The 115,343-nt window shown below is 41.2% G+C and carries 86 protein-coding genes, 1 tRNA gene, 2 rRNA genes and 1 pseudogene (2 of these 90 running past the window's edge); 74 read left to right on the forward strand and 16 right to left on the reverse strand.

Features of this window, described 5'->3' with window-relative positions; all coding sequences use genetic code 11:
- The 10 genes from C0213_01045 to trxA all read left to right on the forward strand — a co-directional run.
- Positions 1-2,734, forward strand: partial view of a hypothetical protein gene (locus C0213_01045; protein AUX11085.1) — the 3' portion only. It extends 188 nt beyond the left edge of the window; only the last 2,734 of its 2,922 coding nucleotides appear in the window; its start codon lies off the left edge, out of view; its stop codon occupies positions 2,732-2,734.
- 130 nt (positions 2,735-2,864) lie between these two features.
- Positions 2,865-3,167, forward strand: coding sequence for a hypothetical protein (locus C0213_01050; protein ID AUX11086.1), 303 nt, complete (start codon positions 2,865-2,867; stop codon positions 3,165-3,167).
- Between the two features lies 1 nt (position 3,168).
- Complete coding sequence (locus C0213_01055; GenBank protein ID AUX11087.1) at positions 3,169-3,759, forward strand: WxL domain-containing protein; 591 nt, start codon at positions 3,169-3,171, stop codon at positions 3,757-3,759.
- Between the two features lie 85 nt (positions 3,760-3,844).
- Positions 3,845-4,909, forward strand: a complete 1,065-nt coding sequence (locus C0213_01060; GenBank protein AUX11088.1) for a cell surface protein — start codon at positions 3,845-3,847, stop codon at positions 4,907-4,909.
- An 18-nt stretch (positions 4,910-4,927) separates the two neighbouring features.
- Positions 4,928-6,370 carry a hypothetical protein gene (locus C0213_01065; protein ID AUX11089.1) on the forward strand — a complete coding sequence of 481 codons (1,443 nt, stop codon included), beginning with the start codon at positions 4,928-4,930 and terminating at the stop codon, positions 6,368-6,370.
- Positions 6,361-6,747, forward strand: a complete 387-nt coding sequence (locus tag C0213_01070) for a hypothetical protein (GenBank protein AUX11090.1) — start codon at positions 6,361-6,363, stop codon at positions 6,745-6,747. Before C0213_01065 ends, C0213_01070 begins: the two co-directional genes overlap by 10 nt.
- Positions 6,748-7,336: 589 nt before the next feature.
- The gene (locus tag C0213_01075) at positions 7,337-8,995 is read left to right on the forward strand and encodes a dehydrogenase (GenBank protein AUX11091.1); all 1,659 of its coding nucleotides are present in this window, start codon (positions 7,337-7,339) and stop codon (positions 8,993-8,995) included.
- 202 nt (positions 8,996-9,197) lie between these two features.
- Positions 9,198-9,560 carry a hypothetical protein gene (locus tag C0213_01080; GenBank protein ID AUX11092.1) on the forward strand — a complete coding sequence of 121 codons (363 nt, stop codon included), beginning with the start codon at positions 9,198-9,200 and terminating at the stop codon, positions 9,558-9,560.
- Between the two features lie 607 nt (positions 9,561-10,167).
- Positions 10,168-10,833: a transcriptional regulator gene (locus C0213_01085; GenBank protein AUX11093.1), complete on the forward strand. Its 666-nt coding sequence runs from the start codon at positions 10,168-10,170 to the stop codon at positions 10,831-10,833.
- 96 nt (positions 10,834-10,929) lie between these two features.
- Positions 10,930-11,247, forward strand: coding sequence for a thioredoxin (gene trxA / locus C0213_01090; GenBank protein ID AUX11094.1), 318 nt, complete (start codon positions 10,930-10,932; stop codon positions 11,245-11,247).
- 57 nt (positions 11,248-11,304) lie between these two features.
- Here trxA and C0213_01095 read toward each other — a convergent pair whose 3' ends face one another.
- A complete protein-coding gene (locus C0213_01095; protein AUX11095.1) occupies positions 11,305-12,537 on the reverse strand; it encodes a succinyl-diaminopimelate desuccinylase in 1,233 nt (410 codons plus the stop codon).
- A 272-nt stretch (positions 12,538-12,809) separates the two neighbouring features.
- Here C0213_01095 and C0213_01100 point away from each other — a divergent pair, with 272 nt between their 5' ends.
- From C0213_01100 to C0213_01120, 5 genes are all read left to right on the forward strand, one after another.
- Positions 12,810-14,168 (forward strand): MFS transporter, encoded by a 1,359-nt coding sequence (locus tag C0213_01100; protein AUX11096.1) that lies wholly within the window; start codon positions 12,810-12,812, stop codon positions 14,166-14,168.
- Positions 14,169-14,244: 76 nt separating this feature from the next.
- Positions 14,245-15,225 carry a LacI family transcriptional regulator gene (locus C0213_01105; GenBank protein AUX11097.1) on the forward strand — a complete coding sequence of 327 codons (981 nt, stop codon included), beginning with the start codon at positions 14,245-14,247 and terminating at the stop codon, positions 15,223-15,225.
- A 52-nt stretch (positions 15,226-15,277) separates the two neighbouring features.
- Positions 15,278-16,678 carry a sucrose-6-phosphate hydrolase gene (locus C0213_01110; protein ID AUX11098.1) on the forward strand — a complete coding sequence of 467 codons (1,401 nt, stop codon included), beginning with the start codon at positions 15,278-15,280 and terminating at the stop codon, positions 16,676-16,678.
- Positions 16,678-17,550 (forward strand): fructokinase/branched chain amino acid--2-keto-4-methylthiobutyrate aminotransferase, encoded by an 873-nt coding sequence (locus tag C0213_01115; GenBank protein AUX11099.1) that lies wholly within the window; start codon positions 16,678-16,680, stop codon positions 17,548-17,550. Before C0213_01110 ends, C0213_01115 begins: the two co-directional genes overlap by 1 nt.
- A 25-nt stretch (positions 17,551-17,575) precedes the next feature.
- A complete protein-coding gene (locus tag C0213_01120; GenBank protein ID AUX11100.1) occupies positions 17,576-18,913 on the forward strand; it encodes a fructotransferase in 1,338 nt (445 codons plus the stop codon).
- Between the two features lie 17 nt (positions 18,914-18,930).
- Here C0213_01120 and C0213_01125 read toward each other — a convergent pair whose 3' ends face one another.
- A complete protein-coding gene (locus C0213_01125; GenBank protein ID AUX11101.1) occupies positions 18,931-19,818 on the reverse strand; it encodes a LysR family transcriptional regulator in 888 nt (295 codons plus the stop codon).
- Between the two features lie 257 nt (positions 19,819-20,075).
- Between C0213_01125 and C0213_01130 the strand changes: the two genes are divergently transcribed.
- From C0213_01130 to C0213_01155, 6 genes are all read left to right on the forward strand, one after another.
- On the forward strand, positions 20,076-20,651 hold the full coding sequence (locus C0213_01130; GenBank protein ID AUX11102.1) for an acetyltransferase: 576 nt from the start codon (positions 20,076-20,078) through the stop codon (positions 20,649-20,651).
- 1 nt (position 20,652) lies between these two features.
- Positions 20,653-21,399, forward strand: coding sequence for an oxidoreductase (locus C0213_01135; GenBank protein ID AUX11103.1), 747 nt, complete (start codon positions 20,653-20,655; stop codon positions 21,397-21,399).
- 238 nt (positions 21,400-21,637) lie between these two features.
- Positions 21,638-24,169: a peptidase gene (locus C0213_01140; GenBank protein ID AUX11104.1), complete on the forward strand. Its 2,532-nt coding sequence runs from the start codon at positions 21,638-21,640 to the stop codon at positions 24,167-24,169.
- Positions 24,170-24,329: 160 nt separating this feature from the next.
- Positions 24,330-24,881, forward strand: a complete 552-nt coding sequence (locus C0213_01145; protein ID AUX11105.1) for a transcriptional regulator — start codon at positions 24,330-24,332, stop codon at positions 24,879-24,881.
- Positions 24,882-24,893: 12 nt separating this feature from the next.
- On the forward strand, positions 24,894-26,645 hold the full coding sequence (locus tag C0213_01150) for a multidrug ABC transporter permease (GenBank protein ID AUX11106.1): 1,752 nt from the start codon (positions 24,894-24,896) through the stop codon (positions 26,643-26,645).
- Positions 26,646-26,832: 187 nt separating this feature from the next.
- On the forward strand, positions 26,833-28,923 hold the full coding sequence (locus C0213_01155; protein AUX11107.1) for a sodium:proton antiporter: 2,091 nt from the start codon (positions 26,833-26,835) through the stop codon (positions 28,921-28,923).
- A 60-nt stretch (positions 28,924-28,983) separates the two neighbouring features.
- Here the strand turns inward: C0213_01155 and C0213_01160 are convergent, their stop codons facing one another.
- Positions 28,984-30,678: an oleate hydratase gene (locus tag C0213_01160; GenBank protein ID AUX11108.1), complete on the reverse strand. Its 1,695-nt coding sequence runs from the start codon at positions 30,676-30,678 to the stop codon at positions 28,984-28,986.
- Between the two features lie 488 nt (positions 30,679-31,166).
- Between C0213_01160 and C0213_01165 the strand changes: the two genes are divergently transcribed.
- From C0213_01165 to C0213_01220, 12 genes are all read left to right on the forward strand, one after another.
- The gene (locus C0213_01165; protein ID AUX11109.1) at positions 31,167-31,922 is read left to right on the forward strand and encodes an XRE family transcriptional regulator; all 756 of its coding nucleotides are present in this window, start codon (positions 31,167-31,169) and stop codon (positions 31,920-31,922) included.
- 91 nt (positions 31,923-32,013) lie between these two features.
- A complete protein-coding gene (locus C0213_01170) occupies positions 32,014-32,874 on the forward strand; it encodes an aldo/keto reductase (GenBank protein AUX11110.1) in 861 nt (286 codons plus the stop codon).
- A 22-nt stretch (positions 32,875-32,896) separates the two neighbouring features.
- Positions 32,897-33,322 carry a MerR family transcriptional regulator gene (locus C0213_01175; protein AUX11111.1) on the forward strand — a complete coding sequence of 142 codons (426 nt, stop codon included), beginning with the start codon at positions 32,897-32,899 and terminating at the stop codon, positions 33,320-33,322.
- Positions 33,323-33,524: 202 nt separating this feature from the next.
- Positions 33,525-38,354, forward strand: a complete 4,830-nt coding sequence (locus tag C0213_01180; GenBank protein AUX11112.1) for a hypothetical protein — start codon at positions 33,525-33,527, stop codon at positions 38,352-38,354.
- A 12-nt stretch (positions 38,355-38,366) separates the two neighbouring features.
- Positions 38,367-39,815 carry a hypothetical protein gene (locus C0213_01185; protein ID AUX11113.1) on the forward strand — a complete coding sequence of 483 codons (1,449 nt, stop codon included), beginning with the start codon at positions 38,367-38,369 and terminating at the stop codon, positions 39,813-39,815.
- Positions 39,799-40,143 carry a hypothetical protein gene (locus tag C0213_01190; protein ID AUX11114.1) on the forward strand — a complete coding sequence of 115 codons (345 nt, stop codon included), beginning with the start codon at positions 39,799-39,801 and terminating at the stop codon, positions 40,141-40,143. Before C0213_01185 ends, C0213_01190 begins: the two co-directional genes overlap by 17 nt.
- 14 nt (positions 40,144-40,157) lie before the next feature.
- Positions 40,158-40,619: a hypothetical protein gene (locus C0213_01195; GenBank protein ID AUX11115.1), complete on the forward strand. Its 462-nt coding sequence runs from the start codon at positions 40,158-40,160 to the stop codon at positions 40,617-40,619.
- Between the two features lie 177 nt (positions 40,620-40,796).
- Complete coding sequence (locus C0213_01200; GenBank protein ID AUX11116.1) at positions 40,797-42,701, forward strand: hypothetical protein; 1,905 nt, start codon at positions 40,797-40,799, stop codon at positions 42,699-42,701.
- A gap of 237 nt (positions 42,702-42,938) precedes the next feature.
- The gene (locus C0213_01205) at positions 42,939-48,515 is read left to right on the forward strand and encodes a hypothetical protein (protein ID AUX11117.1); all 5,577 of its coding nucleotides are present in this window, start codon (positions 42,939-42,941) and stop codon (positions 48,513-48,515) included.
- 68 nt (positions 48,516-48,583) lie between these two features.
- A complete protein-coding gene (locus tag C0213_01210) occupies positions 48,584-50,020 on the forward strand; it encodes a hypothetical protein (GenBank protein ID AUX11118.1) in 1,437 nt (478 codons plus the stop codon).
- Positions 50,004-50,357 carry a hypothetical protein gene (locus C0213_01215; protein AUX11119.1) on the forward strand — a complete coding sequence of 118 codons (354 nt, stop codon included), beginning with the start codon at positions 50,004-50,006 and terminating at the stop codon, positions 50,355-50,357. Before C0213_01210 ends, C0213_01215 begins: the two co-directional genes overlap by 17 nt.
- Positions 50,358-50,369: 12 nt before the next feature.
- A complete protein-coding gene (locus C0213_01220; protein AUX11120.1) occupies positions 50,370-50,834 on the forward strand; it encodes a hypothetical protein in 465 nt (154 codons plus the stop codon).
- Positions 50,835-50,883: 49 nt separating this feature from the next.
- Here the strand turns inward: C0213_01220 and C0213_01225 are convergent, their stop codons facing one another.
- The gene (locus C0213_01225) at positions 50,884-51,396 is read right to left on the reverse strand and encodes a GNAT family N-acetyltransferase (GenBank protein ID AUX11121.1); all 513 of its coding nucleotides are present in this window, start codon (positions 51,394-51,396) and stop codon (positions 50,884-50,886) included.
- 21 nt (positions 51,397-51,417) lie between these two features.
- Positions 51,418-51,870 (reverse strand): MarR family transcriptional regulator, encoded by a 453-nt coding sequence (locus tag C0213_01230; protein AUX11122.1) that lies wholly within the window; start codon positions 51,868-51,870, stop codon positions 51,418-51,420.
- A gap of 309 nt (positions 51,871-52,179) precedes the next feature.
- Here C0213_01230 and C0213_01235 point away from each other — a divergent pair, with 309 nt between their 5' ends.
- From C0213_01235 to C0213_01260, 6 genes are all read left to right on the forward strand, one after another.
- Positions 52,180-53,334 (forward strand): hypothetical protein, encoded by a 1,155-nt coding sequence (locus tag C0213_01235; GenBank protein AUX11123.1) that lies wholly within the window; start codon positions 52,180-52,182, stop codon positions 53,332-53,334.
- 207 nt (positions 53,335-53,541) lie between these two features.
- Complete coding sequence (locus C0213_01240) at positions 53,542-54,213, forward strand: DUF1275 domain-containing protein (GenBank protein AUX11124.1); 672 nt, start codon at positions 53,542-53,544, stop codon at positions 54,211-54,213.
- An 88-nt stretch (positions 54,214-54,301) separates the two neighbouring features.
- Positions 54,302-54,877 (forward strand): hypothetical protein, encoded by a 576-nt coding sequence (locus tag C0213_01245; GenBank protein ID AUX11125.1) that lies wholly within the window; start codon positions 54,302-54,304, stop codon positions 54,875-54,877.
- Positions 54,878-55,031: 154 nt separating this feature from the next.
- Positions 55,032-56,606, forward strand: a complete 1,575-nt coding sequence (locus C0213_01250; GenBank protein AUX11126.1) for a divalent metal cation transporter — start codon at positions 55,032-55,034, stop codon at positions 56,604-56,606.
- 17 nt (positions 56,607-56,623) lie between these two features.
- On the forward strand, positions 56,624-57,058 hold the full coding sequence (locus C0213_01255) for a universal stress protein UspA (GenBank protein AUX11127.1): 435 nt from the start codon (positions 56,624-56,626) through the stop codon (positions 57,056-57,058).
- A 109-nt stretch (positions 57,059-57,167) separates the two neighbouring features.
- Complete coding sequence (locus C0213_01260) at positions 57,168-57,908, forward strand: class I SAM-dependent methyltransferase (protein ID AUX11128.1); 741 nt, start codon at positions 57,168-57,170, stop codon at positions 57,906-57,908.
- A gap of 13 nt (positions 57,909-57,921) precedes the next feature.
- Here C0213_01260 and C0213_01265 read toward each other — a convergent pair whose 3' ends face one another.
- A complete protein-coding gene (locus C0213_01265; protein ID AUX11129.1) occupies positions 57,922-58,986 on the reverse strand; it encodes a hypothetical protein in 1,065 nt (354 codons plus the stop codon).
- 152 nt (positions 58,987-59,138) lie between these two features.
- Between C0213_01265 and C0213_01270 the strand changes: the two genes are divergently transcribed.
- The 4 genes from C0213_01270 to C0213_01285 all read left to right on the forward strand — a co-directional run bounded on the left by C0213_01270 (position 59,139) and on the right by C0213_01285 (position 62,807).
- The gene (locus tag C0213_01270) at positions 59,139-59,927 is read left to right on the forward strand and encodes a hypothetical protein (protein AUX11130.1); all 789 of its coding nucleotides are present in this window, start codon (positions 59,139-59,141) and stop codon (positions 59,925-59,927) included.
- A gap of 86 nt (positions 59,928-60,013) precedes the next feature.
- Positions 60,014-60,577 carry an elongation factor P gene (efp, locus tag C0213_01275; GenBank protein AUX11131.1) on the forward strand — a complete coding sequence of 188 codons (564 nt, stop codon included), beginning with the start codon at positions 60,014-60,016 and terminating at the stop codon, positions 60,575-60,577.
- Positions 60,578-60,768: 191 nt separating this feature from the next.
- Positions 60,769-61,704 (forward strand): ribonucleoside hydrolase, encoded by a 936-nt coding sequence (gene rihB, locus C0213_01280; protein ID AUX11132.1) that lies wholly within the window; start codon positions 60,769-60,771, stop codon positions 61,702-61,704.
- 116 nt (positions 61,705-61,820) lie between these two features.
- On the forward strand, positions 61,821-62,807 hold the full coding sequence (locus tag C0213_01285; protein AUX11133.1) for an L-glyceraldehyde 3-phosphate reductase: 987 nt from the start codon (positions 61,821-61,823) through the stop codon (positions 62,805-62,807).
- Between the two features lie 123 nt (positions 62,808-62,930).
- Here C0213_01285 and C0213_01290 read toward each other — a convergent pair whose 3' ends face one another.
- The 3 genes from C0213_01290 to C0213_01300 all read right to left on the reverse strand — a co-directional run bounded on the left by C0213_01290 (position 62,931) and on the right by C0213_01300 (position 65,740).
- Entirely contained in the window at positions 62,931-63,398 is a 468-nt protein-coding gene (locus C0213_01290; GenBank protein ID AUX11134.1) for a DUF2798 domain-containing protein, read from the reverse strand.
- A gap of 42 nt (positions 63,399-63,440) precedes the next feature.
- Positions 63,441-64,970 (reverse strand): glycine/betaine ABC transporter, encoded by a 1,530-nt coding sequence (locus C0213_01295; GenBank protein AUX12785.1) that lies wholly within the window; start codon positions 64,968-64,970, stop codon positions 63,441-63,443.
- 236 nt (positions 64,971-65,206) lie between these two features.
- The gene (locus C0213_01300) at positions 65,207-65,740 is read right to left on the reverse strand and encodes a PadR family transcriptional regulator (GenBank protein AUX11135.1); all 534 of its coding nucleotides are present in this window, start codon (positions 65,738-65,740) and stop codon (positions 65,207-65,209) included.
- Between the two features lie 206 nt (positions 65,741-65,946).
- On the opposite strand from C0213_01300, the gene C0213_01305 reads away from it, so the two are divergent.
- Together C0213_01305 and C0213_01310 are read left to right on the forward strand one after the other, a co-directional pair.
- A complete protein-coding gene (locus C0213_01305) occupies positions 65,947-66,216 on the forward strand; it encodes a 30S ribosomal protein S14 (GenBank protein ID AUX11136.1) in 270 nt (89 codons plus the stop codon).
- A gap of 413 nt (positions 66,217-66,629) precedes the next feature.
- On the forward strand, positions 66,630-67,805 hold the full coding sequence (locus C0213_01310) for a Bcr/CflA family drug resistance efflux transporter (GenBank protein ID AUX11137.1): 1,176 nt from the start codon (positions 66,630-66,632) through the stop codon (positions 67,803-67,805).
- Positions 67,806-67,857: 52 nt separating this feature from the next.
- On the opposite strand, the gene C0213_01315 is transcribed toward C0213_01310, so the two are convergent.
- Positions 67,858-68,529, reverse strand: coding sequence for a hypothetical protein (locus C0213_01315; protein ID AUX11138.1), 672 nt, complete (start codon positions 68,527-68,529; stop codon positions 67,858-67,860).
- A gap of 142 nt (positions 68,530-68,671) precedes the next feature.
- Between C0213_01315 and C0213_01320 the strand changes: the two genes are divergently transcribed.
- Together C0213_01320 and C0213_01325 are read left to right on the forward strand one after the other, a co-directional pair.
- Positions 68,672-70,384 carry a multidrug ABC transporter ATP-binding protein gene (locus C0213_01320; protein ID AUX11139.1) on the forward strand — a complete coding sequence of 571 codons (1,713 nt, stop codon included), beginning with the start codon at positions 68,672-68,674 and terminating at the stop codon, positions 70,382-70,384.
- A 3-nt stretch (positions 70,385-70,387) separates the two neighbouring features.
- A complete protein-coding gene (locus C0213_01325) occupies positions 70,388-72,181 on the forward strand; it encodes a multidrug ABC transporter permease (GenBank protein ID AUX11140.1) in 1,794 nt (597 codons plus the stop codon).
- A 195-nt stretch (positions 72,182-72,376) separates the two neighbouring features.
- Here the strand turns inward: C0213_01325 and C0213_01330 are convergent, their stop codons facing one another.
- A complete protein-coding gene (locus C0213_01330; GenBank protein AUX11141.1) occupies positions 72,377-74,425 on the reverse strand; it encodes a hypothetical protein in 2,049 nt (682 codons plus the stop codon).
- A 567-nt stretch (positions 74,426-74,992) separates the two neighbouring features.
- Entirely contained in the window at positions 74,993-75,790 is a 798-nt protein-coding gene (locus C0213_01335) for a protein-tyrosine-phosphatase (protein AUX11142.1), read from the reverse strand.
- Positions 75,791-76,038: 248 nt separating this feature from the next.
- Between C0213_01335 and C0213_01340 the strand changes: the two genes are divergently transcribed.
- From C0213_01340 to C0213_01380, 9 genes are all read left to right on the forward strand, one after another.
- Positions 76,039-77,520 (forward strand): IMP dehydrogenase, encoded by a 1,482-nt coding sequence (locus tag C0213_01340; protein AUX11143.1) that lies wholly within the window; start codon positions 76,039-76,041, stop codon positions 77,518-77,520.
- Positions 77,521-77,678: 158 nt separating this feature from the next.
- Positions 77,679-78,365: a DNA-binding response regulator gene (locus tag C0213_01345; GenBank protein ID AUX11144.1), complete on the forward strand. Its 687-nt coding sequence runs from the start codon at positions 77,679-77,681 to the stop codon at positions 78,363-78,365.
- Complete coding sequence (locus tag C0213_01350) at positions 78,365-79,564, forward strand: two-component sensor histidine kinase (protein AUX11145.1); 1,200 nt, start codon at positions 78,365-78,367, stop codon at positions 79,562-79,564. Before C0213_01345 ends, C0213_01350 begins: the two co-directional genes overlap by 1 nt.
- A 38-nt stretch (positions 79,565-79,602) precedes the next feature.
- The gene (locus tag C0213_01355) at positions 79,603-80,889 is read left to right on the forward strand and encodes a D-alanyl-D-alanine carboxypeptidase (protein AUX11146.1); all 1,287 of its coding nucleotides are present in this window, start codon (positions 79,603-79,605) and stop codon (positions 80,887-80,889) included.
- Between the two features lie 149 nt (positions 80,890-81,038).
- The gene (locus C0213_01360; protein ID AUX11147.1) at positions 81,039-82,580 is read left to right on the forward strand and encodes a UDP-N-acetylmuramoyl-L-alanyl-D-glutamate--2,6-diaminopimelate ligase; all 1,542 of its coding nucleotides are present in this window, start codon (positions 81,039-81,041) and stop codon (positions 82,578-82,580) included.
- A gap of 23 nt (positions 82,581-82,603) precedes the next feature.
- Positions 82,604-83,227, forward strand: coding sequence for a hypothetical protein (locus C0213_01365; protein AUX11148.1), 624 nt, complete (start codon positions 82,604-82,606; stop codon positions 83,225-83,227).
- A gap of 149 nt (positions 83,228-83,376) precedes the next feature.
- Positions 83,377-84,264: a metal ABC transporter substrate-binding protein gene (locus C0213_01370; protein AUX11149.1), complete on the forward strand. Its 888-nt coding sequence runs from the start codon at positions 83,377-83,379 to the stop codon at positions 84,262-84,264.
- Entirely contained in the window at positions 84,261-84,941 is a 681-nt protein-coding gene (locus tag C0213_01375; GenBank protein ID AUX11150.1) for an ABC transporter ATP-binding protein, read from the forward strand. Before C0213_01370 ends, C0213_01375 begins: the two co-directional genes overlap by 4 nt.
- A 34-nt stretch (positions 84,942-84,975) precedes the next feature.
- The gene (locus C0213_01380) at positions 84,976-85,752 is read left to right on the forward strand and encodes an ABC transporter (GenBank protein AUX12786.1); all 777 of its coding nucleotides are present in this window, start codon (positions 84,976-84,978) and stop codon (positions 85,750-85,752) included.
- A gap of 36 nt (positions 85,753-85,788) precedes the next feature.
- Here C0213_01380 and pepF read toward each other — a convergent pair whose 3' ends face one another.
- Positions 85,789-87,594, reverse strand: a complete 1,806-nt coding sequence (gene pepF / locus C0213_01385; GenBank protein AUX11151.1) for an oligoendopeptidase F — start codon at positions 87,592-87,594, stop codon at positions 85,789-85,791.
- A 193-nt stretch (positions 87,595-87,787) separates the two neighbouring features.
- Here pepF and C0213_01390 point away from each other — a divergent pair, with 193 nt between their 5' ends.
- The 8 genes from C0213_01390 (at position 87,788) to C0213_01425 (ending at position 97,549) form a co-directional block, all read left to right on the forward strand.
- Entirely contained in the window at positions 87,788-88,975 is a 1,188-nt protein-coding gene (locus C0213_01390) for a LytR family transcriptional regulator (protein ID AUX11152.1), read from the forward strand.
- A gap of 144 nt (positions 88,976-89,119) precedes the next feature.
- Positions 89,120-90,355, forward strand: coding sequence for a NupC/NupG family nucleoside CNT transporter (locus C0213_01395; protein AUX11153.1), 1,236 nt, complete (start codon positions 89,120-89,122; stop codon positions 90,353-90,355).
- A gap of 99 nt (positions 90,356-90,454) precedes the next feature.
- Positions 90,455-90,526 (forward strand) — tRNA-Gln (locus C0213_01400).
- A gap of 132 nt (positions 90,527-90,658) precedes the next feature.
- The gene (locus C0213_01405; protein AUX11154.1) at positions 90,659-91,390 is read left to right on the forward strand and encodes a GntR family transcriptional regulator; all 732 of its coding nucleotides are present in this window, start codon (positions 90,659-90,661) and stop codon (positions 91,388-91,390) included.
- Between the two features lie 174 nt (positions 91,391-91,564).
- Positions 91,565-93,928: a phosphoketolase gene (locus tag C0213_01410; protein AUX11155.1), complete on the forward strand. Its 2,364-nt coding sequence runs from the start codon at positions 91,565-91,567 to the stop codon at positions 93,926-93,928.
- A gap of 134 nt (positions 93,929-94,062) precedes the next feature.
- A complete protein-coding gene (locus tag C0213_01415; protein AUX11156.1) occupies positions 94,063-95,550 on the forward strand; it encodes a glutamate--tRNA ligase in 1,488 nt (495 codons plus the stop codon).
- A 134-nt stretch (positions 95,551-95,684) separates the two neighbouring features.
- A complete protein-coding gene (locus tag C0213_01420) occupies positions 95,685-96,707 on the forward strand; it encodes a sugar kinase (protein ID AUX11157.1) in 1,023 nt (340 codons plus the stop codon).
- A gap of 71 nt (positions 96,708-96,778) precedes the next feature.
- Positions 96,779-97,549 (forward strand): acetoin reductase, encoded by a 771-nt coding sequence (locus C0213_01425; GenBank protein AUX11158.1) that lies wholly within the window; start codon positions 96,779-96,781, stop codon positions 97,547-97,549.
- 50 nt (positions 97,550-97,599) lie between these two features.
- On the opposite strand, the gene C0213_01430 is transcribed toward C0213_01425, so the two are convergent.
- Complete coding sequence (locus C0213_01430) at positions 97,600-97,911, reverse strand: XRE family transcriptional regulator (GenBank protein AUX11159.1); 312 nt, start codon at positions 97,909-97,911, stop codon at positions 97,600-97,602.
- Between the two features lie 206 nt (positions 97,912-98,117).
- On the opposite strand from C0213_01430, the gene C0213_01435 reads away from it, so the two are divergent.
- Positions 98,118-99,068, forward strand: coding sequence for a hypothetical protein (locus tag C0213_01435; GenBank protein ID AUX12787.1), 951 nt, complete (start codon positions 98,118-98,120; stop codon positions 99,066-99,068).
- A 57-nt stretch (positions 99,069-99,125) separates the two neighbouring features.
- On the opposite strand, the gene C0213_01440 is transcribed toward C0213_01435, so the two are convergent.
- Positions 99,126-99,968, reverse strand: a complete 843-nt coding sequence (locus C0213_01440; protein ID AUX11160.1) for a MurR/RpiR family transcriptional regulator — start codon at positions 99,966-99,968, stop codon at positions 99,126-99,128.
- Positions 99,969-100,116: 148 nt separating this feature from the next.
- Between C0213_01440 and gnd the strand changes: the two genes are divergently transcribed.
- The 4 genes from gnd to C0213_01460 all read left to right on the forward strand — a co-directional run bounded on the left by gnd (position 100,117) and on the right by C0213_01460 (position 105,368).
- Positions 100,117-101,016, forward strand: a complete 900-nt coding sequence (gene gnd, locus C0213_01445; protein AUX11161.1) for a 6-phosphogluconate dehydrogenase (decarboxylating) — start codon at positions 100,117-100,119, stop codon at positions 101,014-101,016.
- Between the two features lie 37 nt (positions 101,017-101,053).
- Positions 101,054-102,610, forward strand: a complete 1,557-nt coding sequence (gene gntK, locus C0213_01450) for a gluconokinase (GenBank protein ID AUX12788.1) — start codon at positions 101,054-101,056, stop codon at positions 102,608-102,610.
- A 90-nt stretch (positions 102,611-102,700) separates the two neighbouring features.
- On the forward strand, positions 102,701-104,053 hold the full coding sequence (locus tag C0213_01455; protein AUX11162.1) for a gluconate permease: 1,353 nt from the start codon (positions 102,701-102,703) through the stop codon (positions 104,051-104,053).
- A gap of 136 nt (positions 104,054-104,189) precedes the next feature.
- Complete coding sequence (locus C0213_01460) at positions 104,190-105,368, forward strand: GNAT family N-acetyltransferase (GenBank protein AUX11163.1); 1,179 nt, start codon at positions 104,190-104,192, stop codon at positions 105,366-105,368.
- Positions 105,369-105,416: 48 nt separating this feature from the next.
- Here C0213_01460 and C0213_01465 read toward each other — a convergent pair whose 3' ends face one another.
- Positions 105,417-106,526: a sodium:cation symporter gene (locus C0213_01465; GenBank protein AUX11164.1), complete on the reverse strand. Its 1,110-nt coding sequence runs from the start codon at positions 106,524-106,526 to the stop codon at positions 105,417-105,419.
- Between the two features lie 297 nt (positions 106,527-106,823).
- Here C0213_01465 and C0213_01470 point away from each other — a divergent pair, with 297 nt between their 5' ends.
- From C0213_01470 to C0213_01490, 5 genes and pseudogenes are all read left to right on the forward strand, one after another.
- The gene (locus C0213_01470; protein ID AUX11165.1) at positions 106,824-107,174 is read left to right on the forward strand and encodes a hypothetical protein; all 351 of its coding nucleotides are present in this window, start codon (positions 106,824-106,826) and stop codon (positions 107,172-107,174) included.
- Between the two features lie 314 nt (positions 107,175-107,488).
- Positions 107,489-109,031 (forward strand): annotated as a pseudogene (locus C0213_01475) (ABC transporter ATP-binding protein).
- Between the two features lie 93 nt (positions 109,032-109,124).
- Positions 109,125-110,729 carry an aspartate 4-decarboxylase gene (locus tag C0213_01480; GenBank protein ID AUX12789.1) on the forward strand — a complete coding sequence of 535 codons (1,605 nt, stop codon included), beginning with the start codon at positions 109,125-109,127 and terminating at the stop codon, positions 110,727-110,729.
- Positions 110,730-111,281: 552 nt separating this feature from the next.
- Positions 111,282-112,859, forward strand: a 16S ribosomal RNA gene (locus C0213_01485).
- A 217-nt stretch (positions 112,860-113,076) separates the two neighbouring features.
- A 23S ribosomal RNA gene (locus tag C0213_01490) occupies positions 113,077-115,343 on the forward strand (it continues 654 nt past the right edge of the window).
- Together the 16S and 23S rRNA genes form the textbook arrangement of a ribosomal RNA operon.

Below are 115,343 nucleotides of genomic sequence, written 5' to 3' on the forward strand. Positions count from 1 at the left end.
CGATTCAGAAACAACTAAGATTGCGCCTGAAACAAAAGGTGAATCGACCAATCCTATTAAAGTCGTACCGCCATTGACCAAGGCCCAACCGCAAGTGACACAAAAGGTGGCGCGCGCAGCAACCACCTATAAAATCCAAGATTTGATTGATCAAGGGGTCGTTAAAACGACTGTCACTTGGGATGTTTATAGTCAATCAGAAGACGATATCTCTCAAGGCTATACAGGAACCTACTATCCTAAAAAAATAGAATTTTCCGTACTGCCTAATAATGTGTTACAACCAGGCGATACGATCAGTTTCAGTGTCCTTAGATATACTGGGAAATTAAGTGGTCAGGGACCGGTTACGATGGCCAGTGTCTCACTCGCGGGATTAGGGCAATATGACGGTAAGTCCTTGGTATTGGGGAGTGAATACGTCCCCGATAAAGCGGTCGATGTATCGAGTGACTTGCCTAAGAGTTCAGGTGGGGTGGCAACTTTAACAAATGAAACAACGCCTGATTACACGGCGGCTTATGCCGGCAGTACGATTAATGGGACGAAATCATCGGTAACGGTCATTCCGGCCACGCATTTTAACGGTTTTCAAGTGACTAATGCGGCAGTTGGTTCTGACAAAAAAGGGACATTAACATTAAGTGGTTATACAAAAGACCAAACCTACTTCCAGTCAGCCTTAGATGGTACGCCTAACCTCAAAGGAGTCCCAACGGCTAATTACGTCCGGATTTATCGCATTAATAAAGATTCAGCACAAAATATTAATAAAGTTAGCTTTGATTTAAAAACTTACATGCCAGCGTTAATGCCGGATGGGCAACATATGGCTGCCAAGGCGGGGACAACTGGGCCGATGCTCTTCATTAAAGCCCCTGCAGCTGTGCCGATTAATAACAGCGGCAGTGTCGCTGCCGATGCGACCGACGATGAGATTATCGCTAAAACATCGCCGCAAACCTATGGTGTTTTGCATAATTCGGATGGTAGTATGACCCTGTATTTAAATTATGGTAATTTGACGCGACCTTACGAGTTACCGGTTGATACGATCACCAAAGGGGTTATGAATAATTCTTGGGATGGAACTCAAGAGGGATTAGATTACGCACTCAACCGGCTAGCGAATAATAATTATTCGGCCTTGGCGACCTCAACTTATTTCACAATGAATATTAGTTTTAATGATCCAAGTATTGAAAATACGGTCCAAGCAACGTACAAAGATACACTTAATAATACAGAAACGATTAATCAATCGTCATCACCGCCCAGTGCTTCAACCGATGGGCAAACCACAATTAAGGTGCATTATGCTGATCAAAATGGTAAATACATCAAACCAATTGAAACCCATTATGGTTGGCCGGATACAGACAAATTACAAATCACAACGCAAGATTTAACAATTCCTGGTTATACGTTAGATAAGTCGAATCTGCCCAAAGGTGCTGATCCAGATACTGGTGCGCTCACTTTAAGTTATCCAAAAGAAGCGGGTAAAGTTGATGATATTTTGTATCGTTTTATTCAAAATAAACAAAAAATTGACGTCACCTATATCGACGACACAACAGGGAAGCAATTAGCGACCGATACGATGTCAGGCGTTGTTGATGAAAATTCAAAATACAATACACAAACGAAATTAGCAGCTTATGAAAAACAAGGCTATCAATTAGTGAGTGATGAAACCAATGGTGCAACACTACTGTTTAGCGACCAAGACCAGTCCTTTACAGTGCACTTAAAACATGCGATTAAAGCGGCCCCGGATGAAAGCAAGCAAGTCAAACGAACAATTCATTACCGCTACCAATCTGATAAGCAAGCGGCCCCAGATGTGGTTGATAAAATAACCTTTACAAGACATGATCAGATTGACCAAGTTACCAACCAATCGATTGGTTTTACGAAGTGGGTCGCAACAGAAGGGAAAACGATGTTTGCAAAACAGACGAGTCCGGTGATTAAAGGTTATACTGCCGATCAATTAACTGTTCCGGCGGTTGAAAATATTAATCAAGATTCAGCCGATATTACGACGACGGTCACTTACACAGGACAAGCGCAAAAAGCCACGGTTACTTATCAACGAAGCGATAATCAGGCCGTCATTCAAGTCGATCAATTAACCGGGGTCAGTGGCCAAACCAGTGATTATCGAACCGACGCCACTTTAGCGACCTTAGCGGATAAGGGCTATACTGTTGCCGATAATCCATATCCGAGCGACGGCTTAGTATTTGATGATGATGTGGCTGTCGATCAGAACGTGACGGTGTTATTGAACTACAATCCGTATTATAACCGGGTCTATTTTAAATCAGTGCCTAGTGAGATGGACTTTGGCCAACATGCTTTGGCAAGTACGACTGAAAGCTATCAGCCAACAGTTAACCAAGCGTTAAGTATCCAAGATGAACGTGCACTGGGATCGAAGTGGACCTTGAAAGCAGTGCTCGTACAACCTTTTACAGGTGATACGCAAAAAGCGCCGCTCAAAGGTGATTTAACTTATCAACGCGCCAATCAGTTACCAACGATGATTACGGCACAATCATCAATTATTGCGACGACTACAACAACGAGTCATGATCCGGTGGATATTTCCGGACAATGGCAGAATCAATTGGGGCCACAGTTAGTGGTGCCAGTCGGCGGTGCTTTAATTGATCAATACACAGCACAGGTCGAATGGACACTAGAAGATGGTGTTGCTAATGAATGATTTTCGAAAATTTGAATGCCGATTTAAATTAGAAAAAAATTATGAAAAACGCTTATGCTATAGTGCCATTAAGGTTAATGATTGCGATAATCAAAAGTTGAGTTGTAAAAAGAGTGGGGGTGGTTAGCAGTTGCGCTGGTTAAAAAACAAATCAAGATTTGTGATGCTAATGTTGATTATCGGAAGCGGCCTAATCATCGTATACCCAACTCACACAAGTGCTAACGCACAAACAACGACTAAGAGTGTTGCACGAGTTGGCTTTTACGAAACAGGTCAAGCACACAAACAAGTACCAATACAAACCGAAACAAAACAGCATGCTAGATTGCCACAAACTGGGGCAAGCTCAGTCGAGTTAAGCACGATTGTGGGCATTGTTTTACTGATTGGTAGTTTAGGATTATTCAAACAAAGACGGGGGAATTTTTAAAATGAAGAAATTTATGATGAGTACTTTATTATTGAGCGGGATGTTAAGCATTTCAATGGGCCAAGTACATGCGGCTGATACTGATAGCCACGATACAACTGGTAAGGTTGGTTTCAAAACACCAGATACTGGTGGGTTAACAATGACGAATACTAATGATTTAGATATTGATTTTGGTTCAAATCCAATTTCAGCCGATGACAAGACCTATACGAATGTCAACGACGCTAAGGCAACTGTTCAAGATATTCGTGGGACAGCAACTGGTTGGACGTTAACAGTTGCCCAAAAGGCACAATTTAAAACGGCTGATAGCGATGAATTAACGGGTGCGCAAATAACAATCAAAACACCAACCCTAGATACGACTTCAACAGCCACAGCTACGGTTGATCAAAATTTAGTCTTAACAACTGATAACACAGCTCATAAAATAATGGGCGCTACTGCAGGTGAAGGTAACGGGACAGCGATTGCCGATATGAATACTGGTTCAGTGTCATTAGATGTTCCTGGTAAGACGGTCAAAGTGGCTAAGGATTATACAACAATGTTGACTTGGAATTTAGCGGACGTACCAGCTAATAATTAAAAACGACATAAAATAATTAAGATAGATGAGGCTAATTTAGTCTCATCTATTTCTGCTTATCGGAAAAAGACAAGGGGATTAGAATATGAAACGTAAATATCGTTTAATGGTCTGGGGACTCATCTTATTAATGGGCGTATTACTCAATATTAAATCAGTAGATGCTGCTAACAACGCCGGTTTTGAAGTAATCCCAGTTGCCGCTAAGCAACAGTTAAACCATGAAGTAACCTATTTCGATTTAAAGTTAGCGCCAAACCAAGCCACAACGGTGACGGTAAATGTTAGGAGTACAAGTCAAAAGCCAATCACAATTGAGACCTCAGTGGCCCAAGCAACCACTAATACCAATGGGGTTGTTGAATATAAAGCATTCAAACAAAATAAAAGTTGGGGCCTACCTGCTGATATTGAAAAAGTTGTGACCACTGATCAAAGCAAAATTACATTACAACCGGGTGAAGTAAAACCGGTGACCTACCAAATTAAGATGCCCCCAGAGACCTTTGATGGGGAGTTAGTGGGTGGCTTGAATTTTGTCAAAAAAGTGACCGATGATCAAATGAAGACTGATAGTAGTATGGGTGTTAAGAATCAATATGCTTATACAATTGCGATGGTCTTACACGGTCGCCAAGAACTAACCAGAAATAAAATGAGTCTTGGTAAGATAACAACGCGGCAAATTAATAATCGCAATATCATCAGCATACCATTGAATAATCAGACTGCTGCCTTTTTAAATAAGGTGACAACTAAGGTTACGATTACAAAACAGGGACAGTCGAAGGCGATTTATACGCAAAAGACAGCCGATGGTCAAATGGCGCCTAATTCGGTCTATGATTTACCCGTCAGAATTGGGGAAACAGCTTTCAAACCAGGTCGTTATACGGCAAAAGTCGCCGTGACGTCTAAGCAACAGCATTGGCAATTCATCAAAGATTTTACGATTACTAGAAAACAAGCTCGGCATTATAATCAAAAAGCGGTGCTTAAAGAAGACGATTCCTGGTTAGGGCTAAGTCTGATCATTATCGGCATAGTATTGTTATTAATTTTAATCATTGTGATTTATTGGCGGAAACAACGTCGTATCAAACTATTGGAAAGTGAATTAGCCGCTAGTAAACGAGACAGCAATCAATAGAGTGGAGCGAGTGCGTTAATGGAATACTTATTGGAAGCAGAAGATTACCAAAGCCTTCTTTTATTTGCTTATATTGAATCCTCCCCAACGAATGTTGTTTCGGTTAAAATGATCGAAGATAAGTTTGATTTAACTTATTTTAAAGTTAATCGTTTAATGGGAGACTTAATTCAAGATTTAGAAAAATTAAATTTAGATCAGTATTTTTATATTGAAAAGGAAAACGGCGAGTATCATTATCGGAAAAATGGACTAGATTCAATTAACCGGTTATTGTGGGTTTATTGCCGGCGCTCGCTGAGCTTTAGTCTCATTGATTATATGCTCAAACATCAAGGGGCAACAATTGAGGAATTTTCAGATGCAGCCTATATTAGTTTGACCAAGGCTTATAAAGTTCGCAAAGCTGTTCGGACCTTCTTCAAGGCGTATCAAATTAAAGGATTTGATACTAAAAATGCGCATGATGAATTTCGATTACGATTAGTCTTAACCCAACTGTATTACCATGCTTTTAAGGATTATGAATTGCCGTTTGAACCAGTTAAAGTTCAGCGCGCAGATTATTTGGTTAAGCTTATCGAAGAACAAGCAATCATCGCAACTATGACCGATGCTAAGCGGGTTTTTCTTACCTTTTATTGCTTAATTGCCAGTACTCGTTTACATCAAGGCTTCGAGTTTAAAGTTGAACCAACTTGGCAAGCAAAGATTGATGAATACCGACTTCAGATTAAGCAAGTACAAGCGCAATGGCCTAAAGAAATGCTGCCAATTAGTACTGATGAGATTGGATATGTCCTACAATTACTAGATATTTTAGATTGGGAAAAAGAACCGCATCAAAAAATTAATCTGTTGCCAGAAGATTTTAAAAAACGGGTTTTAACGATTTTACAGTCATCGTTTAGAATTCATCATGAACCGGTCCAACTAAACCTAAGTGATAGCCCAATCTTAGGTAAGCTATGGAAGCTTTGTCAGCGATATTACTACGATGATAATATTGTTTTGGATGGCTTTTTCAGCACTAACTTAAGTGTTTTTGAAGAGAACTATTATGAATTGTATCAAGGCTGTCTAAGATTTATTGATACGTTGGAGGAAGAACAGCTACTGAAAAAAGTGAAAAATCATAAAACTTTTATCATGGAGCTTGTGATGATTGCGTTGAATAATCTGGATTTTAAAGCACTTTCCCCCCGGATTACAGTGACCGTTAACTTTTCGCTAGGGATGCCATATAATCGGTTTATCGAGTCTAATTTACGATCATTACCTTTCAATAATATTCAAATTAATAACCAATATTCGGCGGAAACGGATATTTATTTATCAGATGTGCTGAGTCGACATGTTAAATCTGACTATGTTATTTGGAATAGTCCCCCCAATGCAATTGATTGGGAAGTTTTTGGTAATTTAGTGGCACGGATTAAGGAGGATAAACAATGCGATTAAACTCATTATTGTGGGTGACGCCAATGCTTTTTTCAGCAGTTGCTTTTTTTAATCAGATTGATACACAAGCTAAAGTGAAGGTGGAGATGGCGACTGCAATGTCGTCCGCTAATCAACAATTAGGAAATAATCAGGATAGTGTTAGTATCGGGTTTTATCGAAAAAAGCCTAAAGAAGATCATCACTACTCGCTTTTGAATACGCCGGTCGATTATGCACCAACTAGACAGCAACTGAAGCATCTACCAGTCTATTTACCGCCAGTTGATATTGAAATTTATTATTTGGGTCAGCTTTATCGGAATATTTCTGGGACGTTAATTTTTGGAGGGCGTATGCCATCTAAGACACTATTAGAACGACCATTAAAACAATAATAGCGAAAAAAATGGTCCAAATTGAAGGACTCCAATATTATTGGAACCCTTCATAGTATTAAGCGAATAGTATTTTGAAACAACCGTTATTTCGAAACAATTAAATAGTTTGTGTCGGACGTATTGTATGACGTTTGAGCAATTCTTATTTTATAACAATTAGCTCAATACGGTACGCAATCACCTAGCGAATTGGCAATTAAGTCTAATACGTCAGGGACAATTGTGCCCCGGAAACTCAATACGCTAAAAGATAAAGGCTTGATTAAAAAACACGCGGTACCCGGTTAGATCAACGGGTAGTCAGCGTTTCAATGACTGAACTGGGGCAAATGGTGTATGAACAACTCTCTGCTGAATTAGCAAATTGGTTTCAAGAACAACAAGCTAAACAAACCGCCACTTTTAAACGTTTCTTACTAGTTGGTTAACTAGCTAGCATATGACTGATAGACCAGATTTGAAGAGTGTAGACAAAACTTTTTTGTTGGCACTCTTTTTTAGCTGCTACGTCAGCTGTTAGGAATGGTTTATTTTTTTAGGTGGATAGGTTATATTGATGGTTAATAAGTGAAAGTTGGTGACTGTGATGAGAATCGTAGTAATTGGTTCAGTAGCAGCGGGCACAAGTGTTGCTGCTAAGGCACGCCGGAATAGTGAAGTCAATGAGATTGTCGTCTACGAAAAAGGGACGGATATCTCGTATTCAGTTTGCGGGATGCCATTTTATCTTGGTGGGGCAGTTGAACAACTTGATGAGCTCATTCCACGGGATGCTGCTTGGTTTAAAACGCGTTTTAATGTCGATATTATGACGGCGACCGAGGTGATTTCAATTGACGAAGTGCAGCAAACGCTATTGGTAAAGCAACTAGCAACGAATACCGTTTTTGAAGATCATTATGACAAACTGGTCTTAGCAACCGGGGCAGCGCCAAGAATCATTCCGCCGTTTAATCAGCAATACAAAAATGTCTTTATGATGCATCACATGGCAGATACGCGCGCCATTGATAGTTACCTCAAGAAAAATACGACGGCGAATGTTTTGATTTTTGGAACGGGATATGTTGGGATTGAGATGGCCGAACAGTTAAAACAACGGGGATTATCGGTGACATTGGTGCAACGCAGTACGCAGATTATGACCCATTATGATGGTGAAATGGCTTATCGGGCCGAACAAGTGTTACTCGAAAATGGTGTTAACGTGATTAAAGGGGTTACAGCTGAAACAATTGTTACTGCCGATAATCGCGTGACAGGCGTCAACCTGAGTGATGGGACGAAATTGACTGCCGACTTTATTCTACTGGCTACCGGCGTGATTCCGCAAACGCAATTAGTTGAGCATATGACGATTGCCAAGGGTGACTCGGGCGCATTACAAGTGACCGATAAAATGATGACCTCGGTACCTAACATTTACGCGGTGGGGGATGTTGCTGAAAGTTTCTCTTTAATTGATGGTTTGCCACTTTATCGGCCCATGGGATCAACCGCCAATAAAATGGGGCGGATTGCAGGGGATGCGATAACTGATGGGCAACTTGCGCATCGCGGTATTCTAGGGACGGGGATTATCCGTTTATTTGATACCACAGTTGCCCAGACTGGTTTTACCGAAACGGTCGCTCGGGCTAAAGGTTATGAGGTTGATGTCTTATACAATATCAAACCAGGACATGCTGATTATCTAAATGGGACGGAAAATGTCATCAAAGCAATTGCCGACCATCAAACGGGGCGCTTGCTCGGTGTCCAAATCATCGGGCAAGATGGTGTCGATAAGCGGATTGATGTGTTCGTCACCGCGATTTCATTTGGGGCGAAGGTTGCGGACTTATTTCACCTCGATTTGGCCTATCAGCCGCTCTATGCTACTACGAAAGATCCAATACTCTACACAGGGATGGCGCTCGAAAATGCGCGCAACGGGAGACCGTTATTGTCGCCGACAGAACTCAATCAACGATTAGCAGCGGGTGATGATCTACAAGTAATTGATGTACGGTCCCAAAAACAATATAGGCAACAACATATTGAAACGGCCATTAGCATGCCCCTAGGTGAAATTAGAAAACGGATTGCTGAGCTAGATCCAACTATGCCAACGGTGGTCTATTGTAATAAAGGGGTTACTGGCAATGCTGCCCAGAACCTCCTATTAAATATGGGGTTTGAGGATGTTTATAATTTAAGTGGTGGCCACAAGAATTATCAGTTAGTTAAAATGTACTTACAATGAAAATAAAGTCGTCAAAAAAGACTCGCCAATTAAATGACGGGTCTTTTTTGCTTTGAAACGAATTAATAGTAATCAATAGAACGGCCTATAGAAGGTTAATCTTGAGATCTATGGCTAAAAGCCAAGTGACAGGGTGCTGTAGTGATTTTTGTCTAAATAACAAGTGGCGGCATCGATAATATTCATTAATAGTCATTATTATTTGAATAATGACTTGAAAGGACTAGATAATACGGCTAAAGGATCGATTCTTGCCCGCCAAATAGGTGTAACAAACTACGCATTAACGCAAGATATTTATAAGTTAACAAATTCAGACCAAGATAAGACTTATCCGATTGGGACAGACACTGCTCATTTAACTGATACATTCTTAGTATCATTAGCGGCACCTGCATCAGGTGCCGCAGTTAAACAACAAATGGTTGGGCATGCTGATAAAGATCACGGGAAAGGTGCGAACGTCTTTGTCTGGGCATCAGAAGATATCCAATTAATGAGGCGAACAGATGCTGCGGTTGCCAATGCAATCTACAAGACATCATTAACGTGGACAAACAGGTAAATAAATTTTTTGATGTAACGTACCATTTGGTGCGTTACGTATACGTAGATGAATTAATTTCATCGATAGTTTAATTTGAGAGGAAGTGCAACATGTATTATTTGAGCCAGTAGTATATAGAATACCAATCAGTGTCATCTAACTTGACTACAATTTGCCATAAATATGATATTAGTTTAGAACAATTTTTATATTTGGAACGACTGGTGATAGAAGGAACACAGTCGCCAAGTGAATTGGCAATGTTTTTTTAATATCAGGCCTGATTGTGACTCGTAAATTAAATGTGTTACAAGATAAGGAAATGATTGAAAAACTATGAGGTGAACTTCGAAATCAACGTTTGGCTAATATTACAATTACCAATGAAGGTCATAAGACTTATAAGAAGGTTAGCCACAATATTGTAGCGTGGCAAGCACGACGTAAATTAGAACAAATACCAATATTAGGGAATGTATTTTAGATAGCTATTAAAAGAGATTGGGTTTCACGTCAACATTTACGCTACTTTGTTGCTGGAGATTGGTGAGTTGACAGTGGCTGAGAAGCATGTTAAATTGAATTCTATTCAATATAATCGTTGAGTAGAGGGGATCGATATATCATGGATGAACGAGTAACGCAATATCGAGATGCGGTTTATGAGCAGGTTGTTAAAGTCGGCAAATCTTTAGGCAACGTGACACGACTACGGATACTAGATCTATTGGTGCAAGGCCCTAAAACAGTTGAAAATATCGCTAATATAATTGGTTTAAGTGTTGCGACCACATCACGTAATCTACAGATATTAAAACGTGCTAATTTAGTGACAATTGAACGGAGTAAAAATTTTATGACATATCGCCTTGTTTCAGAACAAATTAAGCAGTTGGTGACGTTATTAGTGACCGTGGCTGAGCAATCGCAACCGGAATTAGTGGCCGTGCAGACGATATTTAAACAACAAACGGGTTCGCCACAAACATTAACAATTCAAGCATTAAAAGCTAAACTAGGGGCCTCATCAACTTACCTAATTGATCTCAGGCCACACGATGAATATGCGGCACAGCACTTGCCAGGTGCGCATAATATTCCATATGATGAGTTACCGCAGTATTTTACTGAGTTACCGCGGGATAGAGAAATTGTCGTTTATTGCCGTGGGCGTTTGTGTGCATATGCCAATGTTGCTAGTCAAGAATTGCACGATGCCGGGTTTAAAGTAGCGACCTTTAATCAATCCGTGTGGGAATGGTCACAGGTGATGCCAGGACAAACTGATTAATAAGTCTGTTCATTTGACGTATAAAAAGTAAGATGATATATTGTGGGTATCAATTCAACGAAATCGTTGAATAATTTAGATAAGAAGGCGATTAGGATGGCAGCACAAATTTTAAACGAAGCCAATTTTAACGATGAGATTAAAGAAGGCGTGACGCTAGTTGATTTTTGGGCAACTTGGTGCCCACCATGTAAGATGCAAGGGCCAATTGTAGAACAATTAGCAGACGATTACGCAGGTAAAGCTAAGATTGCCAAGGTTGATGTTGACCAAAACCCAAGCTTAGCAGCTCAATTTGGGATTCAGGCAATCCCGACATTATTGATCATGAAAGACGGGCAACTACAAGAACAATTAGTTGGTTTACAACGTAAAGAAGCGTTAGCAACTAAGTTAGATGCCATATTAGCATAAATCATTATTTTTAAGAGATTACGGCGAAGAAGTTACTTTGTCGTAATCTCTTTTCTATTATTTTAAATAATTCGTCATGACTGCCTTAAAGAAGTCGACGTGTTTGAGATACATTTCTTCATCAACATATTCGTCAATCATGTGGCTAGTATCATTGCCAGGGCCGACAACTGCCACTGGTAAGTCAGGATTGTGCTGGGCGAGGTGGGCGGCATCGGTACCCCCAGCAACGTGCATCAGTGGATATGCTTGGGATAACTTTTGTGCGCCGATTTTTTGAACAGCTTGGATGAATGGCGCTTGTGGATTACTTTTAACGGGTGGTTGGTTATTAATGATGGTCAATTCCAGATTCATATCCGCCTGTTGATTGAGTTCCGCAATGATGGTATTAAGGTCAGCAATCACTCGGTCGCCAGTTAAGGCGGGGGTTGTACGAACCCGACAAGTAAGTTCTGCGTGACCGGGGACCGAATTAATTTGTTCACCACCGTTGATTAAGGTTGTGACGGGAACAATATCGCCGAGGACATCATCAATAGGATGCTTTTGATCGAAGTATTGTTTTTGCCGATTGTAGTAGGCAAGCAAATGATCAATTGCGTTAATACCGAGTTCCGGCATTGAACTGTGCGCGGTTTTACCAGTTGCCGTCACTTTAAAATCAAGGGAACCGTTATGGGCGAAAATTAAGAAATGTTGTTCATTGGTTTGATTAGCCGCAAGGAGTTTTTGAGCCATTTCTGTGGGGAATTTGTCGGGGTTATTTGCCAAGGCTTGTTTATCAACGCCAGATGGTTCGGCAACTAATAAGGCTGTTAAATCATCGGCATAGCCTTGAGCGGTTAAAGTTTGCGCACCAGTTTCGTTCTTTTCTTCATCGACGGTTGCGAGTAGTTTGATTTGGCCGTTTAAAGGAACATGTTCATCGTGTAATTCGATCATTGCAATCACAAGCGCAGCCAGACCAGACTTCATGTCGGTTGCGCCTCGACCGAAGAGTTTACCATCGCGAGCGGTTAGAGTGAAGGGATCACTCGTCCATTTGCTGCGATCACCGATGCTGACGACGTCCATATGACCAGTGACACCGAGGACTTTGTCGGTTGCTTCGCCTAGATAGGCCACTAAGTTTTCGCGGCCTGGTTTAGAAGCCACTTTTTCAGTGCGGATACCATGTTGTGCGAATAGATCGGCTAAGTAGTCGGCAATCACACCTTCTGCTTGGTCTGTTGTATCAATTGAGACCAGTTTTTCTAAAATTGCGATTTTTTCAGTTTTTTCCATCATCAAAAGACCTCCAGATAAGATTCAATATGCATTATAGAGCCCGCGTTTAGGGAAAGCAACGGACACAAATTAAGAAATTTCGCAAACGAAGTGGTTTAAAAAGAAAAATAGAAATTATATGACAACCGGTTGACATATAAAATAAAACGATTATACTTTAGTTATTCCAATAAAAGAAAGCGCTTTTCTTGAATGTTATTATTCATTGGAGGTTTTGCGAATAAAGTTTAATCAGTTAATTTTGATCATCAAAATGAATGGAGTTGAAGAAAATGGCATCTGTTATTAATGAAGCACCTCAGGAAAAAGCAGAAATCCCATTATTTCGTAAGCTGAGTTACTCACTGACGGATTTTGGGGGGAATGTCTTATTTGTTAGTATTAGTACTTATTTACTCTATTTCTATACGGACGTGTTTGGTCTTTCAATTGGGGTTGCTGGGACCATTTTGTTACTGACACGGTGTATTGATATGTTTGACGCGCCAATCTGGGGTTTTTTAATTGATCATACGCATACACGCTGGGGACAAAGTCGACCATACTTTTTATGGTTATGTTTACCATTTGCGGTATTCACATGGTTAACGTTTACGACACCAAACTTGTCAGGTACAACAAAAGTGGTTTACGCAGCAGTAACCTATGTAATAGCCGGTATTTTGTATACGGGGATTAGTACCCCAATGACATCGATTTTGCCTAATTTAACGAATGATCCGGAACAACGAACAGTATTGAATTCTTATCGGATGGTAGGGGGCAATATCGGGTTATTGATTGCCAATAGTGTCGTATTACCATTAGTCCAACTTTTTGGGCAGGGTAATGACCGAAAAGGCTTTTCGATTACGATGATTGTCATGGGCGTCGTATCGATTGCAGCCTTCTTAATTGCCTTTTGGAATTTAAGAGAAGTAAATGCAGTATCAACACAGTCTATTTCATTAAAAGAAAGTGTTAAAGCCACTAAAAGTAATTGGCCGTGGGTCTTAATTGTTTTAACCAATTTATTCTATTGGATTGGCACGACGATTAGAAGTTCAGCAATGATTTATTATTTCCAATATAATATTCATGCCAAAGCACTAGTATCAGTAGCGGGCGGTCTATCAGCCGTAGCGGTAGTGGGCATGATTTTAATTCCATTATTTGTTAAAAAGACAAATAAACGCACAGTGCTAATTGGGGCGCTAGTTCTCGCTGCTATTTCTAACCTCTTATTACAAGTCGTTGGTGCTAACCAAGTTGCAGTAGTAGTGCTCTATTGCTTAGGTTCAATTGGAACTGGGGTTGCTGCAGCAATGCCGTTTTTGATGCTTGCTGATGCGGTAGATTTCGGGGAATGGAAAAATGGTATTCGAGCAAGTGGCTTTTTAACAGCCATCGGAAGTGCCTTTTGTGTTAAAGCCGGGAGTGGGATTGGTGGTTTTGTGCCTTCTAAAATTATGCAATACTTTGGTTATGTGCCTAATCACGCACAGTCTGCGCATTCATTAGTGGGTATTAATTTTAGTTTTGTTTGGTTACCAGCTATTTTATTCTTGGTTGCTGCCATTCCAATGTTCTTCTATGCAAAATTTGAAAAGAACGAAGCAGCGGTTCAAGCAACATTAGCAAAACAACACTAAGGAAAATCAGCGTTTTTGATGCTTTATGTTAAAATATAAACGAGAGTGTTTAGTATGAATGACATAGGAGCAAAAAATGCAAAATCCCAAACTTGAAGACGTTGCAGCATTAGCAGGCGTTTCTAAAACAACTGTTTCGCGAGTATTAAATAATCGAGGCTATCTAAGTGAAAAAACAAAGCAAAAGGTATTCGATTCAATGAAAGCGTTACATTACCAACCTAATGATGTCGCTCGCCAACTGTTTTCGAAAGAAACGAAAATGGTCGGGTTGATTTTTCCAACCATTGCGAATCCTTTTTTTGGTCAGATGGCGGCGCAGTTAGAAATGAAGCTTTTTAATGCCGGTTATAAAGTATTAATCGGTAATTCAATGAATGACCCCTTAAAAGAAAAGGAATATCTACAGAAATTATTGGCTAATCAAGTAGACGGCTTAATTGTCGGTACGCATAATCAAAATATCGCGGAATACAACAATACCAATTTACCAATTGTGGCAATTGATCGGGTGATGAATGACGATATTCCAGTAATTGCTTCTGATAATTATGATGGTGGTAAAAAGGCGATGACATTACTGCTCAAACGGGGGGCACGCCATATCGTGCATACGGATGGGCCAACTGATTTGCAGTCACCAGCGTTAGATCGCCGGCGTGCTTATGAAGATATGATGGCGGCTAATGATTTACCAACCGTCATCTATACGGTCGCGCTTGATTCATCCGATACACAGAAGAAAGAAACGTTCCGACAGATTTTTAAAGAAAATAAAAAAATCGATGCGATTTTTGCATCAAACGACGTTGATGCTAGTCTGATTATCCAAGTGGCCACCGAATTTCAAAAGCAAGTCCCAGAAGATTTGCTGGTGGTTGGTTACGATGGGACAGATACGGTCCGCCTATTTAAGCCTGAATTGACAACAATCGTTCAGCCGATAGAAGAAATGGCGGCAGTGGCGGTATCAACTTTGATGGATCGAATTGAGGGCAAAGAAACTCCGCATAAAATTATATTACCAGTCACAGTTCATCAAGGGACAACGGCGTAGTAGTTTACGCTTGTTTTTGGCATAAAATGTCAATCGGTTGACATAAAGGAGAATGACGATGACAAAAAAATTAAATTATCCAGAAATAACAAATGATAGATATCGTTTAAATTACCATATTATGGCACCTTCGGGTTGGATTAATGATCCAAATGGGTTCGTTTTTTTTAAAGGCTACTATCATATTTTCTACCAATACCATCCTGAATCAGTTAAATGGGGACCAATGCATTGGGGACACGCTCGTAGTCGTGATTTAGTGCATTGGGAACAATTACCAATTGCGCTTTTCCCTGGGGATGCTGAAGATCCAGATGGTTGCTTTTCAGGTAGTGCGATTGAAAAAGATGGCCGTTTGTACTTGATGTACACCGGTCAACACTTGAAGGATAATGATCCTGAACAGTATTGGGAAACCCAAAACTTAGCGGTCAGTGATGATGGGATTCATTTTGAAAAGTACGCTGGAAATCCAGTGATTGCAACCCCACCAGAGGACAATGCACGCGATTTTCGCGATCCAAAAGTCTGGTTTGATGGGCAAACTTACTTCGTTGTGATTGGCAGTAAAGATCAAGCTGGGCTAGGCCGCGTTTTATTGTATCAATCTAAAGATTTAATCGACTGGGACTATATTGGACCAATTGCAACAGCTAAGTCAGTAGATGAAGAAGGCTATGTCTGGGAATGTCCAGATTTCTTCAATATGGCAGATCAAGATGTATTAATTATGTCGCCACAAGGCATTAAGGCTAACGGTTTGAAATATCGTAACTTCCATCAAACCGGTTATCTAACGGGGCATTATGATGAGGCCAATCAAAAATTTGAACATGGTGCATTTCGAGAACTTGATCATGGGCATGATTTCTATGCCACTCAAACCACAGTGGCGCCAGATGGTCGCCGGATTCTATTCGGTTGGTTGGCAATGTGGGAAAGTATAATGCCAGAACAAGCGGATGGCTGGGCAGGGGCCCTAACATTTCCACGAGAGATAACGGTCAAGGGAGATAAAGTGTTGATGACTCCTGTCAGAGAAGTGGCGCAGTTGCGTGAAACATGCTTGTTAGACACAACGGGTGCTAACAGTTTCCAGGCACCAACCAAAAGCTTAGAGTATTTAGGTAATTTTACTAGCCAGCAGAATGTTGGTTTAAAAGTCATCGATGCCAGCAATCAAGTTTTGATCGACTTACAATATGATACACAGACTAAAACGGTTGCGTTACAAAAGTATAACGACGATCAACCACGGATTACGACTATCGAAGTAGCGGATCAGTTTGATATTCATTGTTTAATCGATACGAGTTCAATTGAGATTTTTGTTAATAACGGGGAAGCTTGCTTCTCAGAACGAATTTATAGTGAGAATGCTATCCGTATTGAAACTGATAGTATTTCAGAAAACGACACTGTTAAAATTTATCAACTTGGAGGAATGATGTAATGTTATTAGGTAGTATTGAAGCAGGCGGGACTAAATTTGTTTGTGCCATTGGGAATGATGATTATCAAGTGAAGGATAAGATTCAAATTCCAACGACCACCCCAGCCGAAACGTTAGGTAAAGTGGTCGATTATTTCAAGCAGTTTGAAATTGATGCTTTAGGGATTGCGACGTTTGGCCCAATCGAAGTTCGCACGACTTCACCTAAGTATGGGTATATCACTTCAACACCTAAACCAGGCTGGAAAGACACTGATTTCTTAGGTTTTCTCAAAAAAACAATTGATGTGCCAATGTCATGGACCACGGATGTGAATGGTTCAGCTTATGGCGAATTCACAATGGCGACCCTCTTCAACGAAAAAATTAATTCACTTGTTTATTATACAATTGGAACGGGTGTTGGTGCCGGGGCTGTGACGAACGGTCAATTAGTTGGTGGTATCGGTCATCCTGAAATGGGGCACGTTTTATTGAAACGTCATCCGGCAGATTTAGATTTTGCAGGGATCTGTCCGTTCCACGGTGATTGTCTAGAAGGCTTAGTGGCTGGGCCAACTTTTGAAGCCCGGACTGGTAAAAAAGGGATGGATGTACCGTTGACGGATCAAACATGGGATATCATGGCATATTATATAGCTCAAGCGGCAATTCAAACGACACTAACATTGCGCCCTAACAAAATCGTCTTTGGCGGTGGGGTCACGAATCCTGTACTACTTGATAAAGTACGCGTTCAATTTGCTGAATTGTTAAATGGCTATGTTCAAGTGCCACCACTAGAGCAGTATTTAACGATGCCTAGTGTACCCAATAATGGGTCTGCAAATGTCGGCAACTTTGCCCTAGCCGCTAAATTATTAGTCGGTTAATTTAAAAATATTGGAGGAAAAAATCATGACAGAAGCTTATTATTACGATGTAACCAATTGGCCGATTGGCGATCCTTTTGAAGATGTTGGTCAAGTGATCAACAGTATGATTGCTGATATTAAGGAAAAACAAAACCATAAAGATCTTAATGAAGGTGGCAAACCAGGTGCAGTGATATATCTCCCACCTGCTGATTATCATTTAAAAACTCAAGTTCTAATTGATATTAGTTTTCTGAAAATTATGGGTGCTGGCCACGGCTTCACCTCTTCAAGTATTCGCTACAATGTGCCCGAAGAAAATGTCCCTAATTTACACGAACTATGGCCGGGTGGCAGTCGTATTTTAGTGGATCTAAAGACGACATTAGAGACACCAGAAATTGATGGGGCCGCCTTCGTTGTTAAACGGGATGGCGATCCCCGGATTAGTTCTGTTGAATTCAATAATTTCTGTATCGATGGGTTACACTTCATTGATGATGGCACTGGCGAACCTAACGTTGAAAATACTTATGTCAATGGCAAGACTGGGATTTATGTGGCAAGTGCACAAGATTCATTCTTGATCTCAGATATGGGGCTGGTTTATCTTGAACACGGCGTGACAATTTATAACGCGGATGCTTTAACCATCCATAATAACTTCATTGCTGAATGTGGCAACTGTATCGAATTGCGTGGTTGGGGTCAAGCTTCTAAAGTAACGAATAACTTGATGGGCGCAGGCTTTAAAGGTTATTCCATCTATGCCGAAAATTTTGCACAACTCTTAATCAGTAGCAATAATATTTTCCCACGAGGCGCAAGTACAATTGAATTTAATAGTGTTACCCGGTCATCAATTGTCGGGAATATCTTACATGCATTTTATGCCGGTATGGTCATTTTTAAAGCCAATTGTTCTGAAAACCTCGTTTCAAGTAATCACTTCTTACATGATCACGAACCTTGGATACCAATGCAGGTTCATGATAATGGCTTAGATGATCTATTCGGTTTATTAACGATTGAAGGCGATCATAATTCAATTATCGGGAACCATTTCTCAGAAATTCTAGACCAAGAAAACATTAAACCATTGGGTGCTAAACCAGTGATTATCCGTTTAGTAAAAGGTAATCATAACTACGTGGCAACCAATAACGTTGTGGCAACTGAAGCCCATTCAGAAAGTGGCGATTCAGCCTTTGCTGCGCAAGTCGATTCACTATTAACAACGGAAGTTTCGGCAGCAATCGATGTAATAACCGTCTTAGTTGAAGCAGACGCTGTTCAAAATACAATTCTAGATTCGGGTACTGAAGCACAGGTTGTGTTAGATCCAAAGGTGAATGCGTTTAGAGCAACACCGTCAATTTAGATAAAAAGCCGTCACGCTTAGCGTGGCGGCTTTTTATCTGTCTGATTGGTGAGGGTTTCTTTAAAAATCTGACTGGCGCTCGAGAAAATCTGCCCTTTTTTCCAGATGATGTTCGTATTGACAGAGAGTGGTGGATTTAATGGGATGAATTTTAAGCCGTTATCCTTGGTATTGATAATCCCGTCGATGCACAATGCTGCGTTGTTACTGGTTTTAACGAGAAGCGAAGCGTTGTATAAAAGCGTATAAGTGCCGACAACATCGAGCTGATCGAGATTGACGCCAAACCAGGTACTGATTTGTTGGTGAACGAGGGATTGGCCTGAAATGAGTAGGGGATATTGGGCTAAGGTCGTTGCATCCACGGTGGATTGACTTGCCAAGGGATGATCATCGGCAACGAGCACGCCCCAGTGATCGGACATGGGTAAGCGGACGTATTCGTAGCGTTGCTTTTCAACAGGATCGATGACGAGCCCAAACTCAAGTAAGCCCTGATCAATGCGTTCTTTGACCTCATCGGCTGAACCGCTAAAGAGTTGAACGGTGATGTCAGGATAACGTTGGCGTAAATCATTGATGATGACCGCGATTAGTTGAAAAGCTTGCGTTTCGCCTGAACCGATACTGATTGACCCACTGACGACAGTCTTGTGGGTCAAGTTGGTGGTTGTGGTTTCTACTAATGATAGAATTTCGCGGCCCCGTTTTTGGAGATAAATCCCGTCGGTGGTCAACGTAATTTCACGGTTACCACGGGTAAAGAGTTGGACGCCTAATTCGTCCTCCAAATCTTTGAGTTGTTTAGAGAGCGTGGGCTGTGATAAGTGGAGGACTTCAGCAGCCTTGCTGATAGTCTTTTCTTGTGCAACGGTTAAAAAATAATTCAAAACGCGAATGTCCATCGTGATTCTCCTATCGTTAAAATCTATATCTGAATATTCATTATAAGTATTAGTCATTGCTAGTGTAGCGAAGTATACTAAAAACATCAAGAAAAGAAGTGTGTTCAAGCTTGTTCAACTTTCGAGCATTAGCTGAGTGGTGCAAATGAACGACGAAGTCGGTCGTTTGTGCAACGTAGCTAGGCACAGAAAGTTAGCTTGAAAAGCATGTTAAGAAAAGAAGTGCATTCAAGTACGGTAAAAGGAGGTGCGAAGCAATGGATTATTCATTACAATCAAGAATCACGGGGCGACCGATTTATCATGATTCCGAGTTGTTGCAAGAAATTCACTTGGTCAAGGGCAACAACGAGCGGTTGGTGATGGAAATGAACACTGGCTATCACGATGCAGCCGAAGTGCGAGCGTATTTAAAGTGTATTACGGCTCAAGAAATTGATGCGTCAGTGACAGTATCATTACCGTTTTATACGGACTACGGTAAACACATTACCTTTGGTAAAGAGATTTTTATTAATAATAATGTTCTGTTCGTTGATTTAGGTGGGATTACGATTGATGATCACGTGTTGATTGGCCCGCGGGCTTCATTAATTACTGTGAATCATTTGGAAAATCCTGCCGATCGGCGCGGTTTATTCGTTAAACCAGTGCATATCAAAAGGAACGCGTGGATTGGCGCGGGGGCGACAATTCTACCCGGTGTAACAGTCGGTGAAAATGCGATTGTGGCTGCCAACGCCACGGTCACCAAAGATGTGCCAGACAATATGATTGTCGCCGGGACACCGGCAAAAGTCATGCGTCAAATTAAATCAGAAAAGGAGTTTTAACATGTCAATTCAAAATAAAGTCGTCATCATTACAGGTGCTTCATCAGGGATTGGGGCAGCAACTGCCAAATTATTAGCAAGCAAAGGGGCCAAGGTTGTTTTGGCCGCTCGTCGCGAGGATCGTTTGCAAGCTTTAGTAACCGAAATCGGTGAAAATGCAATTTATCAAGCTACTGATGTGACTGATCGGGCGCAAATGGCGAGCTTAGTCCAATTAGCGCTTGATCATTTTGGTCGCGTAGATGTTTTATATAACAATGCCGGCGTGATGCCCCAAGGTAATTTGAGTGAACGCGATTACGATCAATGGCAAAAGATGCTCGACATCAATATCATGGGTGTTTTAAATGGAATCGGGGCGGTCTTACCAACGATGCAAGCCCAACAAGATGGTTTGATTATCTCAACGGATTCAGTTGCCGGTCACGTGGTTTACCCAGCTTCTGCCGTTTACAACGGGACAAAATATGCAGTACGCGCTATTATGGAAGGCTTGCGCCAAGAAGAAAAAGATAACGGGATTCGCTCAACGATTGTTTCACCAGGTGCTGTTAAAACAGAACTGGTCAATACAATTGGCAATACCGCTGTTTTCGAAGGCGTTAAGCAATTAATGGATGCACCTGAAGAATCAGCATTAGCGCTCAATCCAGAAGACATCGCCAACGCTGTTTTATATGCGATTGACCAACCCAAACACGTGGTGGTCAGTGAAGTCTTGATTCGTCCAGCTAAACAACAAGTTTAAAAGAGTGTCGACTGATGTAGCTAAACACAAGGCATTGCTTAGGCGAGCACGTTTCAAAGTGGTATTTAGCTACTGAGAATTAATAAAAAATCACCTTAATCTGTTTTTTAAGATTAAGGTGATTTTTTAGATTAAGTACAACCAGGTTGGTAATCAAAATGTGAAATGGATGACAACAGCTTTTTAAAATGAAAAGTCGTATAATAACAGTATTCTAAATGAAATTGGAGATCATAATATGGCAGAATTGATGCGATTTTATCAAAGTTTTCAACCAGAACATTATCAAGTTTTCTTAGATATTAACCGAGCTCAAAAACGATTTAGTGGTCGGACAACGATTACGGGGACGGCCAAGGAAGCGGTAGTCTTAATTCATCAAAATGGTTTGGTGATTGAAACGGTAAGTGTTGCGGGGCAGAGCGTACCGTTTACAGTTGATAATGATGCGAATGCCTTAAAGGTTGAAGTAGGTCAACCTGGTGAAGTGACACTGGTCATTTCATACACGGCCACTTTAACGGATTCGATGATGGGCATTTATCCTTCTTATTATGAAGTAGACGGGGTCAAGAAAGAGTTGATTGGGACCCAATTTGAAACCAACTTTGCGCGCCAAGCCTTTCCATGTGTTGATGAACCAGAAGCCAAAGCTACTTTTGATTTAGCGATTAAATTTGACGAACACGAAGGCGAAACGATTCTCAGCAACATGCCTGAAAAAGAAGTCATCGATGGCGTTCATCATTTTGAAACGACAGTTCGCATGTCAACGTACCTTGTAGCGTTTGCTTTTGGTGAACTCCAAGGGGCTCAAACGCAGACGAAGAGTGGCGTGCAAGTGGGTGTTTTTGCAACTAAGGCTCATCAAGCTAATGAACTCGACTTTGCATTGGATATTGCCAAACGCTCAATCGAATTCTTCGAAGATTTCTACCAAACGCCATATCCACTCCCACATTCATGGCAGTTGGCCTTACCTGACTTTTCAGCCGGTGCGATGGAAAACTGGGGCTTAGTCACTTATCGAGAAGCATACTTACTGCTCGATCCAGATAATACGGCGCTCACGACGAAACATCGTGTAGCGACCGTCATTGCTCACGAATTGGCGCACCAATGGTTCGGCGATTTAGTGACAATGCAATGGTGGGACGATCTTTGGTTAAACGAAAGTTTTGCTAATATGATGGAATACGTCGCCATCGACGCACTTGAACCTGATTGGCATATTTTGGAAAGTTTCCAAACCTCAGAAGCACCAGCTGCCCTACAACGGGATGCGACTGACGGTGTTCAATCAGTCCATGTCCAAGTTAAGAATCCAGCTGAAATCGATGCGTTATTCGATAGTGCCATTGTTTACGCTAAAGGGGCACGGATGCTCGTAATGGTTCGCGCTTTAATTGGTGACGCTGCATTACGCGCTGGTTTGAAAGCTTACTTTGCAGCCCATCAATTCGGAAATGCAACGGGCGCTGATTTATGGGCTGCCCTTGGTAAAGCGGCTAACTTAGACGTTGGCGCTATTATGAACTCATGGCTCGAACAACCAGGTTATCCAGTGGTAACGGCCAAAGTCGTTGACGGACAATTAACGCTTAACCAACAACAATTCTTTATCGGTGAAGGCCAAGAAGTCGGCCGTCAATGGCAAATTCCATTGAAGAGCAACTATGCGGCGGCACCATTATTGATGACTGACCGCGAATTAGTACTTGGTGATTACGCCCAATTACGTGCCGCTAATGGTCAGCCGTTCCGCTTAAATGTGGGTAATGAATCACACTTCATCGTTAACTACGATCAAACGCTATTCGATGATATTTTAAAAGATAGTGCTGAAATGACACCAATCGCACAACTCCAATTGCTACAGGATTTGCGTTTATTGGCTGAAGGCCGTCAAATTAATTACGCCGATGTGGTCCCAGTGTTAGCCCCATTTGCTAAGAGTGATTCAAATGTCGTAGCGGAAGCCCTTTATACGGTTGCGGGTAACTTGAAGAAGTTTGTCACCGCCGGGGAGACGAGTGAACAACACTTGCGGGCTTTCTTCGATCAATTGAGTAGCGCACAAGTCGCCCGCTTAGGCTGGACCATTCAACCAACGGATACTAATGATGATCAATTGATGCGGCCAACAGTTTTAAGTGCAGCCTTGTATGCTAAGAATCAAGCAGCGATCGATGCGGCGCACACATTATTCCAAGCTAACCAAGATCAGTTGGCAACTTTACCAGCTGCTATTCGGGTACTAGTCTTGATGAATGAAGTCCAAAACTTTGGTAACGCTGCGCTTTATAGTCAACTCTTAAAGGCTTATCGTCAAACGAGCGATGCCAGCTATAAGAATGACTTGAGCGCCGCCTTAACACGCACGACTGATCCTGAATTAATCACCACTTTAATTAGTAAATTTGAAGATGCCGGTACAATTAAACCGCAAGATTTACGGGCTTGGTTCCGGGGGTTACTCGCTAACGACGCGAGTCAACAAGCCACTTGGGATTGGATTCGCAATGATTGGCAATGGCTAGAAGAGACAGTCGGTGGTGATATGGAATTTACAACTTATATCACATCAATCGCTGCAGTCTTCAAGACGCCAGAACGCTTAGCGGAATTCAAAGCCTTTTTCGAACCTAAATTAGACACCCCAGGCTTAACCCGGGAAATAACGATGGATATGAAGGTCATCGAAAGTCGCGTGGCCTTGATTGAAAGTGAAAAAGAAAAGGTTAATGCGGCAATTGCACAACAAATTTAATAGCATAGCGTAATGAAAAGCCATCCTAACAAAAATTGTTATGGTGGCTTTTTTGTATAAGTAAATTTTTAAAATCAATTGTTAGGTTTTTGTTGACACAACCTAACTAACGCGTTAAACTGATTTTCGTTAGGTTAACCGATATAAAAACTAACTAATTATGAAAGCAGTGATCAATATGACAAATGAAACACAAGAAATCATGGCGTTGTTCGCTAAACTTGTTCAATCACGGTATTTTGTGGCATCGGCATGGATGACGGTCGGTAAAGAAAGACGGCGTGATTTTATGAATACGAAGGGTAAATCACGATTATTAAATCTATTGGTTGCTAAAGATGGGCTAACGAATGCTGAAATTACAGAATTACTAGATATTCGTCCTAGTTCAGTGAGCTTGCAAGTCAAGGCACTTGAAGAAGATGGCTATGTTACACGCCAAGCATCAGCAGCCGACAAGCGCGTTTCCCTCATTTTTATTACCGATAAAGGGCGGGACTCAATTGAAAAAGGTGATTTGGAAACCGATAAATTATCAGAAACGATTCTGGCTGGTTTAAGTGAATCTGAAATCAATGAATTACGGGCGATCTTAACGAAAATTACCAATAATGTACAAGAATCACGTTTTGATGCAGCCTTTTTTGAACACGGGCATCAGATGCGTCATCAAAATCACGGCGATTGGAATCATTCACGATTCCCTTGGTAGGAGGTTGTTATTATGCAACAAATGAGAGTCGCACCATCTAAAAGTCAATTTAGTTTCAAAGATTTTCTAGGTTTAATTAAGAATACAAAACCTAAATATTGGCAATTGTTCTTGGGTTTAGCATTAGGGCTAGTTGCAACTGGTGTTCAGTTAGCCGTTCCTAGTTACGCTAAACAATTGATCAATAGTTTTTCAAAACAATTTAATATTTACATGTTGATTGGGATTGTTGTTTTATTCATCTTGAGTGCGGTGATCAGTGCCGCTTCGGGATCGCTACTCGGCTTTTTCGGGGAAGATGTTATCCAGAAATTGCGGAATAACATCTGGGATAAATTATTGCATCTTAGAGTGAGTTACTTTGATGACGTGAAGTCGGGCGAAATGACATCACGACTAGTGAATGATTCAACTCAGATCAAAGATCTATTATCACGATCATTTCCCGGATTAGTAACAGCCATTTTCACAATTGTGGGGGCGTTCGCTATTATGCTCTTTATGGATTGGAAAATGACTTTAATCATGGCCTTTTCAGTACCATTGGTCATGGCCGTGATGTTACCGATTGCGAAGAAGTCACATGCCATTGGGCACACCCGTCAAGATGAGTTAGCTCGTTTCAATGGCGAAACGGATGAGACACTGAGCGAAATCCGCTTGGTCAAATCGTCAAATGCGGAACAACAAGCCAGCCAACAAGGGCAAACGGCTATTGGCAGCCTTTATAAGATTGGTTTACGCGAAGCCATTTATGATTCTATCGCGGGTCCGATTATGACCGCCGTCATGATGGGCTTAATCGTTGGTATTTTGGCTTATGGGTCAGCGCGAGTTGCCCAAGGCACCATGACGATTGGCGCGATGTTCTCATTTTTAATGTACTTATTCCAATTAATGGGGCCAGCCGCCACGCTAGGTCAATTCTTCACGACGCTCTCAAAAGCTAGTGGCTCGACAGAACGGATTCAAGAATTGATGCAAGAGGCCGAAGAAGATTTTGATCATGGAACGGCAGTCGATGTTGAAGGCCAAACGTTGAACGTTGAATCAGTTGATTTTGGCTATGACGATGATCAAACGATTTTGCATGATTTATCATTTGAAGCGCAACCCAATACCGTCGTTGCTTTTGCAGGCCCTTCCGGTGGTGGAAAATCGACAATCTTCAGTTTGTTAGAACGGTATTACGAACCAAATCAGGGTACAATCAAGATTGGTGAAACGCCAATTAACGATGTTTCGCTAGCCGATTGGCGTGAACAAATCGGTTTTGTCAGTCAAGATTCAGCCATTATGGCGGGGACGATTCGGGATAACTTAACTTATGGGTTGACCGGCGAATACGCAGATGCACAATTGTGGGCTGTATTGCAATTAGCTTTTGCTGAAAAATTTGTGCGTGAGATGCCTGCAGGCCTTGATACAGAAGTCGGTACTCGGGGTGTTAAAGTCTCGGGTGGTCAACGGCAACGATTGGCAATTGCGCGGGCCTTTTTACGTGATCCTAAGATTTTGATGTTGGATGAAGCGACAGCCAGTCTCGATTCAGAATCAGAGGCAATGGTTCAAAAGGCTTTAGAAACTTTGATGGAAGGTCGCACGACCCTCGTCATTGCGCACCGTTTAAGCACGATTGTCGATGCAGATCAGATTTACTTTATTGAAAACGGCCACGTTTCCGGTGCCGGTAAGCATCAAGAATTAGTCGCCAACCATGAACTCTATCGAGAATATGTAGAGACACAATTTAATCAAGACTAGAGTGCGTCATTAATGGTTAGCTTCTGAGCATTAAGGGTTAACTGATTATTTTAGGCTCTTTCAAAAACAGAGTAGTGTCTGAATCAATTGGACGCTACTCTGTTTTGGGTTTTAAGTTATAATAGTAGCAAAGCACTATAATTTAGTGCATACTATAACATATTTATTAGCTATTGGAGATTATAAGATGAATGAATTTTACTTAGTGGCGCTACTATTAGTTGGGGTCATTGTGGTCAACGTGGTCGAACAACTTGTGCCACGAATACCAGAAGCTTTCTTATTAATTGCGATGGGGCTAGGTCTTTCGTTGATGCCGGTGTTCCACAATTTTCAGTTGGAACCTGAATTTTTCATGTTACTGATCATTGCGCCGTTGATGTTTATCGATGGGCAAAAGCAATCGTTTGCCAATATTCGCAAGAGATTCCAAGGGATTTTCTTACTCTCGGTCGTCTTAGCGGTTGTAACGGCAGTGGTAGTTGGTGTTATGACCAAGCAAATTGAGGCTCGGTGGACGTTCCCATTAGCGCTTGCGCTAGCCGCAATTGTCACCCCAACGGATGCAGTCGCAGTTAAATCAATGACCGGTAACAATGATATGCCCAAAGGTGTCGGCGAGGCCCTCGAACTTGAATCGCTATTTAATGATGCGACTGGGTTGGTGATGTTGGATCTTGCCTTGTCAGTGCTCTCAAAAGGGACGTTCTCGGTTGTTGAAGGCATTGGCCACTTTCTATTTGTAGCTGTTGGTGGGGTCGTTGTCGGTATTATTGGCGGGTTCTTATTGGTAATGCTCCGTTTTAACTTGAATCGGCATGGCAAAAATCCGGAATTAACGACAATTCCGATTAGTTTATTGACGCCGTTTGCGATTTACTTATTAGCAGAACATTTTGGGGTTTCCGGGATTTTAGCCGTGGTTGCGACTGGAATTGAACATAATTGGGAAGCGGATCGTCTACGGTTGACATCAACGAACGTTCAACTCACTTCACGAACTATTTGGAATATTCTAGCAGATATTCTGAACGACTTTGTTTTTTTAATCTTGGGAATTTCATTACCAGAAGTCGCACGAAATATGATGCAAATGGGTTGGTGGAGAGCCGCTGCCTTATTAGGGGTCAGCGTTTTAATCTATGTTGCGATGTGGATTGTTCGCTATGTTTGGGTATTACGTGGCGATAGTCCTTGGATTTCAGCCTTCTTTGGTGATCGAAAAGGGGATGAGCGGCCATTTTTTGCCCGTTTATTCGCAGTCAGTGGCATTCACGGTACGGTGACGTTAGCGATGGCTTTTTCACTACCGAACAAGATTGCCGGGCACGCCTTTCCATATCGGGATGAATTAATTACGATTGCGACCTTCGTCATTTTAATCAGTATGATAGTTAGTGCGATTGTGTTACCCCATAAGTTACCACAAAAAACGGAAGCTTATACGATGGCCGATTTGGATCACATTCGCAATAAGATGGTTGACTATGTTATCTTGCAAATGCGTTCTCAAATTGAAGACCATGCCGTCCGCGAAGCGCTAACGGACCAGCTTCAATCACAAAAGAGCAATCGACTAACGGTTGATCGCGTACAAGCGACGGCTAATTATAATGCATTGTTGAGTGAAACTAAGGAAGTAGTGGATAATTTCCTCCATTGCGATGATGTTAATAATCGCTACAGTCCAGAGGTTGTTAATCTATATGACCGAATTTTTCAACGGGTGTTAGTTGAATCTAAACGCGATCATCTCGGGTTACGCATGAAACATTCGGTTAAACATTGGAAGAAAGAACTTCTTTGGCACACAAGCCATCGCGTGATTACGAAGAAACAGCGGTTACGTTTCCATGATGCGAAAATGGCCAATAATCCCCAATATTCAGAGCGGGTTGAGAATTGGCAAGCCACCCGGGATTCTTTATTAGCCCTTAATAATGAAGTGACCGATACAATTGATCAATATCTCGATACCGTTTTGGAGAACCGCTTAAAGCAAAAGCATAGTGATAATGATTTTGTTTATCTGGTTCGCCGAACGATGAATCACTTCTGTGCACACATCAAACATGATTATCAAAAAGGGGCCACAGTAGTCCCCGATATCTTGTATGTCCAGGCTTTCCAGCATGAATATGATTTTGTGCAACAAGGGATTAATGCTGGCTATATTAATCAATCGATTGCCGGTGTGCTGTATACCGAAATTAACCAAGCGCAGTTATTACAACTGCAACAATTCCAAGAAACGGATATGGCGTTAATTGAAGCTTAATTAATAGCTACCAAAAAAGAGTCGCTCAGGTTTTAATCTGAACGACTCTTTTTTGAACTGTTATTCAAACATTTTCTTAGTAGCGCGCATCAATGTCTTGATGTCACGATCATAACGTGGTGTGTCGACTAATTTTGCCATTGGGATCCCAGCAAAGTGGTAAGCCGCGATTTCGCCAGAACGCACGGCACTTTGTTCAGTGAAAATCATCTGATAAGGTTGTTCAACAAATTCACCAGTGAAGGCTAAGTTGGTTGAATGTTCAGGGATGACTTCGGGGCGGTCTGTCTTGGCACGATTGTTGAAGAGTGCTGAAGCATATGGCATATAGACCGGGATGTTGTTGATGACACTGTCCATGATTTCAGCTTCTTTTTCGCGGATATTGATTGGGCCAGGATCAACTTTTGATAGTTGACCAATCAATTCTTGCAGCATTTCCTTACCCGTCATTTCGATATAAGGTTTGTCCACGAATTCACCGCTTCGACGTGGATAGAGGAAGTAACCCCAGATAACCGCTTCGTTTGGTTTTTGCGTTGTGAAGTGAGGTTGGTGGTGAACAACAATCGACATATTAACATCTTTTTGACCAAGTGGTGTAATTGGTTTTGTGGATAGGAATGAGTTTAACGCATTCCCTGGAATTTGAGTGGTAATCCGTTCAATTTCGTTTAAGAGCGTATGGTTCTTAGTGGTTAAAGTGAAGCTGACCCATTCACTGGCATTGCGGTCAGCGAAGAATTTATCGGGATTGCCAAGGTTATAGAATTTAGAAGCAATTTGCTTCCATAAACCAGCTGCAGCACCGTAATCCATATTTTCAGGTGCTGGTGTATTATAATCGCCAAGGGTTGCAGAATCTGTAATTGACCCATTTGTGAAGATAACAGCAGTGTCATCATCAACTGTGATGTGTTCAACTTCATCGGTTTCGGTGTTGGTCATCGTCATACCAGTAACTGTAATTTCATCGGTCATCTTAGTCTCTTTAAAGTCTAAGTCAGTAATCCGCCGGTTGAGGATAATGTGACAACCTTGCGCTTTTAAGTAGTTAATCAGTGGCAACATGATACTTTCGTATTGATTGTAACGGGTCCGGTTAACGCCGACTAAGTGTTCAATTTGAGTGAATTCATAAATCATTTGGTGCATATAACGACGTAATTCCTGTGCGGAACTTTGGGTTCTGAAAGCAAAGGTAGTTTCCCACATGTACCAGAAGTTAGTTTGGAACATATGTGGATCATCTTTGAAGTATTCGGCAATTGAAACGTTATCTAATTTTTCTTCTTCAGAATCAGGCATCATAATTAATTTAGTCATTAATAACCGATCCTTATTATTGAAGCCGAGGTGCCCAGCATCCAAAATGCCTTTACTACCTTCTAATAAACGGGCTTTGTCAAATGTACGGTGTTGGGCATCGAATGAACGCGTATCTTCTTCAGCTGTCATATTAGGTTCAGTTGCTGAAGGAATCCGGCCTAGAAGATCCATTAAATCGACATAAGTCCGATAGTTAAGCATCCGGCCACCACGGGCAACGTAGCCCTTAGTATTTTCGAGTGGGTGGTTTTTATTCCAATATTCATCAGTTGTTTCTGAAACTGGGGCACCATCGTTTGAACCATGGTCATCTAATGAGTAGAATGTAATCGCATCGCCAGGCCAACCGCCTTCTTGAATTAAATAGACTGCTGCGGCCATGTTTGAAAGGCCAGCGCCAATCATAATTGCTTTTTTCTTAATCATATGAAAAACCTCCTAGATTCAATTTAGAAATGACTAGTGATTAGCGACTTTCGAACTTTTCGTAATCAACTGAATCATCTCTAAACAGTTCCATTTTCTTAGCAACTAAGCAAGCACCGGTAACTGTGATCCCTGCAAGTACGAGACTGCCTAATAAAAATTTCTTCATGATATTCGCTCCCTTTCATTCACTACTTTTAATATCTATATTATAACGCGAATCAAAAAAACAAAAAAGATAAAACCCTTACAGAAATGATGGTCAGGATTAAATAGTCGTTAATACGTTGATACAGCGGGGAATAAGCGACTAATTAAGTTTGAGTTAAGTCGCTCTTGATTATTTCCTGGGAAATGGCAGATTTGCCAAAATAGGCTAGTAAAACAGGATGTTAGAGAATGTCGCGCGTTTATTGAAGCGGGGTGTGAGATAATAGCTAGGCAATTAGTGAGGGTTGGATGATACTCGTAATGACAGGAGGAATAGTATGAACATTGGTCAACAAATCAAACAAAATAGATTGAAACGGGAATGGACCCAAGAATACTTAGCGCAGCTGTTGAATGTATCACGTTCGACAGTTTCAAGTTGGGAAGTTGGCCGTAATTATCCCGATTTAGAAACAATTGTGGCGATTAGTGATTTATTTGCTATTTCTCTTGATAAATTATTACGGGAGGACAGTGTCATGACCAAAGAAGTTTCAAAACGGATACACATGAACAAGTATTATAAAATCGCCTTGACGATAATTACAGTTATTTTATTAGGATTGGTGATTAGTAATCGACGCCTAAGCCTACTGGAACAACGTTATCGGGCGAATTTAAGCCATTATGGCTGGCATCTTGATAAGGATGATAGTCCATATGCTAACAATAGTGCGTATGAACTTAAGAAGGGGGATATGACCTATTACACTAATATTCTACCAACTGGTTATAATCCAATTCCATTGGAAGAACGTAAGGTGAATATTATCACGCGACAAAATGGACACGTTGTTGATGTTTTAGATAGTCAGCATATTACCGTCGTCTTTTCGAAGTCAAATGATGCCAATCTAAAGTATCAAGGTAGTGTTCAAGTTAATCTAACAGGTGAACTGATTGCTGATCAACCACGATTAAAGAATGTTAAGAAAGCGTATTTTAAAGCGTATTTAAAACAGCACCAAAAGATTTATCAAACCTTAATTCAAAATAGTCTCGAGAAAAAGCAAGAGATTATTACTAAACGGTAGTTAATTGAAAGTTAACGGCTAATAATGCTTGACCTCAAGTCAGCTTGAGGTTGTAAAGTAGTTTTATCGAATAGAAAAAGGAGACTTTTAAATGCAAAAATTATCTGCCTTAACAGCCCCAATGACTTTAAGCAACGGTGTTACCATTCCAGGATTAGGTTATGGCACATACCAAACACCTAACGAAGAAACGAAAAAAGCGGTCTTAGAAGCTTTATCAGTTGGCTATCGCCATATCGATACGGCTGCCGTTTATGGTAATGAACAGGGTGTTGGTGATGCTTTGAAAGAAAGTGATATCGCTCGTGAAGACATCTTTGTGACAAGTAAGTTATGGAATACAGAACGGGGCTATGACGCTACTAAGGCGGCATTTGCGCAAACAATTGCAACCTTAGGTGTTGATTACTTAGATTTATATTTGATTCATTGGCCAGCGAATACCAAACAATTTGGTGCCAAAGCAGCTGAATTAAATGCTGAAACTTGGCGGGCAATGGAAGACCTATATAATGAAGGTAAAATTCGTGCAATTGGGGTTTCTAACTTTATGCCACACCATTTAGATGAACTCATGAAGACTGCTGTTATCAAACCAATGGTTAATCAAATTGAAGTGCATCCAGGCTGGCCACAAGCAGCAGCTGTGCGTTATAATCAAGCCCATGATATCTTAGTTGAAGCTTGGGCGCCACTTGGCGAAGCCAGTGCGCTTTCGAATGAAACGATTGCAGCAATTGCTACGAAACACGGTAAAACAGCTGCGCAAGTTTGTCTTCGTTGGGGGATTCAACAAGGTGTGTTACCATTACCTAAGTCAACCCATCAAGAACGTATGGCGCAAAATACCGACATCTTTGACTTTGAATTAACAGATGCCGAAATGACCCAAATCAGTGCTTTGGAAAACTTAGGCGGTCAATGCATGGTGCCAGATGACGTTGATTTTTAATCAAGCGTAAGGAAGGTTAATAATGGCATTATCAATTGGCGAAGTCGCCCAACAATATGATTTAAGTATTCCAACACTACGATATTATGAAGAACAAGGGCTATTACCGTTTATTAAACGCAGTCCGGCTGGTCGCCGTGAATTTCGGCAGGCAGATTTGGATTGTCTATGTGATATTGAATGCTTAAAAAAAACGGGCATGCAGTTGAAAGACATTAAGCAATATATCGATTGGCGAACGGCAGGCGATGAAACATTGGACCAACGCTTGGCGCTGATTCAACAACGGCGGCAAATGTTGGCTAACGAGATTGAATCACTGCAAGCAGAATTGACGAAGCTGGATCATAAAGAATGGTATTACACAAAAGCCAGCGAAGCCGGAACCGAGGCTATTTTTACGGCAGATTGTGATACGGAATACGAACGCGCTCACCAGAATAAGTAATTAAAATGAGGCATCCTTTAAGGTGATGTCTCTTTTTTGTGCTTTTTAATAAGGGAGGAGATAGTTGCGGACAAGCTAATTTTTAAAAATTTTTGCTTTTTGAAAATATTTTGGAAAATCTACTGTAATTTACGCACTATCGTTAACTATTACGTACTATAATAAATATCGTAATCACAAATAATAAACGGAGGTAATCATTATGAGGAGCAAGATGCAAAATATTTTTACGATATTTATTTTGCTAGCAAGTCTAATTAGTAGTGCTGTTGCTAACGTTAATCCGGTTAATGCTAGCGCAGATTATGGCAGTAGCTTTATTACAAAAGGTGAACTACTGGATGAAGATGGTAACCCTACTACAAGTGTAGGGCAATATGATGAAACAAAAGCACATTACGAATTTGCGATTCCAGATGGGACACCGATTAAAGCTGGGGATATAATGACGGTAACGTTACCCAAGCAATTAACAGTTGCCAGAGATATTTCGTTTGATATTAAGGATAGTGCAGGAAATATAATTGGACATGCTACAGTTAGTCAAGCGACAGGAACTGTGACAGTGACATTTACTGATTTCTATGAAACACATCCTAATAATAAAAAGGGTTCCTTTGATATTACGACAAAATGGGATCAAAATGAAATTACAGTCAATACAGATGTCCCATTAGATTGGGGTTCAAATGGCTCAACTATCCATATTGGTGAAGACGAAGGTCCAGATACAAATGAAGGTTTGTATAAATGGGGAGACGTTGATGCCCAAGATCCATCATTAATCCATTGGACAGCACGAGTTAATTATAAGAAAGCAGATATTAAAAATGCGGTCTTTACAGATACCGTGGGCGCGAATCAGGAACTTGTTTCAGGCAGTGTCAAAGCTGAATATGTGACTTATACAACTGGCGACAATTATACGCACGATGCACCAGTACCTGATAGTTTAGTGAGTGAAAACGGGACAAGTGGCTTCACTATTAATTTTGGTGATTTAAAAAGTACCGTACTTATTAACTATGATACACGCGCAACTGATAACGGAACTTCCGATACCTATGAAAATAGTGCCCAGTTAACTGGGGATAACATCACGACCGAACAGGTCACCGTTAATACGCCACATACAGGTGGTAGTGGTAATGGTAGTGGGAGTAACCAAGCGGTTGAATTAACCAAAACTGATGCCGCTAATGCCGCTAAAGTGTTAGCAGGTGCGCACTTCAAACTTGTTAAAGTAGATGAAACCCCTAACAAGGTGATTAAAGACGATGTGGTAACAGACGCTAACGGGAAGTTACGTGTTGAAGGTCTATCAAATGGGAAATACCAACTAATTGAAACACAAGCCCCAACAGGTTATGAACTAGATGGCACACCAGTTGGCTTTGATATTACAGATAATCAAACTAGTGCAGTCACCGTTTCCAAACTTGATAAACAAATTTTGGGCGATGTTGTTTTAACAAAGACTGACAAAGATCAAAATCATTTGAGTGGTGCGGTCTTTGAATTACAAGATAGTACAGGTAAAGTCTTACAAAAAGATTTAACAACGGATAGTAACGGACAGATTGCAGTTAAAGATTTACCATATGGCAGTTATCAATTTGTCGAAACTAAGGCCCCCGATGGTTACAATCTTGATACGACACCAAAGTCTTTTAAGATTGATGGGACCGAAAAAACGGTCAATATTTCAATGGTTAATCAATTAACACCAGGTAGTGTGATTTTAACTAAGAAAGATAGTAAAGATAGCTCTGTGTTACAAGGTGCTGTTTTCGAATTACGGGACGCTTCAGGTAAACTACTTCAAAGTGGTTTAACCACTAATGCTTCAGGACAATTAGAAGTGAAGAACTTAACGCCCGGGAAATATTATTTTGTTGAAACCAAAGCCCCAACAGGTTATGACATCAGTAAAAAACATCATGACTTCGAAATTAAAAAGGGTCAGGCAACAGCAACACCTGTTGCGGTAACCAATCAATTAACACCAGGCAGTGTGATTTTAACAAAAAAAGATGCTGATAATGGTGCTGTCCTTCAAGGCGCTGTTTTCGAATTGCAAGATGCTTCAGGCAAAGTGCTTAAATCCGGCTTAACAACGGATGCTTCAGGTAAATTAGAAGTAACTGATTTGGATCCTGGTAATTATCAATTGGTTGAAACCAAAGCGCCAGCAGGGTATGAATTAGATGCAACACCGCAAAAAATCATAATTAAAAAGGATCAAAAAACAGCGTTTAAAATTGAGATGACCAACAAATTAACACCAGGGAGTGTCGTCTTAACGAAAAAGGATGCTGAAGATGGGACCGTCTTACAAGGGGCCGTTTTCGAAATTCAAGATGCATCAGGAGCAGTCATTAAATCAGGCTTAACAACCGATGCCGCAGGTAAATTAGCTGTTAATGATTTGAAACCCGGCAAGTATTATTTTGTTGAAACCAAGGCCCCAGCCGGTTACGACTTAAATAAAACACCAAAAGAATTTGAGATTACAAAGGGTCAAACAACAGCAACACCCGTTGAGATGACCAACAAATTAACACCAGGGAGTGTCGTCTTAACGAAAAAAGACGCTGAAGATGGGACGACATTACAAGGGGCCGTTTTCGAAATTCAAGACGCATCAGGAGCAGTCATTAAATCAGGCTTAACAACCGATGCCGCAGGTAAATTAGCTGTTAATGATTTGAAACCAGGTCAATATTACTTTGTCGAAACCAAAGCCCCAGCCGGTTACGACTTAAATAAAACACCAAAAGAATTTGAGATTACAAAGGGTCAAACGACAGCAACACCCGTTGATATGACCAACAAATTAACACCAGGTAGTGTTGTTTTAACGAAAAAGGATGCCGAAGATGGGACGACATTGCAAGGTGCCGTTTTCGAAATTCAAGACGCTTCCGGAACAGTCATTAAATCCGGTTTAACAACGGATGCTTCAGGCAAGTTAGCCGTTAATGATTTGAAGCCAGGCAAATATTACTTTGTTGAAACCAAAGCCCCAGCCGGTTACGACTTAAATAAAACACCAAAAGAATTTACAATTATAAAAGGTCAAAAATCAGCGGTTTTAATTGATATGGTTAATACCCAAACACCGGGCAGTGTCATTTTAACTAAAACAGATGATAAATCAGGTGCCACATTACAAGGCGCTGTGTTTGAACTTCAAGATCAAAACGGTAAGACACTTAAAACAGGTTTAACAACCGATGCCGCAGGTAAGTTAGCGGTTAATAATCTTAAACCAGGGACCTATCAATTTGTTGAAACCAAGGCACCCACGGGCTATGACCTTGATAAAACACCAGTTAAAGTCGTTATTACAAAAGGCCAAACATCAGCTGCTCAAGTTACTAAAACAGATCAATTAACACCAGGGAGTGTTATCTTAACCAAAGCAGATAACAAAACAGGTGAAACATTACAAGGTGCGGTCTTTGAACTTCAAGATCAAACTGGCAAAGTACTACAAAGTGGTTTAACAACCGATACAACCGGGCAAGTCGTGGTCAAAGACTTAGAACCTGGTGATTATCAATTTGTTGAAACTAAAGCCCCAACTGGCTACGATCTAGATCAAAAACCAGTTAAATTTACGATTAAAAAAGGGCAAACGACTGCTGTTAAGGTTGCAAAAGCTGATCAATTAACACCAGGCAGTGTGCTCTTAACGAAGACCGATAATAAGTCAGGGATTACTCTACAAGGGGCAATCTTTGAACTCCAAGATCAAAACGGTAAAGTATTACAAAGCGGTTTAACAACCGATGCAACCGGGCAAGTTGTGGTCAAAGACTTAGAACCTGGCGCTTATCAATTTGTTGAAACCAAAGCACCAACTGGCTATGACTTAGATCAAAAACCAGTTAAATTTACGATTAAAAAAGGTCAAACATCAGCGATTAAAGTCACAAAGGCTGATCGATTAACACCAGGCAGTGTTATTTTAACCAAGATTAACAATAAAAATGGTGCGACATTACAAGGTGCGGTCTTTGAACTCCAAGATCAAAATGGTAAAGTGCTACAAAGCAATTTAGCAACGGATGCAACTGGTCAAATCGCTGTTAAAGATTTAGAACCAGGTGATTATCAATTCGTTGAAACCAAAGCACCAACTGGCTATCAACTTGATAAAACAGCTGTTAAGTTCACCATTACAAAGAATCAAAAGACAGCTATTAAAGTGACAAAAGCCGATAAAGCAATTCCAGGCAGCGTCATCTTAACGAAGAAGGACGATCAAACAGGTGCATCACTTGCGGGTGCCGTCTTCAAGATTGTCGATGCCAATCAAAAAGTGGTTAAAGAAAACTTGAAATCAGACCAAAATGGTCAAATTATCGTCACAAACCTTGAACCGGGTCAATATTCATTTATTGAAACCAAGGCCCCAACTGGTTATGTGCTAGATGCAACACCGGTTCAATTTACGGTTAAAGCACAAAAACAAGCGGTCCAAGTCAATAAAGAAAACAAACAAAAACAACACGAAGTACGCCTTGAAAAACGTGATCAAGCAACCAACCAATTATTAGCAGGTGCGGTTTTTGAATTACGTGATCAACAAGGTAAAGTGTTACAAAGTGGTTTAACAACTGATAAATCAGGGGTGCTCTTATTAACTGACTTGAAAGTTGGTCAATATCAATTGGTTGAAACTAAAGCGCCAACCGGTTATCAATTAGATAATTCACCATTGCACTTTACAATCACTAAGCATCAAGATAGTCTGACATTAATCAAATATAATGTGCGCCAACCAGAAAAACCAACGGTGCCAACAGATCCTGAAAAGCCAACAACACCAACCAAACCAGTAACACCTACAACACCAACCAAGCCGGTTAAACCAACAACGCCAACCAAACCTGCTAAACCAGGTACTAAATTACCACAAACTGATGCAGACACGAATAATGGCTTACTTTATCTAGGCTTAGAATTAATTATGGTTGTTAGTTTGGCTTATTGGCAAATTAATAAGAAAAAACACGAGCAATAAAAATATAAACGGATGGGGTTAGCTATGAATTTTAATTACCTATTAACTGAAGATGACCGGTATAAATACTATATCCTACAGTACCTAGAGCTTAATAAGAAGAACTACCTTTCTGTAGAATCAGTATGTGAGTTTGCGGGTCTATCGAAATTTAAGGTTAAGAAGTATTTAGGTGAATTAAATAATGATCTCCAAACGTTGCAGATTACCAATGCGGTTCAGTTGCTTGATAATAATGAAGTTGCGGTCCACTCCCTCACCACGATGATTGTGAAGAAAGCGCGTCTAGCATACTTGCAAAAATCCGGAATCTATCTATTATTGCAAAACGCATTGACCGATGGGTTAGGGGTAGAAGCGCTTGCCAAGCAAAATTTCTTAAGTAAGTCATATGTTTATCTACTGAAGAAACAACTCTCTAAGATTTTAAAAGAGTATCACATTGAGTATCGAAACAATGCACTTCGGGGGAGCGAACTGGCAATTAGGAACCTGCTCTATACTATTTATTACGATTTTTATAACGGGTTGGGACAACCATTTTCAGAAGCGATTGAAACTCAGATTGAACAACTCAAGCAACAAATCATGCGATACTATCCCCTCAAACTATCATTGATTAAAACGATTAAGCTCAATCTTTTTCTGGGCGTTTTAATTCAGCGATTAAAAAAAGATTGTGCGATTGATGCTACCACGTTCACAACGATTGATGAGCAAAACGACGCTTTTTCAATCAGTCAGATCATCAATGGTCGTAAAGATGAAATTGTCGATATTCAAGAGCGAGATTGGTTATTAACTTTTCTATATGCTGAAAATATGACGACCTGTTATCTCGGACGATCGGTTGTTCAACAAGTTAAGCCAATCGAAGATGGTACCAAGGCAATCTGCGCAACAATTATGACGGAACTGGCACTACCGATAACAGTTGAGAAGAATTTGTACCACCAGTTGCTGACGACTAACTTACGGTTTGCGCTCTTTTACGTAGAAGCAAGTACATTTACGTCTAAGCGTCAAATTAGATTTTTTGAAGAGAGTTATCCAACTGGTAGTGCAGTCGTTTCAAATCATTTAGAGGCTTTTATGGCCGAGGCAATGATCAACCCCCGCCTACAAGTCAGCCTTTTTTACAGTTATCTATTTGCGATTATTGAGAGTGTCCCTTATCAAATGTTGAATCCATCGATTTATGTTTGTGTCGATTTCAGTAATGGCGAAGCCTATACGCATTACATTGAAAAACAGATTATGGGTTTTAAGAATTTAAATATCGTGTTGGAAGAAAACGTAACCCAGAGAACACAGTTATATGTATCTGATTTTGCCCAAGAAATTTTAAAGATTGATCAGATTATCTGGAAGAACCCCCCAAGTACGGATGATTGGGGCGACTTCGGCGATTTGATTGTGAAGATAAAAAAGGAATTGGTTTTAGATGAAACGATTCATTAAGAGTTTCCTATTACTGGCGTTAATTATGGCGCAGGCAACTAAACCTTACTTATTTTGGGCTAAGGAAAAACGCCAATTAACAGAACACCGCTTAGCAGATCAAGTCGAATCGCAAGATGACACAATCGTCCAACTGACAAAACACAATCACCGGATTGACCAACATCGTCGCCAAGCAGTATTCAGAGACACGACTGAACTGATGGAGAGTAATATTATGAAAATAGAAGAGTCTGTTAAACCAAGTGGTGAACAGCAAAATAGTGAGTTAGGACGTTTATTTAGCCGCCTAGCTGAGACTATTTTATTCGGAGAAAAGCACAAATAGAAAGGAATTAGGCTATGAGAATCGAATCGGATGCACAAGGTATGATGAAATTTAATCAAATTTATCAATGGTTAACGAATGATTTACGCCCCTTTTTAGGTGAAATCAGTCAAAAACATCATTTAACGTATGATCAATACATCTTATTAAAATCAATTCAAGACCAAAAACATGTTTCAGGTAGTGAACTTGCGGCGGGGCAACATGTGTCGCGCGCCGCTATCTCACGGCGGTGTCGTGAGTTGCAATTGTTGGGCTTGATTGAAGGGATTTCAAGACAGGAACCAGATTACCGGTTAACTTACTTTGAAGTTTCAAAGCATGGCGAGGAAGTCTTGTTTGAATTGAACCAAACCTATGATAAGTGGGTTGAAATGGTGAATGAAAAATACGGTCAAGATAAATTTGCCCAACTGGTTGCACTAGCAGATGAACTCGTTGAACAAGCAAGTGTCATCAAAAAACGGCTTGCATAGTTGTTTTTAAAATAGACCTGAGAGGGTCTATTTTTTTGCCTTAAAGTAGTTTAAGGCATTGCTTTTCGTTGATAATTAAGGTGGTTTAATATGGCTTTTCCGTAACTAATGAAGATGCTAAAGTAAGGCTATTCATTAGTATGAAATTGCATTAATTTATTTTTGGGAGGCTTTATTGTGAAAAGTTTAAAATCAAAATTAGCAACTAGTTTATTAATTTCAGGGATGGTTCTACCAGCAATCAGTCCAGTAGTAACCTCAATGGCGGCGACACCGGTAGCGGCAACAACACAATCAGCAACTGCTAAACCAACTAGCACACGCGGTTATGTGGTTGAAAATACAACGACGGTTGATTTGAGTAAGGCATCAAGTGCTGCTTATAAAGTCGCATTACCAGATGGTTTTACGTTTAATTTATCAATGAGTAAAGATGGTGTGAGTGCTCAAGGCTCAATCTTTGATGCGACGGGTTCAAACTTTAACGACAATCAAATTTTATTAGGGGACGCTAACTATCTCCAAGCCAATACAACCATGCAATACTTTGTCAAAGTCGGTTCGACTTGGCATTTGCGGGCTTTGAAGTTTGTTAATAATAAGGCGACTGCCGGTGTGAAAGATTTTTATTTTGATACGACAACCCTCGATCAATCAGCATTGGCAGATAAATATGATGCGATTAAACAAACAATTGCACCCGGGGTTGATGTTAAAATTAATGCAACAGCTTCAAAAGATATCGTTGAAATGGCAACCATTCAATATATGATTACTGCCGAAGGTACAAACGTCCCAGATTTCAATTATGAAGGTGTTAATGAACATCAGGGCTACGTAACCAGTCCCGCTTATTCGAATACTAAGGAAACGACATTTACTTTCTCATATTTCAATGAACAAGGTCAAATGATGACGGCTGTTTTACATTTCCAAAAAAATGATGTTAAACCAGTAGCACAACCGGTCACAGTTAATTACGTGGATGCCAATGGTCAAAAATTAGCAGACAGTGATACTTTGAAAGGTAACGTGGGTGCGAGCTATCAAACAGCCGCTAAAACAATTGCCGGTTATTATGTCGTCACAACGCCAGCTAATGCCAAAGGGACTTTTACCGATAAGGCGCAAACCGTGACTTATACGTATGAAAAAGATGCTGTGACAACCCCAGCCGCTAAAGCCGTCACAGTTAATTATGTTGATGCGAATGGTCAAAAATTAGCAGCCAGTGAGACGCTTAACGGCAAGGTGGGTGCAGCTTATCAAACAACCGCGAAGACGATTGCCGGTTACCATGTTGCCCAAACCCCAGTCAACGCTAACGGGAGCTTTACCGATAAGGCACAAACCGTGACTTATACGTATGAAAAAGATGCTGTGACAACCCCAGCTGCTAAAGCGGTGACGGTTAAATACGTGGATGCGAATGGTAAAGAAATTGCTAAAGAAGACGTTTTAACCGGGCAATTAAACGCCGCTTATCAAACAGCCGCTAAAACGATCGCTGGTTACAAATTAGTGAAGACTCCAGCCAATGCCAAGGGTCAATATACAACGTCAGCACAAACCGTTGTGTATGAATATCAAAAAGAAGCGACCACACCAGTCCCTGATACAAGCGTTAAAATCACTGCCATTTACGTTGATCAACAAGGCCACGAATTGACAACGGCTCTGACAAAGGTTGGTCATCAGGGGGATCGCTATAAGGCAACGGCTCCAACGATTAAAGGTTACGAACTAGTTGCAATGCCTAAAAATGCCTCAGGGGTTTTAGACAAGGATGATGTCACAATTAAATTCGTATACCGTAAAGTGACAACCAATCACCAAACACCAAATAAGGATCAGACATCAAACCCAAATCAAACCCAAACAGACCATCACCAAACAACAACACCAGATCACCATTCAAAAGGACAGGTGACAACAACTAAGCAACAACCTGCTAAGAAAGCTAAAAAACAATTACCACAAACCAGCAGCACAACAACGATTGCGGCATCAGTAATGGGGATTGCCTTAGTCGCTTTAGCCGGTGTACTTGGCTTTTATAAGAAACTAAGAAAAACAAATTAATGCGCTAAAAAAACTGCCTCGCTTTTTATCAAAGCGAGGCAGTTTTTTTGTCGTTTTAAGTTAATTATTAACACACAAGGTACAAGTTAATGTAGTTAGTCTTCATAATTTTGCAGATCATCAAAAAGTGTGGAAAAACACTGCGATAATAATCTTTAACGAGGCTAACAATTAATTTATACTCAAGTTTGTATTGTGGTAAATCAAATTTAAACATAATTAGGAGGCAATTTAGATATGAAAAATAGAATCACTAAGATTGGTTATATTTTTATCATGCTACTAACAATTTTTGCACAATCGGGGATTGCGACTGCAGCAGCAACCCTAAGTTCAAAAAATGTTCGAGTAGCTGGTGACGATCCAGGTGTGACAATTACTGCGCCCGAAGTGATTAGCTCTAAGCAGCGAGTTGAGTTAGATGTTACGGTTAGTTATTCAGCCGGAAAAATGGATACCGATGGTAAGCTTAAAGTTAAGATACCTAAGAGTATTGTTAATAGCTCTGTAGATATTGTTAACGACATCAAAATCGGGGATCCTTTTTATCTGGAAGATCCTGCGTTAGTGGATGATGGTAGTGGTAATTATGTATTAAATATCGCGATTGATCACACTAAAATTGATCAAACGACCGCTAATGGTGCTACTATCAAAATCTTCTTTGCCGCTCCGTTTATGGACGCTGGTTCAGGACAGGAATTTCCAGACGCAGTCGATTTTGAGGCAACTTTGTCAAAAGACAAAAATGTGGTTAGTACCGATACAGCTAATTCCAAGGTGAATGTTGGGACTTCCGGGAAGCCACTGTTAATGAAGTATGCGACACAGCCAGATGCAATTGTTAACGGTACTAATGCATCAATTCAAAGTATGACAAAGCCCAATGCTAATATTTTTGTTATTCCAATTAATTATAACCAAACGGAAATTAAGAACGCTAAAATTGTAGATACACTACCGTTAGATACCGAACTTGTTGATCCCAATCCACATATTCCGGCAACCGGTGATGCAACGGTGATTAATCATTTTAGAATTGCTAAAGTAACCGGACGACGGGCTGATGGGGTCCCGATTGCTTGGCAGTATGTCACTACACAATTCGCCAATAAAATTACATTGACAAGTAGTGGTTTTTCAATTGATTTTGGTGATATTGGTAAGGATGATGCTTATGTTGTAATGTACGCTGAAAAAATCCAAGGCAATCCAACCCCAGAAGAGTTTGGGGTTCGGAAGAACGTGGTTACGCTCTATAGTGATGATCAAGCAGTTAAAACTGCCCAAAAAGCAATCGCTTTGAAACAAGATGACTATCAAGCTGTTTCCTTGAGTAAATCAGTTAGTCAAGCCACAATTGCTTCTAAATCAGGTGACATGACCTATTCATTGACGCTTAAAAATAATAGTGGCGATGTTAAGGCGGGGACAATCATTACGGACCCGCTACCTGAGTTTACAAAATTTACTAAAACGGAATCGTTGGATAGTAACTATTTCGAAGAAGTTGGTTATGATGTAGCAAGTAATACAATTAAATATAGATTAATTAAAGACTTACCCCTTAATACTGCGGCTAAGATTAGTTTTAAGGTGCATTATGAAAATTTAACAGGCCAATCGGGCGATAAGATTGTTAATAAAGCTTCTTTTAACTATGCGGGCTCTGATATCTATAGTAATGATGCCACTACCATGCTAGATGGGAGTGCGCACCTATATAAAAAAGATGCTGCAACCGCTAATCCATTAGCAGGTGCAGAATTTAAAGTTGTCGATAAATCGGGCCAAACGGTTGCCTCGGGATTAGTTTCTGATAAAAACGGCTTGGTTAATTCCGGTCTATTAGAACCGGGTGACTATCAATTTATCGAAGTTAAAGCCCCAACTGGCTATGTCTTAGATAAGACACCGATTGATTTCACGGTGACTGCTGGGCAAGATCAAGCAATTGATTTAACGGCAGTTAATAAGACAATCACCGGTAGTGTGCTTTTAACGAAGACTGATGATCATCAAAAGGCACTTCAAGGAGCTACTTTTGAACTTCAAGATCAACAAGGGAATGTCCTTCAAAAAGATTTGAAAACAGATGCCAACGGACAGATTAAGGTAACTGACTTAAAAGCTGGTGACTATCAATTTATTGAAACCAAAGCCCCAGCTGGTTATGAATTAGATGCCACACCGGTGACATTTACCATTCAGAAAAATGATGCCGCAACAGTTAAAATTAATAAAATTAATCACCTGATACCTGGAGATGTGTTATTAACAAAAACCGATCATAAGGATGGCCATGCCCTTCAAGGTGCCATCTTTGAACTACAGGATAAATCAGGTAAGACGCTACAACAAGGATTAACGACGGATGCTAAAGGTCAATTAACCGTCAAAGGGTTACAACCTGGCGATTATCAATTTGTTGAAACCAAAGCGCCAGCTGGTTATCAACTAGATAAAACGCCCCAACTCTTCACGATTAAAAAAGATCAAACAACCATCGCTAAAGTTAATGTCGAAAATACATTGACACCAGGCAGTGTTATCCTAACAAAAGTCGATGCAAAAGATGGTGCCACTCTTCAAGGGGCTGTTTTTGAACTACAAGACAGTCGGGGGAAAACAGTAAAAACAAACTTAACAACGGATACCAAAGGCCAATTAGTCGTTAAAGATTTAGAACCAGGTGATTATCAATTTGTTGAAACCCAAGCACCAAATGGCTATCAGCTAGATCAAACACCGCAACCGTTCACGATTAAAAAAGGCGATAGTACAATTGCTAAAGTAACCGTTAAAAATACTATGACGCCTGGAAGCGTCGTTTTAACTAAAATAGATGCGAAAGATAATAGTCAATTACAAGGCGCCGTTTTTGAATTACAGGATAGCCAAGGTCAAGCTTTGCAATCAGGGTTAACAACAGATGCTAACGGACAAGTTGTGATTAAGCAATTAGCGCCTGGCGATTATCAATTTGTTGAAACTAAGGCGCCGGCTGGGTATCAATTAGATACGACACCGCAACCATTTACAATTGTTAAAGGGCAAACGGCTGCTGTTAGCGTTAAAATGGCTAACAAGTTAGTACCGGGGGATGTGGTTTTAACAAAAGTGGACCAAAGAGATAATACACCTTTACAAGGTGCCGTCTTTAAACTACAAACTAAAGCTGGTAAAACAGTGAAGACCGGTCTAACAACGGATGCGGCTGGCAAAATTGCCGTCTCTGATCTAGAACCTGGTGATTATCAGTTTGTTGAAACCCAAGCGCCTACTGGTTATGATTTAGAGCAAACACCAGTCTCATTTACGATTAGTAAAGGTCAGACAACAGCTGTGAAAGTCACCAAAAATAACCAATTAACACCAGGGAGCGTCGTTTTAACCAAAAAAGATAATCAAACGGGTGCTGTTTTACAAGGTGCGGTATTCGAATTACGCGATAAAGCAGGTAAGACACTTCAAAGTGGCTTAACAACTGATGTGACAGGTAAGTTGGCTATTTCGGATTTAGACCCTGGTGATTATCAATTAATTGAAACTAAAGCGCCAACCGGCTATCAATTGGATCAAACACCGATTAACTTTACAATTAAGAAAAACCAAGGCACAGCGCTTCAATTAACGAAGATAAATAAATTAACGCCAGGTAGTGTTATATTAACGAAGGTCGATCAAAAAGATGGTCAACACCTTCAAAATGCGGTCTTTGAACTCCAAACAAAGGCAGGAAAGGTGCTTCAAAGTGGTTTAACGACAGATGCTGCCGGGCAAATTGCCATTAAAGATCTAGATCCTGGTGATTATCAATTTGTCGAAACCAAAGCACCAACTGGTTACGATTTAGACCAAACACCAGTCTCATTTACGATTGTTAAGGATCAAAAGACAGCAGTTCAAGTCACAAAAGCTGATAAGTTAACAGTTGGTGGTGTGATCTTAACTAAAGTAGACCAAAAAGATAATACACCTTTACAAGGTGCCGTCTTTAAACTACAAACTAAAGCTGGTAAAACAGTGAAGACCGGTCTAACAACGGATGCGGCTGGCAAAATTGCCGTCTCTGATCTAGAACCTGGTGATTATCAGTTTATTGAAACCCAAGCGCCAACTGGCTATGATTTAGAGCAAACACCCGTGTCATTTACGATTAGTAAAGGACAGACAACGCCAGTCAAAGTAATGAAGACTAACCAGTTAACAAAAGGTGGGGTTCTTTTAACCAAGACGGATCAAAAGAGCGGTGAAACCTTACAAGGTGCCATTTTCGAATTACAAGATCAAAATGGTAATTCATTACAAGTAGGCTTAACGACGGATAAAGCTGGGCAAATCGCTGTTTCAGATTTGACACCTGGTGATTACCAATTGATTGAGACCAAAGCGCCAACTGGCTACCAATTAGACCAAAAACCGGTCAAATTTACGATTAAGAAAAATCAAACGTCAGTCATTAAGTTGACTAAAACCAACCAATTAACGCCAGGTAGTGTGATCTTAACGAAACAAGATCAGCAAACTGGAACGCATTTACAAGGCGCTGTTTTTGAATTACAAGACAGTCAAGGCAAGACCCTACAAACTAATTTAATCACGGGGACGACAGGACAAATTGCCGTGAAGGATTTGGCACCTGGCGACTATCAATTTGTCGAGACCAAAGCGCCAACCGGCTATGACTTAGATCAAACACCGGTTAAATTTACGATTAAAAAACACCAAACAACAGCAGTAACAGTCGTTAAAAATAATCAATTGACCGCTGGCAGTGTTATTTTGACGAAACAAGACGATCGTACAGGTGAAACTTTACAAAATGCAGTCTTTAGCTTACAAAATCAGCAAGGTAAAACAATTAAGACTGGGTTAACAACCGATGCCACTGGCCAGATTGCCATTAAAGATTTAACCCCTGGCAATTATCAATTCGTTGAAACCCAAGCGCCAACCGGCTATCAGTTAGATCAGTCACCGGTTAAGTTTACGATCGTTAAAAATCAAAAAACTGCCATCAAGCTAATCAAAACAGATAAGGTCATTCCAGGCAGTGCTGTCTTAACAAAGGTGGATAAGCAAACAGGTGAAACCTTAGCAGGTGCCGTCTTCAAACTCGTTGATAGTCATCAAAAAGTCATTGCCAAGAATTTAAAATCAGACGCAGCCGGGAAAATTGCAGTTTCTAATTTAGCGCCCGGTCAATATTCATTTATTGAAACCAAAGCGCCAACCGGCTATCAGTTAGATAGTACGCCAGTGAACTTTATTGTGATGAAACAACAACCATCAAGTACGGCGGTTAATGTTCAAAAAACCAATCAACAAAATGATCATGAAGTACGATTAGCCAAAAAAGATCGCCAAACGGGTCAGTTATTGGCAGATGCGGTTTTTGAATTACAAGATGAAAAAGGTCATGTTTTGAAAGAACAGTTGATAACAGATCAGTCTGGTATCTTGTTGATTAAAGGTTTAAAAACAGGTGATTATCAATTGGTTGAAACCAAAGCCCCAGCGGGGTATCAATTAGATCAGACACCGGTTAAATTTACAATTGACCGTAATCATTCAAGCTTGTCATTAGTCAAAGAAAATCAAAAAGTATTAGACCCAAGTACACCAGCTTTACCGACACCACCAACCGATCCAGTTGCGCCAACTAAACCAGGTCATAGTAAACCAAGTCATAAGGATAACGCAAAGTTACCTCAGACTGGTAGCACGGCAGATATGACAATTTTAGGACTACTAGTTCTTTTAATAGCAGGTGGTTTATATCGTACAAAGCGGCGTGTTAGTCGTCGTTAGACTACTAAAATAATAGATATAACATTAATAGTTCTATCATTTTTTATTAGAGTAAATGGAGTCCGAAAATGAATATAAACGACTTATTAACTGAGGATGATCGGTTAAAATACTATCTCCTACAATATTTAGAATTGAATAAATCTAGTTATATTTCAGTGGATTTAGTTTGCGAATTTTCGGGCCTTTCAAAATTTAAAGTCAAAAAATATTTAGCACAGCTCCAATTAGACTTGCAAACATTGAAGATTGAAGCTCAGATTATAGTGCATGAAACGAGCGAGATAACAACGCAACAGCTAACACCACTCATCACCAAAAAGGTACGACTATCTTACTTGGAGCGTTCGGAAATTTATGCATTACTATTAAATGCTTTAAATCAAAGCGGTAGTGTAGAGGCATTTGCTAAAGCTCATTTTTTTAGTAAATCTTATGCCTATTCGCTGAAGAAGCAGCTGACAAAACTATTGAAACAGTATGGTATCGAGTATCGTAATAATGAATTACATGGGGATGAGCTAGTTGTGCGTGAGTTTATTTATACAATCTATTATGATTTTTACAATGATTTAGGTCGTCCTTTTTCCGGTAGACTATTGGAAGAAATTAAACAACTCAAGCAACAATTATTGTGGCGGTATCAAATTGATTTATCATTGGTGCGAACCACTAAACTGGATTTATTTTTAGGCGTGTTGTTACAACGGTTGCAACAACATCATCCATTGTCTGCTACGCATTTTGAAGCAGAAGTTCACCAGACCACTGATTTTACGTTAAATGGCCTATTGGCAAAGCTATACAATCCTGATCAGTTACAATATGAAATCGACTATATACTAACATTTCTCTATGCCGAAAATATGACGGAAGTGTTTGAGGGGCATCGCTTACTTGCGAAAGCACAGCAAATTAATCACGGTTCACAACAAATAGTCAAGACCATTATGACTGAATTAAATTTACCGCAGGGGGTTCAACCGGTATTAACGCATCAAATTGCGACAGTTAATATTCGCTTAGCACTGTTTTATGCTGAAATTAGCAGTTTTACCTCCGTTCAACAAGTTAAGTTTTTCGAAGAAAGCTACCCCACGACGAGTGAAGTCATTCTGCGACATCTACCAGAATTTGCGAAGCAAGCGACCATCAACGCGCAATTAACCAATACACTCTTTTACAATTATCTGTTTGCAGTTATTGAGAGCGTCCCTGATGATTTATTGAATCCGCCAATTTATATCTGTGTTGATTTTAGTAGTGGTAAAGCTTACACCCACTACATTGAACAGCAAATTTTAGGCTTTAAGAATTTGAATATTATTTTGGAAAGAAATATTACCCAAAAAACACAGCTCTTTGTTTCAGACTTTGCTCAGGGAAGTTTAAAAACAGCGCAAATAATTTGGAAGAATCCACCCAATGCCGATGACTGGGCTGATTTTGGGGATATCATTGTGCAATTTAAAAAGGATCTGATGTTACATGAAAAAAACGATTAATTATTTTCTGATCCTAAGTGCGACATTATCCCAAGTTTCAACAGGTTATCTGTTTCAGACGCGCGAAAAATGGACAATAGCTGCTGAAAGTAAGACGATAGCTCAACCGGTTCCCCAGCTAACAGAAAATGGGACATTACAACTTAAAAAGGGTAATCAGAATTTAAAAACAAAACGAACACAAATAACCTATAAGGACCCATCGCAATTGATGGCGGAGCACTTAATGAAACTAGAAGAGCCAGTTCGACCTAATAATGATCAGCATAGTGAAGTCGGCCAACTACTAGGCCGACTATCTGGCAATTTGTTGATTGGACAAAAATATAGCTCTTGAAAGGAGCAACAAATGACGCAAGCAACTAATGTTTTAGAAATGACAACTTTTAACCATCTCTATCAATGGCTAACCAATGACTTACGTCCCTTTATTAGTGGGATTAGTAAAAAATATCACTTAACTTATGAGCAATACATGTTGTTGCAAATTGTCGGTGAGCATGAACGTATTTCTGGCAGTGATTTAGCGGTTCATCAAGGTGTTTCACGGGCAGCTATTTCAAGACGGTGCCGTGAATTACAACTCTCAGGGTTGATTAACGGTATCGCTCGTCAAGAACCAGATTATCGAATGACTTATTTTGAACTCACAGAATACGGGCAACAAGTCACAGCCGAGCTAAATGTGGCTTACACAAAATGGCTTGAAAATGTGATGGCTTGTTACGGGACAGATAAGTTAACAACTTTAATGCAGATGGTCAATGAATTATTAAAACAAGCAAAAACTGCCAAAGCAGTCGTTAATAGTTAAAAAAAGAGCTTATTCGATAAATAATTATCGAGTAAGCTCTTTTTAATGATTATTTTAACGCTTTTTGCATAATCAAATCGCGTTGCGCGTCATCACCGAGTTGGAAGATATGATCACCAATTTGCTTGAAGCCTAACTTGGTATAAAAGGCAAGTGCGCCAGTATTGTGTTCCCAAACACCGAGCCAAATATGGGCTTTATGCATGTCTTGAGCTGTTTTAATCGCATATTCGATGAGTTGCGTGCCCAGGCCCAGTCGTTTAAAAGTTGGTAGAATATAGATACGTTCAACTTCCAGTGAATCTGGCGCAGATTTTTCAGTTTGAGCGTCGTTACTGTTTAATTTAAGGTAACCAGCAATATCGTCATTGTGTTTAATGAAGTAGAAAGCCGAATTAGGATTAGTAATTTCTGAAGTAAGTTGTAGATCATTGTAGGCAGATTCTAAATAATCAGCTAAATCCTGTTTTGAATTGTCAGCACCGAAAGTGTCGGTGAAGGTTTGAATACTGATGGTTTGTAATGCTTTAAGTTGGTCTAGAGTGACTTTTTCAATTGACATAGTAAAGCTCCTTTATATTTTTTAATAGGGCCGCTGTTGGCCTTTTTTGACTTGTTCCCAGTCGGCGGCAACATTGGCGCTAACTTTGGTTAACAGTTCGTGTAATACTTGGGTTTCCGCTGTTGTTAGTCCTTGTAGCGCTACCTGATTGGAATAATCGTTCTCCCGTTTAATTTCGGGGTAGATCGCTTGGCCGGCGGGGGTTAAATAAAGATGTTTGATTTTGAGATTGTTTTCGTCAGCTTGGCGGGTAATGAGCCCGGCCCGGCTTAATTTTTGAATAGCACGGGTGACAGTTGCGCGGTCGACCTTGATTAATTCGATAAGGCGTTCTTGAATAATCCCTGGATTTTCCGCGATACGGACAAGATAGAGATACTGGCCACGGGTTAAATCATATTTTTTAAATTCGATATTAGCAATTGAATCTAAGGAACGGGCGATAATGCCAATTGGTCTAAGAATATCTACCAAGATAAGAACCTCCAATATTATAAAATGTAGTATAAAACAATTATGTTGCAAATGCAACATAATTCAAATCGAATTGTAATTTGAGCATTTAATGGTAAAATAAAAAAGCTGAATTTTGTTTTTTTAGTTAAATTTAGTAGCAAAAAAGCGAGATTTTTTTTAGTGAATGGGCTATAATAAAAATAGGTAATATTGTAAACAATCTAATTTTGTTAGACCAAGTTAGGGTGTATGATCTTAAAATGGCGCAAAATAATAGATAATATGGGTATAATTAGACAATAGGCTTAAATAATAGGAGAAAATAAAATGACATTTAAAAAATCGATTATTAGTGCAGTGACAGTTGGGTTGGTAGGGGTTACAATAACTTCAACGCATCCAGTGTTTGCGAGTTCGTCTGCAGTCGCTAAAGAAGCCATACAAAAAAATCAAGATAATACCAAAGCATTATTAAAACAGATTGCCGCTGCCAATGAAGAAGGTATTAAGCTAGATCAAGAAATTAAAGATAATTCTGCCAAAATTGCAACTCAAGAGGCTGCGATTAAAGAAGCAACAGATGAAATTAACAATCTTTCAACTAAGATTACTGCGGCTAAGGAAGAGGTCGCTAAACGGACCACTGTTTTGGAAGGCCAATTAATTTCACTTCAAAAAACAAGTGGCGATGCTGTTAGTGGGAATGTTTATGTGGATTTTATTTTAAATTCAGATAATTTAACCGATTTAGTGGCTCGGACTTTTACGGTTAATAAATTAAATCAAGCCAGCCAAGAAGCATTGGCCGATGTTAATGAATCTAAAGCAAAATTAACCGACTTGAAAGATAATCAGGAAAAAGCAAAGGCTAAACTTGAAGCTGATAAAACTGATTTAGAGAAGCAAAAAACAGATTTATTAGCTTTAAAAGATAAGGCAACTCAAAATCAAAATGATTTAACTAAGAAAATTAATGATAATAAAAAAGCATTAACGGCTTTAAAAGCAGATTATGATAAAGCAAATAAAGCAGAAACCGAAAAAGAACTTAAGGAATTAGCTGCCTCAACTGCCGAAGGCGAAAAAGGAACCGATAGTTCTGTTGGTGAAGGTAAAAAAGCAACCAGCTCAGCTGGCAATGCCTATGCGTGGGGCCAATGTACTTGGTACGTTAAGGCTGTTGCACCATGGGCTGGTAATAATTGGGGTAACGGCAATCAATGGGGCGCTTCGGCTGCAGCCGCTGGTTTCACCGTTGATCATAATCCAGCTGCTGGGACCATTATTAGTTTTGCTGCTGGTCAAAAAGTTGGTTCATGGTCAGCTGACCCTTCATACGGACATGTCGCTTATGTTCAATCGTACGATGCTGACAAGAATACCGTTACAATTTCACAAGGTGGATTAGGTTTTGGCAGCCCTGCAGGCCCTAATACACAAACAGTATCGAATGCAAGATCATTAACCTATATTCACAAATAAACTAAGCTTTTAAAAGGATGATTTCCAATACTGGAAGTCATTCTTTTTTATTTTGTGGGAAGAATGTTTCACGTGAGACATCGGCTTTTTGAGAGACTTCTCATTGAGAGCGTTTTTGTTTTACAAATTTGAATGAAGTAGTAGACGGTCTTTATATTTTCAGATAGAGTTAATACTTATAGTTAATTTGAGGAGTCGAACGAATTCATGACAGATAAAATGGCAACAAGTGACAAAGTACTATACGGTGGCTTATTAGCTGCTGCAGGAGGCTTTGACTCCTATACCTTTTTAGTGCACGGACAAGTTTTTGCTGGCCTACAGACGGGGAACTTAATCTTATTGGGGACGCATATTGGGCAATTGAAATGGTCAGTATTAATTCAGCATATTACGCCCATCTTGGCCTTCATGCTAGGCACGATTTTAACGCGGGTTGTGCAACATCACTTCAAGGAAGCTGATTCAATTAATAAACGGCAACGACTGATTTTAGGGGTTGAAATTGCTGTTTTGACGGTGATTGCTGGGGTATCACCATATATTCCTGATTTGTTAGCGAGCGCGTCGGTTTCGATGATTGCTGCCGCACAATTACAAGAATTCCGGGAATTAAACGGGGGACCATTCACCTCATTGATGATGACTGGGAACGTCCGGACACTCGCAGAAAGTTTATACGATGGCATTTTTAAAAAGAATGCCCAGGCGCTTGAGAAAGCTTGGGAAATTCTAAGAATCATCATTAGCTTTACATTAGGCGCAGTAATGACCGGTCTTTGTGTCTCACTATTGGGTGAACGAACGATTATTTTATCAGCCGTCTTTTTACTGGTAACCTTATTAATTTTACAGGTTAACCCGCATAAAAAAATCTAATCAAGTGGTTTGTCACGAGGTGACAAACCGCTTTTTTGATTAGTAAAATGTTATAATTAAGTATACTAAAGTAAAGTGAGGTTTTATTATGAAAAAATCCCCCCTACTTATCGGCTTATTAACCATTGCGTTGTTAGTAGGTTGTGCAAATCAACAAGCTAAACCAACGACTTCAACCAAAAAGGCGACAACGGTTAAGCAAAAAGCGTCAACACAGCTCCGCCCTAAAGTAAGTCTTGAAAAAGCACGGGAGTTGTTTAAACAGCAATATCCCAATGCGGATATCTCCGAGTTACAGTTAAAAAAGCAATTGAACAAAACGGTTTATCGTTTAACCGGTTTGAGCGATACTGAAGAACTAGCAATGCAGATCGATAGTCAAACTGGTGATATCAGTCATTTAACGAAAGAACCGCTAGATACCGATGAACAAAACGGTGTGGCTCGTCAAAAAGAGCGGGTTGATTTCAAATCGTTAATGACGCTTGAAGCCGCTCAGAAAAAAGCCCAACACTACTTTGATGGCGATGTCTTGGAAGCGACACTTGAAAAAGATGATGGTATTGTTTATTGGGAAATTGAAGGACATCAGAAGCACCGTGTGATGCAAGTGAAGATTGATGCAATGACTGGTGAAGTAGTCGATACTGAGTTAGATGATTAAAAATTAGCAAAAAGCAACTTCCTTTAGCGGAGGTTGCTTTTTTTATGTGGTTAAGCGTAATAAAAAGTTAGGCATTACTAACTTTTTATTTACATTCGATTAAATCGGTGTACAATAAACGTGTTACAAAGAATAAACAAAGGGAGTGTGTGTGATGAATAAAGTTAAGGGACCCAAAAAGCATAAATTGATTGAATATGCTAATGGGCCATCTTTAGAAGAAATTAATGGAACAGTTGAAGTACCTGAGGGCAAAACATTTTGGAAAACGTTATTAGCCTATTCAGGACCAGGAGCGTTAGTGGCAGTCGGGTATATGGATCCAGGTAACTGGTCGACCTCAATTACAGGTGGTCAGAGTTTCCAATACTTATTGATGTCCGTGATTTTGGTGTCTAGTTTAATCGCGATGTTGTTACAATATATGGCGGCTAAGTTAGGCATTGTAACTCAAATGGACTTGGCACAAGCAATCAGGGCCAGAACCAGTAAATCATTGGGAATTGTATTATGGGTTTTAACAGAATTGGCCATTATGGCGACCGATATTGCCGAAGTGATTGGGGCGGCGATTGCCCTGTACTTACTGTTTAACATCCCACTAGTGATTGCGGTCTTTATTACGATTTTAGATGTCATGCTATTATTATTATTAACAAAAGTTGGTTTTAGAAAAATTGAAGCAATTGTGGTAGCGTTAATCGTCGTGATTTTTGTGGTCTTTGCTTATGAAGTTGCTTTATCGAATCCTGATTGGGCAGGGGTAATTGTTGGGTTAGTACCAACTGCTAAAACATTCGCAACGACGCCTAACGTCGGTGGGTTATCGCCACTATCAGGTGCGCTAGGGATTATTGGTGCGACTGTGATGCCACATAATCTCTATTTACATTCTGCTATTTCACAAACGCGGAAAATTGACCGCAATAATGAAGAACAAATTGCACAAACCGTCCGTTTTTCAACGTGGGATTCAAATATTCAATTGACGATGGCCTTTTTCGTGAATGCACTCTTGTTAATCATGGGAGTTGCCGTCTTCAAAACGGGTGCGGTCAAAGATCCGTCATTCTTCGGCTTATTTGAAGCTTTATCTGACACGTCTACAATGAGTAACGGAATTCTAGCGAGCGTGGCGCGGACCGGGATTTTATCAACATTGTTTGCGGTAGCTTTACTAGCATCTGGTCAAAATTCAACCATTACGGGGACCCTAACCGGTCAAGTGATTATGGAAGGTTTTGTTCACTTACGGATGCCGCTTTGGTTACGGCGGTTAGTGACACGCTTGTTATCTGTGATTCCCGTATTAATCTGTGTCATGATGACCAGCAATAAACCACCATTAGAAGAACATCAAGCGCTGAATACATTGATGAATAATTCCCAAGTTTTCTTAGCCTTTGCCCTACCATTTTCGATGCTACCGCTCTTGATGTTTACCGATAGTCGGGTCGAAATGGGCGAACGGTTCAAAAATACACTTGTAATCCGCGTATTGGGCTGGTTATCTGTAATCGGATTAACTTACCTCAATATGCTTGGTTTACCCAGTCAAATTGAAGCCTTTTTCGGAGATCAGGCGACCGTAGCGCAATTAGCGTTAGCGGATAAGATCGCCTATGTTTTAATTGCTGCAGTTTTAGCACTGCTCGTTTGGATGGTAGTTGAATTGTATAAAGGCAATCAACGATTTGAACAGCAACTCGCGGCTCAAGCTGCAGAATAACTCGAGGAGGGATTGAGATGTCAATTTTAAATATGCGACGGGTATTAGTCGGCGTGGATGATTCAACGGATGCGCTATTAGCCTTTGAATACGCAATTAAACGGGCTGTTAAGGACGATTTAGAATTAGTGATTGTGTCGGTGCTAGAAAATGATGCGCTAAACGTCTATCAAGCCTTGAATAAAGATTATATCCATGGGCAATATAACGAGTTAGAAAAGCACGTTTTAGAGTATCAAGAACAGGCACGGACCGAAGGGGTTAAAAGGGTCCGAGCAGTAATCGCTGAAGGTGAACCAGGTGAGGTGATCATTAAAGAAGTGATTCCAAAGGTCCAACCCGATTTATTGATTATCGGCTCAAAAGCCAAAGAAGGCATCGCAAAATATTTTGGGAGCCAAGCAGCCTATATGGCTAAATATGCACCGGTACCAGTATTGGTGGTGCGTTAACAGAACACGTTGAAAAGGCGTTGGGACAAAGTAACATGGTCTCAACGCCTTTTTCGTACTAATTATGGTAAGCTAAATGCATTATTATAGAAGGAAGTGGGATAAGCGCATGGATGAAGTGGTTGAATTTTGGGATGATTTTGCGGCGGAATACTATCAAATTCAAAAGGAATCGCAAGTACCAATCGTGGCTGATATTGAAAAGTTTTTAAAAGAGCGGTGCTTGTTGCCCACGAATTCGGTTGTCGATTTAGGCGGCGGTAGCGGGCGTTATCTGCCAACACTTGCCCAAAATAGTCAACAATACACAATTGTGGATATCTCAGCACAGATGTTGCGTTATGCACAGGTGGAAAACCAAGCGCTATCAGAGCCGCGTCCAGTGACTTATCAACAACAATCAGTTGCCGATTTTTGCCAACAAACACCCAAGCAAAGTTATGATTTAGTCTGGATGGCACTTAATCCGGCCGTCACGGCGGACGAAACCTTGCTTGCAATTACGCAAAAAAGTCGGCAGTGGTGTGGCTTTTTACGGCTAACGCAAAATAGCGATGATTTATTTGCACCGCTGGAACAACACTTTGGGATTGCTGAAGAAAACCCCAATATCGAACCCACGATTATCCCAGCTGTGGTCAAGCTGTTAACAAGTGGTGGCTATCAAGTTCGACAACAAAGGTTTCAATATCAAACAACCGAGACTTTCGACCGGGCATTTTTAGCAGCTTATTATGCAGAACTGCCGCAAGCATTGCTAAAGGCTTATTTGGACCAGCTATTTGCCAATCAAAAAACACGTGCCAGTACGACAACGCTTGAATATACGCTGTTATACTGGCACGTGTAAAGGGAGCCATTGATTAGAAGCCAAGCGCAATTAAGCCAGTTGGCAGGTTTTCGACCGGTACAGGATAGAGTGCAAGGCCGGTTTTAACGGCGGCAATCAGTAAGCTGTTGAGAACTGGTATCTGATCAGCGCTAATGGTTGGGGATGGCGTTAGTGCAGTTGGGACAATCAGGGCGGTCAATTGCCGGTTGTTAATCCGCGATAAGATAATATCGGGATTCCCTAATTCAAGATCGCTGTGATAAGTGTTAGTTGCCCGTTCTGCTAAGGCCAGGGCTTCTTGGCGGAGGCTTTGGCGGCCGTCTTTTAGTAAGGTTGCTAGTAATTCATCATCTGTCAATGATTCCGGTGAAGTTTGAATTGTTTGGTCCAATCGGTAATTAACGTTTGTTGCGAGTTCTTTGAAAAGATTCAGATTACCTGGCAAAGTCACCACATAAATTGGGGCTTTTTGCGGTAGTAGTTCAGTGAGATACCGATCAATCACGCGGAAATAGTTGGTTTGATCGATGAGTTGTTCATTATCCTTGACCACATAACTGTGAGTGGGACTTGAGAAGCCTTGGACCACTTCACCTTTGCGGTCAGTTCCAATTCCCGCTTCGATTGTAGTGGGCGCATCAGCTGGTAAGGGATAGTCGCGAATCACGTTTTGTTGGATTGTTTTAAGGCTAAAACTGGTTTTGTTGAGGTTTAAAATCGTACCATTTAAACTGAGGGCCAACTCAGAACTAAGTGGTCGTAGGTCAGGTTGGGTATCAATCGTAAAGTATTCAACATTGATTGGATAATGCAAAATGAGATGGTAGCATCTGTTCGCAGTGATATAAAAGGCAATGGATTGCACGTGGGCTAATTCTTGAGGAGCAATCGATAAACACGCTTCAACTTGTTTTAAAAGCGCATCTTGATCGGGATGATCGGCAAGTAGTTGGTCACGAATCTGTTTAGCATAACTATTCAGTTTAATTTTGTTGGCGCTAAGTGCTTGACCACCTGTATCTAAGTTAATGAATAATGAAACAACAGGCTGACTTGAATCTGTAAGTAACTGCGTTAAACTATCTGGATATAACATAGAAACACCTCCATTTGATTAGTTTAAGCGTATCATATTGAAAAGAAGCAGAGAAGGAAAGTGCTTTCTTTAATTTATGGCGTTGACTTTTAGCGCCTTTGAGTGGGGGATTATGCTAAAATATAGATAGGTTAATAAGGGAGGAAACACGTATGAAGAAACAAACCGTATCGGTGACACCCAATGCAATCAGTAAAAGTATTAGAACTCGGTTTTTCGTTTTACAAATGATTATTATTCTTATTCTCGGTGGGATAACGGCCAAAATCGTAAGCGGTTTTAATCCGCTAATGACCGATTCTGAAATCCTCAATAAAACAATCTTGATGGCGCTAAGCTCAACAGTAGTGGCGTTAATAATCTGGTACGTTTCGTATAAATTAATTGCTTTGCAGATTAAACGGCAAGTGATGGATAAGGAACTTGAAGATCGCTATACTTTTAATTTATCCCACGCTGCTAGCAGTTTGAGTTTACACATTGTTTATTTTATTAGTATCGTCGTGATTGTTTGGTTAATGATGAGCGCTCAAAGTGTTCGGGGTGATTTAGACGGTTTAAATCTATTCAAATCTGATCCAACAGTTGTGAAACTGGTCGATCAACATAGTATGAAACAGATTAATCGCTTCTACCAAAAGGCAGACCAGCAATCAGTTCAATATTTAGGGAGTCAACAAGACCGTGCTTATTTTAAAGTGGCTCAAGCGACAATCAGTCTACCACTTTCAAAAGTCCAATTTAATGGCCAAGATCAAGGGCGAATTAAAAATCCGTTGAAAATTGAAACTTATCAGTTAAAACAACCGGCTAACAAAAAATATTTAAAACCAACGATTTATCTAAGTCAAAAGGGCCTACCAACGGTGCCAGTGACGAAGATGTATCAGCATTACACACCAAAATCAAGTGAAACTGTTCAAAAATTAGATATTGAGTAAATTAAACCACCAGATTAGCTAGATTAAACGGCTTTCATTTGGTAAAGTTATAGATGAGTACTTTTCCAACAAAGGAGATTAACATTATGATTGAAGCAGTAAATCTTAGAGCAGGTATGACGTTTGAACAAGACGGCAAATTAATTAAAGTTTTAGAAGCAAATCACCACAAACCAGGTAAAGGGAATACTGTTATGCGTGTGAAATTGCGTGACTTACGGACTGGTTCAATTGTTGAAACAACAATGCGTCCAGAAGTTAAAGTTGAACAAGCAATGATCGATACAAAAGATGTTCAATATCTTTATACACAAGACAATGTTGCGTTCTTCATGGATCTCGAAACTTACGAACAATATGAAATTCAAACCGATGCAATCGAAGCTGAATTGAAATATTTATTAGAAAACATGAACTGCAAGATTCAATTCTTCGGTTCAGAAGTCATCGGTGTTACGTTACCAACAACTGTTAACTTACGCGTTGTTGAAACACAACCTTCTATTAAAGGGGCAACAGTTACAGGTTCTGGTAAACCAGCAACAATGGAAACGGGCTTAGTGGTTAGTGTGCCTGATTTCATCAGTGCTGATGAAGTCTTAGAAATTAACACCCAAGAAGGCACATACGTTAAACGTGCAGCAAAATAATTTATCTTAATATTAATTTGAAGTAGCTTATCAATTCTGATAAGCTACTTTTTATATCTAAAAAAATGTTATTAATTAAAAATTCTGTAGAATTAATATTCAACATGAACCCAATGAATGTTTGACAAGTAAGCGCTTCAACATTATAGTGATAATGTACACGATAGTTATTTAAAGTGGAGGTATTAATAATGACGAAGAAAATAATTCTCGATTGTGATCCTGGGCATGATGACGCAGTCGCAATGATGCTTGCTCACGGAAATCCTGAAATCGATTTGCTAGCCGTTACAACAGTTGCTGCTAATCAAACGTTAACTAAGGTAACCCGTAATGCATTAGCGGTGGCAACCATGATTGGTATGCATGATGTGCCAATTGCTGCGGGGTGTTCACGTCCCCTAATTGAAGAAATTAAGGTCGCGGCAGATATTCATGGTGAATCTGGCCTTGATGGTGTTGTTTTACCAAAACCAACTGTCGAACTTGAAAAAATACACGCAGTCGATTTAATTATCGATTTAATCATGAGTCATCCAGCTAAAACGATTACTTTGGTCCCAACCGGGGCTTTAACGAATATTGCGATGGCCGCGCGTAAAGAACCTCAGATTATCGACCGTGTTAAAGAAGTAGTTTTAATGGGTGGCGGTTATCATGAAGCCAATGCGAGTGCTGTAGCCGAATTTAATATTAAATTTGATCCTGAAGCTGCTAAAATTGTCTTCAATGCGGGGTGGCAAGTGACAATGGTTGGTTTAGATTTAACCCATCAAGCCTTAGCGACACCTGATATTGTGTCAGAAATTAAGGACATTCATACTGAAACGTCGGCATTTGTTGTCGATTTATTAGCTTTCTTCCGCGATATGTATAAGAAGGGACAAAACTTCGATGCCCCTCCAGTTCATGATCCATGTGCGGTGGCCTATGTGATTGATCCGACCGTCATGACCATTAAAAAAGTCCCAGTTGATATTGAACTCAACGGAACATTGACGCGCGGGATGACCGTCGCTGATTTCAGTTATCCAATCCCTGAAGACTGCCAAACATCAGTCGCTGTTAAATTAGACCACGCTAAATTTTGGGGTCTAGTTGAAGACGCATTGCGAACGATTGGCTAACGAAAGACTAAAAACATTACCTAATCAAATAGGTAGTGTTTTTTTATTTCAATAAAAAATGGTATACTATCAGTTGTAACCGGTTGCAAAAACACAGATAAAGAGGGCGTTTAAGCATGTATAACGCAAAGAGAACGCGGTATGATGATATGATCTACCGGCGTGTCGGCCATTCAGGGCTGAAATTACCTGCAATTTCATTAGGGTTATGGCATAACTTTGGTGAAACAGATAAAGTGGCGACTCAAAAAGAAATTATTTTTGGGGCTTTTGACATGGGCATTACGCATTTTGATTTAGCGAATAATTATGGCCCACCAGCTGGTAGTGCGGAAGAAAACTTCGGGCGAATTTTGCACTCAGACTTAAAGCAATATCGGGATGAAATGATTATTTCGTCCAAAGCAGGTTATTATATGTGGCCGGGACCTTATGGTGAATGGGGCTCAAAGAAGAATTTAATCGCTAGTTGTGACCAATCATTGCAACGGATGCAATTAGATTATGTCGATATTTTTTACAGTCATCGACCAGATCCTGAGACACCGATTGAAGAAACAGCGCGGGCGTTGGATCTATTAGTCCATCAAGGGAAAGCTTTATATATCGGCATTTCCAATTATTCTGCCGAACAAACAAAAGCAATTACTAAGATTTTCAGAGAACTGGGCACACCATTTATTATTCATCAACCCCGTTACAATATGTTGGATCGGTGGATTGAGGATGGCTTAACTGATGTGTTGGCCGAAGAAGGGTTAGGGGCAATTACGTTTAGTCCATTAGCCCAAGGCATGTTGACGAATCGCTATTTAAATGGGATTCCAGCGGATTCACGCGCTGCCCGTCCAGATAGTCCATTCTTATCACCTGAAAAGGTTGATCAAACAATCAGTACCGTTCAAGAACTGAATAAAATTGCGCAACAACGTGGTCAATCATTGGCTGAAATGGCGCTTGCTTGGAACTTGCAACAACCAACCGTTGCCAGTGTCTTGGTGGGTGCTTCTAGATTGAGTCAACTTCAAGATAGTGTACATGCGTTAGATAACTTGACGTTTGCACCTGAAGAATTAGCGGCCATTCAAAAGGTATTAAAATAGAAAAAAGGCGTTAGGGCAAATATAATTTGGCCCTAACGCCTTTTTGATATCCAAATGTGCTTATTGAAACTGACTTCTGCGCTTAGCGGCACTCGTCAAACCGTTTCAAGCACACTTTTTTTTTTATTCAGCTGTTTCTGCAGTTGCTGCGTTTGCTTGGATTTTACCAAGAATCGCACGTGAGAAAGGTCCTACGATGATTAATTGTAATGGTAAAGCGACGATAACGTTCATTAACCAAGTATGACGGTAGACGCTACCTAAGTGTGCAGGGATGCCACCTTCGATAAGAATACCGAAAAGTGACATACATGTAACCATGCCAAGAATCATCAAACATGAAATCGTCAAAATCATGACTAATTTATTGTCCTTATTGAGTGGTAAACTAAAAGCAATTTTTTTGGCGATTGCCCCAACGATGAAAACATCGAGGATGAAAGCGACGATGAAGCCAGGGATTAAGCCGGTGAATAAAGCGCCCCATGAGAGGCTATCGTGGAGGATTAAGTTATAGATACTCATTCCAAGTACCATGCAAAAACACATTAATGTCGTAAAAATAATACCTTCTTTTTTATTGGTTGGCATCTTAAATTCCTTCTTTCTGAAAAGTTAACAAATATAACCGTATCACATAAAAAATTTCGGTGTAAGTCTTTTTTTCAGAAAATGAGAAATTTCTTCTTTTTCTACAGGGAGGGGTTCTTCGCCATTCTTAACGGCATGGAAAATCGAAACCAGGAGTAATGCACAGACGAAAATCAGTGGGAAGCCTGCGATTACACAAACTGCTTGAACTGTTTGAAAACTACCGACAAGGACAATGCCTAGTGAAAATAGAATGAAAATGACCACCCAAGCCATCCGATTCCATCGGTTAGGTTGTTCGCCAATCTTCAATTCAAGACTGGTAAATGATGAAACGATGAAGGCTGATGATGAAATGGTCGTGGCTAAGAAAATGAAACAAGATAAGCAGAAAATCGCGAGCATGACAATCTTCCAAGGAAGCGTGGTAATGACCGCAGCAATGACGGCAGCTTGGCCTTGTGTATTCAATAAAGTAACAAGATCGACTTGGCCCGAACTTTGTAAGAAGAGGGCATAGCCGCCAAGGATGGCGTAAAAGCTCATACAACTAAGCGCCCCATAAGTCGCCATTCCCAGTAGCACTTGGCGAATAGTCCGGCCACGAGAGATGCGGGCGATGAACAAGCCCATCACAGGCATGTAAGATAGCCACCAGCCCCAATAAAAGAGCATTTCGTGTTGGGCAAAATGGCTGTCCGAACCAGTCGCATTTAAACTAAGACGACCAAATTTATCAAATAAACGGAAAAGATTGTGCCCCTCAGCACCGATTAAGTGGCGAGTTGGACCGATTAACAAAACAAGTAATAAAAAGCCAATAGCGGTGTAAATGTGCCAAGCGCTTAGTTTTTTAATCCCCTTATTTAACCCAGCGTAGACGGTTAAAGTAAAGAGCACGAATAAAACAACGAACAACGCCAATTTTAACCAGATAGTATCTGAAAAACCAGTCATGGTACTGAGGACTTTAGAGATAACGGGGATTTCCATTCCGATTGAAGAGCCGATTCCGCCCATAATCCCGAAGACGACAATAAAATCGATGAGTTGGCGGATAACCTTTTTATAGGTTTGAGGGCCTTCTAGTAAATCGATGGCGGCACTCAAGCGTTGAACACGTAAATTCTTAACATAGAGTGCATAGCCAATCGCAATTGTGGCGGTGGCAAAAATCATCCAGGCCATTGGTCCCCAGTTGAATTGACCGCAGACGTTGGCGTAGTGATAAGCCGCTGTAGAAAAAGGCTTAGCGCCAAATGGTGGATTTTGTAAGTATTGGAGTGGATCGGTGGTGCTGAGCATTAAGATGCTGGCATCAATCCCAGTGGCAAAAACCATGCTGCCCCATTGAAAATCGTTATATTCCGGTTTTTCATTAGGTTGGCCTAAGCGAATCCGGCCGTAGTGACTACAGCCCAACCAAATTAAAAAGATGAAATTAATAATGTAAATACCTATGTAGAGCCATTGGGAATGGGACGTCATCATGTCCAATAATTGCGAAATAGAGTGCTGGAGTGTGTCACCTCCTAACATTAAAAATGCGGAGACAATCCCGAACAATAACATCGTGGGGATAAAGACGACTTTATCAACATTCTTACGCTTTAAAATAATGTTCCTCCTGTGTTTGTTAAAGTCTAAGTTGTTTATTTCAAAATAAAAAGCGCCCATACAATTGGTCAACTGACCACCTGTACAAGCGCGTTATTATAACGTATACAAATGAAAAAACAGCCTAACTTGATTTACTTCTTCTTATAGCATAGCACTTATCTGAGATTTGTTAAGGGGAGATTAAAAGATTAAAGGTCGGCGGTGGCGAGCCACTTTAAGTAATCTTGTTCACGATTGATGGCATGCTCTAAAATTAAATAATGGCCATAATTGGCAGTGACCGCTGCTTGATTAGGAAAGACGAGCGCTTTGCGCGCCAATAGGTGGGTTAGTTTATCGGTGTGTAGGGTTGTTTGTTCCGCAAACATAGCGGGCAGATGTTGATCATCTTTTGATTCGATAAAATAAAGTTTGAGGATGAATTCATCTTTGCTAGCAAGAATCTCACTAGTGGGTGAATAACGCCATTCATTAAAATAACTAACGCCACTAGCGGTAATTGTATATTGTTTCTTCTTGAGTTTAGTGCCAGAAATGAGTTCGATATGGGTAATTAATTTTTCGGTTTCGAGGCGCTTTAGTTCGGGATAGATTTGGCTGTGCTTGGCTTGCCAAAATTCACCAATTTCATTTTCAAAAACGCGTTTAAGGTCGTATCCAGTTTTGGGCGCCTGATTTAATAGTCCGAGGAGTAAGTACTGGAGAATATTTTTCTGTGCCATATAGAAGTTCCTTTCTAAGCGAAATCTTAGTTAAAGTATAGCATAGGCAGGGGAGATGGTTGCCATTAGAATATAGTTACTTTTTGTAAGTCTTTTTAATTGAATTTCGAAGTAGTTTGGTATAGGATAGCTGAATTGGGTGTCTAATCAGGCTATTTTCCAAGGGAGATAGCAACAATACTAATATAATAGAAGGAGGCCATTTAATGGCTAAGAAATCAAAGATTGCAAAATTAGCAAAACAACGTGCATTAGTTGCAAAATATGCGGATCTACGTGCGACTTTAAAAGCGGAAGGGAACTACGCTGCTTTAGCACAACTACCAAAGGATTCAAGTCCAGTGCGCCTACGTAACCGGGACTTGATTGATGGCCGACCAAGAAGTTTCATGCGTAAATTCGGCATGAGCCGGCTCAATTTCCGCGAATTAGCCCACAAAGGCCAAATCCCAGGCGTCAAAAAAGCAAGCTGGTAAAAAAGTGAGTGCGTTAATTCGCGGTTAGCTTTTGAGTATTTGCATAATCAGACGGATAAGCGCCAGAGGCGATTGTCTGGCTGATGTAGCAAAGCGCAGAAAGTTGCGAATTAAAAGCACGTTAAAAAAAGAAGTGCTAGAAAAGCTAATCCTCGTAAGTTGGCTTTGGAAGCACGTTAAAAGCTAGGCACGGGAACCTAGCTGGAAAACCACGTTAAAGGGGTCTCTTCGAGGCCTCTTTTTCTGTGTCTTGAATCCACAACGTTTTTTTGATATATTGGTAGGAATTGTTTAACAAGTCAACTAAATTAAATGAGGAGGATTGAAGATGAGTTATGCACAATTTATCCAAAGTGCGACCGTAAGCGACTAAAGACGTTTTTCAGCAGATTAAATTAATTAGGAGTTTTAAAATGAAAAACGTCTCAAAAAAAAGCCCATCAATTCTATTAATGATTGTGTTGGTGGGATTTCCACAAATTAGCGAATCAATTTTTACGCCCGTCTTACCAATGATTAGTCGGGCCTTTCACGTCAGTGCGCAAACGGCGCAGTTAACCATGAGTACCTATTTTATGGCCTTTGCCTTTGGTGTTTTATTCTGGGGCTGGTTATCTGATCAGCTTGGTCGACGGTTAACCATGCTGCTGGGCATCGGCGTCTATCTGCTCGGTAATGGTGGCCTGTTATTAGCTGGCCATTTTAGTGGGTTAATTCTAGCGAGATTGGTACAAGCTTTTGGCGCAAGTGTTGGTTCAGTGGTGACGCAAACCATTATGCGTGAATCCTTCAGCGGTGTGCGTGGGGCGCAAGTCTTTGCCAAAGTTGGGGCAGCGATGGCACTTGCACCAGCCTTAGGCCCGTTGATTGGCGGTCTTGTCCAAACCTATTTTGGTTATCGCCAAGTTTTCTCGGTGTTAATCATGATGGCGGTTGGCGCGATTTTATACGCGGGTGCGTGCTTGCCAGAAACGCGGCCAGCTGGTGTGCCAGCACAGATTAACGTCGGGTTAGTGACAAAACGCTTATTAACAGATAAAAAGGTCTGGGTTTACGGGGCCGTGATTAGCGGCATCAACGGCATCTTATTCAGTTATTATGCTGAAGCGCCGTTTATCTTTATCAACCATTTCCATCTCAGCACGGTTCAATATGGCTGGTTAGGGCTTGTTTTAGCGGCTGCTAGTATTTTGGGCGCGATGACCACCAATTACGGCGCACCTAAGTTGGGAGCGGTAATGATGGCTAAAATCGGCTTAGTACTCGCTTTAATAGGGAGCCTGTTATTGTTAGTTGCCAGTTATTATGATCAGCTGTTGTTGATGGTTATTTTAATTCTAATCGTCTTTTGGGGATTAAATACGACTTTACCGGTCGTTTTAAACCTGGCATTAGTCGGTTACGAAGCGGTGATTGGCACTGCCAGTGGGCTATTTAGTTTTGGTTATTACCTTGCAATCAGTGCTTTGACTTACGGCATGAGTTTGTTGCATACAGGCGCAATCAGTCGATTGCCGTTGTATATCGTAACGATTGTCGCTGTCATGGCACTTTGGTATGGGTTAGTGATTCGAAATAACGAAGTGTAATTGAAAAGGACTTGAGACAAAAGTGATTTTGTCCCAAGTCCTTTTTTGATGGTTAAGAATGGCGTTGTTGTTCAAGGCCAGCGAGGAAAATATCTAAGCCCAACATGAATTTTTCAGCGGAATGTTGCTGTTGTTGCCGGTGGTGTTCGAACGTTTTTAAAAAAGCGTCGAAATGATTGTCAGCAGCGATGGTTTTCATCTTCACCGGGAGTTGTGCGAGGTAAGCATCAGTTTGGTGACGCACGCGCTGTTTCATATCGATTTCATCCGCAATATCGGCGAAGAGGCCTGACATAAAGTGATCGATGGATTCAATCGCTAGGCTACTTTGTTCGGGTGTAAAGCCAGCGTCTAACAAGATTTGTAAGAGGCGGTTAATGAGGCTCAGGCGGATTTTGGTTGCAGGGACAGTCCGTAACATTAATTCGGCTGCATAGGGCCGTTCAAGGTAGGTCGCATAAATTGTTTTGAAGATTAGTTTGATTTGTTCCGTCCAAGGCATGGTTGTCGTTGTTGGTGGGAATTGAATCCCGGCGATAATCTCGTCCGCCATTGCTTGAAGGAGCGCTTGTTTGTTTTCAAAGTGCCAGTAAAAAGTCGCGACACCAATCTGTAGTTTGGCTGCAATTTTACGAATTGAGAGTTGTTCAACTGTGCCACCGGTTTGCATAATTTCAAAGGCAGCGGCCGTAATTTGGGCTGCTGAAATTGTTTGTTTAACCATCTTAATAAACCGCCTTTATTTTTCAGAAAAAAGAATTGTAATTATTTTTAAAATTTGTTAAAGTATTAACTCGAACACTGTTCGATTATACTGTACATGATTTGGGCAGTTGAATCAACTTAAAGGAAAAAGAGGGATGCGCATGTCATTATTGAAACAGCACTTGAAGCCATATCTAGGCGTTTTTAGCCTATCTATATTAGCCACCATCGTATCTGTTGCGTCTTCACTATGGCAACCAAAACTATTGCAAAACGTTTTGGAAGGTATTATGAAAGATGACCAAGATAAAGTGATGCAAATTGGGATTTATCTTATTGTGATTGCCGTTGTCGGTTTAATTGCTGGGGTGGTCAATACGATTACATCGGCAATTACTGCACAAGGGATGACCGCTGATATTCGGGAAACGACTTTTAGAAAGATTCAAACTTTTTCATTTGCTAACATCGAGAAATTCTCAGTTGGGAATCTTTCGGTGCGCTTAACGAATGATATGACCCAGATTCAAAATGTGATTATGATGTCTCTCCAAACGTTGGTCCGGATTCCGATTCTATTTGTCGGCAGTTTCATTTTAGCGATGAACTCAATTCCGAGCTTATGGTGGATTATTATTCTCTTAGTGGTCCTCGTTTTTGTAATTACCTTTTTATCAATGGGGTCAATGGGGAAACACTTTGGTGCGATTCAAAATTTAATCGATAAGATTAATAACCTCGCTAAAGAAAATTTAATGGGCACGCGGATTGTGAAGTCCTTTGTTCAAGAAGATAATGAAATTAATCGCTTTTCAAAAACCAGTGACCAATTGGAAAAACATACGGCAATTGTCGGGATGCTTTTTTCAGTGATGATTCCTTCATTTATGTTGGTCGCTAACTTAGCAGTTGTTGCTTCAATCTATTTCGTCGGTAACTTAGTCGATACAGATCCGGAAGCAATCGCCGCAATTGCCTCATTTATGAACTATCTAATGCAAATCATGATGTCGATTATTATGGGCGGCATGATGATGATGATGGCTTCTCGTGGGGCGGTTTCGTTGAAACGACTCCAAGAAATTCTCGCCACAGAGCCTGATATTGTGTACCCTGATGTGCCAGATCGAGACTTAGCTGGAACCTTGGCTTTTGATCATGTTAGTTTCCGTTATCCAGAAGACGATCATGATACGTTGAGCGATATTAGTTTCGAAATTAATGCGGGGGAAATGATTGGGATTGTCGGCGCAACTGGTGCTGGTAAATCAACGATGGCCCAATTGATTCCACGCTTATTCGATCCAACGCAAGGTGAAATTCGCATTGGTGGCGTCCCGATTAAGGAATTGAATGAACATAACTTACATGATTCAGTGTCATTCGTACTTCAAAAAGCGATTCTTTTCTCCGGCACGATTGCCCAGAACTTGAAGCACGGTAAAAAAGATGCTGATAACGCTGATATGGATCGCGCGACTGGCATTGCGCAAGCCAAAGAATTCATCGAGAAGTTAGCCGATACGTACGATGCACCAGTTGAAGAACGTAGTGCCAACTTCTCAGGTGGGCAAAAACAACGCCTTTCAATTTCACGTGGTGTGATTGGTCAACCTAAGATTCTAATCTTAGATGATAGTACGAGTGCGCTGGATGCTCATTCTGAAAAATTGGTAAAAGAAGCCCTTGATCGCGAATTAGCCGATACTACCACGTTGATTATTGCGCAAAAGATTTCGTCAGTCGTTAACGCTGATCGAATCTTGGTCTTAGATGAAGGTCGCTTAGTTGGTGTCGGGACGCATCATGAGTTGTTAGAAACCAGTGCTGTTTACCGTGAAATTTTCGAAACTCAAAAGGGAAAGCGAGGCTAAATTATGAAAGAATTTAAACGTGCCATGGTCTTTTTCTACCATTATTTAAAACGCTATAAACCATCTTTTGCACTGATCCTGGTGATGACCGTTTTTGCCACTTATTTACAAGTCAAGGCACCCGAATATATTGGGGATGCATTGAATGAACTGGTTAAATACGCCACGAAGTTTCAGGTTTTAAAAGCCCAACATTTACCAACCAGTGGTGCTTCCAAAGATGCTTTTATTGATGTCATTGTGTCGTTAGTCCTTTTTTACGTCTTGAGTTCAGCGGCCACTTTCGTTTCAGGCGCAGCCTTTTCACGTGTCAATGCGTTGTCGACCAATCGGATGCGAATTGGGTTATTTAATAAATTACAAAAGATGCAGATTAAATATTTTGATCGTCATTCAGATGGCGATATCCTCAGCCGTTTTACGAGTGATTTAGATAATATTTATAACGCAATGAACCAAGTGTTAAGCCAATTAGTGTCGGGAACGGCCTTGTTGATTGGTTTGTTAATTATGATGTTTAGAAAAGATACCCAATTGGCGTGGGTCACAATTGCGTCAGTGCCAATTTCGTTTATTTTAGCGTGGATTATTATCAACAAAGCGCAAAAATATGTCAATGTGCAACAAGATGAAGTGGGCAAGCTCAATGGTTATATCAACGAAAAAATTACGGGGCAAAAAGTGATTATTACCAACAGCCTACAAGCTGAAACAATTGACGGCTTTGTGGAGCATAACGAAAGTGTCCGGAAAGCAACCTTGAAAGGGCAAATTTATTCAGGGATGATTTTCCCATTGATGCAAGGGATGTCACTAGTCAATACAGCGATTGTGATTTTCTTTGGGAGCTGGTTAGCGGTCAACGGGGATATCAAAAAATCCGTTGCTTTAGGGTTAGTGGTGACTTTTGTACAATATTCACAACAATTCTATAATCAAATTGCGCAACTCTCATCAAGTTACAGCATGATTCAATTGGCAATTACCGGTGCACGCCGGGTCAATGAAGTCTTTGATGAAGATGATGAAATTCGCCCAACGAATGGGCAACAATTCAATGGGATTGAACGGTCAGTAACGATGGAACACGTTGATTTTAGTTATTTACCAGGCAAACAAATCCTGCACGATGTGAATATTGAGGTTGATAAAGGGCAAATGATTGCGTTGGTTGGGCCAACTGGCTCTGGGAAAACGACGGTCATGAACTTAATGAACCGCTTCTATGATGTGGATCAAGGCACCGTTAAGATTGATGGCGTTGATATCCGCGATATGGATTTGGATACGTTACGCGCACATGTAGGGATTGTCCTCCAAGAATCAGTTTTATTCACAGGGACGATTCGCGACAATATTGTCTTTGGGAAACCAGATGCGACTGATGATGAAGTGATTGCAGCGGCACAACAAGCCCATATTCATGACTTCATTATGACGTTGGAAGATGGCTATCAAACGAAGGTTAGCGAAGAAGACAACATCTTTAGTACCGGTCAAAAACAATTGATCAGTATTGCGCGGACGATTATCACGGATCCAGCGCTCTTGATTCTAGATGAAGCAACAAGTAACGTCGATACGGTGACTGAAAGTCATATCCAAAAAGCGATGGAAAATGTGATTCAGGGCCGGACCAGTTTTGTGATTGCCCATCGCTTGAAAACCATCTTAAATGCGGATCGAATTATCGTTTTAAAAGATGGCCAAATTATCGAAGAAGGCAATCACCAAGAACTACTAGCACAAGAAGGTTTCTACGCAGAATTGTATAACAATCAATTTGTATTTGAATAGAGTGTGACAGCGGGCGGTTATATTTTGAGGACTAGCCTAGTCTGGTGAATGACCAATGTGTTGGTCATTTGCTGGACGTAGCTAGCCGCAGAAATATGCTCGGTGGCGCACGTTTAAATATTGTAGGCAGTACGTTTCAAGCCTCAAAAAAATCCCGGTTCAGCCAATATAAAACGGCTGAACCGGGATTTTTGATTATGCATTTAAGGCATGCGGTAACTTGCCAAGCGCACTGAGCGTTAAGCGATGGGTCGCTCTTGAAATAGCTGTGTAGAGGCGGTTACGCCCCACTGCTGGGTCAGTGTAGTAGTCATTGCTTAAGTCATACAGCAAGACGTTATCAAATTCCAAGCCTTTAGCGAGTGTTAATGGTAATGTGAGGGCCCCACTTTCGGGGAGGGTGGTTGTTTCTGTGGATAAGTGGTGGACATCTTTTAACTTTAACAGGCGCTCATCAAACTGACCGGCAGGGGTAATAATCGCTAATGTTTGGTCAGCGGGCAGTTGCTCGATTTGCGCTTGGATTTGTGCCAGGTAGTCGGTATCATTAGTCGCGCTCAGATACGTTGGTTGAACACCGTGCGGTTGGACCGCGTGAACATCGGATAAATCAGGAAATAGCTGACTGAATAACGCGGTAATCGCCCCGGATGAGCGATAACTCGTCCGTAATGTTTGGGTTTGGAGATTAGGAAAAATCGCGGGCAATTTACTGAATTGAATTTTATGAGGGATGATACTTTGATGTTGATCGCCGAAGACGGTGAATTGCGCCTTGGGGAAAAGCTGTTTAAAAAGGTGCAAGGTGCTAGCGTGATAGTCTTGTACTTCGTCGATAAAGACCTGTTTAACTTTGGGAAAAATACGCTGCGTTAAATAACTGTAAACTTGTGCTGCAATCACGGCATCCATAGTTGATTGGCGCGCAATAATTTGTTCAAAGGCCAACCATTGATAGTCGTGTAATTGCTCAGATAAAGCTTGGTAATCATAACGAACCATTTTTAAAGCGAGCGGTGCTAATGGTTCGTCCTCGCGAATTAAGCGTCCGAAGGTTTGCTGCTGTTCGGTTTCCGTTAAACTTTCTAAACGTGTTAAAGTCGTGGAAGCTTTGGCAATTGCCATTAATTGTTCCTGTAGATAACTTGTGAGTTGTTGCTGGGTGGCTTGGATGCGTTTGTCTAACGGTGCATCCACCGGCGTCTTCAAGAAAAATTGATAACTAGTCGCGGCGTCAATGGTGAAGGGTAACCCGCTATTTAATGACTGGAAGTCGCTTGTCTGCAATGTTAGTTGGTCAATTGCTAAGGTAGCCGGTTGTGCTGCAATGGGAAGATTTACCAACTCTTCTGGCAGCAACTGCGCTAATAGTTGTTGCAAAGTGAGGTTGACCGGTGTTTGTTCGCCAAGATCGGGTAAAACTTGAGCGATATAGTCTTGGAACAAGCGGTTAGGCGAAATCATCAAAACTTCGTTGAGCGCTAGTTCCTTGCGTTGCCGGTAGAGGAGATAGGCAATTCGTTGAAAAATAACGGACGTTTTACCACTACCGGCAATACCATCGATTAGGAGATGGTCAGTCGTTTGTTGGCGAATAATCGCGTTTTGTTCTTTTTGAATCGTTGCGGTAATGGCACTCATTTGGGTTGTTTTAGCTTCTTTTAACGTTGCTAATAATAGCGGGTCTTCAATCGCAATCTGGGTATCAAAAAAATCAATTAATTGGTCAGCTTGAATTTGAAATTGGCGCCGTTGTTTTAAAGTTACCGGGATTTGGCGGCCGTTAGCTTGATAGCTGGTAGGGCCGAATGTCTGTTGATAATAAACATCAGCGATTGGTGAACGCCAATCAAAAATAACGGGTTCGCCATCTTGATTGGTATAACTAGCTGAACCGAGGTAAAAAGCCTCAGTGTCGGGGTCTTCCGGGAAGGTCAGCGCAATTTTGGCAAAATAAGGTTGTTCTAAGAGGCGTAACGTTTCGTCTTTCCTAGCGAGCAATGAATCAGTTTTGAGGTTGAGCATATCGATTTCTTTATTGATGGTTTCTAGAACGGCAAAGGTGTCGAGGTTATCGGCATATGAATCAAAATTGAGTTTAGCTTCGCCGGTAATCTGAGCTTTAATAGTGTTGCCAGCCTGATGATTCTGCGATTGAGCATCGTTGATGGCTGCTAAAGTGGCTGTTAGTTGTTGATAAATTGTGGTTAGGTGGGTTTGTTCTTGTTCAAAATCGGTTGTCATACGATCAGCCCCTTACAAAGTTGTTTACCTAGTGTAGCAAGCCCAATATGAAAAGAACAGTCTTGTAATCACATCAAAAAGCGCGCATAATTAACATATGGAAGAGCAGTAATTGCTCTAAAAACGGTAAAAAGAGGTGCGCCCAAAATTAATTTTGGGCGCACCTCTTTTGGTGTCTCTTTGAAAGGGAGTACTCTAGCTGAAACGTGCCATTGAAGCTAGATTTCTGCGCTTAACGACGATTGTCAAACTAGCGATTACATCGTTAATTCTCCACTCTATGTTAATGCTCAAAATCTGATCAAGCTTCAAGGGGCACTCTATCTAAAACGTGCCATATCAACCTGATTCTTACGTTTAGCGTCGTTAGTCAAACAACCGATTGCATCGGTTGTTGCCTACCTATGCTAATCCTCGGAATCAACCCGGTTGCTGGGGCACTCTGATTTGAAACGTGCCATTGCAAGTAGATTTTTGCGCTTTGCTACGTCCCGCAAATAATCGACTGCGTCGCTTATTTATTGGCCTAGGCAAATGCTCAAAATCTAAACACTTGCAAGGGACACGCTATTCTAAGTAGTCGTTCTTTAATTGTGCTATTTCTGCTGGTTTGAGGGCCATTGCTTGGGCTAAGTAATTGTCCATATTGCCGTAATGTTGTTCAATTGTTTCTCTGACGAGTTCGAGGTTGGCTTTTGAAACACTTTTACCATTCATTGCGGCGACTTGGGCGTCGTTGCTACTAATGCGAGTAGGGGCCGTTGTGGTTAAACCTAAGACTTCGTTTGAAAGGACGAAATCGTCCGCAATGGTTGCCCAGTCGACGCCTAATGCGCTGAGAATGAGCATAGTAGCAATCCCAGTCCGATCTTTGCCGGCTGAGCAGTGATAAAGGACCGCGCCGTCGTTATCATGATTATTCAATAATACGGTAAATAGATCGCGGTAAGCGGCTTGTGCGTGCGAGTCTGTGACTAATTGTTCGTACATTCGGTCCATACTTGAACGTTCGGGTGTAGCAGGTTCTTTTTTACTAAAAAGATGAAATAATCCCTTTTTAGCTGGTTTTTTTGGGGCGTCTGCTTGGTCCGTGAACGGAAATACCGAAAGACGGTGGTAAGTGAGTTGGCTATCATCAAATGGATCTGGTGCAACCTTAATTTCGTGCCGGGAACGGAAATCAACATCGTAAGCAACGCCGTAATTTAGGAGGTCTTCGATATCTGTTGCGGTCAGTGCGTTTAAACTACCAGAGCGCAGTAATTTGTGCCATTTAACGGTCTTGCCGTCAACGGTTGGATAACCACCTAATTCGCGGAGATTATAACTGCGCGTTAAATTTAAAACCCGTTGTTGTTCTTGCATGCCAATCCATCCTTTGTAATAAGTTACTTCTATTGTATAACGAAGATTGATGACATGCACCCTTATTTTAAATGTTCGGAATTTGTTTAGAGGCTATGGACGCGAAAATAAGTTTTTAGTAAGAGTCCATTGACCTTTACTGAAAAATCTGCTAATATTTTATCAAATTTTAAATCAGTTAATCTTGATGGTTAATACGAACATTTAGTAGACTGATGGCCGATTAAGTTCACGAATGGAGGAAGATTATGTCTGCATGGGAATCAAAATTTACAAAAAAAGGGTTTACGTTCGATGATGTCTTATTAGTACCAGCGGAAAGCCACGTTTTACCAAATGAGGTGGATCTAGGAGTGCAACTTGCCAAGAATATCAAGTTGAACACACCGATTATGAGTGCCAGCATGGATACCGTTACGGAAGCACCAATGGCGATTGCTATGGCGCGTCAAGGTGGTTTAGGGGTTATTCATAAGAATATGAGTATCGAACGCCAAGCAGATGAAGTATTGAAGGTTAAACGTTCAGAAAACGGCGTTATTATTGATCCGTTTTATTTAACAGCGGACAAACCCGTCAGTGCTGCTGAAGATTTGATGCGCAAATACCGCATTAGTGGTGTCCCAATCGTTTCAAATCTCGATGATCTGAAGTTAGTTGGGATTATTACGAACCGTGATTTGCGTTTTATCTCTGACTTCTCTGCTGAAATCGGAACCGTCATGACGCACGAAGCGCTTGTAACAGCACCTGTGGGTACTTCTTTAGAAGAAGCTGAACAAATCCTCCAACAAAATAGAATTGAAAAATTACCTTTAGTCGGTGAAGATGGTCGTTTAGCCGGCTTAATCACGATTAAAGATATTGAAAAAGTACAAGAATTCCCTAAGGCCGCTAAGGACCAATATGGTCGCCTATTAGTGGCTGCTGCTGTCGGGGTCACAAGTGATACGTTTGATCGGGCAGAAGCGTTATTAAAAGCTGGTGCGGATGCTATTATCATTGATACAGCGCATGGCCATTCAGCTGGTGTTTTACGTAAAATTGCTGAAATCCGGGACCGTTTCCCAGAAGCAACCTTGATTGCCGGGAACGTCGCAACTGCCGAAGGCACAAAAGCCTTATATGATGCTGGTGTGGATGTGGTTAAAGTTGGGATTGGCCCGGGTTCAATCTGTACAACTCGGATTGTCGCCGGCGTTGGTGTCCCACAATTAACAGCTATCTATGATGCTGCTAGTGTTGCGCGTGAATATGGTAAGACAATCATCGCCGATGGTGGGATTAAGTATTCAGGTGATATTGTTAAAGCTCTTGCAGCTGGTGGCAATGCGGTGATGCTCGGTAGCATGTTAGCCGGTACTGACGAAGCACCTGGTGAATTTGAAATTTATCAAGGGCGTCGTTTCAAGACTTATCGTGGCATGGGTAGTTTAGCTGCCATGTCACACGGTTCATCAGATCGTTACTTCCAAAGTGGGGTGAATGAAGCAAACAAGTTAGTCCCAGAAGGAATCGAAGGTCGCGTGGCTGCCAAAGGTGCACTTGGCGATGTGATCTACCAATTACTTGGTGGTTTACGTTCAGGGATGGGCTATGTTGGGGCTGCTAACCTCCGTGATTTACAGGATAATGCCCAATTTGTTCAAATCTCAAACGCTGGTTTAACAGAATCACATCCACATGATGTTCAAATTACAAAAGAAGCACCTAATTATTCAGCAAGATAAACCTATGTTAAAATGAAGGCGCTGGGGCAAATTTAATTTTGTCGCCGGCGTCTTTTTTATGGGCGGATTTAAAGAATTCTTTACCCTTACCTAACTGATTCTTTGTTACAATAATAGCGAATCACTCAAACGTGTTTAAATTAAATGAGGTAATTAATATGAAAATTCTAATTGTTGATGATGATAAAGAAATTGTTGAACTACTCAGTATTTATGTCAAAAATGAAGGTTATGAACCTATTCAAGCTTTTACCGGCAAGGAAGCTTTGACTAAAATTGCCACTAACCCAGGCATTGATTTAATGATTTTAGATATTATGATGCCCAATATGAGCGGGATTGAAGTCATTAAAGCGGTCCGTAAGGATTCACAAGTCCCAATTTTGGTGGTTTCTGCCAAGACAACGGATATGGATAAAATCCAAGGTCTCATCACAGGTGCGGATGATTATGTGTCAAAACCCTTTAATCCGCTTGAAGTGATGGCCCGGGTAAAATCATTATTGCGCCGTAGCCAACAACAAGTCACAAACGAAGTCCCGGATATTCTAGAAGTGGGGCCACTTGTGATTAAGCGCGATTCGCATGAGGTAACAACGATTGCGGGTAAACAAATCCAATTAACGGCACTTGAATTCGGAATTTTATATCTCTTAGCGAGTCATCCCAACCGGGTTTTTTCAGCGGATGATATTTTTGAACGGGTTTGGAAGCAAGAAAGTATTGTGTCAGCTAAAACCGTAATGGTCCATGTCAGTCATTTACGGGATAAAATCGAAGAAGCAACTGACGGGGAAAAAGTGATTGAAACCGTCTGGGGTGTCGGATATAAGGTCGAGGTCTAATGAACGAATATCAAGTCGGACAAGATTTTAAAAAAGTACAACTCACGGCCAAAGAAAAGAGTGAGCTGTTTGCTGAGGGGATCATTACGGTGATCCTTTTATTGTTGTTAAATTTATCAATTATGGTCTTACTCCAACAAGCAATCCTTAATAATCCACAATTGCGCGGGGGCGTTTGGATGATTAAAAATGCGATTGCGATTGGCCCTAATGGTTGGCATATCTGGAGTTGGCAAAACTGGTTTGTAATTTTGATGGGGATTGCGGATGTGTTAGTAGTCTATTGGCGCTTAATTCGGCGTTATCATCAAATGCAGATGTGGCACGTCATTGGCGAACTGCACTACATCGCTGACGGACATCTAGAGCACCGGATCAACTTGCGGGTTAATCGCGATTTGCAACGCGTGATCGACAGTGTCAATACGCTAGTTGATAGCACCGTCCGCTCAATGGAAGAAGAACGTAAAATTGAAAAGAGCAAAGATGAACTGATCACCAACGTCAGTCATGATTTACGCACACCATTGACATCGATTATTGGTTATCTAGGTTTAATTGAAGATAATCAGTATCAAACCAAGGATGAATTGACCAAGTACACACATACAGCCTATGTGAAGGCCCAACAAATGAAGGTCTTAGTTGAAGATTTATTCGAGTATACAAAGGTTCGGCAAACCTCAACACCGATTGCTAAAACGACTTTTGACATGGAGCAAATGCTAGAACAACTAGCCGCTAGCTTTGAATTAGAAGCACAAAAGAAAAATATGCAAATCACTGTTAAGTGTCAGCCAACACCATTAATGATGGAAGCTGATACTGAAAAGTTGGGTCGAGTTTTCAATAATTTGATTGCTAACGCGCTGAAGTATGGTAAAGGCGGTAAGCAAATTATTTTATCCGCCGAAAAAGTCGGTCAAGAGGCGATCATTAAAGTCTCTAATGATGGTCAACAAATTCCAAGCGACTCATTAAATCAACTATTTGATCGCTTTTATCGTGTGGAAGCATCACGTTCACAAGAAACCGGTGGCACGGGGCTCGGTTTAGCAATTACGCAAAGTATTGTTGCCTTGCACGGTGGGTATATTTATGCAGATTCCACCCCAGAACTGACTAGTTTTGTGATACACTTACCTTTAAAACTAGGACGTCAGATTGAACCGCAAAATGGCGCCGCTAAAAACAGTTAAGGAGTAGCATTGTGTTTAAAAGAATATTACAGGTTTTAATGACTGGCCTTTTATTAGTGACACCAGTGGCTGTTGCGACAAGTGTCACGCAACAAGGTGTTCAAGCGGCTACGGCCACTAGCGCACCACAAGTTGACGCTAGCGCCGCAATTGCAATCGACCCCCAATCAGGACAGGTCTTGTATGAAAAAAATGCTGACCAAGTCTTACCGATTGCATCGATGACCAAGATGATCACCGCCTATATCGTCTTAGATCAAATCAAACAAGGTAAGTTGAAGTGGGATCAAACCACTAAGCCAGACGCTGCCATTTATAAGCTGAGTCAGGACAAAGAATTAACAAATGTCCCCCTTCAAGCGGATAAGGCGTATAGCGTTCGCGAACTATACCAAGCAATGTTGATTGCTTCAGCAAACGATGCGGCAATGATGTTGGCCAATCTAGTCGCTGGTTCTCAAAAGAACTTCGTTGATCTGATGCGCCAACAAGTTAGTCAATGGGGCATTAAGGATGCTAAGTTGTATTCCGTTTCTGGTTTGAATAATCAGTATTTAAAAGGGGACACGTATCCTGGTAGTGCTGCCGATGCGGAAAATGAAATGAGTGCTTCTGAAGTTGCAATCGTGGCCCAACACTTATTGAAGACTTTCCCTGAAGTGCTAGCAACAACGAAGCAAACGGCCTTTACGTTTGGCCCTAAGACGATTGATGAGACGAAGATGGCTACTTGGAACTTAATGTTACCAGGCCAAAATAACGCGCCTAAAGATTACGTGGTCGACGGTTTGAAGACCGGGACAACGGATAAAGCTGGCGATTGTTTTACCGGGACGGCCACTAAAGATGGCCACCGGATTTTAACCGTTGTAATGCACGCTAATGGTAGTGACAAAGGGCGTCGCTTTGTTGAAACCAATAAAGTGATGCAATATGTTTTTGATAACTGGCAACAGACGCAACTCGTCAAAAAAGGGGCAACCATCAAACCTTTTGCAACGGCTGATGTGAAGTATGGTCGGACGAAGACTGTCGCGCTTGAAACACCGCAAGCAATTGCCATGTGGGTTCCTAAAGGCACCCAAGTTGCTAATATTGATTGGGAGTATCAAGTGGTTCAAGGTGGTCAAAAGCGTCAACTAACAGCGCCTGTTAAGAAGGCGGCCGTCATCGGTAAAGTGACACCAAAGATTGCGGGCGTAACGAACCGGTATCTAGGGACAACACCGCAATATTCATTACAAACCAAGACAGCTGATCCTAAAGCGAACGTCTTTGTCTTAATTGGTGATGGTATTGGTGAATTTTTCGCTGACTTATTTTAATTAAATGATAAGAATGCTTAAACGAGAATCAATCGTTTAAGCATTCTTTTTTTAGTGATAATAACGCCGATTTATCAGCATTATTCAATCGGTTTAAGCTTGAATATGCTATAATTAAACCAATTCATAATGAGTCTAGGAGGACGAAAATGGCTTTAACATTGGATGCATGTACATTAATTTTAAAAGAGCATCATTTACTAAAAAGTGTAGCCCTCAATGGGGATTCAAACTTGAATATGACCGGGATTGCCTATGATTCACGCAAGGTAACAGCAGATTCCCTCTTTTTCTGTAAGGGAAATTTCCGCCCGGTGTTCTTAACGAACGCTAAAGAAGCCGGCGCGGTTACTTACGTTGCAGAACAACCCATTGTTGAAGGTAACGGGATGAACGCGTTAATTGTGACAAATGTGCAAAACGCAATGGCTGTTTTATCGGCTGCCTTTTATGATTACCCACAAGACGACCTCTTCATCGTGGCTTATACGGGGACTAAGGGGAAGACGACGGCTTCTTATTTCACGCAATCAATCTTACAAGATGCCACTAACCAAAAAACAGCCCTCTTTTCAACAATCGATCGAATACTGGGACCTAAACCAGCGGACCGCTTTAAATCAGATTTGACGACACCTGAAAGTTTGGATTTATTCCACGATATGCGCCAAGCTGTTGAAAATGGCATGACACACTTGGTAATGGAAGTCTCATCACAGGCCTATAAGAAAAATCGAGTTTACGGGTTAACGTTTGATGTTGGCTTCTTCTTGAATATTTCACCGGATCATGTGGGTCCTAATGAACATCCTAACTTTGAAGATTACTTACACTGTAAATTGCAATTACTCGTTAATTCACGGCACTGTGTGATTAACGCGCAAACCCAAAATTTCGGGGATGTATACGCTGCAGCGACAACGACAACTGAACCAGAAAATATTTACTTATTTGCAGATACGAGTTATCAACCAGCGCAACCAGTGGATATTGATTTCCGTTTTGAAAATCAAGCGATGACCTTAGCACAAAGCCGCTTTAAAGTGACCGCTGTTTCTAAAAAGGCGATTCAATTAGGTGTTTCTGGAGATTACCAATTACGTTTGATTGGTGATTTCAATGAAAGTAATGCGACGGCGGCCATTATTGGTGCCGCCTTAGGGGGTGCCGATTTAATCGCTGCCCAACAAGGTATCCGTCGTTTGCAGATTCCAGGCCGAATGGAAACCCTAGCGGTTGAAGGTCATGGTCAAGTTTATGTGGACTATGCCCACAATTACGCTAGCATGAAAGCTTTATTGAGCTTCCTCCAAAAGGAATATAATCAACCTAAGTTACTAGTGGTTGTTGGAAGCCCTGGCGATAAGGGCGTTTCAAGACGAGCTGGTTTTGCGCAAGTCTTAAACGAATATGCAGATCGTGCGATTTTAACGACCGATGATCCGGGTTATGAAGATCCCGCGGCTATTGCGGCAGAAATTTTAGCCGGTATCGATCAAGATAAGGTTGCCACGACGGTTGAAATCGATCGCGCAACAGCGATTAAACAAGCTATCGAAGAAAGTCAACCGGGGGACATTGTTGTGTTGGCTGCTAAAGGAGCGGACGCCTATCAGAAGGTACGAGGGGTTGATACACCTTATCCAACTGATATGGTAATTGCCAAACAAGTAGCACAACAATTAAGCTAAAAAAAGAATGTGGAGGGTTTATGATGAAAAAATCAGTTGTAATGAGTACGGTGTTAGTTTCAGGATTGTTATTATTGAGTGCTTGTGGCCAAAAGCAAGAAGCAAAGAGCTCAGCTTCATCTGAATCAAAAGTGACAAGTGTTAAAAAGACAAGTCATTCAAAGAAAACACAAAGTCAATCGTCAGAAGCTGCCGTTTCAGAATCAGCAAGTGATTCTGAAGTGACAAGCTCAAGCAGTCAAAGTGGCGCAACACCAAGTGCAACTGATGCGACATCAACCGTCAGTCAATCCGCTTCAACCCAAAGTAGTCAAGTAACCAGCAGTCAAACGAGTCAATCGCAGGCCACTCAGAGCCAAAGTGCGCAACAATCAAGTGCACAGTCATCAGCCAATAGCCAATCATCAGCAACGACTAGCCAACCACAAACAAGTCAACCAACAACGACTGTGGATGGCAATCAGGCGATTCGCTTAGTGATGCAACAGGTTGGGCAAACACAAGCTCATTTATCTTACTTAAATAATGGGTTGATCACACGTAACGCACAACAAGGTTATTTAATTAATTGCTACGCACCTAATGAAGATTCACCTCGGGCTGGCTATTTTGTAACCCAAGATGGGCAGGTTGAACAAATTTGGTAATCGATTAATAGGAGTTGAGACAGAAATTATTTTGTCGCAATTCCTATTTTTTGATGACGTTCTTTTCTGAAAAAGATTGACAAACTGGCGGACTCCTGTAAAATAATTCAAGTAAAACGTAACTATTACGATTTAAAAAGGAGAAAGAGATGAATAAAAAACGATTGGGCATAGTCGCTCTTTTATTAATGGTCACAATGATAATTGCCGGTTGTGGTCAGACTAAACAGACCACTAAAGGCATTCAGGTCGTCTCATCGCTGGATTTCTATGGGGAAGCTGCCCAAGCAGTCTTAGGCAAGCACGGGCAAGTGACATCCATTATTAACAGTCCCAGTTTAGATCCTCATTCATACGAACCAACAACCCAAGATGCTAAGCAAGTTGCACAAGCCGATGTTGTGATTGAAAACGGTCTGGGCTATGATCAATGGTTATCCAAGGTGGCAGCCAGTTCCAATTCTGATCAGCAAACAATGATCACAGTCAATAAACTAATGAAACGAACCGATGGCGCCAATGAACATTTATGGTATGATTTAGAGACCATGCCAACGCTCACTAAACAATTAATCACCCGTTTTAGTAAGCTTGATCCGGCGCATAAAGCTGATTTTCAAAAAAATGGTCAAGCTTACTTAAAGAAACTAGCCGATTTGAAAACACAATTGGCAGGTCTCAAGGCACAAGCCAAGGGCCAAAAAGTGGCGGTCAGTGAACCAGTCTTTGATTACGCTTTAAAAGAAATGGGTTATCAAGTTGCCAATCGGCATTTTGCTAAAGCCATCGAAGACGGTACGGATCCATCACCACAAGATATCGACGCTATGCGTCAACTCATTAAGAAACATCAAATTGCCTTTTTAGTCGTCAACAAGCAAGAAGAAAGTCGGACGATTAAAGAGATGCACCAATTAGCAACGAAGGAAAAGGTCCCAGTTGTTCAGGTGACAGAAACACTACCAGCTAAACAAACCTATTTAACTTGGATGCAACAGCAATTTGATGCAGTAGGAAAGGCTCAAAACGTAAAATGACAGAATTAGTAAGTGCCACAAATTTAGGAATGACCTTCAGTAATCGTCAGGTTTTAAAGGATCTTAATTTTAAGATTGAACGCGGGAGCATGACCAGTTTAATTGGGCCTAACGGTGTTGGTAAAACAACGCTCGTGCGAATCTTAATTGGCAGTTTGCAACCGACCGCCGGCGAATTAACTTTTTCACCAGACAAGCAAAGTTTGAACATTGGCTACGTGCCGCAATTTCGGAATTTAGAAGCAGAATACCCGCTCTCGATTCGAAGTTTTGTTAGTCTTAACCAATTAACCAAGCATCTGCCTTGGCACACTAAAGCAGAACGCCAAGCACTCGATAAGATTTTGGCCCAGACACATTTAACGGCCCTTCAAAAAACGACGGTTGGCAATGCTTCTGGTGGTGAAAAACAAAAAGCATACCTCGCGCAAGCTTTAATCAGTGAACCGGACCTCTTGATTTTGGATGAGTCAACGGCCAGTTTAGATATTGAAACTAAAGAAGAAGTCATGGCACTAGTGGCAGAACTAAATCGTCTGCACGGCTTAACCGTGATTTTTGTTACTCATGATTTAGATTTAGCGCGTAAGTATACGGATCAATATTTATTCTTGAAGCGCGGTCAATACGAAATGGGGCCGATGAGTCAATTAGACCCTAACCTAGAATTAGATTAAAGCGGAGGACGGTTGAGTGTTAACTTTTGATTTTATGCGGCATGCGTTTGTCGCCAGTACATTTATTGCCATTACATGTGGTTTAATTGGGGTTTTTGTAGTTGCTAGAAATATGTCGTTTTTAGCGCATACGCTTGCCGAGATTGGCTTTGCGGGTGCTTCATTTGGTGTCTTCTTAGGCATTGCCCCGCTAAACGGGATGTTATTGTTCACAATGATTAGTTCGATTACAATTGGCCAGATGAGTGCCAAGGAATCAAGACGAGAAGCCTCGATTAGTGCGATTTCAAGTTTGTTTGTCGGGTTAGGCATTTTATTCTTGTCGTTATCTAACCGCAATGCCAGTTATGCGACAAATATTTTATTTGGCTCAATTATCGGCATCAGTTTAACGGATGTTTATCAGTTAATTACGTTATCAGGAGTTATTGTGGTCGGCATCTTACTTTTCTACCGGTACTTGGTCTTTGATTCATACGATTCAATTGGCGCCCAAGCACAAGGGTTAAAGACTAATTGGTTATCGATTTATTTCCTAATCCTCTTGGCGATTAGTGTTAGTATCGCGGCCCAAATCGTGGGTTCATTATTAGTCTTTATTCTAGTGACCTTACCAGCCTTTATTGCAAAATATCTTGCGAAGAGTGTACCGGCAATGCTGGCAGTTTCCGTGGGGGCGGCTTTGTTAGGGGTTTGGTTAGGTTTATGGCTAGGTTATGTTACTAATTGGCCAGTGACCTTCTTTATCGCAACGCTAGAATTTATCTTTTACTTTATTGCACTTTTATATCATCAACATGTTAGTCATTAAAAAAAGTCTGGCCACTGGCCAGACTTTTTTTAATAGTTACATATCAGCAAGTAATGCTTCTAGTTGATCGAGTCGTTGTTCAAAAACGTCAAAAGCGCGTTCAAGGTAATCGGCATTGGTCATATCCACACCGGCTTTTTGCATCGTTTCAATTGGGTAACTGGCACTCCCATTTTTGAGGTAGGTGAGATAATTGTCAAGTGCGTCTGGCTGGCCCGTGGTAATTTGATCAGCGAGCGTCGTGGCAGCGGCAAAGCCAGTTGCGTATTGGTAAACATAATAGTTCATATAAAAATGGGGAATCCGAGCCCATTCTAAGGCGATTTGAGGATCTTTGGCGACCGCATCGCCGTAATAGCGGGCATTTAAGTCAGCGTAATAATTTGACATGTAATCAGCCGTTAAAGGGGTCCCGTTGGCTGCCGCTTCGTGAATATAATGTTCGAATTCGGCAAATTGCGTTTGGCGGAAGACAGTCCCTTTGAAGCCATCAAGGTAGTAATTCAACAAGTAGGCTTGAACCTTAGGATCTTTTTGCGTCTTCAAGAGATATTCTGTAAGCAAATTTTCATTCGTTGTTGATGCAATTTCAGCGACGAAGATAGGATAATCACCATAGACGTAAGGTTGATTGTGACGTGTTAAATAACTGTGGACACTATGGCCAGTTTCGTGAACTAGTGTGTATAAGTTGTTAAGATCATCTTGCCAGTTCAAGAGAATGAACGGATTGGTATCGTAAGCACCACCTGAGTAAGCGCCACTGCGTTTGCCCTTGTTTTCAACGACATCAATTTGCCGTTGGTCAAAGATTTGGTCCACAATTGGTGTGTATTCGGGGCCTAAGATGGCTAGTGCTTCACGAGCAGTTGCTTGCGCTTGTGGATAAGTGTAGCTTAAAGCGGGCTTGCCCAGAAGTGGTGTGTATAAGTCGTACATGTGCAATTGCGGTAATGCTAATTGCTTTTGACGTAATTTAACATAACGATGTAACAATGGCAGATGTTGGTTCACTTGAGCCACTAAAGTTGTGTAGACTGCTTCGGGGATGGCTTTAGGTGCAAGAGCTGCTTGGCGCGCACTGTCATAGTGGTGGACTTGGGCGAGGTAGTTGTGCCCTTTGATTTCGGTCGCAAGGGTGGTCGCAAACGTATTTTTGAATTGGTCGTAAGTGCTGTAGAGTGCTTCAAAGACTTCTTGACGGACTTGACGGTCAGTTGATTGCAACAATTGGCTATAGAGGCCGTTTGATAATTGATGTGTTTGACCGGTTTCGTCGACCACGTCTGGGAATTGAATATCTGAGTTATCCAAAACGCTAAAGGTTTGACTAGCCGCACCCAAGATATCACCAGCAGCGGCGATTAAGGCTTCTTCTTGCTCAGATAGCACATGTTCACGACTATCGGTGATGGTTTGGATAAAGTGTTGATAACTTTCAAGTGCCGGTTCACTAGCTTGCCAAGCAGACAATTGGTCAACAGGAATCGCCAGGATAGCGGGCTCTAAAAAGGCGGCGGCGGCAGAAACGTCCGCTGCCAAAGCATCAACTTGGGCTTGATAACCTTGGTAAGTGACGTTAGTTGTATCTTGATCATTTTTCATGCTAGCGTAAACGTAGACGGTTTCTAATTGTCTAAAGACAGTCAACACTTGTTCAATTGTTGTTACAAGTTGGTCAGCCGTTTTAAACGGGTGGTTATATTGTTCGAGTGTTGGCAGAGCTTGTTTGAGCGTTGCGAGAGCTGTTTCGAAATCTAAGTCATTTTTGAAAATCGTACTGAGGTCCCAAGTTAAGTTTTCAGGGACTTCAGAGCGTGTGGGTAATTTGTGGATTGCCATAATAAACCTCCGTAGAATATGAATAATTAAACATATTCTAGCATAGTTCAGAGATAATTCAGCCACGAAACCTTTCAAAATAAATATTAAAATTGTATAACTTTTCTTAAAAACGATTGTTTGCTTTGATAATTCAGCTATAATGACAACATACATAATATTCGCGCTAGTATAACATAGAAGGGAACCACTTATGCAGAATTCTAACTTTTTTGGCTCAAGAGAAGATAAATACAAAAAAGGCAAACGCCACCGGAAATTAAAAATATTCCTATTAATCATCGTGATTCTCGTCTTTTCAGGTGGCGCGTATGCGATGCGGGTCAGTAGCCAATTGAAGTCTGCAGCCGATAAAATTAATAAATCGGAAGCTACTTCTAAGGCGATTAAGAATAAAAAAGCCTTCTCCATCTTATTGTTGGGTGTCGATACCGGTGCTGAAGGCCGAATTGACAAAGGTAATTCAGATACAATGATTGTGGCGACTGTCAATCCTAAAAAGGAACAGGTCAAGTTAGTCAGCATTCCGCGGGACACATTAGCGGAGTTACAGGGCGCTAAGTCTTTTGATATGCAAAAAATTAATGCAGCCTATAATGTAGGTGGCTCTGAGATGGCTAAAAAAACCGTTGAAAAGCTGTTTGATGTGCCAATTGATTATTACGTAACGATTAACATGGGGGCTTTATCGAAAATCGTCGATGCTGTTGGTGGCGTTGATGTTAACGTCCCATTTCCGTTTAAATACAATACAACTTTCAAAAAAGGGAAGATGCATCTAACCGGGAAAGAAGCCTTAGATTATTCACGGATGCGTTATGATGATCCAGAAGGCGATTATGGTCGTCAAAAACGACAACGCCAAGTCATTACGTCGTTGATTAAATCAGCGGTCTCCTTCAAGTCGCTTACCAATTATGAATCAATTTTGAAGACGTTAGAAGATAGTGTCGCAACTGATTTAAGCTTTGATGACATGGTGGCCATCCAATCAAATTACCGGACAGCAGCGAAATCCATTACTTCTGACTACCTCAAGGGGCGCAATGCAACGATTAAAGGTTCTTCATATCAAGTCCCCACGACCAGTGAGATTCAACGGGTGTCAGACGTTTTACGGACGTCACTCGGCTTAGAAAAAACGAATGTTGATAATGCGGAAACGAAACAAAATGCATTAAACACGAACTTTGCGGCAACGGAATACCAAGATGAATTCACGGTTTATCCGGAAAGTGTCTTAAAAGATGACACGACAACAGGTGACGCAGCCAGCACGACAACGACTGAAGATAATACCACTCAATATTCCCAGAGTGCACCACAGTCAAACTGGCAACAGCCCCAACAGGCACCGTCTCAGTGGCAAAGTAGTTACTAAGATAGTTTGATAAAATAACCGTTAAAAACAGCGTCATCAAGTTTACTTGATGGCGCTGTTTTTGTGATAACCAGTTTACTTTTAGTGTCGATAACGGTATTATTTGTAATGATACAAAAAGACAAACAAAGGATGTGGCGGAACGTGTATTTGCTTGTAAATGTGATAGGGTTATTAGTTTTTATTGGAGTCGGCTTTCTTTTTTCAAAGAAGAAAAAGGATATCGACTGGCGCTCAGTTTTAATTATGCTAGTGATTAACCTTGTATTAGCTTGGTTTTTAACAAGTTTTTCAGTTGGTCGGGACATCGTTTTAGGTGCTGCCAACGGGTTTAACTGGCTCGTTCAAGTTGCTTACACGGGGATTGCATTCGCATTACCAAGTTGGGTAAATGTTAAACAGATGGATTTCGTGGCCAGCGTGCTACTTCCCATCTTAATGATTATCCCATTATTTGATATCTTAACTTATATCGGCGTCTTGCCATGGATTATTAAGTGGTTAGGTCGCGGGTTGGCTAAGATTACGGGACAACCTAAATTTGAATCATTCTTCGCAGTTGAAATGATGTTTTTAGGGAATACCGAAGCATTAGCTGTTTCAAGTTTACAATTGAAACAAATGAAGGCAGAACGGACATTAACGCTTGCGATGATGTCAATGAGTTGTGTGACGGCTTCAATTATCGGCGCTTACACACAAATGATGCCAGGACAATTTATTTTAACCGCTATTCCGGTCAATATTATTAATGCTATTATTGTGACCAATATTTTAAATCCAGTTAAAGTGACACCAGAAGAAGATACGATCGCTAAAATGGGCGGCAGTGGTTCAGCAGTTGGCGAAGAACAAACCGCTGACGGTAAGATTGAACGCGAACCATTCTTCTCATTCTTAGGGGATTCAATTTTAAATGCCGGTAAATTAGTTTTAATCATCACAGCTAACGTCATCGCCTTTGTTGCCTTGGCAGCGTTGATTGATAAAGTATTACAATTATTTAACCCTTGGATTACCCTGGAACATCTCTTAGGAATCGTGATGTTCCCATTTGCTTGGTTGATGGGCTTAGATGTCAGCCACGCCTTTGAATTTGCACAATACATGGGTACGAAGTTAGTGACGAACGAATTCGTTGTCATGGGAAAAGTGCAAAACTCAATTACAACCTTCGCACCACATTATCAAGCAGTTCTAACCGTTTTTGTCACATCATTTGCCAACTTCTCAACAGTCGGGATGATCATCGGGGCCTTCAAGGGCTTAGTTGACCGTGAAAAGAATGATATGATCGCTAAAAACGTGGGCTACATGCTTTTATCGGGGATTTTAGTATCATTGCTTTCGGCGGCAACAGTTGGTTTATTCGTTTGGTAGAAAAATAACAAAAAATCTGAATTTAGTAGTGACAAATTCAGCATAAAATAGTATTATAGTAGGGTGCTATTGCGAAGTTGCAATAACATCATACTTTATTGGGCTATGGCCAAGCGGTAAGGCAACAGGTTTTGATCCTGTCATGCACTGGTTCGAATCCAGCTAGCCCAACTCAAGAATCGTTGAAGAAGTGTTAAGTAGATAACTATTTAACACTTTTTTTGTACGCTAAAAAAAGTAGACGCCCGGACAGAATCCTGTATAATGAGGCAGGAACTAAAAAGGACTTAAAAGGAGTTTGGCATGGCTGATTTAGTTTATCAAACAATTATTGCAGATTTAAAAAAGGCAATTAATGCGGGGGCTTATCCCAGCATGAAATTACCCGATGAAAGAACGTTGACGGAACATTATCAGGTTAGTCGTAGTTCGGTGAAGCGGGCGTTAAACGTCATGGCTAATCAAGGTATTATTTTTAAGAAACGCGGTTCAGGCACCTTTATTAATCCTTTATACTTAAAAAGCGGGTCATTTTTTAATTACAGTGGCTCTAATCTCGGGGTCACCGATAGTTTTAAGGCTGGTAATCGAAAACCGGGGATTAAGTTATTGGATTTTCGAGTCATTAAGCCCAGTGCTGAATTACAAAGAGACTTATTCTTGAAACCGGATGATTTCGTTTATGAAATTAAGCGTCTTCGGTTATTCGATGATGAACCGTTTATGATTGAAACCGGCTTTATTCCCATCAAGATTATGCCAGGCTTGACCGAAAAAATTATCTCGAGTTCGATTTTTAATTATTTAGAAACCGAGAAAAATCAAGAAGTAACGCGCGCTTTCTTATCGATTTTTGCAGAACCTTCTACGCAAGATGATCAAGACAAGTTGCAACTAAAGCCAACTGAACCCGTGGGCATCATGGAAGGCATCTTCTTTTTGGATGATGGCACGCCATTTGAATTTTCAACAATGCGGCTTCATTATCAGTACATGAAATATAATACTTTCGTTTCAGTCAGCGGTCGGGAATAGACCGTTATTTTTATCTTTTTAAAATTGGTACGACCCAATATAATAAATGGTTGACTTTTAGTTTTTATCTAGTATGATAAGTATGTAAGCAGAAACATAAAAGTTGCAAATCACGCAACTTATTCATAAAGTGAACCTATCAGAAGCTTTTTTAAAAAAAGGAGTGCTATTACGATGACAGATTATTCAAGTAAAGAATACCTTGCTAAAGTTGATGCATTTTGGCGAGCAGCTAACTATATCTCAGTAGGCCAATTATATTTAAAAGACAACCCATTATTACAACGTCCTTTAGAAGCAAAAGACGTTAAAGTTAAACCAATCGGACACTGGGGCACAATCTCAGGCCAAAACTTCTTATATGCACATTTAAATCGTGCTATTAACAAGTATGACTTGAACATGTTCTACGTTGAAGGCCCTGGTCACGGTGGTCAAGTTATGGTTTCAAATTCATACTTAGATGGTAGTTATTCAGAAATCTACCCAGAAATTTCTCAAGACGTTGAAGGGATGAAGAAATTATTCAAACAATTCTCATTCCCAGGCGGCGTTGCTTCGCATGCTGCTCCTGAAACACCTGGTTCAATCCACGAAGGTGGCGAACTTGGTTATTCATTATCACACGGTGTCGGTGCAATTTTAGACAACCCAGACGTCATCGCAGCTGTTGTTGTTGGTGATGGGGAAGCTGAAACTGGCCCATTGGCAGCATCATGGTTATCAAGCACATTTATCAATCCTAAAAATGATGGTGCGGTCTTACCAATCTTGAACTTAAATGGTTTCAAGATTTCTAACCCAACCATCCTTTCACGTAAGAGTGACGAAGAATTAACAAAATACTTCGAAGGTAACGGTTGGGCACCAATCTTTGTTGAAGGCGACGATCCTGAAAAAATGCACCCAGCAACTGCTGCTGCAATGGATGAAGCCATCGAAAAAATCCAAGCGATTCAAAAAGCTGCTCGCGAAAACGGCGATACATCACGTCCAGTATGGCCAATGATCGTCTTCCGCGCTCCTAAAGGCTGGACAGGTCCTAAGACATGGGATGGTGTACCAATCGAAAATTCATTCCGGGCCCATCAAATTCCAGTGCCAATTGATAGCACTGACATGCAACATGCCGATGCATTAGTTGATTGGATGAAGTCATATCGTCCAGAAGAATTATTTACAGCTGAAGGTCAATTAAAACCTGAAATCGCTGCAATCGCACCTAAGGGCGACAAACGAATGGCTGCTAACCCAATTACAAATGGTGGGATTGATCCTAAACCACTTCGCTTGCCAGATTACCGTGACTACGCTGTGGATAACACAGAACATGGTAAAGTTGTTGCGCAAGACATGATCGTTTTAGGTGAATATGTCCGCGATATTATTAAAGACAATGATCAAAACAAAAACTTCCGAATCTTTGGCCCTGACGAAACAATGTCAAACCGTTTGAACCACATCTTTGATGTGACAAACCGTCAATGGATGGAACCAATCAAAGAACCAAATGATCAATTCATGGCAACAGAAGGCCGTGTCCTTGATTCACAATTATCAGAACATCAAGCTGAAGGCTGGTTAGAAGGCTATGTCTTAACAGGTCGTCACGGCTTCTTCGCAAGTTACGAATCATTCTTGCGCGTTGTGGATTCAATGTTAACACAACACTTCAAGTGGTTAAGAAAAGCAGACGAACAAGCATGGCGTAATAAGTATCCTTCATTGAACGTGATTGCAACTTCAACTGTTTTCCAACAAGATCACAATGGTTACACTCACCAAGATCCAGGTGTCTTAACACACTTAGCTGAAAAGAAACCTGAATTCATCCGTGAATACTTACCAGCTGATGCCAACACATTATTGGCAACAATGAATACTGTCTTCCAAAGCCAAGAAAAGATTAACTTAGTGATTGCTTCAAAACACCCACGTCAACAATGGTTCTCAATTGATGAAGCAACTGTCTTAGTTAAAAACGGCTTGAAGATTATTGATTGGGCAAGTACAGATCAAGATGCTGAACCAGACGTTGTGATTGCGGCTGCTGGGACAGAACCAACACTTGAAAGTTTGGCTGCTATCTCAATCTTGCACAAACAATATCCTGACATGAAGATTCGTTTCATTAACGTTGTTGATCTATTGAAACTTCGTTCACCTAAAGTGGATCCTCGTGGCTTAACAGATGAAGAATTCGATATGTACTTTACAAAAGACAAACCAGTTGTCTTCGCTTTCCATGGTTTCGAAGGCTTAGTGCGTGACATCTTCTTCGATCGTCACAACCATAACCTCCATGTTCATGGCTATCGTGAAAATGGTGATATCACAACACCATTCGACATGCGGGTCTTGAACCAAATGGATCGTTACAACTTATCTAAAGAAGTCGCAATTGACGTACTTGGTGATCAAGCTGGCCAATTCGCACAATCAATGGATGATATGGTTGCTAAACACAACCAATACATTCGTGATGAAGGTACTGATTTACCTGAAGTTGAAGAATGGCAATGGACACCACTCCGTTAATTTAGTGGTAAAAAACAGATTGGGGCAACCCAATCTGTTTTTTTATGGATTCCTAGTGACTGAGCCTTTATTTTTAGGGTTAATAACGGTAAACTAGAAGACAAGTATAATTTTAGAAAGAGGCGTTTTTATTTATGGCAAAGAACAAAATCCGTGTACGATATGCACCAAGTCCAACTGGGCATTTGCACATTGGGAATGCTAGAACCGCACTATTTAACTACTTATTTGCACGTCACAATAAGGGAACTTTCGTTATCCGGATCGAAGATACAGATACGAAAAGAAACATTGCAGACGGTGAAAACAGTCAGTTAGATAACTTAAAATGGTTAGGCATGGATTGGGATGAAGGTCCAGACAAACCCGGTAACTATGGTCCTTACCGCCAATCAGAACGTCGTGAAATCTATACACCCCTTATTCAAGAATTAGTTGAAAAGGGTCTTGCTTACGAATCATATAAAACAGAAGATGAATTAACGGCCGAACGTGAAGCGCAAAAAGCTGCTGGTGAAGCACCTCGTTACGTTTACGAATATGAAGGTATGAGCGATGATGAAATTAAGGCCAGCCAAGAAGCTGCTAAAGCAAAAGGCTTGCAACCAGTTGTTCGGCTTCGTTTACCTAAGGATCACGTTTATAAGTTTGATGACATTGTTAAAGGTGAAATCAGCTTTGAATCAGATCGTTTAGGTGGCGACTTTGTCATCATGAAACGTGACGGCATGCCAACTTATAACTTTGCCGTTGTCGTTGATGATCATTTAATGGAAATCACACACGTCTTACGTGGTGACGATCATATCGCCAATACACCAAAACAATTGGCCGTTTACGAAGCCTTTGGCTGGGAACCACCAATTTTTGGACACATGACACTAATTATCAATACTGAAACAGGTAAGAAACTAAGTAAACGTGATGAATCTGTGCTTCAATTTATCGAACAATATCGCGAATTGGGTTACTTACCAGAAGCGATGTTTAACTTTATCGCTTTATTAGGTTGGTCACCAGTTGGCGAAAGCGAATTGTTTAACCGTCAAGAATTCATCAAACAATTTGATCCAAAACGTTTAAGCAAATCACCTGCTAGTTTCGATCAAAAGAAACTCGAATGGGTAAATAACCAATATGTTAAACAATCAGATCCTAACAAGATCATGGATCTTTCATTGGCAAGCTTGATTAAAGCGGGTAAAATCGCTGAAAATCCTGATAGTAAAACGATCGAATGGGCGCGTCATTTGATTGCGTTATATCAAGATCAAATGAGTTACACAGCTCAAATCGTTGAAATGTCAGATGTCTTCTTTGAAGAACCGGAACAATTAGATGCCGATGCGCTTGAAGAATTAAATAACGAAACAGCACCTGTTGTTTTGAAGGAATTCAGCGAACGCTTGAAAGATTTGACATTATTCACAGCACCACGGATTATGCAAATTATCAAAGGCATTCAAAAAGATACGAAGATCAAAGGTCGTCTATTGTACATGCCAATCCGGATTGCAACGACGCGCGAAATGCATGGCCCATCATTACCAGATTCAATCGAATTATTAGGTAAAGATCGGGTCTTAGCACATCTGGAAAAAACATTAGCCGAAATTAAATAAAGAAGAAGTGTCACGGATGATTAATCTGTGACACTTTTTTTGTATCATTTATTAAGATTGTTAAAGCACTCAGTGTAAACCCTTACATTTAGCGGTATACTAGAAATTAAATAGCGTTAATAGGGGGATTTAGGATGAAAGTTTTAACTTTTGGTGAAATGTTAATGCGTTTGAAGACGCCGGGTAATCAGCGCTTGTTACAAGCGGATAGTTTTGAAGCCTCATATGGTGGTGCCGAAGCGAATGTCGCTGTTTCATTGGCACTTTTAGGGGATCAGGTCGCTTATTTAACGAAGCTACCGGAGAATCTATTGGGACAAAAGGGGCTGCAAACTTTACGGGGATACGGTGTTGATACGACTAAGATTCAATACGGTGATGGCCGCTTAGGCTTATATTTCTTTGAAAAAGGTGCCAGTGTCCGTTCAACCAATGTTGTTTATGATCGGGCCCATAGTAGTTTTGCAACAATGGCCGCTAGTGAATTTGATTGGGCAACGATTTTTGAAGACATTGATTATTTCTATTTCTCAGGCATTACACCCGCTATTTCGGCCGAATTAGCACAAGCAGCTGAAGCGGCTTGCCAATATTGTCAAGCACACAATATTCCTGTGGTCTGTGACTTAAACTACCGCGGTAAGTTATGGTCACCAGAACAGGCACAAGCAACAATTAAACGCTTAATGCCATATGTTACGATTTGTATTGCTCATGATGAGGATTTTGAAGCGACATTGGGGATTCAAGCCTTTGATGGCGATGAAAGCCACGGGATTGCGCAAAAAGAATCCTTCAAAGCAGCAATGCAGCAAGTACGACAAAGCTTCCCTAACTGCCAAATGGTTGCTAGCATCTTACGAAATATTCGTTCCGTTGAAGATAGCGAATGGTTAGCATTATTATTGAAAGATGATCAATTTTACGAAACAGGTACTTATCAAATGCATGTCATGGAAGGGGTCGCTGCCGGAGATGCCTTTGGTGCAGGCTTAATGCACGGCCTATTAAATAACTTTACACCGGATAAAATGTTGCAATTTGGCTTAGCCGCTAGTGTGGCTAAATTGACGATTGCCGGCGACTTTAATTTAATGAGTGCAGCAGAAATTGAAGCGATCGCACAAAGTGGCGGTGGCGCACGTTTATCAAGATAAATAGTCGTTAGCGCTGTCATTGTAACCGTTTTAATTGTATAATTAACTTATACAATTAGGAGGTACTGATTATGACAAAAAAAGTAGCTTTCATTACAGGTGCAGCACAAGGAATCGGTAAAGCAATTGCGCAACGTCTCTCAAAAGACGGTTTTGCAGTGGCCATCGCTGATTTCAATTTAGAAGGGGCTCAAGCAGTTGCAGCTGAAATTAATGAAACGGGCCGGGCCATTGCGGTTAAGGTTGACGTTTCTGATCGTGATCAAGTATTTGCAGCGGTTGAAACAACGGTTGCTGAATTGGGTGGGTTAGACGTTGTTGTGAATAACGCGGGTGTTGGCCCAACAACCCCAATTGAAACCATTACACCAGAACAATTTGAAAAAGTATATGCGATTAATGTCGGTAGTGTTTACTGGGGCATTCAAGCAGCGGTTAAAGCCTTCAGAGACCTTGGTCATGGTGGTAAAATTATCAATGCTTCTTCGCAAGCTGGTCAAGTTGGTAACCCAGAACTTGCTTTATATGGTGGGACTAAATTTGCCATTCGGGGCATTACGCAAACCGCAGCACGTGATTTAGCTGATCAAGGGATTACGGTTAATGCTTATTGTCCAGGAATCGTTAAAACACCAATGATGATGGATATTGCCCATAAAGTCGGTCAAAATGCAGGTAAGGATGATGAATGGGGTATGCAACAATTTGCCAAGGACATCACGCTAGGCCGCTTATCAGAACCAGAAGATGTAGCAGCTTGTGTTGCTTATTTAGCTGGTCCTGATTCCAACTATATGACTGGTCAAGCCTTAATTATCGATGGCGGTATGGTCTTCAATTAAAGCGATTAAAAAAAGGCGCGCACAAGCTAACTTGTGCGCGCCTTTTTAGGTTAGAGTTGAATAATTTTTAAAAGTGCAGCAGCTACTTCTTCGCGTTTGTCTTCAGGAAGTTGTGCTAGGTAGTGCATCAACTTTAAGGTTTGAGCACCAGATAGTGCGGGATCACCGAAAAAATCAATGAGTTTAATCCCCAAGGCTTCAGCAATATCATTTAGTTTCTTAATTTTTAAATTATCAACTTCTCCGCGTTCAATTCGGGAAATAAAGCTGTATGAACTACCTGATTTTTCAGCTAATTCTTCAATTGTTAGCCCTAGTTGCTTACGTTGTTCACGAATCATTTGACTAATTGTATTTAGCATTCGGTAAGCTCCTATCATGATTATCTAACAGTAACGATAGAGGTTTTTTTAAAACGTTGAAAGAGCGCAGAAGCTATCTTTTTTTAAAAAAAGTAGCAATAATGATTTGTTAACGGTATAATACAACTATTAATTATCAGATTTTAAGTAAGGGACTGTCGATTTTAAGAACTGATGGTTAAAAATGATATTGGGGGATATTAATGATGAAAAATAGTTGGCGACTTATTTTAACCGTTGCAGTAGTGAGTTTATTGGGGGCTTGTTCAGCCAAAGGCGAACACCAAACCAAATCAACGAGTACCAGTCATTCTAAAAAAGTGACAGCAGTAACTAGCAGTCAAAAGCAAGTCCGTAAAGAAACGACTTCGAGTGTGTCACAGTCAAAAAAACAATCACAACCACAGACGCAAACTAAACAAGTAAAGGCGTTGTGGGATAGTAACAAGAAACAAGCCTTGGCGACTTTTATGAGTAGTTGGGGAACGACGATGGGGCAAGCGTATCAATCTTACGACTTAACGCGGGATACTGATTATGCCGGTATTCACTTTCCTAGTAAGTTAGCGCAGACCGATTTAGCGGTCGACGATACACCAGTGACGGCTGCTTGGAGTACAGACGGTACCGGCAGTGCAGATTATAATGTCGTTGCCATCTATTGTGATGTCGATGGCGGGACAGCGGGGGGCCACTTATACTTATTTACGTTCCATAATGGGCAACCAGTGGTGTTAATCACCTCTCAAAATCAAGGGACACCAGATAACCGACTCCATTTCAGCGTCACCGCTAACACCGATTTGAAGACGGGTTTTGCCAATATTGTTAGTGGGCAAGGCACTGGACAGGCCAATACGAGCCAACCGACGACTAATGCGGTGAGTCCCATTTCGGCTGCTGAAGCACAAGCAATCGTGGCCGCGCAAAACATTCAATACAGAGAAGAACAAGGAGAACCTGCGGGGAATAAAGTAAGTTTAGCAGGTGGCGGCATTGTTCTAAAACAATATGCTGGCGCACAGGGCATCGATATTATTAAACTAACTCCTAAACCGGGGAACAAGGTTAATATCACCGTTCAAAATGGTTCTCTTAGAGATGGTCAAGCCGGTGAGACGGCACCCATTTCTCAAAATATTACGGTTGATCGCTAAAAAAGAAGAGGTACCGACAATTTTCTTGTCGGCACCTCTTTTTTGATAATTCTCGTTTTATTGTCTGGTGCGATCAATCTCGGCTCTGATTTCTTTAAAGCTTTGTTCCGTTTCTTGCCCATTATTGACGGCCACCATCATGAAGAGGCTGTCGATGAGACTGATCTGGGCAATTAAAGCATGCAGGGCTTCAGCCCGGTAGTTGGTTTCTTCTGAGATTGAAAGTAAGGTGATATCGCCGAGCTTGGCAAGGCTTGAATTACCAAAACTGGTGATAACGATCAGCGGTACTTGGCGCTCTTTTAAGATGCGGGCGAGTTCTAAAGCGTCCTTATTTTGACCACTATGTGAAATGATAATCGCGCAATCTTGATCGGTTAATTTGGTGGCTTGCATGAGTTGTAGATGATAATCTTGGTTGAAGACAGTAGGGATACTAGTTCTGAGGAATTTATGATAACCGTCTTGGGCGACAATCCCAGAAGCCCCCAAGCCAAATAAACTAAGCAGGTGGGCGCGGTTGATTAAGGCGACCGCTTTTTGAAGTTGTTCTTCAGTCAATAACGACCAAGTCGCTTTTAGCGCGTTACTGTTAGAACTGAAGATTTTTTCAGCCATCGTTGTAAAAGTGTCATTTGCATTGATTTCATGAAAAAGTGGTGAGGTGTTGGCTTCTTTGGCCAGGAGTGCCATCTTGAAGGCTTGAAAATTATCGAAGCCCAAGATTTTAGCGAAGCGTGAAATTGTCGCGGTGGAGACCCCACAGTTGGCGGCAAATTCTTGAATTGTTAAACGCTGATTGAATTGTGTTTCTTGGAAGATGTAGTCGGCAATTTGTTTATATTTTTCGCTGAAGTTATCATAATAAGATCGTAATAATGAATCGATTGCTTGTGCCATTGTCGGGACCCCCTGATAATAAGTAGCCCTAGTATAGCATAAAAATAAAAAGACGAAAATAATTTTCTATAAAACGCTTGCAATGTGAAAATAATTTACATATAATGAATTTGTAAGATAAAAGGATAAGCAGATAGGGGACTTAAAAATGAAATTAGCAATGGTCGGTTTAGGCAAAATGGGTATCAACTTAGTAGCCAACTTAAGACGGAATGGTCACGAAGTTGTGGCTTTTGATTTAAATCAAGCAGCGGTTGAAGAAGCCGTTAACTTAGGTGCCACAGCGGCAACGGATTTAGACGATGTTTTAGCACAATTAACGAGTCCTCGAATTGTGTGGGTCATGTTACCAGCTGGTAAACCAACAGATGCCACGATTCAAACATTAAGTGAAAAAATGAATGCCGGAGATATGGTGATTGATGGTGGTAATTCATTCTTTGAAGATTCAGAACGTCATAACGCACTTTTAAAAGAACAAGGGATTCATTTCTTCGACGCTGGTACTTCAGGCGGGATGAGTGGTGCCAATGCTAACGGGAACTTCATGATTGGTGGCGATAGCCCCGAAGCCTTCAAGACAATCGAACCCATCTTTAAATCAATTGCCCAAGAAGATGGCTACCTTTACACAGGTAAAGCTGGAAGTGGTCATTACTTGAAGATGGTTCATAACGGGATTGAATACGGGATGATGCAATCAATCGCAGAAGGTTTTGATGTCTTAGAACACGGCCGTTTCGAATATGACAACGAAGCAGTTGCCAAGGTTTGGAGCAATGGTTCAGTCATTCGCGGTTGGCTAATGGAATTAGCACAATCAGCCTTTTCTAAAGATCCAGAATTAGCATCCCTAAAAGGTGTTATGCATTCTTCAGGTGAAGGTCAATGGACATTGGATGAAGCCTTGAAATTACAAGTGCCAACGCCAGTAATTGGGTTATCATTGATGATGCGTTATCGCTCACTTGAAGATGATACCTTTACAGGCAAAGTTGTTGCCGCTTTAAGAAACGAATTTGGTGGCCACGCTGTCGATAAGAAATAATTCGGTTTTAAACAACAAACAAACGAGGTAATTAATGATGAAATATATGATTGGTGCCGATATTGGAACAACAAGTACGAAAGCTGTCCTATATGATTTAAAGGGAAATGTGAAGGCCTACGCTAACGTTGGCTATCCACTATACCAAACCGTACCTGATATGGCGGAAGAAGATCCAGATGAAATCTTCGAAGCTGTTGTGGAAGTACTGGGAAAAGTGATGCGCAAAGGGCACGTACAAGCTGGTGAATTGCAAGGGGTTAGTTTCTCAGCTGCGATGCATAGTTTAATTTTGATGGATCGTAACCATCAACCGTTGACACGGGCGATTACTTGGGCGGATAACCGCGCTGCTAAATATAGTAACGAATTAAAAGCCAATGGATTAGGGCACGAGATTTATCAGCATACTGGCACGCCTATTCACCCGATGGCACCATTATCAAAAATCATTTGGTTGCGGCATGAACAACCAGACCTCTTCAAACAAGCTGCACAATTCATTGATATTAAAACCTATGTTTTCCAAAAATTATTCCATACTTATAAGATGGAATATTCAATCGCTTCAGCAACTGGCTTGTTTAACATCTTCAATCTAGATTGGGATCAACAAGCCCTTGAAGTCGCCGGAATTACCCGCGATCAATTACCAGAATTAGTTGAACCAACTGCACAAATCACAGGGTTAGATAAAACTTACAGCCAAGAAACGGGTATTGGTAGTGATGTTCCATTTATCTTTGGTGCGAGCGATGGCGTTCTATCTAACTTAGGGGTTAATGCGATTGATCCTGGCGTTTTGGCCGTGACAATTGGAACCAGCGGCGCCGTTCGAGTAGTGGTTGATAAACCAGTCGTTGATCCAAATGGTCGATTATTCTGTTACGCTTTGACCAAGGACAAGTGGGTTGTCGGTGGACCGGTTAACAACGGTGGGATTGTCTTCCGTTGGGTTCGGGACCAACTCTTTGCGCCTGAAAAATTAACAGCCGAACAGATGCAAGTGTCAACCTATGATCTCTTGACACAAATTGCTGAAAAGATTCCAGCCGGTTCCGACGGGTTGTTATTCCACCCATACTTGGGTGGCGAACGAGCACCAATTTGGGATTCTGATGCACGTGGTTCATTCTTTGGCTTAACCCGTCAACATACACGGGCTCACATGGTACGTGCAGCACTAGAAGGGATTGTTTATAATCTCTACATGGTGATGTTAATGATCGAAGGGGTTGCTGGGAAACCTAAGAGTATTCAAGCAACTGGTGGTTTTGCCCGCTCAGAATTATGGCGTCAAATGTTAGCTGATATCTTCGAACAAGATGTGACAATTCCAGAAAGTTTTGAAAGTTCATGTTTAGGCGCCGCAGTTTTAGGGATGTATTCATTAGGTTTAGTGGATGATCTCTCAGCTGTTAAAGACATGATTGGGGTCACAAATGTTCACGAACCAAAAGCAGAAAACTTCGACGTTTACCGCGAATTAATTCCAATTTGGATTCGCCTCACTCGGGAATTGAGTCCAGAATACAGTGCAATTGCTGATTTCCAACGCAGACATATGCAAGTTAAAGAAGCAACTAAGGATTAAAGATTAAACGTTCAATCACCAAAAGTGGGATTGAGCGTTTAATTTATTAATCCAATGTAAACGCAAACAAAATAGAAAGTGGGAATAGTTATGGAACTCTTAGTCTTATTATTAGGCATCATGTTATTATTACTACTCATTATTAAGTTCAAACTGAACACATTTGTTTCGTTAGTGTTAACCGCAATGGTTGTGGGTGTCGGTTTAGGGATGCCACTGACTAAAATTGCGACCAGCGTTCAAAACGGGATTGGTGGACAATTAGGTGAATTATCAATCGTCTTTGGGTTTGGTGCCATGATGGGCCGGCTCGTAGCTGATGCTGGTGGGGCCTTTAGAATCGCCCACACATTAATTGATAAATTTGGTAAGAAACGACTCCAAATCGCGATTATGTTGGCGTCATTTATTATTGGGATTGCCTTATTCTTCGAAGTTGGGATGGTCCTATTAGTCCCAATCGTCTTTGCGATTGCCGTTGAAGCGAGCGTACCGATTTTATACTTGGGGATTCCAATGGCGGCCGCTTTATCTGTGACCCATGGTTTCTTACCACCTCATCCCGCACCAACAGCGATTACATCTGCTTTAGGTGCTAATGCGGGCCATGTTTTATTGTACGGTGTAATTATTGCGATTCCATCGGTGATTATTGCAGGCCCACTCTTTACCAAAGTGGCGCGGAAAATGATTCCAGACGCCTTTGCACGCCAAGGTAACTTGACGGCACTTGGTCCTCAGAAAACGTTTAAATTAGAAGAAACACCTAGTTTCGGTATTAGTGTTGTGACCTCATTATTCCCAGTAATCTTAATGGCGATCACAACGGTTTACCAAATGTTATTCAACGGTGGTTCGCTACCAAAGCACCCAACGTTATTAGATTCAATCATTGGTTTTATCGGTACACCAGCGATTGCGATGACCATTTCATTGTTATTAGCAATGTACACAATGGGCTGGGGTCGTCGTATTAAGACGCCAGCAATCATGAAAACCATTGAAGAAGCGGTCAAATCAATTGCCATGTTACTCTTGGTGATTGGTGGGGGCGGGGCCTTCAAACAAATCTTAATCGATGGCGGGGTTGGCGATAGTGTGACAACATTATTCGCACATGCGAGCTTATCACCACTGGTCTTAGGTTGGTTAATCGCCGTTGTCTTGCGGATTGCGTTGGGCTCAGCAACGGTGGCTTCATTGACAGCTGCTGGTTTAGTATTACCATTGATGCAATCAGCAGGCGTGAACCCTGCTTTGATGGTCCTTTCAATCGGGGCCGGTAGTTTAGCCGCATCCCACGTTAATGATGCTGGTTTCTGGATGTTTAAGGAATACTTTGATTTGAGCGTTAAGGAGACATTGGCAACGTGGACCGTCTTGGAAACATTAATTTCAATTGTCGGTTTAGTCGGCGTCTTACTATTGAGTTTAGTTGTCTAAAAAAGTTAGTCTTTAAAAGAGTTGCGGCAAAATTCGTTTTGTCGCAACTCTTTTTTTAGTGATCAAGCGGTAGCGCTTGCAACTAACGGTGCGCTCCCCTATAGTTAAAGAGAAGTAAACTCAGGAGGGTTATTGCATGATTGAAAAAAGAGTACTCTCAGCAGCCGATGAACCAGCATTTTACGACCTCGCCCAATACGCCTTTAATAAACCGGATAGTGAGCAACGGCAGTTATTCTTCCAAAAGCTGTATCAGAACAGTGTCGGTTTTGGCGTTTTTGATCAGGGTCATTTGAAGAGTAGTTTATTGGCGACACCGTTTGAGGTTAATTTCAAAGGGCAAACGTTTAAGATGAGCGGGATTGGGTATGTGGCTAGTTATCCAGAATTTTCCGGCCAAGGTGGCATCTCTGATTTAATGCACTTAGCTTTTGAGCGGATGCAAGCAGATGGGGTTACACTGTCTTATTTAGCGCCTTTTTCGTATCCTTTTTATCGCCGCTTTGGCTATGAACAAGCTTTCGAGCAAACCTGTTATCAGATTAAAACGGCGGACTTACCACGGCTTAAATTTGCGCCAGATCAAGGACACGTTGAACGGTTATCGTTAAGCGCAGCCGTGCCACTAATCAGTGTCTTCCAACAGCAACATCCGTATAACCAGATTGGCGGTATCCAACGGGCTGCGTGGTGGTGGCAGTATAATTGTTTGAAACATCCTGATTGGGAAGTAGCCGTTTATACTGACGGCAACCGGCAAGTAGCAGGCTATGTAATTTATAGCCGTCAGGCGACAACCTTAGAGATTCAAGAGTTATTGCCATCAACAGTTGCCAGTCAGGAACAACTGGTTAAGTTCATTTTCAAACACCAATCGGCCTATCAAACGATTCGCTACGAGAGTGGTTTGACAACTAACTTGGGTGATTTATTACCGGATCCGACGATTGTTGAAACAACCACGGTTCCCTATATGATGGCGCGGATTGTGTCGTTGGCTGATTTTTTAGCACGTTATCCGTATGAAGTACTAGAACTTGAGGCAGTGAAGATTGCTGTTAGTGATGACTTTTTACCCGAGAATAGTGGTGTTTGGCAATTAAGTTTACACGCGGGCCAACCGACGGTAACGAAATTGGCAAGTCAAACGGCGGATATCACGGTAACTATTCAACAGCTCACCAAGGCAATGATGGGCTATCGCACACTGGCTTCGCAAGCCCATTATGGTCAGGTTAATGGTGATGCAGACAAGATTGCCCAGTTAAGCGCGGCTTTTAATCAGACACAACCGATGCTATGGGACTATTTCTAGCCCAAATAAAAAGAGCACCAAGACGTGATGTCTTGGTGCTCTTTGTGATTAGATTAGGAAGTAGCCAAAGGTTCCTAAGATGATTAAGAACAAAAAGTTCATACCAGTAAAGACGACTAAGAATTTACCGATATCTTTACCCCAGCCTTTTTTGAAACGTTTGTAAGCAATTAAGTTAGCAAGTGAGGCGAACATTGTGCCGACCCCACCGATGTTGATGGCTAAGAACATTGCGTGACTGTGGTTGGTAAAGCTTGATAGTAAAATTTCAGTTGGGACATTAGCGATTAATTGACAACTAATGAGGCCTGTCAGATAGGTTTGTTTAGCAGTACCAACAAGTGAACGCATGAAAGTGGCGATTGTTGGGATGTGGCTTAAGTTACCAACTGCGATGAAGAAGCAGAAGAAAGTTAACAATAAACCATAATCGACTGTTTTGAAAAGCTTCGGATCAAATACTAAAATCGCAATGATGACCAAGATAGGTGTGACCCATAATGGAATCAATGAGAAGACTGCTAAGAAAACAACCACTGTGAGGGGTACGAAATACCATAAAGGCCCTTTTTCAACTTCCACCGGATGGAGACCGTGTAGTTTGATGGGTTCCTTTGGAAAAAGAAACGTTGTGGCAGTCAACATAATGATACTCAGAATTAAGACTGGAATTGAATATTCAAAGAAATGGCGAATCGTCATATGGTAGAACGATACGAGGAAAATATTGTGCGGGCTCCCAAACGGTGTGAGGGATGAACCGAGATTAGCCGAAATTGTGATTAACGTGACAGGTAAAATCGGTGAAAAATCAAGTTGCCGCGCAATTAGGATGAACAACGGTACAAAAGTTAAGACCGTCATATCATTGGTTAGAAACATTGCCCCAACAAAGGTCAGTGCCAAGAGCATCTGCATTAAAGCACGTTTGGAATGACTCTTAATAATTAATTCTCGCGCGAAGTAATCAAGCACATGTAATCGTTGGTAAACTTGAACGAGCGTCATAATACAAAAGACACTGACGATTACGTGAAAATTAACGTAACTAAGATGGGGGCGATTGAAAAATGAGGTGACAATAGCTGCAATCGTTGCGGCAAGGAGTAATTTGTCATCTAAGAAAAAATCTCGGATGTTCAAAGCAATGTTTTTCATATCGTTTAAGTTATCCTCTTTATATAAGATTAAAAAAGCACTATTCCAATTCTAGACTGTTTTTGGCGATAAAAACAGAAAAATTTACAATATATACATAATTTTTACAATAGCTAGAATCTCATTTTACTAAAGGATGATGACCATTTAACTAATTTTTAAGTCTTTTAACTGCTATTGTACTGCGTAATTCAGTATAATAGTAATAGAAGGAAGCGGTTAATTTTTGATTGCTTCTTGAGCGTAACTTCGCTATATTAGGATTATTATTGATTATTTAAGAAGAAGGTGGCGCATATGAAAGATGCCCCAAGACATACAGTGATATTAGGAATCGTCGCTGCAGTGATTTCAATCACCTGTGGCATGTTAATTTTGTATAGTATTTTACACGTTAGTTTGTGGCTTTCAATTTTAGCGAGTGTTATTATCGGACTCTATTTAGGCTATAATACGTTTTATAGTACCTATTTAGCCGAAATGATTAAAATTGAAGTTATCAATCAAGGCTTGGATAGTAACGACTTAGCGGAATTGATGCATGGTAATGCTAAGGACTACCCCATTATTCGTGGTGATTTACGCTTGATTATTCCCCGGCGGAAACGTGCGGAATTATTGGCTAAGCTACGCGACCGGGTAGGCTAAGCGATTTTGCTTCCCAATTAGAACTGTGTTAACATTAACCTAACTTATTGAAAAGGTGTCGAGAACAATGACAATTGAACGACCATTAATTATGAAGCTTTGCTCTACACATTTGCAGATGACACAGCGTGTAGAGCCTAATATTGATTAAAAGTCATCTATAGAAGAATGCTCACGGTAATATGCGACTTTGGGGTTGCTTATTTTGTGGTGTCTTTTATAGATGGCGGTCGATAAAGTCAGTGATTGTAATCGCGACAGGGGTAGCTAGATGCTATCCCTGTTTTTTATTGGAAAGAAAGTAGGAAAAGACAATGAGTATTTTAAAAGTCGAAGGACTAAGTCAACAATTTTTAGACAAACAACTATATGATGACGCCGGGTTCCAAGTCAACAAAGGTGAACACATGGGGATTACTGGCCAAAATGGGGTTGGTAAAAGTACGCTGATTAACATTCTAACGGGCGCTATTTTACCAGATGAGGGTAAGGTAACTTGGCAAAAAAATATCAAGATTGGTTATTTGGATCAATACGCCAAATTAGCACCCGGCTTATCCATTTTTGAATTTTTAAAAAGCTTTTGCAGATTTGTATGCGCAGGAAGAACGGATGGGTCAATACTACGCCGACTATGCGACGAGTTTAGATGACCAACTACTCGAAAAAGCGGGTGCGATTCAAGAACTTCTTGAAGCTAAGAACTTCTATGAAATTGATACACGGGTTATGCAAGTTGCGACTGGTTTAGGAATCGATGCGCTAGGAATGGATCATGATGTTTCACAACTTAGTGGGGGCCAGCGATCAAAGATTATTTTGGCGAAGTTATTATTAGAAGAACCAGACATGTTGTTATTGGATGAACCAACCAATTATTTGGACACCAACCACATCGATTGGCTTAGCGATTACTTGAATAACTTCGAGGGCGCCTTTATTACAATTTCCCATGATTATGATTTCTTGGAACGGGTAACAACCTGTATTGCTGATATCGAATTTGGGAAGATTACCAAATATACCGGAACGCTCCAACAGGCCTTCCGCCAAAAAGCCGATAACCAAGCTAGCTATATGAAGGCTTACGAGAACCAACAAAAGAAAATTGAAAAAACGAAGGCTTACATTCGCAAGTATAAAGCGGGTTCACGGTCAACAATTGCCAAGAGTCGTGAGAAACAATTAGCGCACATGGATATTTTGACACCACCCAGTAATCGTGTGAAGGCTAATTTCCGCTTTCCTTACCACGCAACAGCTAGCCAGATTCTATTGACGACTAACGACTTGGAAATTGGGTACGAAAACGCGCTATTACCCGCCTTGAACTTTTCAATTGGTCGAGATCAAAAAGTGGTGCTCAAAGGTTTTAATGGGATTGGTAAGTCGACACTGATTAAAACCATCATTAAAGAAATTCCAGCGATTAGCGGTGACTTTGAAATTGCCAGCACGGTGAAGTTTGGTTACTTCAAGCAGGACTTAAAGTGGCCTAACAATATGGCAACCCCGCTCCAATATTTACAAGGTGAGTATCCAGAACAAAAGCAAAAGGAACTGCGCCAAGTATTATCCCGGACAGGGCTAACGGCGGAAGAAGCGATGAAACCATTGAAACAACTCAGCGGTGGCGAGCAATCAAAAGTTAAAATTGCCGAATTACTCTTAACTTCAAGTAACTTTCTTCTATTAGATGAACCCACGAATCATTTAGATGATGATACGAAGAACGCTTTACGAAAAGCGATTCAAGAATTTGAGGGCGGTGTCTTACTGGTTACCCATGAAGAAGACTTTTATCAAGGCGATTGGATTGATAAAGTATTGGATGTTGAGTCCTTGATTAAATCTTGATGATTTATTTTTAATATATACTGTATCTATAACAGACAAGTGTTAAGCTTATGGGGATAAATGACTAACTTTACTAATACTGGCGGGGGTCATATGGATAAAATTGATGTAACAAAATTAACCCAGATGTCGAACTTTGAAGTCGCAGCACTATTTTATAAATACGCGTTGACAAATAGTCGCGGTTTGCGAGCGATTAACGTTGGACGTGGTAATCCAAATTGGATTAATACCCAAGCGAGATTTGCCTTTAACCGGATTGTTGAGTTTGGGATGAAGGAATCCTTACAAACGATTAACTTAGATGATGGGAATCTTGCTGGCTACACCGATCAAACAGGTATCGCGGAACGCTTCAATCAGTTCTTAGATGGTGATAATCCAGTGGATACTTTTTTGAAGCAGGCCTTGGCTTATACCCGAGACGTCATGCATATCAATCAAGATGAGCTGGTCTTTGAGTGGGTTGATGGCGTTATTGGCAACCATTATCCTGAACCTTCACGCAGCTTAGTGAATGTTGAAAAGATTTTAAACCGGTATTTAGAAGTAAATCTCTACCGGGGAGAACACCTATCGGATAAGACGAAGGTCTTTCCAACTGAAGGTGGGACAGCTGCCATGGTTTACCTCTTTAATGAACTAAAGGTCAGCCATATTTTAGAGGCGGGTGATACGATTGCGATTAATACGCCCATCTTTACACCATACCTACAGATTCCAGAACTAAATGAATTTAAACTACAAGAGTTTAACGTTAGTTCTGATGAATCTGATGATTGGCAATTGGTCGATCATAAATTTGAAGAGTTAAAGGATCCAAATGTTAAAGCCTTTTTCGTGGTAAACCCAACTAACCCAACTTCTAGAGCTTTTAGTGACCATGCATTAGATAAGTTGAAAGAAGTTGTGGAAGCCAATCCCAACCTCGTGATTATTACGGACGATGTTTATGGGACGTTTGTCGATGATTTTAAGACCATCTACTCAGTTGTGCCACATAATACATTGTTAGTGTACTCATTCTCTAAATTATATGGCGCAACTGGCCAACGGATTGGTTTAATCGCGATGCATGACGATAACATTTTCGATAAATTGATTGAAGAAATGACTGCAGAAGATCCGGTTATTAGAGAAGCTTTCCGGAAACGGTATTCGTACGTCACGAATAAACCACACGAAATGAGTTTTATCGATCGGACGGTAGCGGATAGCCGAAACATTGGTTTATATCATGCAGCTGGCTTATCAACACCACAACAAATTACCATGGCACTTTTTAGTTTGACGAACCTGATTTACGAAGGACGAGAAGATCCGTATGTGACAGCATCTAAGGAAATTGTGAGTCATCGTTATAAGGCCTTTTGGGAATCACTGGGATTAGTCGTTAAGACAACCGAAGAAAATGCGGAATACTACACTGTTTTTAGTATCTATAAGTTAGCCGAGTCGAAATACTCTAAAGACTTCAGGGCATACTTGGAACAAAACTGTAATCATTTAACATTTGAATGGCGACTCGCAGCGGAATATGGGGTTGTTGTAATGGATGGTGCTGGGATGGGAACCAAGGCGGGGTACTTAAGAATTTCACTTGCTAACCGTCCAGATAAGGACTATGAAACAGTCGGTGGTCGGATTTCTGATTTACTGGCAAGCTACTATACTGAATACTTGCAATCTAAAGCATAATAAGGTGTAATGAAGGGCGTTAGAACAACGATAAGTTGTTCTAACGCCCTTTTTGCGTCTTAATCAGTAGGGTTTTATATAGAAGACATTAGTTTAATTTAATGCTTATAGGAATAAATTAATCATTTAATCAATTTTTTAGTAATAAGTGCTTGACCTAGCTGTATTAAGTTGGTAAGATATAAAAGTTGTCAAAAGCAAGTCACTCAGTAATGAGTAATGAGTAATGAGTAATGAGTAATGAGTAATGAAATAAATAATTAAAATGTTTTTGAAAAACACTTGTTATTTAATTCTAATCGTGATAACATATTATATATTGCTTACGGAGTTATAACTTCTAAGTGATAAATAATTTTTAAAAGTGTTTGACAGATAATTAGTTATATGATATAATTAAAAAGCTGTTTCAACGCAGTAGATCTTTGAAAACTGAACAAAGTTTTGATAAACCAAATGTGTAGGGTCGCCCTTTTAGGGCACAACATATTTGCGAAGTCAATTTCGCTAGCAAATAAATTAAGTAACAAAACAAGAGCTACAAACTTTTAATCGAGAGTTTGATCCTGGCTCAGGACGAACGCTGGCGGCGTGCCTAATACATGCAAGTCGAACGCACTCTCGTTTAGATTGAAGGAGCTTGCTCCTGATTGATAAACATTTGAGTGAGTGGCGGACGGGTGAGTAACACGTGGGTAACCTGCCCTAAAGTGGGGGATAACATTTGGAAACAGATGCTAATACCGCATAAAACCTAGCACCGCATGGTGCAGGGTTGAAAGATGGTTTCGGCTATCACTTTAGGATGGACCCGCGGTGCATTAGTTAGTTGGTGAGGTAAAGGCTCACCAAGACCGTGATGCATAGCCGACCTGAGAGGGTAATCGGCCACACTGGGACTGAGACACGGCCCAGACTCCTACGGGAGGCAGCAGTAGGGAATCTTCCACAATGGACGAAAGTCTGATGGAGCAACGCCGCGTGAGTGAAGAAGGTTTTCGGATCGTAAAACTCTGTTGTTGGAGAAGAATGTATCTGATAGTAACTGATCAGGTAGTGACGGTATCCAACCAGAAAGCCACGGCTAACTACGTGCCAGCAGCCGCGGTAATACGTAGGTGGCAAGCGTTGTCCGGATTTATTGGGCGTAAAGCGAGCGCAGGCGGTTTCTTAAGTCTGATGTGAAAGCCTTCGGCTCAACCGAAGAAGTGCATCGGAAACTGGGAAACTTGAGTGCAGAAGAGGACAGTGGAACTCCATGTGTAGCGGTGAAATGCGTAGATATATGGAAGAACACCAGTGGCGAAGGCGGCTGTCTGGTCTGTAACTGACGCTGAGGCTCGAAAGCATGGGTAGCAAACAGGATTAGATACCCTGGTAGTCCATGCCGTAAACGATGAGTGCTAGGTGTTGGAGGGTTTCCGCCCTTCAGTGCCGCAGCTAACGCATTAAGCACTCCGCCTGGGGAGTACGACCGCAAGGTTGAAACTCAAAGGAATTGACGGGGGCCCGCACAAGCGGTGGAGCATGTGGTTTAATTCGAAGCAACGCGAAGAACCTTACCAGGTCTTGACATCCTTTGACCACTCTAGAGATAGAGCTTTCCCTTCGGGGACAAAGTGACAGGTGGTGCATGGTTGTCGTCAGCTCGTGTCGTGAGATGTTGGGTTAAGTCCCGCAACGAGCGCAACCCTTATTACTAGTTGCCAGCATTAAGTTGGGCACTCTAGTGAGACTGCCGGTGACAAACCGGAGGAAGGTGGGGACGACGTCAAATCATCATGCCCCTTATGACCTGGGCTACACACGTGCTACAATGGATGGTACAACGAGTTGCGAGACCGCGAGGTTTAGCTAATCTCTTAAAACCATTCTCAGTTCGGATTGTAGGCTGCAACTCGCCTACATGAAGCCGGAATCGCTAGTAATCGCGGATCAGCATGCCGCGGTGAATACGTTCCCGGGCCTTGTACACACCGCCCGTCACACCATGAGAGTTTGTAACACCCAAAGCCGGTGAGGTAACCCTTCGGGGAGCCAGCCGTCTAAGGTGGGACAGATGATTAGGGTGAAGTCGTAACAAGGTAGCCGTAGGAGAACCTGCGGCTGGATCACCTCCTTTCTAAGGAATAATACGGAAAACCTTGTACATTTGCGAAATCAAAACTTTGTTTAGTTTTGAGAGGTCTACTCTCAAACTTTGTTCTTTGAAAACTGGATAATAAGTAATATATTAGTTTTAAAAGCCGAGAAAAACATTGCGTTTTAAAGAGTTTTTTAATAATAGAAATATGAATTAGTTCATATCGCTAAACTCAAATAATAACCCTTTACCGTAGGTAAAGATAGGTTAAGTTATAAAGGGCGCATGGTGGATGCCTTGGCACTAGGAGCCGATGAAGGACGGTACTAACACCGATATGCTTCGGGGAGCTGTAAGTAAGCTTTGATCCGGAGATTTCCGAATGGGGGAACCCAATACTTTTAATCGAGTATTATCATTAAGTGAATACATAGCTTAATGAAGGTAGACGAGGGGAACTGAAACATCTAAGTACCTTCAGGAAGAGAAAGAAAAATCGATTCCCTAAGTAGCGGCGAGCGAACGGGGAAGAGCCCAAACCAAGAAGCTTGCTTCTTGGGGTTGTAGGACAGAACTTTGGAGTTACCAAGTTAAGTTGTAATCGAATCAGCTGGGAAGCTGAGTCAAAGAGTGTGATAACCACGTAGATTAAACAACTTAACCTCCGTTCTGGATCCTGAGTACGGCGGAACACGTGAAATTCCGTCGGAATCCGGGAGGACCATCTCCCAAGGCTAAATACTCCCTAGTGACCGATAGTGAACCAGTACCGTGAGGGAAAGGTGAAAAGCACCCCGGAAGGGGAGTGAAATAGATCCTGAAACCATGTGCCTACAATTAGTCAAAGCTCGTTAATGAGTGATGGCGTGCCTTTTGTAGAATGAACCGGCGAGTTACGTTTATATGCGAGGTTAAAGTGAAAAGCTGGAGCCGTAGCGAAAGCGAGTCTGAAATGGGCGAGTGAGTATATAGATGTAGACCCGAAACCAAGTGACCTACCCATGTCCAGGTTGAAGGTGTGGTAAAACACACTGGAGGACCGAACCCACGTCAGTTGAAAATGGCGGGGATGAGGTGTGGGTAGCGGTGAAATTCCAATCGAACTTGGAGATAGCTGGTTCTCTCCGAAATAGCTTTAGGGCTAGCCTCGGAATATTGGATCATGGAGGTAGAGCACTGTTTGGACTAGGGGCCCGTCATGGGTTACTGAATTCAGATAAACTCCGAATACCATTGATTTAGTTCCGGGAGTCAGACTGCGAGTGATAAGATCCGTAGTCGAAAGGGAAACAGCCCAGATCACCAGTTAAGGTCCCAAAATTTATGTTAAGTGGAAAAGGATGTGGCGGTGCACAGACAACTAGGATGTTGGCTCAGAAGCAGCCACCATTTAAAGAGTGCGTAATAGCTCACTAGTCGAGTGCCGCTGCGCCGAAAATGTACCGGGGCTAAACATAATACCGAAACTGTGGGTGGACACGTAAGTGTCCGCGGTAGGAGAGCGTTCTAAGGGCGACGAAGCTAGATCGTAAGGACTAGTGGAGCGCTTAGAAGTGAGAATGCCGGCATGAGTAGCGAAAGATCAGTGAGAATCTGATCCACCGTATGACTAAGGTTTCCTGGGGAAGGCTCGTCCTCCCAGGGTTAGTCGGGACCTAAGGCGAGGCCGAGAGGCGTAGTCGATGGATAACAGGTTGATATTCCTGTACTAGTTTATTTTGTTTGAATGATGGAGGGACGCAGGAAGCTAAGGAATGCACACGACTGGAAATGTGTGTCCAAGCAATAAGTCTTGAGTTGAGTGAAATGCTTGATTCTTTAAGGACAAGTTGTGATGGGGAGCGAAATTAAGTAGCGAAGTTCCTGATGTTACACTGCCAAGAAAAGCTTCTAGTGAGAAATAAACTACCCGTACCGTAAACCGACACAGGTGGTCGAGGAGAATATCCTAAGGTGAGCGAGTGAACTCTCGTTAAGGAACTCGGCAAAATGACCCCGTAACTTCGGGAGAAGGGGTGCTGACCGTCAGGTCAGCCGCAGTGAATAGGCCCAAACAACTGTTTATCAAAAACACAGGTCTCTGCAAAATCGTAAGATGACGTATAGGGGCTGACGCCTGCCCGGTGCTGGAAGGTTAAGAGGATGAGTTAGCGCAAGCGAAGCCCAGAATTGAAGCCCCAGTAAACGGCGGCCGTAACTATAACGGTCCTAAGGTAGCGAAATTCCTTGTCGGGTAAGTTCCGACCCGCACGAAAGGCGTAATGATTTGGGCACTGTCTCAACGAGAGACTCGGTGAAATTATAATACCCGTGAAGATGCGGGTTACCCGCGACAGGACGGAAAGACCCCATGGAGCTTTACTGTAGCTTGATATTGAGTGTTTGTACAGTTCGTACAGGATAGGTAGGAGCCGTAGAAATCGGAACGCTAGTTTCGATTGAGGCGTTGGTGGGATACTACCCTAACTGTATGACCACTCTAACCCGCGCCACTTAGCGTGGCGGGAGACAGTGTCAGGTGGGCAGTTTGA

The organism is Latilactobacillus sakei, from assembly GCA_002953655.1.
GTDB lineage: Bacteria > Bacillota > Bacilli > Lactobacillales > Lactobacillaceae > Latilactobacillus > Latilactobacillus sakei_A.

Coding starts and splice junctions, on each gene's coding strand:
- C0213_01300 (AUX11135.1), bottom strand. CDS start 65,740: ATGGCACAGAAAAATATTCTCCAGTACTTACTCCTCGGACTATTAAAT.
- C0213_01285 (AUX11133.1), top strand. CDS start 61,821: ATGTATAACGCAAAGAGAACGCGGTATGATGATATGATCTACCGGCGT.
- C0213_01110 (AUX11098.1), top strand. CDS start 15,278: ATGACGATGACAAAAAAATTAAATTATCCAGAAATAACAAATGATAGA.
- C0213_01430 (AUX11159.1), bottom strand. CDS start 97,911: ATGCTAAATACAATTAGTCAAATGATTCGTGAACAACGTAAGCAACTA.
- C0213_01220 (AUX11120.1), top strand. CDS start 50,370: ATGACGCAAGCAACTAATGTTTTAGAAATGACAACTTTTAACCATCTC.
- C0213_01305 (AUX11136.1), top strand. CDS start 65,947: ATGGCTAAGAAATCAAAGATTGCAAAATTAGCAAAACAACGTGCATTA.
- C0213_01260 (AUX11128.1), top strand. CDS start 57,168: ATGGATGAAGTGGTTGAATTTTGGGATGATTTTGCGGCGGAATACTAT.
- C0213_01380 (AUX12786.1), top strand. CDS start 84,976: ATGCGGCATGCGTTTGTCGCCAGTACATTTATTGCCATTACATGTGGT.
- C0213_01460 (AUX11163.1), top strand. CDS start 104,190: ATGATTGAAAAAAGAGTACTCTCAGCAGCCGATGAACCAGCATTTTAC.
- C0213_01265 (AUX11129.1), bottom strand. CDS start 58,986: ATGTTATATCCAGATAGTTTAACGCAGTTACTTACAGATTCAAGTCAG.
- C0213_01425 (AUX11158.1), top strand. CDS start 96,779: ATGACAAAAAAAGTAGCTTTCATTACAGGTGCAGCACAAGGAATCGGT.
- C0213_01270 (AUX11130.1), top strand. CDS start 59,139: ATGAAGAAACAAACCGTATCGGTGACACCCAATGCAATCAGTAAAAGT.
- C0213_01155 (AUX11107.1), top strand. CDS start 26,833: ATGAATGAATTTTACTTAGTGGCGCTACTATTAGTTGGGGTCATTGTG.
- C0213_01245 (AUX11125.1), top strand. CDS start 54,302: ATGAAAAAATCCCCCCTACTTATCGGCTTATTAACCATTGCGTTGTTA.
- C0213_01160 (AUX11108.1), bottom strand. CDS start 30,678: ATGATTAAGAAAAAAGCAATTATGATTGGCGCTGGCCTTTCAAACATG.
- C0213_01195 (AUX11115.1), top strand. CDS start 40,158: ATGAGAATCGAATCGGATGCACAAGGTATGATGAAATTTAATCAAATT.
- C0213_01180 (AUX11112.1), top strand. CDS start 33,525: ATGAGGAGCAAGATGCAAAATATTTTTACGATATTTATTTTGCTAGCA.
- C0213_01330 (AUX11141.1), bottom strand. CDS start 74,425: ATGACAACCGATTTTGAACAAGAACAAACCCACCTAACCACAATTTAT.
- C0213_01225 (AUX11121.1), bottom strand. CDS start 51,396: ATGTCAATTGAAAAAGTCACTCTAGACCAACTTAAAGCATTACAAACC.
- C0213_01360 (AUX11147.1), top strand. CDS start 81,039: ATGGCTTTAACATTGGATGCATGTACATTAATTTTAAAAGAGCATCAT.
- C0213_01140 (AUX11104.1), top strand. CDS start 21,638: ATGGCAGAATTGATGCGATTTTATCAAAGTTTTCAACCAGAACATTAT.
- C0213_01310 (AUX11137.1), top strand. CDS start 66,630: ATGAAAAACGTCTCAAAAAAAAGCCCATCAATTCTATTAATGATTGTG.
- C0213_01145 (AUX11105.1), top strand. CDS start 24,330: ATGAAAGCAGTGATCAATATGACAAATGAAACACAAGAAATCATGGCG.
- C0213_01055 (AUX11087.1), top strand. CDS start 3,169: ATGAAGAAATTTATGATGAGTACTTTATTATTGAGCGGGATGTTAAGC.
- C0213_01185 (AUX11113.1), top strand. CDS start 38,367: ATGGGGTTAGCTATGAATTTTAATTACCTATTAACTGAAGATGACCGG.
- C0213_01150 (AUX11106.1), top strand. CDS start 24,894: ATGCAACAAATGAGAGTCGCACCATCTAAAAGTCAATTTAGTTTCAAA.
- C0213_01405 (AUX11154.1), top strand. CDS start 90,659: ATGGCTGATTTAGTTTATCAAACAATTATTGCAGATTTAAAAAAGGCA.
- C0213_01105 (AUX11097.1), top strand. CDS start 14,245: ATGCAAAATCCCAAACTTGAAGACGTTGCAGCATTAGCAGGCGTTTCT.
- C0213_01415 (AUX11156.1), top strand. CDS start 94,063: ATGGCAAAGAACAAAATCCGTGTACGATATGCACCAAGTCCAACTGGG.
- C0213_01455 (AUX11162.1), top strand. CDS start 102,701: ATGGAACTCTTAGTCTTATTATTAGGCATCATGTTATTATTACTACTC.
- C0213_01350 (AUX11145.1), top strand. CDS start 78,365: ATGAACGAATATCAAGTCGGACAAGATTTTAAAAAAGTACAACTCACG.
- C0213_01435 (AUX12787.1), top strand. CDS start 98,118: ATGAAAAATAGTTGGCGACTTATTTTAACCGTTGCAGTAGTGAGTTTA.
- C0213_01290 (AUX11134.1), bottom strand. CDS start 63,398: ATGCCAACCAATAAAAAAGAAGGTATTATTTTTACGACATTAATGTGT.
- C0213_01325 (AUX11140.1), top strand. CDS start 70,388: ATGAAAGAATTTAAACGTGCCATGGTCTTTTTCTACCATTATTTAAAA.
- C0213_01370 (AUX11149.1), top strand. CDS start 83,377: ATGAATAAAAAACGATTGGGCATAGTCGCTCTTTTATTAATGGTCACA.
- C0213_01340 (AUX11143.1), top strand. CDS start 76,039: ATGTCTGCATGGGAATCAAAATTTACAAAAAAAGGGTTTACGTTCGAT.
- C0213_01315 (AUX11138.1), bottom strand. CDS start 68,529: ATGGTTAAACAAACAATTTCAGCAGCCCAAATTACGGCCGCTGCCTTT.
- C0213_01410 (AUX11155.1), top strand. CDS start 91,565: ATGACAGATTATTCAAGTAAAGAATACCTTGCTAAAGTTGATGCATTT.
- C0213_01175 (AUX11111.1), top strand. CDS start 32,897: ATGGCATTATCAATTGGCGAAGTCGCCCAACAATATGATTTAAGTATT.
- C0213_01345 (AUX11144.1), top strand. CDS start 77,679: ATGAAAATTCTAATTGTTGATGATGATAAAGAAATTGTTGAACTACTC.
- C0213_01115 (AUX11099.1), top strand. CDS start 16,678: ATGTTATTAGGTAGTATTGAAGCAGGCGGGACTAAATTTGTTTGTGCC.
- C0213_01470 (AUX11165.1), top strand. CDS start 106,824: ATGAAAGATGCCCCAAGACATACAGTGATATTAGGAATCGTCGCTGCA.
- C0213_01240 (AUX11124.1), top strand. CDS start 53,542: ATGACAGATAAAATGGCAACAAGTGACAAAGTACTATACGGTGGCTTA.
- C0213_01420 (AUX11157.1), top strand. CDS start 95,685: ATGAAAGTTTTAACTTTTGGTGAAATGTTAATGCGTTTGAAGACGCCG.
- pepF (AUX11151.1), bottom strand. CDS start 87,594: ATGGCAATCCACAAATTACCCACACGCTCTGAAGTCCCTGAAAACTTA.
- C0213_01295 (AUX12785.1), bottom strand. CDS start 64,970: ATGTTATTGTTCGGGATTGTCTCCGCATTTTTAATGTTAGGAGGTGAC.
- C0213_01465 (AUX11164.1), bottom strand. CDS start 106,526: ATGAAAAACATTGCTTTGAACATCCGAGATTTTTTCTTAGATGACAAA.
- C0213_01130 (AUX11102.1), top strand. CDS start 20,076: ATGGATTATTCATTACAATCAAGAATCACGGGGCGACCGATTTATCAT.
- gnd (AUX11161.1), top strand. CDS start 100,117: ATGAAATTAGCAATGGTCGGTTTAGGCAAAATGGGTATCAACTTAGTA.
- C0213_01205 (AUX11117.1), top strand. CDS start 42,939: ATGAAAAATAGAATCACTAAGATTGGTTATATTTTTATCATGCTACTA.
- C0213_01065 (AUX11089.1), top strand. CDS start 4,928: ATGGAATACTTATTGGAAGCAGAAGATTACCAAAGCCTTCTTTTATTT.
- C0213_01095 (AUX11095.1), bottom strand. CDS start 12,537: ATGATGGAAAAAACTGAAAAAATCGCAATTTTAGAAAAACTGGTCTCA.
- gntK (AUX12788.1), top strand. CDS start 101,054: ATGAAATATATGATTGGTGCCGATATTGGAACAACAAGTACGAAAGCT.
- C0213_01375 (AUX11150.1), top strand. CDS start 84,261: ATGACAGAATTAGTAAGTGCCACAAATTTAGGAATGACCTTCAGTAAT.
- C0213_01165 (AUX11109.1), top strand. CDS start 31,167: ATGAACATTGGTCAACAAATCAAACAAAATAGATTGAAACGGGAATGG.
- C0213_01255 (AUX11127.1), top strand. CDS start 56,624: ATGTCAATTTTAAATATGCGACGGGTATTAGTCGGCGTGGATGATTCA.
- C0213_01190 (AUX11114.1), top strand. CDS start 39,799: ATGAAACGATTCATTAAGAGTTTCCTATTACTGGCGTTAATTATGGCG.
- C0213_01440 (AUX11160.1), bottom strand. CDS start 99,968: ATGGCACAAGCAATCGATTCATTATTACGATCTTATTATGATAACTTC.
- C0213_01355 (AUX11146.1), top strand. CDS start 79,603: ATGACTGGCCTTTTATTAGTGACACCAGTGGCTGTTGCGACAAGTGTC.
- C0213_01250 (AUX11126.1), top strand. CDS start 55,032: ATGAATAAAGTTAAGGGACCCAAAAAGCATAAATTGATTGAATATGCT.
- C0213_01125 (AUX11101.1), bottom strand. CDS start 19,818: ATGGACATTCGCGTTTTGAATTATTTTTTAACCGTTGCACAAGAAAAG.
- C0213_01070 (AUX11090.1), top strand. CDS start 6,361: ATGCGATTAAACTCATTATTGTGGGTGACGCCAATGCTTTTTTCAGCA.
- efp (AUX11131.1), top strand. CDS start 60,014: ATGATTGAAGCAGTAAATCTTAGAGCAGGTATGACGTTTGAACAAGAC.
- C0213_01100 (AUX11096.1), top strand. CDS start 12,810: ATGGCATCTGTTATTAATGAAGCACCTCAGGAAAAAGCAGAAATCCCA.
- C0213_01480 (AUX12789.1), top strand. CDS start 109,125: ATGGATAAAATTGATGTAACAAAATTAACCCAGATGTCGAACTTTGAA.
- C0213_01135 (AUX11103.1), top strand. CDS start 20,653: ATGTCAATTCAAAATAAAGTCGTCATCATTACAGGTGCTTCATCAGGG.
- C0213_01390 (AUX11152.1), top strand. CDS start 87,788: ATGCAGAATTCTAACTTTTTTGGCTCAAGAGAAGATAAATACAAAAAA.
- C0213_01215 (AUX11119.1), top strand. CDS start 50,004: ATGAAAAAAACGATTAATTATTTTCTGATCCTAAGTGCGACATTATCC.
- rihB (AUX11132.1), top strand. CDS start 60,769: ATGACGAAGAAAATAATTCTCGATTGTGATCCTGGGCATGATGACGCA.
- C0213_01120 (AUX11100.1), top strand. CDS start 17,576: ATGACAGAAGCTTATTATTACGATGTAACCAATTGGCCGATTGGCGAT.
- C0213_01320 (AUX11139.1), top strand. CDS start 68,672: ATGTCATTATTGAAACAGCACTTGAAGCCATATCTAGGCGTTTTTAGC.
- C0213_01365 (AUX11148.1), top strand. CDS start 82,604: ATGAAAAAATCAGTTGTAATGAGTACGGTGTTAGTTTCAGGATTGTTA.
- C0213_01335 (AUX11142.1), bottom strand. CDS start 75,790: ATGCAAGAACAACAACGGGTTTTAAATTTAACGCGCAGTTATAATCTC.
- C0213_01085 (AUX11093.1), top strand. CDS start 10,168: ATGGATGAACGAGTAACGCAATATCGAGATGCGGTTTATGAGCAGGTT.
- C0213_01170 (AUX11110.1), top strand. CDS start 32,014: ATGCAAAAATTATCTGCCTTAACAGCCCCAATGACTTTAAGCAACGGT.
- C0213_01060 (AUX11088.1), top strand. CDS start 3,845: ATGAAACGTAAATATCGTTTAATGGTCTGGGGACTCATCTTATTAATG.
- C0213_01075 (AUX11091.1), top strand. CDS start 7,337: ATGAGAATCGTAGTAATTGGTTCAGTAGCAGCGGGCACAAGTGTTGCT.
- C0213_01235 (AUX11123.1), top strand. CDS start 52,180: ATGACATTTAAAAAATCGATTATTAGTGCAGTGACAGTTGGGTTGGTA.
- C0213_01210 (AUX11118.1), top strand. CDS start 48,584: ATGAATATAAACGACTTATTAACTGAGGATGATCGGTTAAAATACTAT.
- trxA (AUX11094.1), top strand. CDS start 10,930: ATGGCAGCACAAATTTTAAACGAAGCCAATTTTAACGATGAGATTAAA.